The 115343-nt window shown below is 64.7% G+C and carries 98 protein-coding genes and 2 tRNA genes (2 of these 100 cut by a window edge); 38 read left to right on the plus strand and 62 right to left on the minus strand.

What is annotated here, in order from left to right; translation table 11 throughout:
- Window positions 1–516 carry the 3' portion of a hypothetical protein gene (locus YQ44_RS15475; RefSeq protein WP_071324157.1) on the plus strand. The gene continues 702 nt to the left of window position 1, outside the view, so 516 of the gene's 1218 nt are visible here — the last part of the coding sequence; its start codon lies off the left edge, out of view; the stop codon is at window positions 514–516.
- Between the two features lie 3 nt (window positions 517–519).
- On the opposite strand, the gene YQ44_RS15480 is transcribed toward YQ44_RS15475, so the two are convergent.
- Complete coding sequence (locus tag YQ44_RS15480) at window positions 520–1890, minus strand: MFS transporter (protein ID WP_071326528.1); 1371 nt, start codon at window positions 1888–1890, stop codon at window positions 520–522.
- 154 nt (window positions 1891–2044) lie between these two features.
- Between YQ44_RS15480 and YQ44_RS15485 the strand changes: the two genes are divergently transcribed.
- Window positions 2045–2674, plus strand: coding sequence for a TetR/AcrR family transcriptional regulator (locus YQ44_RS15485; RefSeq protein WP_071324158.1), 630 nt, complete (start codon window positions 2045–2047; stop codon window positions 2672–2674).
- Window positions 2675–2695: 21 nt separating this feature from the next.
- Here the strand turns inward: YQ44_RS15485 and YQ44_RS15490 are convergent, their stop codons facing one another.
- The 3 genes from YQ44_RS15490 to YQ44_RS15500 are packed head-to-tail and all read right to left on the minus strand — an operon-like array spanning window position 2696 to window position 6168.
- A complete protein-coding gene (locus YQ44_RS15490; RefSeq protein WP_071324159.1) occupies window positions 2696–4159 on the minus strand; it encodes an ATP-binding protein in 1464 nt (487 codons plus the stop codon).
- The gene (locus YQ44_RS15495) at window positions 4152–4865 is read right to left on the minus strand and encodes a response regulator (RefSeq protein WP_034757625.1); all 714 of its coding nucleotides are present in this window, start codon (window positions 4863–4865) and stop codon (window positions 4152–4154) included. The genes YQ44_RS15490 and YQ44_RS15495 overlap by 8 nt, the downstream gene beginning before the upstream one ends.
- Entirely contained in the window at window positions 4840–6168 is a 1329-nt protein-coding gene (locus YQ44_RS15500; protein WP_232250911.1) for an ABC transporter substrate-binding protein, read from the minus strand. Before YQ44_RS15500 ends, YQ44_RS15495 begins: the two co-directional genes overlap by 26 nt.
- A 355-nt stretch (window positions 6169–6523) precedes the next feature.
- Between YQ44_RS15500 and YQ44_RS15505 the strand changes: the two genes are divergently transcribed.
- From YQ44_RS15505 to YQ44_RS15530, 6 genes are all read left to right on the plus strand, one after another.
- Complete coding sequence (locus YQ44_RS15505) at window positions 6524–7786, plus strand: ABC transporter substrate-binding protein (protein WP_071324160.1); 1263 nt, start codon at window positions 6524–6526, stop codon at window positions 7784–7786.
- A gap of 114 nt (window positions 7787–7900) precedes the next feature.
- Window positions 7901–8815 carry a carbohydrate ABC transporter permease gene (locus tag YQ44_RS15510; protein WP_071326530.1) on the plus strand — a complete coding sequence of 305 codons (915 nt, stop codon included), beginning with the start codon at window positions 7901–7903 and terminating at the stop codon, window positions 8813–8815.
- Between the two features lie 8 nt (window positions 8816–8823).
- Complete coding sequence (locus tag YQ44_RS15515; RefSeq protein WP_071324161.1) at window positions 8824–9663, plus strand: carbohydrate ABC transporter permease; 840 nt, start codon at window positions 8824–8826, stop codon at window positions 9661–9663.
- 10 nt (window positions 9664–9673) lie between these two features.
- On the plus strand, window positions 9674–10807 hold the full coding sequence (locus tag YQ44_RS15520; protein WP_071324162.1) for an ABC transporter ATP-binding protein: 1134 nt from the start codon (window positions 9674–9676) through the stop codon (window positions 10805–10807).
- A 91-nt stretch (window positions 10808–10898) separates the two neighbouring features.
- Window positions 10899–12134 carry a maltoporin gene (locus tag YQ44_RS15525; protein WP_071324163.1) on the plus strand — a complete coding sequence of 412 codons (1236 nt, stop codon included), beginning with the start codon at window positions 10899–10901 and terminating at the stop codon, window positions 12132–12134.
- A 112-nt stretch (window positions 12135–12246) separates the two neighbouring features.
- Window positions 12247–13413 carry a ParB/Srx family N-terminal domain-containing protein gene (locus YQ44_RS15530; RefSeq protein WP_071324164.1) on the plus strand — a complete coding sequence of 389 codons (1167 nt, stop codon included), beginning with the start codon at window positions 12247–12249 and terminating at the stop codon, window positions 13411–13413.
- Here YQ44_RS15530 and YQ44_RS28330 read toward each other — a convergent pair.
- The 6 genes from YQ44_RS28330 to YQ44_RS15560 all read right to left on the minus strand — a co-directional run bounded on the left by YQ44_RS28330 (window position 13300) and on the right by YQ44_RS15560 (window position 20364).
- On the minus strand, window positions 13300–14331 hold the full coding sequence (locus tag YQ44_RS28330) for a TraB/GumN family protein (RefSeq protein ID WP_083411880.1): 1032 nt from the start codon (window positions 14329–14331) through the stop codon (window positions 13300–13302). The two genes, YQ44_RS15530 and YQ44_RS28330, sit on opposite strands and share 114 nt — an antisense overlap.
- 121 nt (window positions 14332–14452) lie before the next feature.
- Entirely contained in the window at window positions 14453–15562 is a 1110-nt protein-coding gene (locus tag YQ44_RS15540) for an ABC transporter ATP-binding protein (RefSeq protein WP_071324166.1), read from the minus strand.
- A 9-nt stretch (window positions 15563–15571) separates the two neighbouring features.
- Window positions 15572–16441, minus strand: a complete 870-nt coding sequence (locus tag YQ44_RS15545) for a carbohydrate ABC transporter permease (protein ID WP_071324167.1) — start codon at window positions 16439–16441, stop codon at window positions 15572–15574.
- Window positions 16438–17322: a carbohydrate ABC transporter permease gene (locus YQ44_RS15550; RefSeq protein ID WP_034777935.1), complete on the minus strand. Its 885-nt coding sequence runs from the start codon at window positions 17320–17322 to the stop codon at window positions 16438–16440. The genes YQ44_RS15545 and YQ44_RS15550 overlap by 4 nt, the downstream gene beginning before the upstream one ends.
- A gap of 115 nt (window positions 17323–17437) precedes the next feature.
- A complete protein-coding gene (locus YQ44_RS15555; protein WP_071324168.1) occupies window positions 17438–18691 on the minus strand; it encodes an ABC transporter substrate-binding protein in 1254 nt (417 codons plus the stop codon).
- Between the two features lie 374 nt (window positions 18692–19065).
- Window positions 19066–20364 (minus strand): maltoporin, encoded by a 1299-nt coding sequence (locus YQ44_RS15560; protein WP_083411881.1) that lies wholly within the window; start codon window positions 20362–20364, stop codon window positions 19066–19068.
- A 345-nt stretch (window positions 20365–20709) separates the two neighbouring features.
- Here YQ44_RS15560 and YQ44_RS15565 point away from each other — a divergent pair, with 345 nt between their 5' ends.
- Together YQ44_RS15565 and YQ44_RS15570 are read left to right on the plus strand one after the other, a co-directional pair.
- Window positions 20710–22623 carry a glucokinase gene (locus YQ44_RS15565; protein WP_083411882.1) on the plus strand — a complete coding sequence of 638 codons (1914 nt, stop codon included), beginning with the start codon at window positions 20710–20712 and terminating at the stop codon, window positions 22621–22623.
- Window positions 22607–23704, plus strand: a complete 1098-nt coding sequence (locus tag YQ44_RS15570; protein ID WP_083411883.1) for a LacI family DNA-binding transcriptional regulator — start codon at window positions 22607–22609, stop codon at window positions 23702–23704. Before YQ44_RS15565 ends, YQ44_RS15570 begins: the two co-directional genes overlap by 17 nt.
- Window positions 23705–23719: 15 nt before the next feature.
- On the opposite strand, the gene YQ44_RS15575 is transcribed toward YQ44_RS15570, so the two are convergent.
- The 4 genes from YQ44_RS15575 to YQ44_RS15590 form a co-directional block, all read right to left on the minus strand.
- The gene (locus YQ44_RS15575; protein ID WP_071324169.1) at window positions 23720–24652 is read right to left on the minus strand and encodes a carbohydrate kinase family protein; all 933 of its coding nucleotides are present in this window, start codon (window positions 24650–24652) and stop codon (window positions 23720–23722) included.
- Window positions 24649–25863 (minus strand): AGE family epimerase/isomerase, encoded by a 1215-nt coding sequence (locus YQ44_RS15580; protein ID WP_071324170.1) that lies wholly within the window; start codon window positions 25861–25863, stop codon window positions 24649–24651. Before YQ44_RS15580 ends, YQ44_RS15575 begins: the two co-directional genes overlap by 4 nt.
- A 69-nt stretch (window positions 25864–25932) precedes the next feature.
- Entirely contained in the window at window positions 25933–26919 is a 987-nt protein-coding gene (locus tag YQ44_RS15585; RefSeq protein WP_071324171.1) for a tetratricopeptide repeat protein, read from the minus strand.
- Window positions 26916–27779 (minus strand): tetratricopeptide repeat protein, encoded by an 864-nt coding sequence (locus YQ44_RS15590; protein ID WP_071324172.1) that lies wholly within the window; start codon window positions 27777–27779, stop codon window positions 26916–26918. Before YQ44_RS15590 ends, YQ44_RS15585 begins: the two co-directional genes overlap by 4 nt.
- A 134-nt stretch (window positions 27780–27913) precedes the next feature.
- On the opposite strand from YQ44_RS15590, the gene YQ44_RS15595 reads away from it, so the two are divergent.
- On the plus strand, window positions 27914–28306 hold the full coding sequence (locus YQ44_RS15595) for a DUF1090 family protein (RefSeq protein ID WP_071324173.1): 393 nt from the start codon (window positions 27914–27916) through the stop codon (window positions 28304–28306).
- Here YQ44_RS15595 and mmsB read toward each other — a convergent pair.
- Genes mmsB through YQ44_RS15610 form a run of 3 tightly spaced genes read right to left on the minus strand, consistent with a single transcriptional unit; the run spans window position 28303 to window position 31965 of the window.
- The gene (mmsB, locus tag YQ44_RS15600; protein WP_071324174.1) at window positions 28303–29196 is read right to left on the minus strand and encodes a 3-hydroxyisobutyrate dehydrogenase; all 894 of its coding nucleotides are present in this window, start codon (window positions 29194–29196) and stop codon (window positions 28303–28305) included. The two genes, YQ44_RS15595 and mmsB, sit on opposite strands and share 4 nt — an antisense overlap.
- Window positions 29197–29206: 10 nt before the next feature.
- Window positions 29207–30721, minus strand: coding sequence for a CoA-acylating methylmalonate-semialdehyde dehydrogenase (locus YQ44_RS15605; RefSeq protein WP_071324175.1), 1515 nt, complete (start codon window positions 30719–30721; stop codon window positions 29207–29209).
- 26 nt (window positions 30722–30747) lie between these two features.
- The gene (locus YQ44_RS15610) at window positions 30748–31965 is read right to left on the minus strand and encodes an ABC transporter substrate-binding protein (RefSeq protein ID WP_071324176.1); all 1218 of its coding nucleotides are present in this window, start codon (window positions 31963–31965) and stop codon (window positions 30748–30750) included.
- Window positions 31966–32084: 119 nt separating this feature from the next.
- On the opposite strand from YQ44_RS15610, the gene YQ44_RS15615 reads away from it, so the two are divergent.
- The 3 genes from YQ44_RS15615 to YQ44_RS15625 all read left to right on the plus strand — a co-directional run bounded on the left by YQ44_RS15615 (window position 32085) and on the right by YQ44_RS15625 (window position 35571).
- Window positions 32085–33002, plus strand: coding sequence for a LysR family transcriptional regulator (locus YQ44_RS15615; RefSeq protein ID WP_071326533.1), 918 nt, complete (start codon window positions 32085–32087; stop codon window positions 33000–33002).
- A 52-nt stretch (window positions 33003–33054) separates the two neighbouring features.
- Window positions 33055–33585, plus strand: coding sequence for an isochorismatase family protein (locus YQ44_RS15620; RefSeq protein WP_071324177.1), 531 nt, complete (start codon window positions 33055–33057; stop codon window positions 33583–33585).
- 108 nt (window positions 33586–33693) lie between these two features.
- Complete coding sequence (locus YQ44_RS15625) at window positions 33694–35571, plus strand: hypothetical protein (protein ID WP_071324178.1); 1878 nt, start codon at window positions 33694–33696, stop codon at window positions 35569–35571.
- Between the two features lie 215 nt (window positions 35572–35786).
- Here the strand turns inward: YQ44_RS15625 and YQ44_RS15630 are convergent, their stop codons facing one another.
- Both YQ44_RS15630 and YQ44_RS15635 read right to left on the minus strand, forming a co-directional pair.
- The gene (locus YQ44_RS15630; protein ID WP_071324179.1) at window positions 35787–36950 is read right to left on the minus strand and encodes a DUF1624 domain-containing protein; all 1164 of its coding nucleotides are present in this window, start codon (window positions 36948–36950) and stop codon (window positions 35787–35789) included.
- A gap of 18 nt (window positions 36951–36968) precedes the next feature.
- Entirely contained in the window at window positions 36969–39077 is a 2109-nt protein-coding gene (locus YQ44_RS15635) for a TonB-dependent siderophore receptor (RefSeq protein ID WP_232250912.1), read from the minus strand.
- Between the two features lie 207 nt (window positions 39078–39284).
- Between YQ44_RS15635 and YQ44_RS15640 the strand changes: the two genes are divergently transcribed.
- Window positions 39285–39977 carry a hypothetical protein gene (locus YQ44_RS15640; protein ID WP_156894873.1) on the plus strand — a complete coding sequence of 231 codons (693 nt, stop codon included), beginning with the start codon at window positions 39285–39287 and terminating at the stop codon, window positions 39975–39977.
- A 113-nt stretch (window positions 39978–40090) separates the two neighbouring features.
- Here the strand turns inward: YQ44_RS15640 and YQ44_RS15645 are convergent, their stop codons facing one another.
- Window positions 40091–40993, minus strand: a complete 903-nt coding sequence (locus YQ44_RS15645; protein WP_071324182.1) for a LysR family transcriptional regulator — start codon at window positions 40991–40993, stop codon at window positions 40091–40093.
- Window positions 40994–41121: 128 nt separating this feature from the next.
- Here YQ44_RS15645 and YQ44_RS15650 point away from each other — a divergent pair, with 128 nt between their 5' ends.
- Together YQ44_RS15650 and YQ44_RS15655 are read left to right on the plus strand one after the other, a co-directional pair.
- Complete coding sequence (locus YQ44_RS15650) at window positions 41122–42114, plus strand: zinc-binding dehydrogenase (protein ID WP_198043700.1); 993 nt, start codon at window positions 41122–41124, stop codon at window positions 42112–42114.
- 80 nt (window positions 42115–42194) lie between these two features.
- Window positions 42195–42539, plus strand: a complete 345-nt coding sequence (locus YQ44_RS15655; protein WP_071324184.1) for a hypothetical protein — start codon at window positions 42195–42197, stop codon at window positions 42537–42539.
- Between the two features lie 22 nt (window positions 42540–42561).
- Here the strand turns inward: YQ44_RS15655 and bla are convergent, their stop codons facing one another.
- The 12 genes from bla to YQ44_RS15715 form a co-directional block, all read right to left on the minus strand.
- Window positions 42562–43497, minus strand: coding sequence for a subclass B3 metallo-beta-lactamase (bla, locus tag YQ44_RS15660; RefSeq protein WP_232250913.1), 936 nt, complete (start codon window positions 43495–43497; stop codon window positions 42562–42564).
- Window positions 43498–43576: 79 nt separating this feature from the next.
- Window positions 43577–45340 (minus strand): M56 family metallopeptidase, encoded by a 1764-nt coding sequence (locus tag YQ44_RS15665; protein ID WP_071324185.1) that lies wholly within the window; start codon window positions 45338–45340, stop codon window positions 43577–43579.
- Complete coding sequence (locus tag YQ44_RS15670; RefSeq protein ID WP_071324186.1) at window positions 45337–45741, minus strand: BlaI/MecI/CopY family transcriptional regulator; 405 nt, start codon at window positions 45739–45741, stop codon at window positions 45337–45339. Before YQ44_RS15670 ends, YQ44_RS15665 begins: the two co-directional genes overlap by 4 nt.
- A 188-nt stretch (window positions 45742–45929) precedes the next feature.
- Window positions 45930–47429: a hypothetical protein gene (locus YQ44_RS15675; protein WP_198043711.1), complete on the minus strand. Its 1500-nt coding sequence runs from the start codon at window positions 47427–47429 to the stop codon at window positions 45930–45932.
- A gap of 104 nt (window positions 47430–47533) precedes the next feature.
- Window positions 47534–48877 (minus strand): DUF3422 family protein, encoded by a 1344-nt coding sequence (locus YQ44_RS15680; protein ID WP_071324188.1) that lies wholly within the window; start codon window positions 48875–48877, stop codon window positions 47534–47536.
- A 122-nt stretch (window positions 48878–48999) separates the two neighbouring features.
- The gene (locus tag YQ44_RS15685) at window positions 49000–50208 is read right to left on the minus strand and encodes a multidrug effflux MFS transporter (protein WP_071324189.1); all 1209 of its coding nucleotides are present in this window, start codon (window positions 50206–50208) and stop codon (window positions 49000–49002) included.
- Window positions 50205–50885 (minus strand): CerR family C-terminal domain-containing protein, encoded by a 681-nt coding sequence (locus YQ44_RS15690; protein WP_071324190.1) that lies wholly within the window; start codon window positions 50883–50885, stop codon window positions 50205–50207. Before YQ44_RS15690 ends, YQ44_RS15685 begins: the two co-directional genes overlap by 4 nt.
- 121 nt (window positions 50886–51006) lie before the next feature.
- Entirely contained in the window at window positions 51007–51477 is a 471-nt protein-coding gene (locus YQ44_RS15695; RefSeq protein WP_198043712.1) for a copper chaperone PCu(A)C, read from the minus strand.
- Window positions 51478–51496: 19 nt separating this feature from the next.
- Window positions 51497–52093: an SCO family protein gene (locus YQ44_RS15700; RefSeq protein ID WP_071324191.1), complete on the minus strand. Its 597-nt coding sequence runs from the start codon at window positions 52091–52093 to the stop codon at window positions 51497–51499.
- 82 nt (window positions 52094–52175) lie between these two features.
- Entirely contained in the window at window positions 52176–52562 is a 387-nt protein-coding gene (locus YQ44_RS15705) for a DUF2946 domain-containing protein (protein WP_232250914.1), read from the minus strand.
- A gap of 36 nt (window positions 52563–52598) precedes the next feature.
- The gene (locus tag YQ44_RS29560; RefSeq protein WP_071324193.1) at window positions 52599–53189 is read right to left on the minus strand and encodes a hypothetical protein; all 591 of its coding nucleotides are present in this window, start codon (window positions 53187–53189) and stop codon (window positions 52599–52601) included.
- A 62-nt stretch (window positions 53190–53251) separates the two neighbouring features.
- Window positions 53252–53953, minus strand: a complete 702-nt coding sequence (locus tag YQ44_RS15715; RefSeq protein WP_232250915.1) for a Crp/Fnr family transcriptional regulator — start codon at window positions 53951–53953, stop codon at window positions 53252–53254.
- A 126-nt stretch (window positions 53954–54079) separates the two neighbouring features.
- Here YQ44_RS15715 and YQ44_RS15720 point away from each other — a divergent pair, with 126 nt between their 5' ends.
- Entirely contained in the window at window positions 54080–55714 is a 1635-nt protein-coding gene (locus YQ44_RS15720) for an acyl-CoA synthetase (protein ID WP_071324194.1), read from the plus strand.
- 10 nt (window positions 55715–55724) lie between these two features.
- On the opposite strand, the gene YQ44_RS15725 is transcribed toward YQ44_RS15720, so the two are convergent.
- The 8 genes from YQ44_RS15725 to YQ44_RS15760 all read right to left on the minus strand — a co-directional run bounded on the left by YQ44_RS15725 (window position 55725) and on the right by YQ44_RS15760 (window position 66352).
- Entirely contained in the window at window positions 55725–57137 is a 1413-nt protein-coding gene (locus YQ44_RS15725) for an MFS transporter (RefSeq protein WP_071324195.1), read from the minus strand.
- 169 nt (window positions 57138–57306) lie between these two features.
- Window positions 57307–58023 (minus strand): ribonuclease T2 family protein, encoded by a 717-nt coding sequence (locus tag YQ44_RS15730; RefSeq protein WP_071324196.1) that lies wholly within the window; start codon window positions 58021–58023, stop codon window positions 57307–57309.
- Between the two features lie 70 nt (window positions 58024–58093).
- Entirely contained in the window at window positions 58094–59194 is a 1101-nt protein-coding gene (locus tag YQ44_RS15735) for a branched-chain amino acid aminotransferase (RefSeq protein ID WP_071324197.1), read from the minus strand.
- Window positions 59195–59303: 109 nt separating this feature from the next.
- The gene (locus YQ44_RS15740) at window positions 59304–59801 is read right to left on the minus strand and encodes a Fur family transcriptional regulator (RefSeq protein WP_071324198.1); all 498 of its coding nucleotides are present in this window, start codon (window positions 59799–59801) and stop codon (window positions 59304–59306) included.
- Between the two features lie 133 nt (window positions 59802–59934).
- Window positions 59935–62268, minus strand: coding sequence for a TonB-dependent receptor (locus tag YQ44_RS15745; RefSeq protein WP_071324199.1), 2334 nt, complete (start codon window positions 62266–62268; stop codon window positions 59935–59937).
- A gap of 91 nt (window positions 62269–62359) precedes the next feature.
- The gene (locus tag YQ44_RS15750) at window positions 62360–64756 is read right to left on the minus strand and encodes a TonB-dependent siderophore receptor (protein ID WP_156894875.1); all 2397 of its coding nucleotides are present in this window, start codon (window positions 64754–64756) and stop codon (window positions 62360–62362) included.
- Between the two features lie 83 nt (window positions 64757–64839).
- Window positions 64840–65850: a FecR domain-containing protein gene (locus YQ44_RS15755; protein WP_071324200.1), complete on the minus strand. Its 1011-nt coding sequence runs from the start codon at window positions 65848–65850 to the stop codon at window positions 64840–64842.
- Window positions 65840–66352 (minus strand): sigma-70 family RNA polymerase sigma factor, encoded by a 513-nt coding sequence (locus tag YQ44_RS15760; RefSeq protein WP_071326538.1) that lies wholly within the window; start codon window positions 66350–66352, stop codon window positions 65840–65842. The genes YQ44_RS15755 and YQ44_RS15760 overlap by 11 nt, the downstream gene beginning before the upstream one ends.
- Before the next feature lie 279 nt (window positions 66353–66631).
- Here YQ44_RS15760 and YQ44_RS15765 point away from each other — a divergent pair, with 279 nt between their 5' ends.
- The 4 genes from YQ44_RS15765 (at window position 66632) to YQ44_RS15770 (ending at window position 70555) form a co-directional block, all read left to right on the plus strand.
- Window positions 66632–69169 (plus strand): PepSY domain-containing protein, encoded by a 2538-nt coding sequence (locus tag YQ44_RS15765; RefSeq protein ID WP_083411888.1) that lies wholly within the window; start codon window positions 66632–66634, stop codon window positions 69167–69169.
- A gap of 128 nt (window positions 69170–69297) precedes the next feature.
- Window positions 69298–69483, plus strand: coding sequence for a hypothetical protein (locus YQ44_RS29030; protein ID WP_156894876.1), 186 nt, complete (start codon window positions 69298–69300; stop codon window positions 69481–69483).
- A 198-nt stretch (window positions 69484–69681) separates the two neighbouring features.
- Complete coding sequence (locus tag YQ44_RS29035; protein WP_156894877.1) at window positions 69682–69837, plus strand: hypothetical protein; 156 nt, start codon at window positions 69682–69684, stop codon at window positions 69835–69837.
- A 319-nt stretch (window positions 69838–70156) separates the two neighbouring features.
- Entirely contained in the window at window positions 70157–70555 is a 399-nt protein-coding gene (locus YQ44_RS15770; protein WP_071324201.1) for a bacteriohemerythrin, read from the plus strand.
- Here the strand turns inward: YQ44_RS15770 and YQ44_RS15775 are convergent, their stop codons facing one another.
- On the minus strand, window positions 70556–71425 hold the full coding sequence (locus YQ44_RS15775) for a hypothetical protein (protein ID WP_156894878.1): 870 nt from the start codon (window positions 71423–71425) through the stop codon (window positions 70556–70558).
- Between the two features lie 312 nt (window positions 71426–71737).
- Between YQ44_RS15775 and YQ44_RS15780 the strand changes: the two genes are divergently transcribed.
- Window positions 71738–73981 (plus strand): TonB-dependent siderophore receptor, encoded by a 2244-nt coding sequence (locus YQ44_RS15780; protein WP_198043713.1) that lies wholly within the window; start codon window positions 71738–71740, stop codon window positions 73979–73981.
- A gap of 187 nt (window positions 73982–74168) precedes the next feature.
- A complete protein-coding gene (locus tag YQ44_RS15785) occupies window positions 74169–75980 on the plus strand; it encodes a carbohydrate binding domain-containing protein (protein ID WP_071324203.1) in 1812 nt (603 codons plus the stop codon).
- 30 nt (window positions 75981–76010) lie between these two features.
- Here the strand turns inward: YQ44_RS15785 and YQ44_RS15790 are convergent, their stop codons facing one another.
- On the minus strand, window positions 76011–76769 hold the full coding sequence (locus tag YQ44_RS15790; RefSeq protein ID WP_198043714.1) for a nucleotidyltransferase domain-containing protein: 759 nt from the start codon (window positions 76767–76769) through the stop codon (window positions 76011–76013).
- 124 nt (window positions 76770–76893) lie between these two features.
- Here YQ44_RS15790 and YQ44_RS15795 point away from each other — a divergent pair, with 124 nt between their 5' ends.
- Both YQ44_RS15795 and YQ44_RS15800 read left to right on the plus strand, forming a co-directional pair.
- Window positions 76894–77460, plus strand: a complete 567-nt coding sequence (locus YQ44_RS15795) for a methylated-DNA--[protein]-cysteine S-methyltransferase (RefSeq protein ID WP_083411890.1) — start codon at window positions 76894–76896, stop codon at window positions 77458–77460.
- A 63-nt stretch (window positions 77461–77523) separates the two neighbouring features.
- Entirely contained in the window at window positions 77524–77898 is a 375-nt protein-coding gene (locus tag YQ44_RS15800) for a DUF1294 domain-containing protein (protein WP_071326541.1), read from the plus strand.
- 16 nt (window positions 77899–77914) lie between these two features.
- Here YQ44_RS15800 and YQ44_RS15805 read toward each other — a convergent pair whose 3' ends face one another.
- Window positions 77915–78634, minus strand: a complete 720-nt coding sequence (locus tag YQ44_RS15805) for a hypothetical protein (protein WP_071326542.1) — start codon at window positions 78632–78634, stop codon at window positions 77915–77917.
- Window positions 78635–78808: 174 nt separating this feature from the next.
- Between YQ44_RS15805 and YQ44_RS15810 the strand changes: the two genes are divergently transcribed.
- Complete coding sequence (locus YQ44_RS15810) at window positions 78809–78988, plus strand: hypothetical protein (RefSeq protein ID WP_071324205.1); 180 nt, start codon at window positions 78809–78811, stop codon at window positions 78986–78988.
- Between the two features lie 144 nt (window positions 78989–79132).
- On the opposite strand, the gene cydX is transcribed toward YQ44_RS15810, so the two are convergent.
- The 5 genes from cydX to cydD all read right to left on the minus strand — a co-directional run bounded on the left by cydX (window position 79133) and on the right by cydD (window position 85529).
- A complete protein-coding gene (cydX, locus tag YQ44_RS15815) occupies window positions 79133–79258 on the minus strand; it encodes a cytochrome bd-I oxidase subunit CydX (RefSeq protein ID WP_071324206.1) in 126 nt (41 codons plus the stop codon).
- A 22-nt stretch (window positions 79259–79280) separates the two neighbouring features.
- On the minus strand, window positions 79281–80435 hold the full coding sequence (gene cydB, locus YQ44_RS15820) for a cytochrome d ubiquinol oxidase subunit II (protein WP_071326543.1): 1155 nt from the start codon (window positions 80433–80435) through the stop codon (window positions 79281–79283).
- Between the two features lie 13 nt (window positions 80436–80448).
- Window positions 80449–82026, minus strand: a complete 1578-nt coding sequence (locus YQ44_RS15825; RefSeq protein WP_071324207.1) for a cytochrome ubiquinol oxidase subunit I — start codon at window positions 82024–82026, stop codon at window positions 80449–80451.
- Between the two features lie 111 nt (window positions 82027–82137).
- Complete coding sequence (locus tag YQ44_RS15830; RefSeq protein WP_071324208.1) at window positions 82138–83820, minus strand: amino acid ABC transporter ATP-binding/permease protein; 1683 nt, start codon at window positions 83818–83820, stop codon at window positions 82138–82140.
- A complete protein-coding gene (cydD, locus tag YQ44_RS15835; protein WP_071324209.1) occupies window positions 83817–85529 on the minus strand; it encodes a thiol reductant ABC exporter subunit CydD in 1713 nt (570 codons plus the stop codon). Before cydD ends, YQ44_RS15830 begins: the two co-directional genes overlap by 4 nt.
- A gap of 117 nt (window positions 85530–85646) precedes the next feature.
- On the opposite strand from cydD, the gene YQ44_RS15840 reads away from it, so the two are divergent.
- The 3 genes from YQ44_RS15840 (at window position 85647) to YQ44_RS15850 (ending at window position 87420) form a co-directional block, all read left to right on the plus strand.
- Window positions 85647–86219 (plus strand): GbsR/MarR family transcriptional regulator, encoded by a 573-nt coding sequence (locus YQ44_RS15840; protein WP_232250916.1) that lies wholly within the window; start codon window positions 85647–85649, stop codon window positions 86217–86219.
- 291 nt (window positions 86220–86510) lie between these two features.
- Window positions 86511–87077 carry a PEP-CTERM sorting domain-containing protein gene (locus tag YQ44_RS29565; RefSeq protein ID WP_232250917.1) on the plus strand — a complete coding sequence of 189 codons (567 nt, stop codon included), beginning with the start codon at window positions 86511–86513 and terminating at the stop codon, window positions 87075–87077.
- 163 nt (window positions 87078–87240) lie between these two features.
- Window positions 87241–87420, plus strand: a complete 180-nt coding sequence (locus tag YQ44_RS15850) for a hypothetical protein (RefSeq protein WP_071324211.1) — start codon at window positions 87241–87243, stop codon at window positions 87418–87420.
- Between the two features lie 32 nt (window positions 87421–87452).
- Here the strand turns inward: YQ44_RS15850 and YQ44_RS15855 are convergent.
- The 6 genes from YQ44_RS15855 to YQ44_RS15880 form a co-directional block, all read right to left on the minus strand.
- Window positions 87453–87527, minus strand: a tRNA-Arg gene (locus tag YQ44_RS15855).
- 95 nt (window positions 87528–87622) lie between these two features.
- A tRNA-Pro gene (locus YQ44_RS15860) sits at window positions 87623–87699 on the minus strand.
- Window positions 87700–87870: 171 nt separating this feature from the next.
- On the minus strand, window positions 87871–89208 hold the full coding sequence (glmM, locus tag YQ44_RS15865) for a phosphoglucosamine mutase (protein WP_071324212.1): 1338 nt from the start codon (window positions 89206–89208) through the stop codon (window positions 87871–87873).
- A 41-nt stretch (window positions 89209–89249) separates the two neighbouring features.
- Window positions 89250–90083, minus strand: coding sequence for a dihydropteroate synthase (gene folP / locus YQ44_RS15870; RefSeq protein WP_071324213.1), 834 nt, complete (start codon window positions 90081–90083; stop codon window positions 89250–89252).
- A 106-nt stretch (window positions 90084–90189) separates the two neighbouring features.
- On the minus strand, window positions 90190–92070 hold the full coding sequence (ftsH, locus tag YQ44_RS15875; RefSeq protein ID WP_071324214.1) for an ATP-dependent zinc metalloprotease FtsH: 1881 nt from the start codon (window positions 92068–92070) through the stop codon (window positions 90190–90192).
- Between the two features lie 204 nt (window positions 92071–92274).
- Window positions 92275–92958, minus strand: coding sequence for an RlmE family RNA methyltransferase (locus tag YQ44_RS15880; RefSeq protein ID WP_034757436.1), 684 nt, complete (start codon window positions 92956–92958; stop codon window positions 92275–92277).
- A gap of 42 nt (window positions 92959–93000) precedes the next feature.
- On the opposite strand from YQ44_RS15880, the gene YQ44_RS15885 reads away from it, so the two are divergent.
- Window positions 93001–93471, plus strand: a complete 471-nt coding sequence (locus tag YQ44_RS15885; protein ID WP_010397237.1) for a YhbY family RNA-binding protein — start codon at window positions 93001–93003, stop codon at window positions 93469–93471.
- A gap of 188 nt (window positions 93472–93659) precedes the next feature.
- On the opposite strand, the gene YQ44_RS15890 is transcribed toward YQ44_RS15885, so the two are convergent.
- From YQ44_RS15890 to YQ44_RS15915, 6 genes are all read right to left on the minus strand, one after another.
- On the minus strand, window positions 93660–94103 hold the full coding sequence (locus tag YQ44_RS15890; RefSeq protein ID WP_198043715.1) for a DUF4149 domain-containing protein: 444 nt from the start codon (window positions 94101–94103) through the stop codon (window positions 93660–93662).
- Window positions 94103–94579 carry a transcription elongation factor GreA gene (greA, locus tag YQ44_RS15895; RefSeq protein WP_034757428.1) on the minus strand — a complete coding sequence of 159 codons (477 nt, stop codon included), beginning with the start codon at window positions 94577–94579 and terminating at the stop codon, window positions 94103–94105. The genes YQ44_RS15890 and greA overlap by 1 nt, the downstream gene beginning before the upstream one ends.
- A 172-nt stretch (window positions 94580–94751) precedes the next feature.
- On the minus strand, window positions 94752–97988 hold the full coding sequence (gene carB, locus YQ44_RS15900) for a carbamoyl-phosphate synthase large subunit (protein WP_071324216.1): 3237 nt from the start codon (window positions 97986–97988) through the stop codon (window positions 94752–94754).
- Window positions 97981–99159 carry a glutamine-hydrolyzing carbamoyl-phosphate synthase small subunit gene (gene carA, locus YQ44_RS15905; protein ID WP_071324217.1) on the minus strand — a complete coding sequence of 393 codons (1179 nt, stop codon included), beginning with the start codon at window positions 99157–99159 and terminating at the stop codon, window positions 97981–97983. Before carA ends, carB begins: the two co-directional genes overlap by 8 nt.
- Window positions 99160–99620: 461 nt before the next feature.
- The gene (locus YQ44_RS15910) at window positions 99621–100025 is read right to left on the minus strand and encodes a GlcG/HbpS family heme-binding protein (RefSeq protein ID WP_071324218.1); all 405 of its coding nucleotides are present in this window, start codon (window positions 100023–100025) and stop codon (window positions 99621–99623) included.
- Between the two features lie 58 nt (window positions 100026–100083).
- A complete protein-coding gene (locus tag YQ44_RS15915; protein WP_071324219.1) occupies window positions 100084–100995 on the minus strand; it encodes a patatin-like phospholipase family protein in 912 nt (303 codons plus the stop codon).
- Window positions 100996–101173: 178 nt separating this feature from the next.
- On the opposite strand from YQ44_RS15915, the gene YQ44_RS28335 reads away from it, so the two are divergent.
- The 4 genes from YQ44_RS28335 (at window position 101174) to YQ44_RS15935 (ending at window position 105962) form a co-directional block, all read left to right on the plus strand.
- On the plus strand, window positions 101174–101833 hold the full coding sequence (locus tag YQ44_RS28335) for a hypothetical protein (protein ID WP_156894879.1): 660 nt from the start codon (window positions 101174–101176) through the stop codon (window positions 101831–101833).
- Window positions 101830–102117, plus strand: coding sequence for a barstar family protein (locus YQ44_RS15925; RefSeq protein ID WP_071324220.1), 288 nt, complete (start codon window positions 101830–101832; stop codon window positions 102115–102117). Before YQ44_RS28335 ends, YQ44_RS15925 begins: the two co-directional genes overlap by 4 nt.
- A 367-nt stretch (window positions 102118–102484) precedes the next feature.
- Window positions 102485–104191: a 2-isopropylmalate synthase gene (gene leuA, locus YQ44_RS15930; protein WP_071324221.1), complete on the plus strand. Its 1707-nt coding sequence runs from the start codon at window positions 102485–102487 to the stop codon at window positions 104189–104191.
- Window positions 104192–104360: 169 nt separating this feature from the next.
- The gene (locus YQ44_RS15935) at window positions 104361–105962 is read left to right on the plus strand and encodes a methyl-accepting chemotaxis protein (protein WP_071324222.1); all 1602 of its coding nucleotides are present in this window, start codon (window positions 104361–104363) and stop codon (window positions 105960–105962) included.
- A gap of 5 nt (window positions 105963–105967) precedes the next feature.
- On the opposite strand, the gene egtB is transcribed toward YQ44_RS15935, so the two are convergent.
- Together egtB and egtD are read right to left on the minus strand one after the other, a co-directional pair.
- Window positions 105968–107203 (minus strand): ergothioneine biosynthesis protein EgtB, encoded by a 1236-nt coding sequence (gene egtB / locus YQ44_RS15940; RefSeq protein WP_071324223.1) that lies wholly within the window; start codon window positions 107201–107203, stop codon window positions 105968–105970.
- Between the two features lie 7 nt (window positions 107204–107210).
- Complete coding sequence (egtD, locus tag YQ44_RS15945; protein WP_083411893.1) at window positions 107211–108200, minus strand: L-histidine N(alpha)-methyltransferase; 990 nt, start codon at window positions 108198–108200, stop codon at window positions 107211–107213.
- A gap of 333 nt (window positions 108201–108533) precedes the next feature.
- Here egtD and YQ44_RS15950 point away from each other — a divergent pair, with 333 nt between their 5' ends.
- The 3 genes from YQ44_RS15950 to YQ44_RS15960 all read left to right on the plus strand — a co-directional run.
- Complete coding sequence (locus tag YQ44_RS15950) at window positions 108534–109226, plus strand: ABC transporter ATP-binding protein (protein ID WP_071324224.1); 693 nt, start codon at window positions 108534–108536, stop codon at window positions 109224–109226.
- 181 nt (window positions 109227–109407) lie between these two features.
- A complete protein-coding gene (locus YQ44_RS15955) occupies window positions 109408–109695 on the plus strand; it encodes a hypothetical protein (RefSeq protein WP_034786045.1) in 288 nt (95 codons plus the stop codon).
- 288 nt (window positions 109696–109983) lie between these two features.
- Window positions 109984–115343 carry the 5' portion of a DUF7379 domain-containing protein gene (locus YQ44_RS15960; RefSeq protein WP_071324225.1) on the plus strand. 79 nt of this gene lie beyond the right edge of the window, so only the first 5360 of its 5439 coding nucleotides appear in the window; it begins with the start codon at window positions 109984–109986; the stop codon falls past the right edge of the window.

The following is a 115343-nucleotide window of genomic DNA, read 5'->3' on the forward strand; positions in this document are numbered from 1 at the left end:
GTGCTGCTCGAGCGCGACCTGGTGCGCGGCAGGGGCTGGATCGAGTACTGCATCTACCCGCTGTACTCGCCGCAATCGCTGATCGCCGAAGGCACGGCCAACTACGGCATCGAACTCAGTTTCACGGAGGCGGAACGGCTCGAATTCGAACAGCAGGTGCTGTACCCGCTGGCCGGCATCGATCCGGCGCTGGCGCCCCGCTACGCGCAGCTGAACAGTCTGCTTGCGAGGCTCAGCTACGCCGACAACGACATCGCGCGCCAGTACCTCGAAGGCGGCCTGACGCGCGAGGAGGCGCTGGAATGGCTGGTCAACGTACGCCTGTATCCGGCCGAAAAATCGGCGCAGCGCCTGCAGTTCTACGACGCCATGGGCGCGTACGTCATCAATTACAACCTGGGCCAGGACATGGCGAAAGCCTATGTCGAGCGCCAGGGCGCCACGCGCGCAGCGCGCTGGGCCGCGTTCCGCGATTTGATGTCGTCGCCGCGCGTGCCCAGCGCTTTGCGGGCCTGAACCTTACTTCGGCGGCAGGCGGTACAGCGGCACGGCCACGGCCAGGCACGCCAGTCCCGCCAGCAGCATGGCCAGCTGAAAACCGCCTGCCAGGGCCGCAACCTGGCCCGCCCGCTCCAGCAGCGCGGCGGCGCGCAAGCTCATCACGCTGCCCAGCACGGCCACGCCCAGGGTCATGCCCGCCTGGCGCAAGGCATTCATGATGGCCGAGGCCATGGCGGCTCGCTCGCCGCCCACGGACGCCATCGCCAGCAAACCGGTGGCCGGCACGGCCAGTCCCATGGCCAGGCCCAGCAGGCCGAACAGGCTGCCGACGATGGCGTAGGGCGTCCGCGGCGCCAGCATCGCCGTCGCCAACAGCACCAGCCCCGCCAGCACATAGCCACCCAGCATCAAGCGCCGCAGGGACACGTGGCGGCTGAGGCGGCCAAAGCACATGGAAACGACGCCCATGGCCGCGAACTGCGGCAACATGCGCCAGCCGCTGGCCCCAGCCGGCCAGCCCTGGATTTGCTGCAGGTACAGCGAGAAGAAGAACAGGCTGCTGTAGCAGGCAAAGCCCAGCACCAGCGACGCCAGGTTGATCGACGCAAAGGCCCTGTCGCGAAACAGCCGCAGCGGCAACAGGGGGCGCGGCGCGCGCGCTTCGACGGCAAGAAAGGCAAGGAAGGCCAGCAGCGCCACGCCCAGCGATGCCCAGGCGGCCGCACCGCCCGCCTCGCCCAGCGCGATCAAGCCATAGGTGAGCGCGCCGAGCCAGACGATGCTGAGCACCTGCCCGGCACGATCCAGCGCCGCCTGCTCACGGTAGTGGCGTTCCGTGATGCCCCAGGCGCCCAGCAGCATGGCCAGCACTCCCAGCGGCAGATTGATCAGGAAGATGCTTTGCCAGCCCGTGGCCTCGAGCAGCATGCCGCCCAGCAGCGGCCCCAGGATCAGCGCCAGCGCGCTGAAGGCCGACCAGCCGCCGATCACGTGCGCCCGTTCGCGCGGGTCGGGAAACGCGTGGCTCAGTATCGGCATGGCGCCCGGTATCAGCAAGGCCCCCGCCACGCCCTGCACGGCCCTGCCCGCCAGCAGCAGCGGCAGGCTGGCCGCCAGCGCGCACAGCAGCGAACCGGCCGTAAACAGCGCCACGCCCAGCAGCCAGATGCGCTTGTGCCCATGCCGGTCGCCCAGCGGTCCGGCCGACAGCATGCAGGCCGACAGGCAGAGCGCATAGGCGTTGACCACCCACTGCAAGCCTGCCATGTCCGTCGCCAGCGCCGTTTGCAAGGTGGGCAAGGCGACGTTGACGATGCTGATGTCGAGCGAGGCGAGAAAGGTCCCCAGATAGGCGGCGGCCACCAGGGCCGCGCGGCGATAACGTTGCATGGAGTCGCTCCAATTCATGAGTTTGCCTTCATCATATCAATCGACTGACCGTCGGTCAATTGGAAATAACAAAGCAGTCCGGCCATGTCTGGGAATCGAGCGCCGCGTCATTTATACTGCAGGCATGTCTCCATCCCGCCCAGCAAGCCCCGCCATGCCTGATGCCGCCCCTGCCACGGACGCGCCGGCGCGTCCCCGCACCAAGCCAGCCGAAGTGCGCCTCGATGAATTGATGGCCGCCGCCGAACGGCTATTCCTCGACAAGGGTGTCGAGGCGACCACCGTCGGCGACATCACCAGCCTGGCCGGCGTGGCGAAAGGCACCTTCTATCATTATTTCCCATCCAAGCACGAGATGCTGGCGGCGCTGGCCGGGCGCTATACGCAGCACTTCCTGGCCAGCCTGGAAGCGGCCATCGGCCTGTGCATGCCCAACGACTGGGAAGGCCGGCTGCGCGCCTGGGTGCAGGCGAATGTGGCCACCTACCTGCGCACCTGGCAATTGCACGACATCGTCTACACGAGCCACCGCCGCAGCATCGGCATCGATCCCGCGGACAATCGCGACAAGGACGCCATCCTGGCCCAGCTGGGCGCCATCCTGGCGGGCGGCGCGGCGGCGGGCGCGTGGCCTTTGCCGCAGCCGCGCCTGGCGGCCCTGATGATTTACTCGGCCGTGCATGGCGTGACGGACGACGCCATCGCCGCGCAACTGCAGGACAGCAGCGCCTTCGCCACCGACGTGGCCGACGCCTGCCTGCGCATGCTGGGCACGCAGCGCTGACGCGGGCGGCCTGGCGACAGCTCAGTGCGCCGGCAGGCGGATGGTCGCTTCCAGGCCGCCGTCGCGGTGGTTGGCCAGGGTCAGCTCGCCGCCGTGGGCCTGGACGATGCTGCGCGCGATGCCGAGTCCCAGCCCCATGCCATGCGCGTTTTGCTCGCGGCCATGTTCCAGGCGCACATACGGCTGGAACAGGCTGGCGAACGCCTCTTCTGCCACGCCGGGGCCGTCGTCGCGGATGCGGATGACCACGTGCCCTCCTTCGCGGCATGCCGACAGATGGGCCGTCTTGCCGTAAAACAAGGCATTGTCGAGCAGATTGCCGATGGCGCGCTTCAGCGCCAGCGGCTTGGCCTTCACGCTCAGGCCCGTCTCCTCGTAATGCACGTCGTGGCCCGCCAGCTGGGTACCGCGCACCATGCGCTGCAGCAAGGCGTCGAGCCGCACCTCGGTGGCGTTTTCATGGATGTCGCTATCCTTCACGCATTGCAGCGCGCCCTTCACCATCATGTCCAGCTCATCGAGGTCATCGTGGAATTCGTTGCGCTGCACATCATCGTCGAGCAGTTCCGTGCGCAGTTTCAGGCGCGTGATGGGCGTGCGCAAATCGTGCGAAATCGAGACGAACAGCCGTTCGCGGTCTTCCAGGTAGCGCTGGATGCGTTCGCGCATGGCGCTGAAGGCGCGCGCCGTCTGCACGAATTCGCGGCTGCCCGTCTGCGGCAGCGGCGGCGGCGTCTCGCCACGGCCAAACGCTTCGGCCGCGTCCGACAGGGCCGCCAGCGGCCGCGTGGTCCAGCGCACGACGAGGATGGACAGCAGCAGCACGGCCGCCAGCGACAACGCTTGCAGCAGCACCCGGTCCAGGGTCCACGGGTTACTGCTTTGCAAGAAATACGGGTTGGGCATCAGTGCCGCCAGGTACAGCCAGTTGCCCGGCTCCAGCTCGGCCTGGATCACGAGCACGGGCGCGGGATTCGGTTTCAGCAGCAAGATATGCTGGACCCAGTTTTCCGGCAAGTCGCCGATGTGCGCGCCGCTGTCGGCCACCACCAGGTCGCCCGGCCAGGCGAAGCCCACGCGGTAGCCGGCCAGCTGCGGCAAGTCGCTCTTCAGCGCCGCGCCCACCGTGGCCACCACCGTATCGGCCAGCGCGTGCGGCGCGATTTCGCGGATGGCCAGCGGCCCCTGGTTGACGTTGACAAAGAAGCGCGTGCCGCCCATCTCGCGAAATTGCTGGATCAGGATGGGCCGGTAATTGGCCGGCAGGCTGAGGAAAAAGCGGATGGTGCTGGCGGCGCTGCGGGCCAGGTGCTGCGAAGCCATGCGCGCCTCCACCGCCGAGTCGCGGCGCAGCTGCGTGGCCCAGATCAGGTTGCCCACCAGTTGCGTAGCCAGCACGCCGGCCACCATCACCACGGACAGGCGCCCCAGCAGCGATGGCGGCAGCAGGCGCCCCAGCAGCCGGCGCATGCCGCGCTCAGGCATGCCCACTGCTCACGTCGGCCGAAAACACATAGCCGGCGCCGCGCACCGTCTTGATCAGCATGGGCTGCTTGCCGTCATCCTTCAGGCGCAGGCGCAGCCGGCTCACCTGCACATCGAGCGAGCGGTCGAGCGGCCCCGCGTCGCGCCCCCGTGTCTGTTCGCACAGCACGCTGCGGTCGAGGATATCGCCCGGATGCTCGACGAAATAGCGCAGCAGCTGGAAATCGAGGCCCGTCAGCTGCAGCGCTTCGCCGTCGGCATCCGTCACCGTGCGCTCCAGCGTGTCGAGGGTAAAGCCGACGAAGCGGTAGTAGCGGGGCGGCGCGGCCGCGTCGATGCCCGTGCGGCGGTGGATGGCCTTGATGCGCGCCAGCAATTCGCGCGGGCTGTAGGGCTTGGCGATGTAGTCGTCGGCGCCCAGCTCCAGTCCCACCACGCGGTCCGTCTCGTCGGAACTGGCCGTCAGCATGATGATGGGCACGTTCGAGCGGGCGCGCACCACCTTGCACAGGGCGAAACCGTCCGTGTCGGGCAGCATCACGTCGAGGATCACCAGCGACAGGCTGTCGACGTGGCGGTGGAATTCGGCCAGGAAGGTGGCGCCGTCGTGCGCCAGGCCCACCTCGTACTGGTTCTTTTCCAGGTAGGCCTTCAGCAGCATGCGGGTCTTTTGATCGTCGTCAACGACCAGGATTTTGCGCGACATGGTCTCGTCCTTTTTTATTCAGTGCCTGCAACATGCTGCCGATGCGGCGCTGTGCGTCGGCCGCGCTGATCGTCTCGTCCAGGAAATAGCGGTGCACTTCGGCGATGATGGCGTCCTTGCTGGTTTCATCGGTGGCCATGCGGTGCACGAGGCTGGGCGCCTGGAAGGCGGCGCCACGCGCGAATGCCTGCGCCGAGGCGCGCCCGCAGCTGTCCAGGCGCGACAGGTCGGCCTGGCGCAAGGCGGGAATCGAACCCTTCACCTGGCTGTATTCGAGCTGCACGGGCGGCGAAGCGACCACCTGCGCCAGCTTTTCCTGCGCGCCCTGGTGCGTGTAATCGGATGCGAACATGGCCAGGGTATCGATGCTGTACAGGTGGTAGTCGCCCGTGTCGGGTGCGGCGGCGCAGCCGAACACCTCGTCCGTGGCGCGGCCCCAGGCGTTCAGCTCGCCTTTCGCCCAGTCGCCCATGATGTACATGGCCGCCTCGCCATCGCCCACCTGGCGCGCCATTTCGGGCCAGCCCTGTTCGCGCAGCGGCGCGCCCATCCATTGCTTCAGCGACCTCAGCCGCTGCAAGGCGTGGCGCAGGCGCGGGTCCGCATACGCCTCGGCCTTCTTCTCGACAAACAGGGCGCGGTAATACGCGGGCCCCGATTCGGCCAGCACCAGCGTTTCAAACAGCGTGGCCACCTGCCACGCTTCGCTGCTTTGCGCCAGCGGCGTGATGCCGGCCTGGCGCAGCTTGCCGGCCACGCGCTCGAAGTCGCTCCAGCTGCGCGGCACGGCCAGGCCCAGGCGCTGGAAGATCTTGCGGTTGTAAAACAGGGTGTTGATGCGGTGGATGCCGGCCGGCACGCCCATCGTATGGCCGCGGTTCTGCAGCAAGCCCCACACGGTGGGATACATGGTGGCGCGCCAGTTGTTGCTGGCGGCGACGCTGTCGAGCTGCAGCAGCAGGCCCAGGTCGCTCCACTCGCCCAGCGTGTAGCCGATCAGCTGCATGACTTCCGGCGAATTGCCAGCCAGCACGCGGCTCTTCAAGACCTTGCCCGCGCCGACGCCGGCGCCGCCCGCGATGCCCGCGTCGCGCCATTCGATGCCCTCCTGCGCCAGGCGCGCCACCAGTACGTCGGCGGCGCGGCGCTCGCCGGCCGACGTCCACCAGTGCAGCACTTGCAGCGCTTCGGCCCGCACGGGCACGCTGCCAAACAGGGTCGCCAGCAGCGCCAGCGCCGCCACGCCGCGACGGCGGGCGGCCCCGGCATGGCGGTCGGCGGTGCTGCGCGGTGGCGTCTTCAATCCTGTCCCCTTTTTCTTGTCGCGACAAACTATAGCCCAACTACAAAACAGCATGTTGGTAATTTAGTACCTTGATTTGTAAAGAAATGTGAGCTTTTGTTGCCCTATCTTGTGCGACTCATCAACCAGCGCGGCCGCCTGACGCCCCGCGCGGCGCGCCACGGCAGTGAACGACGGTAAGGAAAGGTAAGCAGGCGCGCCTGCGCATTTCGACATTTCCCTTTTGAATCAATGACATGCGCGATGCAGGCCGGCGCCATGCCGGGTGCTGGCGTCACATTTTCCCCGATGCTACTGTCCGCCAACTGCAGCGTAACAGGCAGCCAAACAAGACCAACACCAACAAGGAGACGACATGCAACAGCATGCAAAAGGCGGCGTGGCCGCGCGCAACACATTGCTGGCCCTGCTGCTGGCCAGCGGCACGGCACAGGCGGGCACGCTTACCATCGAAAGCTGGCGCGTGGATGACAAGACGCTGTGGGAAACGGTGCTCATCCCCGCCTTCCAGAAAAAGCATCCTGGCATCGACGTCAAGTTCTCGCCCACCGCCCCCACCGAATACGATTCCACCCTGAATGCGCGCTTGAGCGGCGGCACGGCCGGCGACTTGCTGGCTTGCCGCCCGTTCGACGTCTCGCTGGCCCTGTACAAGCGGGGCCAGCTGGAAAAGCTCGACGGCAAGGCCGGCATGGACAACTTCCCCGCCTCGGCCAAGGTGGCGTGGCAGACGGACGATGGCAAGGATACCTTCTGCATGCCGATCGCTTCCGTCATGCATGGTTTCCTGTACAACAAAAAAATCTTCCGCGAACTGAAGCTGCAGCCGCCCGCCACGGAAGAGGAGTTCTTCAAGGTGCTGGAAACGGTCAAGAAGAGCGGCAAATATGCGCCGCTGGCGCTGGGCACGGCCGACCAATGGGAAGCGAACCAGGTAATCTTCACCAGCATCGGCGCCAATTACTGGAAGGGCGAGGATGGCCGCAAGGCGCTGATCGCCGGCAAGGCCAAGTTTACCGATCCGCAATTCATCGCCGCCTGGGAATATGAAGCACGGCTGGGCAGCTATCTGTCCAAGGGCGCCAGCGCGCAAACCTATGGCGACAGCCAGAACCAGTTCGCGCTGGGCAAGGCCGCCATCTACCCGTCCGGCTCCTGGGACATCGCCTATTTCAAGCAGGATCCGGAGCTGGAACTGGGCGCCTTCAACCCGCCCGTGCGCAAGGCCGGCGACAAGTGCTACATCTCGGACCACACGGACATCGGCATGAGCGTCAACAAGAAGTCGAAGAACAAGGAAGACGCCTACAAATTCCTCGCCTGGCTCGGATCGCAGGAATTCGCCGACATCTATACCAACAAGGTGACGGGTTTCTTTTCGCTGTCGAACCATTTGATCTCGATCAAGGACCCGCTGGCCAAGCAGATGAATGGCTGGCGCGCCAGCTGCGCCTCGACCATCCGCCTGAACGCGCAAATCCTCAACCGTGGCGAACCGAGCATGGAAAACGAGCTGTGGAACGTCAACGCCCAGGTCTTGAACGGCAAGCTGGCGCCGAAGGACGCGGCGCGCCAGATCCAGGCCGGCTTTGCCAAGTGGTACAAGCCGCAGCAGTAATCCTCCCCGCCATCCTCCCCGCGCGACCGGCCCGAGCAGTGCGATGCAGCGACCGGCGGCGCGGTTTTGCCGGCGGCCCCGCCGCCGGTGCTTTTCTTCGTCTGGAGTTTCGCCGTGAAAAAAGCTTTCCCGTGGCACGTGCTCGTGTTCCTGGCCCCGGCGCTGGTCATTTACTCGCTGTTCAGCGCCCTGCCCCTGGCCGATACCCTGCGCCTCGGCCTGTACACGACCGATGAGGGCGGCCAGCACCATTTCGCCGGCCTGGCCAACTACGCCACCATCCTGTTCGACCCGCAATGGTCGCAAAGTTTCTGGAATGCGATGTGGAACAACTGCAAGTTTTTCCTCATCCACATGCTGCTGCAAAATCCCATCGGCCTGCTGCTGGCCACCCTCTTCAGCCTCAAGGGGCTGAAAGGCGAACGCAGCTACCGCACCCTGATCTTCCTGCCCACCCTGCTGTCCGTCGTCATCATCGGCTTCATCTGGCAACTGATTCTGTCTCCGCTGTGGGGCGTGGGCCAGTCGCTGATGGATGGCGTGGGCATCGGCAGCCATTTCGCGCCGTGGCTGGGCCAGGAATCGACGGCCCTGCTGACCATCGCCCTCATTTCCGTTTGGCAATATATCGGCATCCCCATGATGCTGATCTATGCGGCCCTGCTGGCCGTGCCCGAGGAAATCATCGAGGCGGCCCACGCGGAAGGGGCCAGCGCCATGCGCATCTTCTGGCAAATCAAGCTGCCGCTGATCTGGCCCACGCTGGGGCTGGTGACCATCCTCACCTTTGTCGCCAACTTCAATGCCTTCGACCTCGTGTATTCCGTGAAAGGCGCGCTGGCGGGGCCGAACTATGCCACCGACATCCTCGGCACCTTCTTTTACCGCACCTTCTTCGGTTACCAGGCCCAGCTGGGCAGTCCCACCATGGGCGCCGCCGTGGCCACCATGATGTTCCTCGTCATCCTCGCGGGCGTGGGCGTGTATTTCTTTTTCGTGCAGCGCAAGCTGACACGCTACGAACTGTAAGGGCCGCCATGCGCAACGTTTCCACCCGCCCCCTGGGCCGCGCCGCCGTGCATGCGATCCTGGCCGGCTATACCATCATCGCCCTGTTCCCCATCGTCTTGATCCTGATCAACTCGGTCAAGACGCGGGCCGCCATCTTCGACAATCCGCTGGCCCTGCCCACGCCCGCCACCTTTTCCCTCGTGGGCTTTCACAAGGTGCTGGCCAACTCGGACTTCCTGCTGTATTTCGGCAACAGCCTGTTCGTCACCTTGCTGTCGCTGCTGCTGATCGTGCTGTTCGGCGCCATGGCTGCCTGGGCCTTGTCCGAATACACGTTTACGGGCAACCGCCTGCTGACCCTGTACCTGGCGCTGGGCATCATGATCCCCATCCGCCTGGGCACGGTCTCCATCCTGGAACTGGTGGTGCGGCTCGACCTGATCAACACCCTGACGGCGCTGGTGCTGGTCTACACGGCGCAGGGCCTGCCGCTGGCCGTGATGATTCTGTCCGAATTCGTGCGCCAGGTGCCGCGCGAACTGAAGGATGCGGCGCGCTGCGACGGCGTGGGCGAGTTTGCCATCTTCTTCCAGGTGATCCTGCCGCTGATCCGCCCCGCCATCGCCACGGTGGCCGTGTTCACCATGATACCCGCCTGGAACGACCTGTGGTTCCCGCTGATCCTGGCGCCGTCAGACCGCACCAAGACCGTCACGCTGGGCGTGCAGCAATTCATCGGCCAATACGTGACGGACTGGAACTCCGTGCTGGCGGCGCTGTCGCTGGCCGTCATTCCCGTGCTCGTCATGTACGTCATTTTCTCTCGTCAACTGATCCGCGGCCTGACGTCCGGCGCGGTCAAATAATAGGTGCGCCATGGCCCATGTAAGCCTGCAACAACTGACCAAATCCTATGACGGCCACAACAATGTGCTGGCCGGCATCGACCTCGACATCCGCGACGGCGAGTTCGTCGTGCTGGTGGGCCCTTCCGGCTGCGGCAAGTCAACCCTGCTGCGCATGCTGTGCGGCCTGGAAAGCATTTCGCAAGGCACCTTGTCCATCGGCGGCAAGGTCGTCAACGACTTGCCGCCGGCCGAACGGGGCATCGCCATGGTCTTCCAGAGCTATGCGCTGTATCCGCACATGAGCGTATTTCGCAACATGGCCTTCGGCCTGAAGATCGCCGGCGCCAGCAAGGACGCCATCGCCCGGCGCGTGCGCCACGCGGCCGCCATCCTGAAGATCGACCACTTGCTGGAACGCCTGCCGCGCGAACTGTCGGGCGGCCAGCGCCAGCGCGTGGCCATCGGCCGCGCCATCGTGCGCGAACCGCAGCTGTTCCTGTTCGACGAGCCGCTGTCCAACCTCGACGCGGCCCTGCGCATGCAGACGCGGCTGGAAATTGCCAAGCTGCACCGCCAGCTGAACGCCACCATCGTCTACGTCACGCACGACCAGGTCGAGGCGATGACCCTGGGCGACAAGATCGTCGTCATGCATGGCGGCCATATCCAGCAGGCGGGCACGCCGCTCGAGCTGTACCAGCAGCCGGCCAACCGCTTCGTGGCCGGCTTCATCGGCGCGCCGATGATGAATTTCTTCGAGGGCAAGGTCATTGCCGCGCAGGACGATGGCGTGCGCGTGGCGCTGGCCAGCGGCCAGGAAATCACGGCCCTCGTCGATCCGGCCGGCCTGCTGGCGGGCGACGCCGTCACGGTGGGCCTGCGCGCCGAGCACATCCTGGAAAACGGCGCCGGCAGCGCCCGCTTCCAGGGCGTCGTCAGCCTGGTGGAACACCTGGGCGAAGCCAATTTCATCTACCTGACGCTGGACAACGGCCAGGAACTGGTGATACGCGGCGACGGCAACAACCGCGTGCCGCTGGGCCAGCCATTCACGGTCTCGGCCGCCAGCAGCGCCTTCCATCTGTTCGACGCGCAAGGCGTGGCGCGCACGCGGCGCCAGCCCGGCAACCTGGTTTCATCGAAACAGATACTGGCCGCCTGAGCATCGCGCCCAGGCAGTCCCCCCGATTGGATCGGCAGCGATCCGGTACGACGTGCCCAAGCACGCATTTTTATAACGACAAGGAGACTCCATGCAACACCCGATCAAGACCTCGCTGGCCCTCGCCTGCACTGTACTGCTGGCCTGCGGCGCGGCCCGCGCCAGCGATGCCGAAGGCGAATACCACGGCTACTTCCGCGCCGGACTCGGCTCGAGCACGGACAGCCGCGGCCCGCAAAGCTGCTACGGCCTGGGCGGCAATACCATGCGCTACCGGCTCGGCAACGAATGCGACACCTATGGCGAGTTCGAATACCAGAAGGAAATGGCCAGGTCGGCCAACGGCGTCAGCTTCGTCGGCCATATCATGGTGGCCGCCTACACGCCCAGCTCCGCCGTCAGCGATGCGGACCTGAGCATGTCGAAGATGTATGTGGAAGCGAAAAACATACCCGCGCTCAATGGCGGCACGGCCTGGATCGGCAAGCGCTACTACATGCGTCCCGACATCCACATGCTGGATCTGCAATACATCAATATGAACGGCACGGGCGGTGGCATCGACCAGTACAAGCTGGGGCCGGGCCGCATCAGCTATGGTTTCTTCAAGGATAACGACAAGCCCGGCAACTCGGCCATCCGGCAAAACCTCGTCTACCAGGGCATCCCGATCAACCAGGATGGCACGCTGGAAGTGCTGACCACGCTCATCACGCCCGACAAGAAGGACAGCAGCTCGCACAGCGGCTGGCAAGCGACCGTGCTGCACAAGCAGGATAAGGTATGGGGCGGCGCCAATACCTTCGGCATCCAGTACGGCGTCGGGCCGGGCACGGGCGCCGGCGGCCAGTGCTGCGACCGCATGGGCACCACGGGTTCGATCCGCAACGGCAGCGACGTCACGCGTTTGCGCATCTTCAATTCGCTGTGGATACAGCCGACGCCGGAATGGAGCGCGGAAATGATCGCCATCGTGCAGCGCGACAAGTCCGACGCCTCGGGCGGCAGCTCGACCTGGACCACCCTGGGCGTGCGCCCCGTGTATGCCGTCAACGACAACTTCAAGCTGCAGTTCGAACTGGGCACGGACCGCGTGACGTCGCCCACGGGCGGCGGCGCGCAGCGCCTGACCAAGCTGACCTTCGCGCCCACCCTGACGGCGGGCAAGGGCTACTGGTCGCGTCCCGAGCTGCGCGCCTTTGTCACTTACGGCAAATGGAACGACGCCGCCACGCCTGCCGTCAACAAGGCCAATGAATCGGGCCCCGTGTACGGCAACGCCACCAGCGGCACCTCGTTCGGCCTGCAAGTGGAGACGTGGTTTTAAGCGCCGGTTTCAAGCCTACATCTTGATATGGCGCAGTGCATGCGCCTGTCGGACTGCGCGAAATCGCGTGCCGCGCTATGCTGCACGCCATACCGCACACTTCGGAGGTCGCATGCACGCCGCATTTCCACGGGTCGCCGCCGCGCTGGCCCTCGCTTTCGCCAGCATGGCCTGGGCCCGCGATGCCGCCGTGGCGCCCGTCCTGAGCACGCGCCAGCAGGCGCTGATGGCCACCGTCGTCGGCAGCGCCGCCCAGCCGCGCATCCTGCAGGTGAGCCTCGATGAACTGCATCCGACCCAGCCGGCCATCGGCTACGACCAGGTGTATTACAAGCTGGGACGCTATGCGGCCGAAGAAAAGCACATCGCCGACATCGCCAAGCCAAAGAAATTCGCCGACCTGTGCGAAGCCAATGGCCAGGGCGACGTCCTGTCCGGCACGGCCAATGTGGCCGGCGCCACCCTGGGCGCCCCACCGCCCGGCTACCGCTGCAAGGCGGCCGTGGGCAGCCGTCCGGACGACATGAAGTCCGTCGTCATCGGCCCGCAAGGCAAACTCTACCTGACAGATGGCCACCACACGTTTTCCACCTTCTGGGAGGCCGATGGCGGACGCAACCACCGGTTGAAAGTCTGGGTCAAGGTCAGCGACAATTTCAGCGCCCTGGACGAATCCGCGTTCTGGACGCGCATGCGCGCGGAAAACAAGGTGTGGCTGAAGGATGGCCGCAACCAGCCCATCGCGCCGCAGCAGCTGCCGGCCGCCATCGGCCTGCAGTCGCTCGGCGACGACCGCTACCGCGCGCTCGTCTACTTCACGCGCGAAGTCGGCTACGAGCCGCCCGACCATGCCACGGAATTCCTCGAATTCTATTGGGCCGACTGGCTGCGCGGCAAGCCGGCGCTGGACCTGGCGCGCATCGACCTGCTGAACCCCGCCGCGTATGCCAACGCGATTTTGCAGGCGGCGCAGGCCATGGTGGCGCTGCAACCGGCCGATATCGTCAGCGGCGGCAAACGCGCGGCGGACCTGGGCGCGCTGGACGAGGTCGACCATGAAACGCTGGCTGAATTGACGCAGGACAAGGGCAAGCTGCGCTACGCCATCGACTACCGCAAGTCGCTGGGCAGGCAGGGCCGCATGCGAGGGAGCGTGCCGCGGACCTCAGTCCGGCCGCTCCACCAGGTAGCCCTTCCCTTGCAGCTCCGTCAGGTAGCCGTCCGGCCGCAGCAAATCGGCCAGGCGCAAGGTGGCGAAGGTGCTGGCATTGGCCGATAGCGCTTTCTCGGCGGCGGCGATCCACGCCGTCTGAATGCGCGCCTTCACATTCTGCAGCCCCGCGTGCTTGCGGGTGAACTCAGCATTGCGCATGGCGTCGCCGCAGGCGCTTTCCTGGTCCTCGAAGCCGAGTTTTTCGATGCCTTCCAGATCGCCCTTGGACCAGGCGCTGGCCCGTACCCGCATGGCGTCGATATCGCTTTCGAGCCGGGACAAGGTACGGGAAAAGCACTCGACATCGGCCAGCGCCGATTTTTTGAAATCACTCATGACCTGCGCGGGATTGTCCATCTCCAGATCGATGCGGGTCCTGACTCTTTCCAGCTTGTGCTGTTTGACCATGGCCGATATCTTGCGCTCCACCTCGTATCCCTTGCCCAGTCCCGCATGCTTCAAGCCGGCCTGGAACAGGGCATCGGCCGCGAAGATGGGGCGCTCGCGCTCGATACCGTCGTCATCGCCCAGATATTTGGCCTTCAAGGGCTGCCAGCGCGCATAGACATCGGCGGGCAACACGTCATGCAAGGTGGCGCCATCGGGATTTTTCTTCAAGCCGATGACGCCGGGCAGCAGCGTCAAGCCGCGAAAGAAGCCGACACTGGTGCTGGCGCCCGGCGGCTCCAGGTATTGCTGCGACTGTCCAAGCACGCTTTCCACCTGCTGCGAGCGCCACTGCATCTTTTCAGGCAGCGGCGAATACGTGGCGAATACCCACAGCACATGGCCATCCTTGCTGACCTTCCACAAGCCCGGACCGGGACGCTGCGCACTCACCACGATACGCTCCGTTTCCCGCTCCGTTTCCCGCTCCTGCACTTGCGCCTGCTCGGCCTCGGGCGCCTCCTGCGCCCAGGGGGACGACGCGCACAAAAACACCGGGAGCGTCATTGCGGAGACGGCTAGCAGGCGCAGCAACATGATGGTCTTCCTTGTAAAGTTTTCTAAACAATAACACGCCGTTTGCCGTACCGGGGCAGCGCAGGCGCAAAAAAGCCCGCCGGCTCCGTGGAGCGGGCGGGCCCGGATGACGCAGCGGCGCTTACGCGATGCGCTCGCCGTTGGCCGGATCAAACATGGCCGCTTTCGACAGGTTGAACGACAGCTGCATGGTCTGCCCCGGCAGCACCGCTTCGCGCGGGTGCGTGCGGCAAGTGACTGCCGCGCCGTTCAGGCGCGTCGTCAGCAGGGTGTCGGGACCGGTCGGCTCGACCAGGTCGATCAGGCAGCCCAGTTCCTGGCCGACGTCGCCGTGCGCGCTGCTCATGTCCGTGATCTGTTCCGGACGCACGCCCAGGATCACCTCGCGGCCAGCATGGCTGCGCAGCTTGTCGGCGGCGAATGGCAGGGCCAGGCGCATGCTCTTGCCCGCGTTCTCGATGGCGGCAAACACGTCATTGCCTTCGATGACAGGCTTGACGGTGATGAAGTTCATCGACGGCGAGCCGATGAATCCTGCCACGAACAGATTGGCCGGATTGTCGTAGATTTCCTGCGGCGTGCCCAGCTGCTGCACCACCCCATCCTTCATGACGGCGATCAAATCGCCCATCGTCATCGCCTCGATCTGGTCATGCGTGACGTAGACGATGGTGGCTTTCAGGCGCTGGTGCAGCAGCTTGATCTCGGCGCGCATTTCCACGCGCAGCTTGGCGTCCAGGTTCGACAGCGGTTCGTCGAACAGGAACAGCGACGGCTTGCGCGAAATGGCGCGGCCCATGGCCACGCGCTGGCGCTGGCCGCCCGACAGCTGCGCCGGACGGCGGTCCAGCAAGTGCGTGATCTGCAGCGTTTCGGCGACGCGGGCGACGATTTCCTCCTGCTCGGCCTTCGGCACTTTTTTCACATTCAGGCCAAAGGCGATGTTCTCGCGCACCGTCATCGACGGGTACAGGGCGTAGGACTGGAACACCATGGCGATGTCGCGGTCCTTCGGCGGCAAGTCGTTGACGACCTTGCCGTCGATGAGGATTTCGCCCGAAGTGACGCTTTCCAGGCCGGCCACCATATTGAGCAAGGTCGATTTGCCGGAGCCGGAGCCGCCGACGAGGATCAGGAACTGGCCATCCTTGATCTCGATGTCGATGCCTTTCAGGACTTCGACGCCATTCGTGTATACCTTGCGGATGCTGCGTATCGATAAACTGGACATATTCTTTCCTTAACCTTTGACTGCGCCTGCGGTCAGGCCGCGCACAAAATAACGGCCTGCGACCAGATAGACCAGCAGGGTCGGCAGCGCGGCAATCACCGCGGCCGCCATGTTGACGTTGTATTCCTTCACGCCCGTGGACGTGTTGACCAGGTTGTTCAGGCCCACCGTGATCGGCTGCGAATCGCCGCTGGCGAAGACGATGCCGAACAGGAAGTCGTTCCAGATCTGCGTGAATTGCCAGATGATGCAGACGACGAAAATCGGACCCGAAATCGGCAGCACGATCTTGCGGAAGATCAGGAAGAAGCCGGCGCCGTCGATGCGGGCCGCCTTGATCAGTTCTTCCGGCACGCCGATGTAGTAGTTGCGGAAGAACAGGGTCGTGAAGGCCGTGCCATACACCACGTGCACGAAGACGAGGCCCGTGGTGGTATTGGCCAGGCCGAATTCGCCCAGCAGGCGCGCCATCGGCAGGATCACCACCTGGAACGGGATGAAGCAGCCCACCAGCAAGGCAGCGAACAGCGCTTCGGAACCGCGGAAACGCCAGTGCGCGAACACATAGCCGTTGAAGGCGCCCAGGAAGGTCGAGATCAGCACGGCGGGAATCACCATCTTGATCGAGTTCCAGAAGAACGGCTGCATGCCGTCGCAGGTCACGCCCGTGCAGGCCGATGACCAGGCCTTGGACCAGGAATCGAACTGCCACACGTGCGGCAGCGCCAGCAGGTTGCCGCTGCGGATCTCGTCGAGCGACTTGAACGACGTCGACAGGGTCACGTACAGGGGCACGATGTAGTACACCGCGAACAGAATCAGCAGCAGGTATACAACCACCCGTCCGAGGGTGAGCCGGTTATTGCGTGTGTGTGTCATCTCATCGCCTTTGCGCTGCGCGTTTCCAGGTACATCAGCGGCACGAGCACGGCCACGATGGTGGCCAGCATCATCATTGCCGATGCCGAGCCCAGGCCCAGCTGGCCGCGGGTGAAGGAAAACTGGTACATGAAGATGGCCGGTACGGACGACGAGTTGCCAGGTCCGCCAGCCGTCAGTGCGATGACCAGGTCGAAGCTCTTGATGGCGATATGCGCGAGGATCAGCAGCACGCTGAAGAACACGGGACGCATGGCGGGAATCACGATGCGCCAGTAGATCGTCGGCAGGGACGCGCCGTCGACTTGCGCCGCCTTGATGATTTCGTCGTCGATGCCGCGCAGGCCGGCCAGGAACAGGGCCATGACGAAGCCCGACGACTGCCAGACGCCGGCGATCACCACCGTGTAGATGGCCATGTCGGAGTTCACCAGCCAGTCGAAGGTAAACGAGGTCCAGCCCCAGTCGTGCATGACCTTTTCCAGGCCCAGGCTGGGATTGAGCATCCATTTCCAGGCCGTGCCGGTAACGATGAAGGACAGCGCCATCGGATACAGGTAGATGGCGCGCAGCGCGCCTTCGGCGCGGATTTTCTGGTCCAGCAGGATCGCCAGGAACAGGCCGATGGCAATGCTGCAACCGATGAACAGGACACCAAAGATGCCGAGGTTCTTGAGCGAGGTCCACCAGCGCTCATTGTCGAACAGCTCGTAGTATTGCACCAGGCCGGCGAACTCGTAGTTCGGCATCAGCCGCGATTCGGTCAGCGAGAGCCAACCGGTCAGAAAGATAAAACCATAGACGAATACCAGGCTGGCGATGAGCGTCGGGCCCAGCACCATCTGCGGTATCCATCGGTCGAATTGCTTGCGTATGGACATAGGACAGCCGTAGAAGTAAAACTGCGTGTGGCACGCGCCTGGGCGACTGCCAGGGTGCGTGCCTGCGATGCATGCGATGCAGAACGCGCCGGCGGGGACGCCGGCGCTATCGTGATTACTTCACTTTTGCCGCTTTGGCCAGTTCGGCAACGGCGTCTTTCGAGCTCATGTTGGTGTTCATGAACTTGGCGACGACGTCGAACACGGCGCCTTGCGTGGCCGATGGCAGGGCCATGCCGTGGGCGAACGACGGCAGCAGCGCGCCGGTCTTGTTGGTGGCGTCCATGTCTTCCATCGATTTCAGGGCGCAAGCGTCGAACTTGTCCTTGGAAACGCCGGTGCGCACAGGGATGGAACCCTTGTTCAAGTTGAAGATCGACTGGAACTTCGGATTCATGATGGCGTTGGCCAGGGCGATCTGCCCTTTCTTCGCATTCGCATCCTTTTGCGTGAACATGGCAAACGAATCGATGTTGAAGGTGTAGGCTTTTTCGGTGCCTGGCGCGGCCACGCACAGGTAGTCCTTGCCTGGCACCTTGCCGGCGGCCGTGAACTCGCCCTTGGCCCAGTCACCCATGAACTGGAAGCCGGCCTTGTTGTTGATGACCATGGCGGTCGCCAGGTTCCAGTCGCGGCCGGCCGCGTCCTTGTCGATATAGGTCTTCACCTTGCCCAGGGTGTCGAACACCTTGAGCATGGTCGGGCCGGTCAATTCCTTCTGGTCCAGCTTGAGGATAGCCTTCTTGTAGAATTCCGTGCCGCCCACGCCCAGCGCGACCGATTCAAACACGGTGGCGTCCTGCCATGGCTGGCCGCCGTGGGCGATCGCGATGCCGCCCGATTTCTTGATCTTCTCGGCCGCTTCGAAGAAGGCTGGCCAGGTGGTCGGGGTGGTGGCGACGCCGGCTTTTTTCAGCACTTCCGGATTGACCCACATCCAGTTGACGCGGTGGACGTTGACGGGAGCGGCGACGTAGTGGCCCTTGTATTTCATGATGTCGGCGACGACTTTCGGCAGCACGGCATCCCATTTGCCTGGAATGGCGGCATCATCGATATTGGCCAGCACGCCTTCCGCGCCCCACTCCTGGATCGACGGGCCCTTGATCTGGGCGGCCGTTGGCGGATTGCCGGAAATGACGCGGGTCTTCAGCGCGGTCGCGGCGTTTTCGCCAGCGCCGCCAGCCACGGCGAAGTCTTTCCAGCCGAAGCCGCTTTCTTTCACGATTTGCTGCAACTGGCCCACGGACTTCGCTTCGCCGCCGGACGTCCAGTAGTGCAGCACTTCCACGTCGGTCGCGAATGCGCTGCCAGCGAATGCCAGGGTGGTCAGTGCGGCCAGTTGGGTAATCTTGAATTTCAGTTTCATCTCCACATTCCTTTTTTGATCAAGCTTTTAGGGGGCTTCGGCATACGGGGGCCGAAAAAGGTGAAAAATGCGCCTGTACCGGCGCTCTTGTGCTCAGACCCGCTTGCAAACGGGCATCATCTTCAGTGAAAAGACGGCGCCGTGATCCATGACATAGTCATAACACGATTTATATCACGGGACGGCGCCAAAAACGCATCCGCGAAGGATGCGCCAGGTTGATCTGCATTTAAAACCAAATAAACCCCGGACAAAACCGTCGCGGAGGGCTGTGATGCGTGGCCGCGAAGCGCAGCCGTGCTGGACAAGGGGGTACCCAGCCGGTGCGCATCGCAGGCCGCATTCACGGCGCGCGACAGCCTGGATCCGTGTGTTTAGAACCAGGTTTCCACTTGGAAACCGTACGAGGTGCCGCTGGTATTGTTGTTGTAGATCGGGCCGCCGTTGTTCGACGCGTTGACCGAAGCGGTGGCCGCATCGTTCCATTTGCCGTAGGTCACGAAGGCGCGCAGCTCGGGACGCGACCACAGGCCAGGGCCGGCCGAGATCGTCGGCGCGATGGTCAGCTTGGTCAGGCGCTTGGCCGGCAGGCCGCCCGCTTGCGTCACGCGGTCCGTGCCCAGTTCCGTCACCAGCTTGAAGTTGTTGGTGAAGGCGTACACAGGACGCACGCCGATCGAGGTCCAGGTCGAGGAACCGGTGACGTTCGACTCGTCTTTCTGCCACAGGGCGACGAATTCCATGCCGAAGTTTTCCATCGGCTGGATCGCCATGTCATTGAAGATGCGCGTGCGCTTGCGGTCCGAACCGTAGGAAGTGCTGCCCGAGGCGCCCATCTGGCCGTTGCCGTCGCCGCCGATGCCGGGGCCGACGCCATATTGCACGCCGAAGGTGTTGCCGCCGCCGAAGACTTTGCCTTGACGGTGGAATGCCGACAGTTGCCAGCCGTTATGTTTCGGGCCGTAGATGTCGTTGTCCTTGCCTTCGGCCGTGATGATGGTGGCCGCCAGGTCCAGCGTGCCGTTGACGTTGACGGGAATGTCGCCGTAGATGAAGTTCTGGCGCACGGCCGAACGGGTGCCGAGGATGGCGCCCGTGTTCTTGTCGCGGGCGTTGACGTCGTTGTCCTTGAAGAAGGCGTACGAGAATTTGCCGGGGCCCACTGGAATGCGGTCGAGGCCGGCGCCCGTGCCGTTCATATTGATGTACTGCAAGTCCAGCATGTGGATGTCAGGACGGTAGTAGAAACGCTTGCCGACCCAGGCCGTGCCGCCGTTGAGGAAGTCGAGTCCCTGCGCTTCCACGTAGGCCTTGACGATGCCCAGCTTGTTGTCGCCGAAGTCCGAGTTCGGCGCATACGCGTTGACCCAGATGGTGGCCAGGTAGTTCACGCCGCCGGACTTGGCGACGGACTTGGTGTAGCCGAATTCCGTGTAGGCGTCGCACTCATTGCCCAGACGATATTTCATGGTATTGCCGCCCAGACCGAAGCAACCTTGCGAACCGCCGTCGCCGGAGGTATTGCTGCCGGCGCCGGCGCGCAGGTAGCCGTGGAAGCCTTCGGAATCGGATGGATACATGGGGTCGGCAGCAGCGGAACCGCTGGCGATGGCTAAGACGATGGCAGCTGGCAGCGTTTTCAACACGGCCTTCAACATGGTGCGATGCAGCATGGTAAGTCTCCTCAGTAATTTGTTTTTATCTAGTCATTCGTGGCCGAATGTACTGGCCAGAATTCTTTCCAGCAGGGACATAGTAACTATACTACGAACAAATATCAACATATTATGTTGTAATCCTACGACTACTCTGCGACACTTTATTTGCGTCCTGATTTGCCGTTTTATCGGCCTGCTTTTTTCTCCTGCGCTGCCGATTCCTGGCGCCGCAGACCACAATTGCGCGGGCATCCCGCATTTTTCGGCACGCGGGACGTATACGAATTAAAATCCTTGGTTTTTGCCCATAACGACAGTGCGCCGCCATGACAGCGCACGCATACGAGATAAAGCACCGCCATGAAAATTGATGAAAAAATGGAAGTAGCAGGCAGCGATCCGGCGGAGCGCTTCACTGACGGGCCGCGCCTGCTGGCCGACATCGGCGGCACCAATGCCCGCTTCGTGCTCGAAACGCGCCAGGGCCACCTGGAAGCCGTGGCCGTGCTGCCCTGCGACGACTACGCCTCGCTGCTCGACGCCATCACCGCCTACATGGACAGTGCCGACGCGCGCGCCGCCGGTTCGGCGCGCGTGCGCCATGCGGCCATCGCCATCGCCAATCCCATCGACGACGACAATATCCGCATGATGAACCACCACTGGTTCTTCTCGATCGAGGCGATGCGCGAAGCGCTGGGCCTCGACACGCTGCTGGTGGTGAACGATTTCACGGCGCTGGCCATGGCCCTGCCCTATCTGCGCCCCGACCAGCGCCTGCAGATCGGCGGCGGCATGGCGCGCGCCGACAGCGTCATCGGCCTGCTTGGCTCGGGCACGGGCCTGGGCGTGTCGGGCATGATCCCCGCCGAAGACCGCTGGATCGCGCTGGGCAGCGAAGGGGGCCACGTCAGCTTCGCGCCGTGCGACCAGCGCGAGATGGATGTGCTGTCCTATGCCTGGCGCGAACTGTCGCACGTCTCGGCCGAGCGCCTCGCCTCCGGGCGCGGGCTGGAACTGATCTACCGCGCCCTGTCCGACCGCGCCGGCCACCCCGATGCGGCACCGCTGCTGGCGGCCGAAATCACCAGCCGCGCCCTGAACAATGAATGCGAAGTGTGCCTGGAAGCGGTGGACTGCTTCTGCGCCATCCTCGGCTCCATCGCCGGCAACGTGGCCATGACCCTGGGCGCGCTGGGCGGCATCTATATAGGCGGGGGCATCGTGCCGCGCCTGGGTCCCCTGTTCGAGCAGTCGCAGTTCCGCGCCCGCTTCGAGCAGAAGGGCCGCCTGAACGAATACCTGGCGCAGATCCCCACCTTCCTGATCACGGCCGAACTGCCGACCTTCCTCGGCATCGCCGCCATCCTCGCGCAAAAGCTCAAGCGCGCCCATTCCGGCGCGCCCGTGCTGGAATCCGTGCGCCAGGCGCGCGGTCGCATGAGTCCATCGGAATGCAAGGTGGCCGACTGGGTCTTGAAAGAGCCGAATGCCATGCTGACCCTGCCGATTGCCGAAATCGCCCAGCGCGTCGGCGTGAGCCAGCCCACGGTGATGCGTTTCTGCCGCTCGATCGGCGTGCAGGGCCTGGCCGATTTCAAATTGAAGCTGGCGTCCGGCCTGACGGGCGGCGCCATCACGGTGGCGCACTGCCACGTGGAGATATCGGACTCCGACGCCGAACTGGCGCGCAAGGTGCTGGGCAACAACGCCTCGGCAGCCCTCGCCATGCGCGACATGCTCGACGTGAAGGCGCTGACGGCCGCCATCGAACTGCTGCGCGGCGCGCAGCGCGTGGAATTGCTGGCCGTGGGCAGCGCCCGCGTGGTGGCCGACGACATGCAGCAGAAATTGCTCAACCTGGGCATCGTCAGCAGCTTCTTTGCCGACCCGCAGGCACAGGAAATGAGCGCCGCCATGCTGAAGCCGGGCGACGTGGCGCTGGTCATTTCGCGTTCGGGCGCCCTGCCCGAGCTGCTGCGCACCGTCAAGGTGGCGCAAGGCTGCGGCGCGCGGGTGCTGGCGATTACGGCCAGCGGTTCGCCGCTGGCCAAGCTGGCCGACGTGCTGCTGACCCTGAACCACCCGGAAGGCAACCTCAATTTCGTGCCCATGATCGTGCGCCTGCTGCAGCTGATGATGCTCGATATCCTGTCGGTGGGACTGGCGCGGCGCGACACGGCGCAGCGCACCAGCGCCGCCGAACTGGAAGAGGGCCAGTTGCACGGCATGCGCATCAGCGGCAAGCTGAAATTCGGTGGACACCTCGAATAAGGCGGCACAAGCCGCCCTCGACACCGCCAGCGGCGCTACCGTGCACGACGTGGCGCGCCTGGCCGGCGTGTCCGCCATGACGGTGTCGCGCGTGATCAACGGGCGCGCCAGCGTCAGTACGGCCACGCGCGACAAGGTCGAGGCGGCGATAGCCGCCCTGCGCTACCAGCCCAACCTGGCGGCGCGGGCGGCGCGCACGGGCACCCTGCGCATCGGCCTGCTATACAGCAACCCCAGCGCGGCCTTCCTCAGCGAATTCCTCGTCGGTGCCATGGACCAGTGCCGCCAGGGCGGCGGCCAGCTGCTGCTCGAACGCTGCGGCGACCTGGCCAGCCAGCGCGCCGCCATCGACTGCCTGGTGGCGGCCGGCGTGGACGGCATCCTCGTGCCGCCGCCCCTGTGCGATTCGCCGCAAGTGCTGGCGCAGCTGAACAGGATGGGCATCCCCGCCATCGCCGTGGCCACGGCGCGGCCCTCGCCCGATGTATCGGCCGTGCGCATCGACGACTACGAGGGCGCGCTGGCCATGACGCGCCATTTGATCGGGCTCGGCCACCGCGACATCGGCTTCATCGAGGGCGACCCGGAACACACGCCCGCCCTGCTGCGCCGCCAGGCCTTCGAAGACGCCATGCGCGCGGCGGGCCTGGGCGTGCCGCCGCAGCGCGTGGCGCAAGGCTATTTCACGTATCGTTCGGGACTCGACGCGGCGCGCCAGCTGCTGGCCGCCAGCCCGCGTCCGAGCGCCATCTTCGCCAGCAACGACGACATGGCCGCCGCCACCCTGGCCGTGGCGCACGGCATGGGCTTGCAGGTGCCGCTGGAATTGAGCGTATGCGGCTTCGACGACACGCCCGTGGCCACCACCGTCTGGCCCGAGCTGACCACCATCCACCAGCCCATCGCCGACATGGCGCGCGCCGCCGTCAATCTCGTCATCGACGAGATACGCCAGCGCCGCGCGGGCGAAGCGGCGCCCGCCACGCACCACCTGATGGCGTTCACACTGATGGAACGGGCGTCGTCGGGACAATGTTCTCCGGGGGCGCACATGCCGGCCACGAAACGACTCCCCCGCTAAGCCGCTGAGCGTGCCTTAGCGCACCACGGTGCGCTGCGCCAGCGACTCCACCAGCGCCACGGACGGCGGCGATCCGCCCGCCGCCAGGCAGGCGCCCGCGCCCGCCGCGACGGCAAAGCGCAAGTGCTGGCCGCCGTCCGCATCGGGCCGGTACATCAGGCTGTACAGCAAGCCGCCGATGCTGGCGTCGCCCGCGCCCACGGAATCGACCACCTCGATCTGCGGCGGCGCCGCCTGCCAGACCTGTTCGCCCCGGTACAGGGCCGCGCCCTGCGCGCCGCAGGTGTACAGATACGTGGCCTGCGGGTTCCAGCTGCGCAAGGCGGCAAACGCGCCATTGACGTCATCGTGGCGGAACAGGCCCGCCAAATCCTCGTCGGACACCTTCACCACGTCGGCCAGCTCCGTCATGCGGCGCAGGGTGGCGTCGTAGCGCTCATCCATCATGACGCGGAAATTCGGGTCGTAGCTGATCTTCACGCCGGCCGCCTTCAGTTCCTGCGCCAGCGCCACCAGCTTGCCCGCCAGCGGTTCGCGGGCCAGGCTGATGCCGCCGAAATGCACCCACTGCGCCGCCTGCATCCAGCCGGCCGGCAGCAGGGCCGCGTCGAAATGCAGGTCGGCGCTGTCGTCGCCGATGAAATAATAGGTGGGCGGATGCAGTTCATGCACAATGGCCAGCAGCGGCGACTTCGCATAGCGCTGCAGGAAGCGCATGTCCAGGCCCGCCACGTCGGTCGCTTGCGCCAGCGCGTCGCCGAACACGTCGCGGCTGACGCCACCGGCAAAGGCGCTGGGCACGCCCAGGCGCGCCATCACGCGCGCCACGTTCCAGGTCGAACCGCCCACCTGGCTGCTCCACTGGTCGGCGCCGGTGCGCAGCATGTCCGTCAGCGCCTCGCCGGCCGAGACGAAAGCAGGGAAATTGGGAAAAGCGGCGGCGCTCATGCGGCACCGCCAATCACGTTCAGCACTTCATAGCAGGCGCCCATGGTGTGGTAATCGACCTTGCCGGCCGGGCTTTTCTCGTTGCTGATTTTCTGGTTTTCCGGCGTGAGGATGCGGTACCAGGCGCCGTGCTCGTGATCGACGAAGTGGCTCCAGCTGTAGTCCCAGATCCTGTCATAGCTGTGCCAGTACGCTGCGTCGCCCGTGCGCGCGGCCAGCACGGCGGCGGCGGCGAAGCTTTCGGCCTGCACCCAGAAGTATTTGTCGCCATCGCAGATCTCGTCCTGCGGGCCGAAACCATAGAAAATGCCGCCATGCGCCTCATCCCAGGCCTTGGCCAGCGCCGTGTCGTACAGTTCGCGCGCGCGCGGCAGCAGCCAGCTTGAGGAGCCGGCCATGAATCTGGCGTGGCGCTCCATGATCAGCAGCAGCTTGGCCCACTCCGTGAAATGGCCGGGCTGGTAGCCCCAGGGGCGGAAGATATTGCTCTTGTCGTGCAGGTTGTATTCCCAGTCGATCGACCAGTCGGGCTTGTAGTGTTCCCAGATCATGCCGCCGGCCAGTGCCGCCTGGCGCACGGTGATGTTGTGCGCGAGGGTCTCCGCGCGGTGCAGGTAGCGCGCCTCGCCCGTCGCCTCAAACGCGGCCAGCATGGCTTCGCAGGCGTGCATATTGGCGTTCTGGCCCCGGTAGCCGTCCAGCGTGGACCAGTCGGCGCTGGCCACGTCCGCATACAGGCCGTGCTCGGGCAGCCAGAAGCGCTGCTCCATCAATTCGAAGGTTTCGTCCAGGTAGGCGCGTGCTTCCGCCATCCCCGCCTGCAGGGCGTGCGCATACGCGAGCAGCACGAAGGCCAGGCCGTAGCAGTGATTGGCGCCGTCTTCGACCGTTTTGACGCCGTCTTGCCACCGCAGTTGCCAGGCATAGCCGCCCGTGACGGGGTCGCGGTGCACGTCGCGCAAAAAGGCCACGCCGTGGCGCAACGCCGCCTGGTAATCGTCATCGCCAAAATGGCGGTAAGCCATGGCGTAATTGAAGATGAAGCGCGTGCTGCTGACCAGGTGGCGCGTGCCGGCGTCGTAGACGGTGCCGTCGTCGAGGAAGAAGTGATAGAAGCCGCCACTGGAATCGATGGCGCGCGGGTGATAGAAACGCATGGTGTGCAAAATATGCGCTTCGAGCATGCCCTTGGAGCGAAAATCGGGATTCATGAATGTCTCATCGTCATTGTTATCGATAACAACGATGATAGCATGCCGTTTTTGCGCCGTCTCGGTCTATCAGGGGGCGGGCGCCACGCGCAGCTTTTCGCGCCACAGCGCCGCCCGCATGGGACTGGCCGGCTGCCCCAGTTCGCCGTTCTCGAACACTTGCACCAGCCTTTGCATCGCCTCTTCGTCGCCCTGCTTGGCTGCCAGCAGATACAGTTCGAACGGCTGCGGCGCCGGGCCTTGTCGCGTGGGGCCGCCCCGGCCCTGCTCCAGCAGGCGCGCAAAACCCGTCTGGCCGGGCGGGCTTTTCGCGATGGCCGCCAGCTCATACCAGCCCAGGGCCGCCTCGTCGCTCTGCTGCACGCCCTGCCCCACTTCATACGAATAGGCGACATTGTTCAAGCCGGGCGGATCGAGCGCCTTGGCCGCCAACATGTACCAGCTGAACGCCTCCTGGCGCTGCGCCTCGTCCTTCGCCGTCATCATCAGGCGGTAGCCGATTTCATTGTAGGCGGGGATAAAGCCGTTCTCGGCGTAGAACTTCAGCCAGTGCAGCGCGTGCGCCTGTTCCTCGGGGCTGCTGTGGATATTTTCAAAGTGCATGGCCACCGTGAAGTTGGCCAGTTCCACGCCTTGTGCGGCGCCCTTGCGCGACCAGTACTCGCCCAGTTTGCGGTCCACCGCCATGCCCTGGCCCAGCGTCAAGGCCACGCCGAGGAAGGCTTGCGCCGGACCATGGCCGCCTTCGGCCGATTTCTTCATCCACGCCAGGCCGGCGTCGTAGTCGCGCGGCGTGCCCTCGCCTTCGTGCAGCATCTGCGCCAGCTCCAGCTGGGCGGCGCTGTCGCCCCCTTCCGCGGCCAGCCGCGCCTTGCCGAAGGCGGCGACTTTTTCCGGCGACAGGTCGGCCGGGCGGCTGACCACGGCCTGCACGCGCGCGCGCATCTCATCGAGTCCCCGGGTATCGAATTCGGCCAGCGCCGGATGCTGGCGCGGCGCTTGAGCGGACGCCGGCTGCGCCAGCGCCAGGCTCAATACAAACAGGATCATCTTCATTTCTTTTCTGCCTCTGCCAGCCTGTCACGCCATTCGGCGGCGTCCTCGGCACTCGCCTGTTGCCCCAGTTCGCCTTTGACATACACTTCGATCATGCGCCGCATGGCGGGCTTGTCTCCGCTCCATCCCGCCCGCTCGTACCAGACCAGGGCCCACTTGTCCGACTGCGCCACGCCCAGGCCCAGTTCGTGTGCGCGGGCCAGGTTGCGCATGCCGGCCGGCTCCTTTTCGCGCGCCGACCTGTAATACCAGTGGAAAGCCTCGCCGCGATCCTGTTCATCGACGGCGGCGCGCATCAGGTGCTCGCCCAGCGCATTGTAGGCGGGCACAAAGTGCTGCTCGTTCGCCGCCGCCTTCAGCCAGGTGATGGCCAGCGCCTGTTCTTCGGCAGGGCTGGCGCCATCGATGAATTCCAGCGCCAGGATGGTTTGCGCCTCTGCGTCGCCCTGCGCCACGCCCTTGCGCAGCCAGTATTCACCCTGCACGCGGTCGACGGGCACCTTGCCACCCACCGTGTAGGCCACCCCCATGGCCGCTTGCGCCGGCGCATAGCCGCCTTCGGCCGACTTGCGTATCCAGGCCATCGACCGCGCCGTGTCTTGCGGCGTGCCGACGCCCAGCTGCAGCATGCGCGCCAGTTCCAGCTGCGCCTCGACGTCGCCCGCTTCGGCCGCGCGCCGGGCCTGCTCAAACTCGGCGATGCTTTCCGGGCTGCTGGTCCGCGCCTCGGCCCTCGCCTCGGCCCTGGCCTCGATGGCGAGCAGCTGCAGGTCGAGCAAGGTGGGCGAGGCTTGCGCCATGACAGGGAGCGGCAGCAGCAGCGGAAGCAATGGCAGCAGCGACAGTGATTTCTTGGACATGCGGCGGAATCGGGAAGCAGAAAACACGCATGGTAGCCGATGCCACGCTGGGGAGGCGCGCACTGCACGGGAAGTTTGACAGGGCACGCTGGCAGGCTTACATTGCACGAGCCCACCACTTACACAGGAATGCCATGAACCGTCTATCCAAAACCGCCCTGACCTTGCTCATCGCCCTCGCCGCCAGCGGTGCCGCCAGCGCCGCCGACACCCAGTTGACGGGCTGCGCCGCCAAGCGCGAAAGCATCCGCAGCGAATTGCGCCAGGCGCAGGAACAGGGCTTGTCCGACAAGGTCGCCGGCCTGACGCGCGCGCTCGACGAAGTCAACGCCCACTGCCGCGACAGTACCCTGGTCGAGCGCCACAACAAGAAAATCGTCAAGGCACAGGCCAAGGTAAACCAGACGGAGCGCTCGCTGCGCCTGGCCCAGGAAGCGAACAAGGAGCCGAAGAAAATCGCCAAGCTGGAAGGCAAGCTGGAAAAAGCCAGGGCCGAACTGGCCGCCCTGCAAGCCCAGCAGCCTTAGGCTTTCTCGCCCAGCATCTGGTAGATGCTGGAAAAATCCAGCGCGCCCGACCCCGCCTTGCTGTGCATGCTGTACAGATTGCGCGACAAGGCGCCCAGCGGCACCGCGGCGCCGCTGGCCAGCGCGCTTTCCACGGCCAGGCCCAGGTCTTTCAGCATCAGATCCACGCCAAAGCCGCCCGTGTAGCCACGCGACGCGGGCACGTTCTCGGCCACGCCCGGACACGGGTTGTACACCTCCAGGGTCCAGTTGCGGCCCGAGCTTTTCGCCATCACGTCCGACACCACCTTCGGATCCAGGCCATTCGCCACGCCCAGGCGTATGGCTTCGCTGGTGCCGATCATGAGTATGCCCAGCAGCATGTTGTTGCAGATCTTGACCGTCTGGCCGCTGCCCGATGCGCCCGCGTGGAAGATGGCCTTGCCCATGGTTTCCAGGTAAGGGCGCGCCACCGCCAGCGCGGACTCCTCGCCGCCCACCATGAAGGTCAGCGTGCCGTTGGCGGCGCCCGCCGTGCCGCCCGAGACGCGGGCGTCCAGCATCGGCAAGCCCTTCTCCTGCGCCGCGCGGCCCACCTGGCGCGCCGCCTCGGTGGAAATCGTCGAGCAGTCGATCAGCAGGGTGCCGGGCCGCGCCTGCGCCAGGATGCCCGCCTCGCCAAGGTAGGCGACCAGCACGTGGCGGCTGGCCGGCAGCATGGTGATGACGATGTCGGCGGCCTGGATCGCGGCCCCCTGGTCATCGGAGACGAGGCCGCCGCCGTCGGCAAACTGCTTCACGCTGGCCGGCAGCAAGTCAAAGCCCGTGACGGCATGGCCGGCCCGCACGAGGTTTTGCGCCATGGGCAAGCCCATGTTGCCCAGGCCGATAAAAACGATGTTGCTGCCCATGGCCGCCCCCTTATTTCATCGCAATGGTGGTGTTGACGCCGCTGCCGCCATCGTCCGGGGCAAACCAGCGCGCCGTGACGGTCTTGGTCTGCGTCCAGAAATACAGCGCCTGCTTGCCGTTCGGGCCCAGGTCGCCCAGTTTCGACGCGCGCGAGCCCGTGAAGCTGAAATAGGCGACGGGCACGGGAATGGCCACGTTGATGCCCACCTGGCCGACGTCGATCTCGTTCTGGAACTTGCGCCCCGCCCAGCCGGACGAAGTGAAGATCGAGGTGCCGTTGCCGTTCGGGTTGGCGTTGATGAAGGCGATGGCCTGGTCCAGCGTATCGGTCTCGACGACGCACATGGCGGGACCGAAAATCTCCTGCGTGTAGACGGAATTGGACGCTGCCACCTTCGAGAAAATCGTCGGCCCCATGAAATTGCCGCCCTCGTAGCCCGCCACCTTGTGGCCGCGGCCATCGAGCAGCAGCTGCGCGCCTTCGTCCACGCCGGCCTGGATCAGCTTTTCCGCGCGCTGCATGGCGGCCTTCGACACCATCGGGCCCAGGTCGGCATCGCGGTCGCTGCCCGGCCCCACTTTCAGGGCCTTCGAGCGGGCGACGATTTCCGGCAGCCAGGAACGCGCCTCGCCCACCAGCACGACGACGGAATTGGCCATGCAGCGCTGGCCGGCCGCGCCGAAGGCGGCGCCGATCAGGTTATTGATGGCCTGTTCCTTGTTGGCGTCAGCCAGCACCACGCAATGGTTTTTCGCGCCCATCATCGACTGCGCGCGCTTGCCCGATTCGCTCGCGCGGCGGTACACATGCGTGCCCACGTGGGTGGAGCCGATGAAGGAGACGGCCTTGATGTCGGGATGGTCGCACAGCATGTTGACGACGTCGGCGCCGCCGTGCACGACGTTCAGGACGCCGGCCGGCAAGCCCGCCTGGTACATCAGCTCGACCAGGTACATCGACGAGGACGGGTCCTGCTCCGACGGTTTCAGCACGAAGGTATTGCCGCAGGCGATGGCAATCGGGAACATGAAGCACGGCAGCATGACGGGGAAGTTGAACGCCGTGATGCCGGCGCCCACGCCCAGCGGCTGGTAGATATTGTAGACATCGACGCCGGTGGCCGCGTTTTCCGCGATCTCGCCCAGCTGCAGGGTGGCGATCGAGCACGCGTGCTCCACCACCTCCAGGCCGCGCATCACCTCCCCTTCCGCGTCGGGCAGGGTCTTGCCGTGTTCGCGCGTGATCAGCTCGGCCAAGGTAGCGATATTTTCGCGGATCAGGTGCTGGTACTTGAGCATGATGCGCATGCGCGCGGCCAGCGGCGTGTTGCGCCAAGTCTTGAACGCTTCCTTGGCCGTGGCGACGGCCAGGTTGACTTCGTCCGGCGTGGAAAACGGCACCTTGGCGACGATTTCCTGCGTGGCCGGGTTGACGACATCGCGCCATTCGGTGCTGTTCGATGCGTGATGCTTGCCGCCGATATGCAGGGGGACGGCGGGGACTTGGGTCAGGGCTTGGTTCATGTGAGGCTCCGTAAGGTGTTCGGTGATTATTTCTTGACCAGGTTGCATGCGGCCGCATCCATCGGCTTGAAGGCCTGGTCGGCGGGAATGGTGGACAGCACTTTCAGGTAATCCCACGCGCCCTTCGATTCGGCCGGGGTTTTCACCTGCACCAGGTACATATCGTGGATGACGCGGCCGTCGGGGCGGATCGAGGCATTGTTCATGACGGCGTCCTTGATCGGCAGCTGGCGCATCTTGTCGGCGACGATCTTCGAATCGTCGCTCTTCGCCGCTGCCACCGATTTCAGGTAGTGGTAGACGCTCGAATACACGCCCGCCTGCACCATGGTCGGCTTGGCGCCCTTGTTGAGCGCCTCGAAGCGCTTGGCGAACGCGCGGCTGCGGTCATCGTAGTCCCAGTAAAAACCGTCCGCATAGACGAGGCCCTGCGCCGTGTCCAGGCCCAGCGCATGCACGTCGGACAGGAACACGAGCAAGGCGGCCAGGCGCTGGTCCTTGCCGCTGCCGATGCGGAATTCGCGCGCCTGCTTGATGGCCGACACCGTGTCGGCGCCGCCGTTGGCCAGGCCGATCACCTGCGCCTTCGAGCCTTGCGCCTGCACCAGGAAGGACGAGAAATCGGACGCGTTCAGCGGATGGCGCACGGCGCCCAGCACCGTGCCGCCATTGCGCTTGACGACATCGCTGGCGTCTTTTTCCAGCGAGTGGCCGAACGCATAGTCGACGGTGACGAAGTACCACGACTTCTGGCCCAGCTTCGTCAGCGCCGCCGCCGTGCCGGCCGCCTGCGAATACGTGTCGAACATCCAGTGGAAGCCGTTCGGCGAGCAGTCTTCATTGGTCAGGCGCCCCGTGGCGGGGCCGCTGAACATGGCGATGCCGCCCTTCTCCTTCATCAGCTTTTGCACGGACAGGGCCACCGAGGAATTGGTCAGGTCGGCGATGGCGTCGACCTTGTCGCGGTCGATCCACTCGCGCGCCTTCGAGGCGGCGATGTCGGCCTTGTTCAGGTGGTCGGCCGACAGGATTTCGATCTTCATGCCCTTGCATTCGGCTTTCAGGCAATCCTCGACGGCCATCTGGCTGGCGACGACGGAGCCGCGCCCGCCCATGGCCGAATACGGGCCGGACATGTCGGTCAGGATGCCGACCTTGACGACGCCGTCGGAAATCTGCGCCTGCGCGCCGGTGCAGGACAGGGTGAGCGCCAGCGCGCCCAGGGCCAGAACGGTTTGTTTCATGCTTGTCTCCAGGTGGATAAGTTTTCTTATATGTTTAGATGCATTCTGCATGTGTAAAAATATGCGCTCAAGTGAAATTAATGCATAATTCCTTTGCAAAAATGCACAAGGAGAAAAAAGTGCTCGATTGGGACAATGTACGGGTGTTTCTGGAGCTGACGCGCAGCGCCGGCCTCGTGGATGCGGCGAAAAAACTGGGCATCGACCATTCCACCGTGTCGCGGCGCATGCGCAAGTTCGAAGAGCAGGTGGGCACGCAGCTGTTCGACCGCAACTACGTGGGCTACCAGCTGACGCCGGAGGGCCACCGCCTGATGGAATACGCGGAAACGATGGAAAGCACGGTGTTTGCCGCCACCGAGGAGCTGGGCGAACATAACCGGCTGCTGTCGGGCCAGGTGCGCCTGGGCGCCACCGAGGGCTTCGGCGCCGTCGTGCTGGCGCCGCACCTGGCGCACTTTTGCGGGCGCTACCCGCACATCAGCGTCGACCTGATCGCCGTGCCCCGTTTCGTCAGCCTGTCCAAGCGCGAGGCGGACGTGGCCATCTCCATCGAGCGGCCCCAGTCCGGCCCCTACGTGGTGACGAAGCTGTCCGACTACCGGCTCAAACTGTACGCCACCCCAAGCTACCTGGCGCGCCATGCGCCGATCACCAGCGTGGCGCAACTGGCGCAGCACCCGATCATCGGCTATGTGGACGACCTGGTCTTCAGCGCGGAGCTGCGCTACATGGACAATGTGGCGCCCGACTCCCTGCGCGCGTTTCGCAGCACCAGCGTGATCGCGCAATACCATGCGGCGCGCGCGGGCCAGGCGCTGGCCATCCTGCCCTGCTTCGTGGCGCAGCAATCGAACGAGCTGGTGCCCGTGCTCGACGGCGAGATCGACCTGCTGCGCGCCTTCTGGATGATCTCGCCGAGCGAGCGGCGCAACATCGCCCGGGTCAGCGCCCTGTGGAATTACCTGCGGACCGCCATCGAACTGAATCATGCCTACCTGATGGGAGAAACGGCCACGCCCAGCTGGCCCGCCTGAACCAGCCGCGGCGCGCTACACTGTCGCCACAGACTAATTAAAGGAGGATGCGATGCTGATGGATGCCAGCCAGGCCGTACTGGTGATAGTCGACCTGCAGGGCCGCTTGATGCCGGCCATCCACGACGCCGGCCTCGTGCTGGCACAAAACCTGCGCCTGGCAAAGATCGCCCGCCTGCTCGATGTGCCCGTGCTGGGCACGGAGCAGAACCGCCAGGGACTGGGGCCGAATGTGGAGGAAATCGCCGCGCTGTGCCAGCAGACCTTGCACAAGACGCATTTCGGCGCCTGTGCCGACGGCTTGCAGGCCATCCTGCCGCCCGGGCGCAGACAGATCGTCGTCACGGGCTGCGAAGCGCATGTCTGCCTGCTGCAGACGGCCATCGGCTTGCTGGAGCTCGGCTATGAGGTGATCGTCGCCATCGACGCCGTCGGCTCGCGCCAGGCGGCCAGCCGCGACGCCGCCCTGGCCCGCCTGGACAGGCTGGGCGCCCACCTGGTGACGGTCGAGATGCTGGCCTTCGAATGGGTGCGCGATTGCAAGCACCCGCGTTTCCGCGAAGTGCTGACGTTAATTAAATAATACGCGAGGTTTAAGCCAGATCAAGCCCATCGACGCCCCATTTGCTAGCTTGGTAACAGCGCCGCCTTTCCGCGCGGTGCGCCTGTTCCAACCAGCAAGGGAGCCATCATGGCCTACATCCTACGCGGCAAGCTGTGCGGCCTGATTTGCGCCGAGTGTCCTGAGCCGTTGTCCCACGTCACCGTGCGCCTGTACCGGCCGCGCGAGACGCAGAACGTCACGGCCCTGGCCGTGGCCAGCGCCAAGGAAACCTTCGCCATCCTCAGCGACGAGGAAGTGCAGGCCAAGGCCCCGTTCCTGCTGGCCGAGGCGCGTACGGATGCCGACGGCAACTACAGCTTCACCCTGGGCGACAACGAGCAATACCATGGCGAGGCCGTCGAGGTCGACATCCTGTGCCCCAGCGTGCCGCACCTGAAGCCGGGGCCGAAGGATCCCGTGCCGCTGCAGTTTTCCATCACCACCCTCCAGCCGCGCTGGCGCCAGGTCGACAATGATTTCCTCGCCGTCTGGGACTACTGCCTGCCGCAACGCTTCTGGTGCCTGGTGCGCGCCCGCTTCGGCGCCTGGACCATCTGCGGCCGCCTGCGCACCTGCGACGCGCCGCACACGCCGATCGCCGGCGCCACCGTGCGCGCGTTCGACGCGGACTGGCTGCAGGACGACGCGCTCGGCGACGCCGTCACCGATGCCACGGGCCGCTTCCGCATCGACTACCTGACGTCCGACTTCACGCTCACGCCGTTCTCGCCCTTCATCAACGTGGAATTTGCCAGCGGACCCGACGTGTATTTCACGGCGCAGCTGGGCAGCGTCACCATCCTGTCGGAAACCCAGGCCAACGGACGCCAGCCGGGCCGCGAAAACGTGGGCCACTGTTTCTGCGTAGAACTGTGTTCGAAAGACGTCCTGCCGCCCGATGTGGAGGGCGTGCCCCACTGGCAGCAGGTGGAAGTGTTCGACATCCACCCGTTTCCCGCGCCGGCCGGCTTCTCGGCGCAAGGCTATGCGGGCGGCGCCGGCGCCTCGTATGTGTTCGGCGGCGGCGTCACCTTGAAAGGCAATTGCCCGCTGCGCAACAGCGCCATTCCCGCCAACCCGCTCGAATACCGCTTCCTCATCGGCGAATGGACGTGGCCGGGCGGCAGCGACGACCCCACGGCCCTGCCCTCGGTGGCGCCGGCCAGCCTGGCGCCGCTGACGCAAATCCTCGGCACCCATGTCGGCTATGTGTTTTACACGAATGGACTGGGCCTGGGCGACTCGGCACAGGTCATCGTCGATGCAGGCGACTTGAAGCCCGGCGGCTGGATACGCGTCGACGGCAAGCCCGTCACGGTGGACATGCGCGACGGCACGACGGCCACCGTCAACGTGGCGCCCAATATCTTCCTGCGCACCTTCGACTTGCTCACCGTAAATACGCCGGCCATCACCAGCCTGCATCCGGCCAAGCTGCCGGGCGGCTTGCCGCTGCCCGACGCGGGCCGCAGCCTGACGGCGGCCGAGAGCGAGCCGATACGCCGCTACCGCCTGGGCTTCGAGGTGCGCGACGGCACCAGCCTGGCGCCCGTGGCCAGCGACGGGCTCGATGCCATCGTCTTCGACAACTCGCCCGTCATCGTGGCGCTGGACCTGGAAGAGCTGCGCAGCAATGCCTGCAACCCCATCGCGGGCGGCCTCGTGCATATTCTGTACACGATCGACCATCCGCACCTGCGCTTTTTCAACATCACGATTTCCAACAACAATGGCATCCAGCATCCGCCGCCACCGATGCCGGCCGCCAGCTTCACGCCACCGCCGCCACCCGGCAATTATTTGTTCCGTGGCGGCGCGGGCGGGCCGCATCTGTCGGGCAACAATGGCGGCTTCCCCGTCAACGTGGCGCTCGATCCGCCATGCGCCTACCGCGTGGCCATCACATGGCAAACGCGGCACTACCTGGCATCGGCGCATAGCATAGACCGCCTCTACTGCAAATAAGGCGTAAAAGCCTGCTGCGCGTCGCCACTGGCGGCCGGCGGTGCGCACGGTGTCGGCGCTCCTGTCTCGACGGCTCCGCCTTGGCGGCGCCATCTCGGCAGTCCCCCCTCGGCGGCCCCGTGCCTGGTACGGTTCCGCGCTTTGGGCCGGCGGGGGCGCCGGGCCTCGCTGCCGCTCGCTACGGCATGCCATGCGTTATTGCTGGTCAGGGCTGGTCAGAAATAGCGCACCCAGGCTTGCTTCGAGTTGCGCTTGTAGCGGGCAAAGGCGCGGCAGGGAAAGTACAGCACGGGCATCAAGGCCAGCGCCAGCAGCCACACTTGCCAGATGTGCTCGACACCATGGCGGTTGCCGTGCTTGGCGCCCAGCACGGCCGTCAGGGTCAGGCCGATGGCCAGCAGCAGGTACAGATGCAGCAGGTAATAAAACATGGGGGCGCCGCCAAACGTGGCGCAGGCGCGCGTGAACCAGTTATCGATGCGTTCCAGCCAGGCCAGACCCAGCAGGCCCAGGCCCAGGGTGAACAGCAGGAAGTCGAGCGACGGCGGATACTTGGTGAAATTAAGCATGCTCATGGCCGTGCGCAAGGCCGTGTCGCCCGCCACCCACGGCAAGGTTTCGCCATAGAGATTCAAACCGCGCAGCACGGCCAGCAGCAGCAAGCCGCCGCCGCCCAGGGCCAGCAGCCAGCGCCGCCTGGCCGCAGGAGCAAAGGCGCGGGCGTACAAGGGACCGGCCGCATAGCCGAGCACGATCACGCCTATCCACGGCAGCAGCGGATAGCTGACCTTGATCTTCATGGCGCCATCGGCCACCAGGTAGCCGCGCTGCAACAGCACCGTCAGCAGGTAATAGGCAACGCTGCCCTCTTCCGCGCGCAGTCCCGTGAGCACATGCTGGCCGGCGATCGTCGCCACGCCCAGCGCCACCAATAGCGGCACAGGCAATCGATGCAGCACGGCCAGCGCCATCATGGCCAGGCCGATGACCCAGATCACCTGCAAGTACAGCACGGCCGGTGGAAAGGCGCCGCTCCACGCGAAGTTGACGAACACGAGTTCCAGCACGACCAGCAGCAAGCCCCGCTTGAACAGGAAACCGGCCGCGCTGCGGGGGCCGGAAGCCGGGTGCGCATACAGCCAGGCCGACAGGCCCGTCAGGAAAACGAACATGGGCGCGCACACGTGGGCGGCCAGGCGCGTGAAGAACAGGGCCGGATCGACGCTGGCAGCTTCCATCGGATCGCTTACCTGGTGGTGCAGGAAGACGGTTTCACGCACATGGTCGAACAGCATGATCAGCATGACGAGGCCGCGCATCACGTCGATGACGGCAATGCGCGTGCGCAGGGTGGCGGGGAAAGTCAGTGGCATGGTCATTATTTTCAGAAACAGCAATTAAAAACGGTAGTGCGCCTGCAGGGTCAGCGTGCGCTCGGCCCCCGGCGCCACCCACAGGGGGCTGTAGGAACTGGCGTAATAGCGGCGGTTGAACAGGTTGTCCACGTTCAAGGCCAGACGCAGCTTCGTCGTTGGCGAATAGGACGCCAGCAGCCTGGCCGTCGTGTAGGCGGGCAAGGTGAACTTGCTGCTGACGGCCACGTCGCCCAGGCGCTCGCCCACGTATTGAACCCCGCCGCCCACGCTGGCCGTGCCCGCGCCCAGCGCGAATTGCTGCGTAGCCAGGATATTGGCGCCATGGCGCGGCACGTTGGCAAAGCGGCTGCCCGTGACGATGGTGTTGTCGCCGCGCGTGACGGTGGCGTCCGTGTACGCGTAGGCGCCCGACACGCGCAGGCCGCGCGCCAGTTCGCCCGACACATCGAGTTCCAGGCCCCGGCTGCCCACTTCGCCCGCCGCGATGGCGAAGTCCGTATTGGCGGGATTCGTCGTCAGCACATTGCTCTTGCGAATGTCGTAGACGGCCACCGTGCCCGTCAGCTTGCCCGTCTCCAGCTTGGCGCCCAGCTCATACGAACGGCTGCGCTCGGCCGGGAACGCCTGATTGGCGATACTGATGCCGCTGTTCGGCCGGAAGCCCTTCGCCGCGCTCGCATACAGCGACCACGTTTTCGACGGCCGGTACACGAGTCCCGCGCGCGGGCTGGTGGCCGACAGCGACTGGCGGTTGCTGACGTTTAAGCGATTGTTCGTCACGTCCTGCGTGTACGTATCGTGGCGCACGCCGACCAGCGCCTTCCAGTGCGCGCCCAGGCCGAGCTGGTCCTGCAGGTACAGGCCGCGCGCCCGCTGCCCTTCCTGCGTGTCGATGGACAGGGCCAGCGGCGCGGCTTGGCCGCCGTACACGGGCGCATAAATGTCGATCGCATACGGGTTGGCGCTGGACGGATTGCGGCGCAGCTGCACGCGATGGTCTTCGAAATGATACGCATCGACGCCGGCCAGCACTTCGTGCGCCAGCGCGCCCGTCGTGAACTTGCCCAGCAGTTCGATCCTGGCCGACACATCGGTGGCCGAGAAATCGCGGTGGCGACGCTGGCGGTTCAAGGTACGCCCATCGGCCAAGAGCTTGTTCGCCTCGGTCGAATAGCCGCTCAATGCGCTGTCGCGGTAGGAAGCGCCCGCCTGCAGCGTCCAGGCGTCGGACAGCGCGTGGTGGATGAACAGCTGCTGCCCCAGCGACTTGACCGTCATGGGGCCGTCACCTGGTTCGCCGAGAAAGCGCGACACGGGCACGGCACCGAGCCGGCCGTTCACGGCCAGCACGCCGCGGTCGAACGGCGCGCGCTGCCGCACCGCCTCGATTTCGTACGACACGCTCGTGTGCTCGCCAGCCAGCCACAGGAACGAGGGCGAAAACAGGCTGCGCTCGACGGTGAGCGTGTCGCGGAAGCTGTGTCCCGCCTCATGCGCCGCATTCAGGCGGTAGGCGACGGTGTCGCTCAACGGCCCCGTCAAATCCAGGGCCGCGCGGCGCGTGCGGAAACTGCCGAGGGAAACATCGGCGCTGTATTCGGGCGCGAACTTCGGCTTCTTCGTCGCGATATTGACGGTGCCGCCCGGCTCGCCCCGGCCGTACAGGGCCGACGCCGGGCCTTTCAGCACTTCCACGTTCTGCGTATTGGCGGCGTCGCGCATGCCGTTGTAGCCGCGGCTGGAACTGAAGCCGTTGACCATGTAGTCGGAGCCGAAGCTCGGGTCGCCCGTGAAGCCGCGCATGGCATAGCTGTCCCACAGGCCGCCCAGCGGACTTTGCCTGGCGATGCCGCTGGCCAGTTCCAGCGCGCCGGCCAGGGTCGTCACGCCCGCGTCGCGCAGCAAGTCGCCGGTGAGCACGCGCACGCTTTGCGGCAAGTCCATCAACAAGGCGTCCGTCTTGGTGGCGCCCGTGGCCAACAGGCTGCGGTAATGCTGGCGCTCGCCGCTGACGGTGACGACGTCCGGCAGCGGCACTGCCGCCGCTTCGGCATCGGGCCCGGCCGCCAGCGCCAGGGGGCTGGCGGCGGCCAGCAGCAGCGCCATCGGACGCCGGAAAGGGAGGGACATGGGAATTCCTGAGAAAAAATGAGATGCAAACGGATTGCATTATAAATGATAATTCATTCTCATTAATGACTTCCTCGGCATCGCCACCTTCCTGCAATTGATACAGCACAGACTTGGTCGCGTACGCGATAGCCATTCCCGCGTTTGCGCATCACACTGAATGTCGACCTCAAACCCTGAATATCGACCTCAAACCGGAGAATTGGCATGCTACGTACAATCAATTGCCTGCATCGCCTGCCGCATATGCTCTTGCTGCTCGCATTATCACTGAATGCCCAGGCACAGTCGTTCAAGCTGTGGCAACCAGGCACGTTTTCGGATTTCGAATACAAGCCGGCAAGCCTGTGCGCGGATTGCTATGTACAGCTGGTGGAAGTGACTGCGCCCGCCACGGGCATCGTTGTGAGCGGCAGCGATCCCGCCTGCGGCACCAATGAAGTCACGACATTCTTTGATGTCGTCGGTGCGGCCGTGGCAACGCACATCGATCCGGATGCGTCCGCCAACCTGGCAGAACTGGGCAAGCGCCTGGTTTACCGCTCCGTGCGTAATCAGGTGGGCGGTTCATTCCAGACATTTCTCGACGCCAATGGTCCTCGTAGTCCATATGCCAACTGCGCGCCCATTGCCGCACTCATTCCCGCCGATGCGATGGTGACGACCATACATCTGGGTATTAACGACCTTGCCGCCGGACCCGGCAGCTGCCTGCCCGGAACAGACTGTTCCACAGGCTATGCGCGCTTTCTCAATGCTCCAGAGGTAAGGTCGGTTGCCAATGGCGGGCAAATCGTTGCCACCACGTTTGCCAACTGGTCGCACGACAGAGACAGGGTGGGCAGGATGTTCGTCGTCTTTCGCATGCCGGATGGCAAGATACCGATCACCTATGAGTGACTTCGAAAAAATTCCACACCAGACATAGGATGTAAGGCTGATCCGACCGCACATGGTTTTTTGAGCACGCCGAAAAACAAGGTGGGTTCATCCTGCCCGCAAGCTATCGTCGTTCATGCTTGTTCGCGAAAAACTTGCGCGAGAAATTCGACGAACACTTGCACCTTGGCCGCGCGCAGCTGGCGCGGGTGGAACAGCGCCCACACGTCGGGGCCGCGCGTGCGGAACGGCTGCAGCACGGGCACCAGGCTGCCCTCGCGCAGGGGTTGCAACACGGAAACGGAGAGCGCCTGCACGATGCCGCAGCCGGCCTGGGCGGCGGCAAGCATCGATTCGATATGGTCGAAGGCCACGGTGGCGGGCGGGGTATGCGCCTGGATGCCGCCGTCGTCCTCGTCCTGGAACAGCCACGGCCGCACCTGGCGCGATTTCGGATATAAAAAATGCAGGCAGGCAAACTGGTCCAGTTCCTGCGGTGACCGCGGCATGCCGTGCCGGGCGATGAAGTCGGGCGACGCGCAGCACAGGTAATCCATGGCAAACAGGCTGCGCGCCACCAGCGCGGAATCCTGCGGCGCGCCGATGCGCAGCATGACGTCGACGCCCTCCTCCACCATGTCGATCAGGCGGTCGCTGACCGTCAGGCGCAGGGAGATGTCGGGATAGGCGGCGATAAAGCGGGGCAAGGCGGGCGCCACCATGTTGCGGCTGATGCTGCTGGGCATATCCACGCGCAGGCTGCCCGAGGGACGCTCGGCCGCCTGCTGCAAACCCGATTCCAGCGCCGCCATGCCAGCCAGCACCTGGCGCGCCTGCGCATGGCATTGCAAGCCTTCGGCCGTCAGCGACATGCTGCGCGTCGTGCGCTGCAACAGGCGCACGCCAAAGTGCTTTTCCAGCGCTGCCACCTGGTTCGTCACGGACGAGGTGGAAATGCCGAGGCGCTGCGCCGCCTTGCTGAAACCGCCCACCTCGACCACGGCGCAAAACACTTGCATCGCTTCCAGCCTGTCCATGCCCGCTCCCCTCGCTCATCGTAGCTGGCGATTATCCACGATACTGAAATAGTGCATCGCGCCATGCCCCGTTTTTCTTTGCCGGCATGCCGCCTAGACTGGCCGCATCACCCCAACCGGAGAAACTGATGCAAGCCCTCGTCCTCAACGCCTTTGCCGCCCCCATGACCATCGCCTCCCTGCCCGTACCGCGGCCGGGGCCGGGGCCGGGACAGGTCCTCGTGCGCATCGCCGCCAGCGGCGTCAATCCGCTCGACACGAAAATCGCCGCCGGCGCCGCACCGCATGCCCGGCCGCGCCTGCCCGCCATCCTCGGCGTCGACCTGGCCGGCACGGTGGCGGCCGTCGGCGACGGCGTGACGCAATTTGCCATCGGCGAGCGGGTCTACGGCATGGCGGGCGGCATCGCCGGCATTCCCGGCTCGCTGGCCGAGTACGGCGTCTTCGAGGCGGCCCTGCTGGCGCCCGTACCGGCAGCGCTGAGCTTGCGCAAAGCGGCTGCCCTGCCCCTCGTCTTCATCACGGCCTGGGAAGGCCTCGTCGAGCGCGCCCACGTGAAGGCGGGCGACATGGTGCTCGTGCACGGCGGCGCGGGCGGCGTGGGCCACATGGCCGTGCAGCTGGCCGTGAGTATGGGCGCCAAGGTATTTGCCACGGGCAGCGCCGCCAGCCGCGGCGCCATCGAGGCGCTGGGCGCCCGCTTCATCGATTACGGCGCAAGCGAGGTGGACGACTACGTGGCCGAGCACACGGGCGGCGCCGGTTTTGACATAGTCTACGACACGGTGGGCGGCGCCACGCTGGAGGCCAGCTTCAAGGCGGCAAGAATCCACGGCGGCCACGTCGTCAGCTGCCTGGGCTGGGGCACGTTTTCCCTGAGCCCGCTGACGGCGCGCGCGGCCAGCTATTCGGGCGTGTTCACCCTGCTGCCGCTGCTGAGCGGCAAGGGCCACGCGCGCCATGGCGCCATCCTGCGCGAAGCGAACAGGCTGATCGAGGCCGGCCAGCTGCAGGTGCGGCTCGATCCTCGCCGCTACACGCTGGGCACGGCTGAGGAAGCGCATGCGGCGCAGATGGATGGCAGCGCGCGCGGCAAGCTGGTGGTGGAGTTGGGTGACTGAGCGATGAACCATGGCTTGTCTATCCCAGGTTCCGGGATTAATATGCAAGAATATGTTTGCATATTAATCCGGGGTCAAGAATGCGGGAAAAATTGGAAAAAATGCTGGCGGATGGGCGCGACAATGCGCTGCTGCGCTTCGGCCTGGGCGACGCCTGCCTGAAGGATCATGATGCGGAGCAAGCCGCCATCCACCTGGCGCAGGCAACCGTGCAGCAAGCCGGCTATTCGGCCGCCTGGAAGCTGCTGGGCAAGGCCTTGCACCAGCTGGGCCGGCTCGAGGAGGCCGAGGCCGCCTGGACGAGCGGCCTGGCCGTGGCCCGGCAGCAAGGCGACATGCAAGCCGTCAAGGAAATGACGGTGTTTGTCAAGCGCCTGCACAAGGCCAGGGACAGCCAGGCGGATGCTCCTCCCGCCGCACCGTAGGCGCCGGCGGGAAGGCCGTCATTTAGTGCGCGTGCGCCGCGTCCACGGCAGCCGTTGGCACCGCATCGCCCCGCTCTTTCGCCAGTTTCTTGGCCAGCAGGCCGCCCGCTTCGGCCGCATAGGCGCGGCAGGCGCTGGCGTCGATCAGGGGATTGCTGTCGCCGCTGCGCTTGGCGGCCTTGCCCAGCACGTCCGTCGTGCCCGGATGCACGGGGATGATGATGTCGCAGGGCAAGGCAGCGACCTTGGCGATGCTGGCTTCGAACGAGGCCGAGATATCGGGCGTGCCGCCCTTGCCCGTGCCGGTATAGCGGAAGTCGCCGCTGGAATACGGGTTCAGGCTGTCCGCATACACGACGTTCAGGCAACGCTGGCCTTCGCACGAGGTCCACGTCCACGTCGTGCCGCCGGGCGTGTGGCCGGGCGTCATGTGGGCCGTCAGCGCCAGCGCTCCCACCTTGACGGCCTCGCCCTCGCCCACCACGCTGACCGTCTTCACCTTGGCGACATGGACCACCGGCTTGGCCTGGTATTGCGGATCATCCTTGCCGTTGGTGCCGCTTTGCAGCACCGGGGCGCTGGCCGCGCTGGCCACCACGGTGGCGCCGCTGGCGCGCTGCAGCGCGGCGATGCCGCCCGCATGGTCCCAGTGCGCATGGGAATTGAGGATGTATTTCACGTCCTCGATGCGGAAACCGAGCGCCTTGATGTTTGCCACGATCAGCGGCGCCGATTGCGGCAGCGCGCCGTCGAGCAGGATATGGCCCTGCGGGCTGGTCACCAGCACGGCCGACAGGCCGGCCGTGCCCACATACCAGGTATTGCCATAGATATTGAATGGCTTGACGGCGGCATTCCACTCCTTGCAACTATCGCAATCGACAGGTTTGTCCTGCACGGGTGCCGGCGCTTTCGCCTGCACCGCGCCCGTTGCCATGGTCGTAACCGTAGCCAGCATCAACTTCGCCAATAGTGTCATCTTCATCTCCAGTGTGTAAAAAAGAAAGGCGGCCGCGACGCGGCGCGCCCGGGGTCCATCAATGCATGCGGCCTGTGCTCCCGGCCAGGGTGTCGCGGATGTTTCCGGCGTCGAGCGAGCGCCGCTGCGCGCCATCGGCGTCGAGCAGCACCACGGTGACGTTCTTGCCGCCGCTGCGCATGCGCATCGTCAGGCAGCTGCCGGCCTCGTTGCTGCTGCCCGTCTTCGACAGCAGGATGTCCCAGCCCTTGCCGCCCACCAGCGGGTTGGTGTTGTGCAAGGTGCGCACCTTGCCGTCGACGGCCACGCTGGCCTGCGGGTGGCTGGTGATGCGCGCGATATCCGGATAGCGCGCGGCGGCCGCCACGATCTTTGCCACCTCGGTGGCCGTCGACGTATTCGCCGGCGAACTGCCCACCGCATCCGTCAGGGCCGTGCGGGTCAGCCCCAGGCTGCGGATCTTCGCTTGCAATGCCTGATGAAAGGCCGCGCTGCCACCCGGATAGGTGCGCGCCAGCGCGGCGGCGGCGCGGTTTTCGGATGGCAGCAGCGCCAGTTGCAAGAGCACGCCACGCGGCACTGCCACGCCGTCGGCCAGCAGGCTGTGGCGCTGCAGCGATGAATCGCCATCGGCGCGCACGATGCGCAGCCGTTCATCGGGATCGAGCCCGGCGTCGAGCACCACCATGGCCGTCATCAGCTTGGTGATGGAGGCGATCGGCACCACGGCGTCGGCATCCTTCGCCATCAGCACCTTGCCGCTGGCGTCATCAAACACCAGCATGTGTTTCGCGTTGACGGGAAGCTCCAGCATGCCGGCGGCGGCATCGGCCAGGGTCGCCGCACTGACGGCAGGCTGTCCATGTGCCTGCAGCAACACGGTGGCGCAAGCGAGCAGCAAGGCGGGCAAGGCCAGCTTCCAGCCGCCCGTCTCCGGCACGGGCGCCATCAGGCGCCGTATGCGCGTCAGCAGCACGCCGCCCCGGGCCGACATCGCCAGGCCAGGCTGGCTCAGCGTGGCCGCCTGCCGCGACAACTCGTGCAGCGCCGTGGCCAGCTGCTGCGGATCTTGCAGCGCCTGCGCCGCCAGTTCGTCGGCCACCAGTTCACGCTCCACGCGCATGCGCGCCGACAGCCACCAGACGACCGGATGGAAGAACAGCAGCGCCTCGACCAGGCTTTGCAGCAGATTCACGAGGTAATCCCAGCGCTGCACGTGCGCCAGTTCATGCGCCAGCAAGGCTTCCAGCAGCGGCACCGGCATGCCGCTCAACAAAGAGGCCGGCAGCAGGACGATGGGACGCCAGCAACCGAGGACGACGGGGCTGCCCAGTCCCGCATGCAGCTTGAGCGGAATGGCACGGTGCAGTCCCATGCGCAGCGCCAGCGCATCGAGGCGGGCTTGCCAGACGAGAGGTGCGGCCACAGCCTGGCGGCGCAGCCGGGCGACCCAGGCCAGGCCCAGGCCCAGGCGCAAGCTCATCAGGCCAACGCCGGCGCTCCAGGCCACCACCAGGGCGGGCATCCACGCCTGCAGTTCGGCGCGCCAGGCGGCCGGCGCGGCCATGAACGGCGAACCCTGCGCGGGTCCCTGCCCCAGCAGGTACAGCAGGTGCAGGACAGGAATACACAGGCACAGCAGCAGCGCCAGCGCACACACGGCGTAGCGCCAGCGCGCGCTGGCATGGCGCAGCAGCCACAGCAGGACGGCCGATACGGCGCCGACGACCAGTGCCTGCCAGACAAAATACAGCAAGGCCCAGCCCAGCGCGGGAACCACCGCGTGCCAGTCCATGCCCATGCTCATGGCAGACAGGCTCATCGCGCGCCGCCGTCCTTGCCATCCACCTTGCCGCGCAGGATTTTTTCAATTTCCACGCGTTCGGCGTCGCTGACATGCTCGCGCAGGGCCGTCAGCACCAGCGCCTTGCCGGAACCGGAAAACACCTTGCCGATCAAGTCCTTGAGCAAGCTGGTCTGCAGCTTTTCCTGCGCCTCGACGGCCGTATACAGCTGCGGCCGCTGGCTTTCATCGCGGCTCAGCAAGCCCTTGCCATGCATCAGTTGCAGCTGGCGCAGCACGGTGGCGTAGCTGGCGTCGGCGCGTTCGGCCGCCAGGGCGTCATACACGGCGCGGGCGTCGGACGGACCGCGCTGCCACAGTATGCGCAGCAGGTCCAGTTCGGCGGCGGTGGGATGGGGAGTGGGAGTATTCTTTAACATGCCGCTAGAATATCCGGTCTAGAACTCAATGTCTAGAACTTTTTTTCTAGCTTGGCGAGTCAGACTGACAACGCCGGACAATACCGTAGCGGGCGGAAGGAAATGGTGGCTGAGAAGCGGAACTGCGCATGAGCACGGTGAGCATCGCAAGTCGCAAGTCCCGACGCGCGGCAGGTTTTGCCGCGCGTTTAAAATTCGCGCAAGCGGTCGAACCGTTCCAGCAAGGCCGCCTCGTCGACCAGCGCCGCCCCCTGCCCGCCCGCTTGCTGCAACTGCTGGCGCAGCTGCGCCAGCAGGTCCGCCAGCACCGTGTAGATTTCCTCGCGCTCGACCGTCTCGATGATGCTCGCACGCCGCGCGATCCTGTTGAAGGCATCGACATAGGCGGTGACCATCGCTTCCAGCGCGGCGGTGGCGGCCGGCGCCGCCATGGCGACGTCGATGTCGCGCGTCACGGCCAGCATGTTCTTGTAGGCCAGCGCTGCCTTTTTCGCATACGCGGGGGAAATATGCTCGCGGCCATCCCAGTCGCGGAAGGGGTTGAGCAGGTTTTCAGCCAGCCATTCCGGCTTGCGCGCCTTGCTGATCGACAAGTCGAGTCCTTGCGCCGCCGCCTTCTTGTAAGCGGCCTTGATGCCCTTGGCCGCATCGGCGGGCAAGCTGGTCATCCACAAGGCCGACAGCTGCGGCAATTGCGCGGCCGATGGAAACTCGTCCGCCGTGAAACCGAACAGGTCATAGGTGGTGAACATCCGCAGCTGGGTCAGCTGCGCAAGGCTGCCCATCTGCGACGCCAGCCCCGGCTTGCCCCAGATGCGCAATGCCGTCAGGTAGGGAAAGCGCTGCGCCACGTGCGCCAGGTCGGATTCCTTCATGCCGAGCAGCGACAGGCCGCCCAGCCGCTCGAGACCGTGGAACGGCGGCAAGGCGTGCGTGCACTGCAGTGTCAGATGGCGGCCATCGGCGTCATCCGCTATGCGCAGCGCCGGCGATGGCGCGCTGCGCAGCGCGAGAAGGCCCAGGCCTTCGTTCAAGACCAGGCTGGTGACGCCATCGGGCTGCAGGATCAACCGGTTCAAGCCGCTGCCGCTGAAATCGAGCGCGTGCACCGTCGATGATTGCCAGTGCAGCTCATTGATGAAGGGATTGCCCTTGATAAACTCCATCAATGCCTGCGTGCCGTCACTGGTCTCGATGGACATCAGGCAAGGCAGCTGCGCCAGCTCGGACAGATCGTCCAGCGCCCGCAAGGCGCTGTCGTTGATTTTCGTCGCGTCCTGCCGGAAGACCTGGCCGCCGAGCGTCACTTCACGCTCGTCCGACGCGGCCTTGAATTGCTGGCGCCGCACCGGATCGATGCGCTCCCAGTTCCGCTGGCGCAGCACGCTGTCGCCGACGTTCCAGCCGCTGCGGTAGCTGTTGACTTCCACATCCACCAGCGGCGCGATATTGCCAACGAGGGTATGGCCAGGCGGCACGTTCGCCGTGGCATAGCAGTGATCGTGGCGATTGTTCCAGAAGAAATAGTCGCACAGCAGCGGCCGCATGGCTTGCACGGCCGCCGCATCGGGCAAGGCGTCGCCGGTCCAGTCCAGCTCCAGCACGGCAGCTACCGGCCTGGACGATGAAGCATCCTTGATGCGGGTGACCTGGCAAGCCACATACTGCTGCAGCTCGGACGAAAACACACTGTAAACGTCTCCAACATTGGCTAGCACGCAACTTCCTTTTCAGAAGACCTGATGGTCGAATGTTGAAAGATAGCAAAAATGATGGCCCGGTGTCGTCCGGCTCAGTCCGTGTGCAGCTTGTGGTGCATGCGCCGCAAGCCCAGCCACACGGCGGCCGCCACGAACGGCACCAGCGCGCCGACGAGGATTTCCGGGTTCACGGGCAAGCCCATCACCTTGGCCGCCTTGCCCGTGTAGCTGAACAGGCCGATCACGTAATAGGAAATGGCGGCCACGGACAGGCCCTCCACCGCTTGCTGCAGGCGCAGCTGCTGGGCCGCGCGCGCGTTCATCGATTGCAGGATTTGCCGGTTCTGCAATTCCTGCACGATGCCCACGCGCGTGCGCAGCAAATCGTTGGTGTTGGCGATGCGCTGCGCCATCGCTTCCTGGCGGCTGGCCATCGCCTCGCACGTGTTCATGGCCGGCGTCAGGCGGCGGTCCATGAATTCCTCGACCGTGGGAATGCCCTCGATGCGCACTTCACGCAACTCGTCGATGCGCGCCTTGACAAGGCCCATGTAGGCTTTCGAGGCGGAAAAACGGTAGCTATTGTCGAGCGACAGCTTTTCGATGCGGGCCGCCAGGCGCGTGATGCGGTCGAGCAAGGCTTGCTCGGACACGCCTTCGTCGGCCTTGCTGACGGCGGCGCTGTCGTCCGTGTCCACCATGGCGGCGGCCAGGGTCGCCAGCTCGTTCTCGATGGCATTCAGCGACGGCGCCGCCTGCATGGCGTAGGGCAAGCCCAGCAAGGCCATCATGCGGTAGGTTTCGATTTCCAGCACGCGCTGCACCAGCCGGCCCGACTGCTGCGAACGCATGCCCGCGTCGCGGATGACGAAACGGCTGAAGCCATCGGACTGGATGGTGAAATCCGTCCACAGCTCGCCGCCCTGCAGCACCTTGCTGCCGGCCAGGGTATTGCCCTCGAACACGCGCGACAGGCCTTGCATGAAGATTTCGGCTGGTTCAGTCGCTTGCTCGAGCACCACGTGGGCGGCCACCATCAGCTTGCCCTTCAAGCCCACCAGCCACTGCTGCGGCAATTGCTCCAGGGGCATGCGCTCGAACGCCTGCTCCAGGGGCAGCGCCGCGTCCGGGTGCTCGGCAAACGTGTAGGTGGCAAATTCCGTGTGGCATTCCCATTTCAGGCGGAAGCGGCCAAAGTCGTAATAAAAATACTTGGCTTCGGCGGCGGGCGGCGTGACGCCGAAATGCGTGCACAGCGCTGCCAGCGTGGCGTGCTGGGCCGACATATTCGACACGCCGGGGGCGGAGTCGTCCTTGTAGACGGCCAGGTGGGTGATCAGCTCGGGAGCGTCGAGCTGCAAAAAGGGCCGCGAATGGATTTCCGCGGCCAGCGGCACGCGCAAGGCGTGGTTCAGACTGGAGTTAATCAAGTGCATGATAGCCAAAGGTAAAGTTGCAAAACTGCTTAGACCCGCGCGCGTGCCGTGGCGCCCGCGGCACGGGTCTGATTGTCACAGTGTAACAAAGCAGAAAGCATGCCCACCTTTTAGCAAGCCCGTCATGCTGTTTTGACAATCCCCGCAGCGCCCTCCACCGCGCGCTGGCGCGTGCCCAGCCACCAGAAGAATGCGGCCAGCACGACGGCCGAGGCCTGGCCCAGCGCCAGCTTCAGGCTGCTGTCGAACAATAAGGGGGCGACAAAGCCGGACACCAGGGCAAACACCAGCATTTGCACGAAATTCTGCAGCGAAGCGGCCAGGCCACGCATCTGCGGGAAGATGTCGAGCGTGGACATGGTCATGCCCGGCAAGGCCAGCGACATGCCGAACGCATACAGCATCACGGGCACGACGGCAAACGGCACGCTGGCGGCGAACCAGTGGTTATACGCAATGTTGAGCGCCCCCGTGGCGGCCATGACAAGCAAGCCCCAGCGCACCAGCACGGTGCTTTTCACCGCATGCGCGAGCTTGCCGGACAGGGCCGAGCCGCCCACGAGGCCGGCCACCATGGGGATGAACATCCAGCCGAACGCCGTCTCGGGCAGGCGCAGCAGCTCCAGGATGAAATGCGGCGCGGAAGCGATGTACAGGGCGAAGCCGCCAAAGGCGAAGGCCACGGCCAGCGAACGCAGGAGGAATTCCCCGTGGCGCAGCGCCTGCCAGTAATTGCGCGCAATGTTGCCCGGATGAAAAGGCTGGCGTCGCTCGATGGGCAAACTTTCCGGCAAGCCCTTCAGGCAAGCGAGCGCCAGCAGCACGGTGACGGAAAACGTGAAGACAAACGTGGATTGCCAGCCGTACGCCACGTGCAGCCAGCCGCCGATGATGGGGGCGATGGCGGGCGCGATGCCGAACACCATCATGATATTGGCCAGCATCTTTTGCGCGGCCGCGCCCGACAAGCTGTCGCGCACGATGGCTTGCCCGATCACCCTGCCCGCCCCGGCCGACGCGCCCTGCATGCCGCGGAAGAACAGCAGCCAGCCAAAGCTGGGCGCGAATGCGGCGCCGATGGAGCCGGCGGCAAAGAGCACGAGCGACGCGAGGATCACGGGACGGCGGCCGAACGAGTCGGACAGGGTGCCATAGAACAGGGTCATGAAGGCGTAGGCGGCCAGGTAGACGCTCAGGGTCTGCTGCACCAGCACGCTGCTGACGTCGAAATGCGTGCTAATCGCAGGAAACGACGGCAGGAAGGTATCGGTGGCGAACGGGCCCAGCATGGACAGCCCGGCCAGCACCAGGGTCAGGTTTCTCGCCTTCATGCGCCCGCCTGCGCGGTGTCGCCGCTGTCGTGCTGGCGGCGCAAGCCGTCCAGGGCCGCCAGGGAAAACTCGGCGATATGCCGCGCGATGCCGGCAATGCCGGCCTCGTCATAGGTGATTTCCGGCGCCACGATCTCGTGCACGATGCGCGAACGGGCATAGAACACGGCCTGGCCGATCACGCTGAACACGCATTTCTGCACCACCTGCGCCGGCATGGCCGGCCCCACCACTGCACGGATCAGACTGGTAAACAAGGCGTGCTGCGGGCGCACATTGCGTTCGGCCAGCTTGTGGATGGCGGCCGTCGGTTCGATCAGCTCGCGCGCCACCAGGCGGCTGAACAGCGACGCCGGGCCCGAGCGCAGCATGTCGAACACGAGCGCCTCTATGGCCAGGCGCAACTGTTGCACTGGCGGCAATTGCGCCTGCGCGCTGGCGGCGGCCACGTCGGCCGCCGAGGCGCGCGCCAGTTCGCGCGCATAGTCAAACGCGGCCAGGTGCAGCTCTTCCTTGCTATGAAAATAATAATTGACCATCGCCACATTCACGTGGGCCGCCTCGCAAATCCTGCGCACGGACGCCACCTTGTAGCCTTCGTCGGCAAACAGCTGGGCCGCCGCCTGCAGGATGCGCGCGCGCGCCGGTTCGCCTTCGTTTTCCTTCTCTTGCCGCATGCCATTCCCATCATTCAAACAGTTGTTTAATATTCTGCGAAATTATATCAAACAGCTGTTTAATTTTCAAATGGACGCAAAAAAGCCCGGCGTACCGGGCTTGTGCAAGGCATGGCAGCGATCAGTGCTTCATCGCTGGCATCGGGGTCGAGGTGGCGCCCAGTGGGCGGGCCACGGCGTTCACTTCGATGGTTTCTCGGTGCTTGTCCTCGCCTTCGAGCACTAGGGTCAGCGGGATCTTGTCGCCCGCCTTCACCTGGCCTTTGAGTTCCAGCAGCATGACGTGGTAGCCGCCCGGCTTCAGCTCCACGGCCTTGCCGGCTGGCAAAGCGATTTCCTTGACCTGGCGCATGCGCATCATATTGTCCGTCATGCTCATTTCATGGATTTCCGCCACGCCGGCCACGGACGAGCGCACTTCCAGCAGGCGCATGGCTTTCGGCGCCGTGATCTGCATGAAGGCACCCGTGGCCTTTTGCTGGGGCACGGTGGCGCGCACCCACGGGTCGGTGATTTGCACGCTGCTTTGTGCGATGGCGGAGAACGACAGCACGGTCAGGGCCGTGGCCAGCAGGGTTTTCAGGTGGGTCATGATTGTTTCCTCGGTGTAGTTATAAGGTGTATTTCGATGTCATCAAGGTCTTGATGTCCTGCACGCACTCGTCGCCAGTCAACTGGTGTTTCAGGCCCAGGCGCATGCGCCCCTCTGTATCGAGCACATAGCTGATGGCCGTATGGTCCATCGTATACGAGCTGCCGCTGGGCACGCGGCGATAAAACACTTTGTAGTTGAAGGCCGTCTGCGCCGTTGCCTGCGGGTCCGTGCGCAAGCCGAGGAAGCTGGGGTCGAAGGCGCGCATGTATTCGTCCAACAACGCCGGCGTGTCGCGCTCGGGGTCGATGCTGATGAAGATCACTTGCAGCTTGTCCGCATCGGCGCCCAGCTTCTGGCGGATTTCCAGCGCGCGCGACAGGGCCGTCGGGCACACGTCCGGGCATTGCGTGAAGCCAAAGAAGACCATCACATACTTGCCCTTGAAGTCGGCCAAGGTATACACCTTGCCGTCGGGGCCGCTCAATTTGAAATCGGGCTTGTAATCGCCGCCCGTCAAGTCGAGGCCGTTGTAATGGGGTTTCGGCGCTTGCTCGCAAGCGGCAAGCGTGAGCAATCCCGCCGTGCCGGCGAGAAGGAAAAGACGACGTTTCATAGCATTTCAGGCCCGATGGGCGTAGTTGATACAGGTTAGGACGTAGTGCCTTGGCGCATGGCCGCAGGCAGAGAAGTAGCGTTCAGGCCAGCGCGGGCGGGCCGCGCGGACTGGCACTGAGCCAGGCGAACTGCGGTTGCGGCGCCTCGTAAGACAGGGCCGGATAGCGGTCGTGGCCCGTGATGACGGCCAGCGGAGATGAGGATGGCGGCGGCAAGCCCACGCTGCCCGCGTGATTCATGCAGAACGGGCAATGCTCGATGTGGTGCAGCACGGAATCAGTGGGGGATGTGGCGGCCGGCGCCAGGTCCGCCTGCGTGTACACGGCGCCGCTGGCCGAGCAGATCTCGACGGCGGCATTGTTCGCATTCGCGTGCAGCGAGGCAAACGCATACGACAGGGAGGGCGACAGCGCATTGAGCAGTATCGCCAGGCAGGCGAACCACATATGCCACTGTTTGCGCTTCAATAAATGTCCCATGGACACGATTATAGCGGAGTATCGCTATCCGGGCGCAGGCGCCGGTCCGCGCAGAAACAGGCTGGGCCGTACACCGGCCACGTCCACGCAGGCATCGCAAAATGCGGGGATCGAGGCAAAGCCGGAGCCGGCCGCCACTTGCGCCAGGTCGAGCGCGGCCTCGCCATGCCCTTGCGCGGCCGTATGCAAGGCATGCGCGAGGCGCTGCTCGCGTACCAGGCTCAATAACGCTTCGCCTTCGGCAAACAGGCGCGCCCTGGCCTTGTGCGGCGTCACCTGCCACAGGGCGGCCAGGCGCGCCGCCGTCCACTTGCCTTGCGGCGAATGGAAGATATGCTGCGCCAGCGCCTGGCTCCAGCGCTTGCCGCCGCCGTGGCTGCCCTCCGCTTCATCGTGCTCCAGCGCCAGGGTGAACACGGCCGGCTTGCCGCGTCCCGGCATCACGTCGCAGGCAAAGCGCAGGAAGGCGGGCACGACGAAGCTGTCGCCGCTGCCCAGTTTCTTGGTGGCGATTTCATTATGCAAAGTCACAAACCCCTGGCGCACGGTGACGCGCAGCCGGAGCGGAAAGCGCAAGCCCAGCAGGTGCAAGGGATGATCGGAAACGAGGGCCATGCGTCAAGTCGGTTCAGTGAGCGAGGCGCCAGCATGCCATAGTTCGCGCCGCCAGTCTGTCATCACAGCGACGCCACGCCATAACGGCGCAAGCCATCGAGGTCGACCACGCGGATGGCCTGGTAGGCGATGCTGATCAGGTTCAGTTCGGCCAGATGGCCCAGCGCCTGGTTCACGCGCTGGCGCGAAATGCCGGTCAGCAAGCCGATTTCTTCCTGCGACAGCTCAAGCACGCTGGACGTGCGCGGGTATAACATGGGATGGAACAGTTGCGCGATGGCTTGCGCCACCTGGGCATCCACGGCCAGCAGGCGCTGGTTCTGGATGGTGGCGATGAATTGCCCCATGCGTTCGTTCAACTGGCGGATGACAAAGGCATTGAAGGACAGGCTTTCGGCCAGCAGCAGATGGAACAGGTCGGCGGGCACGAGGATGATGGTCGAAGCACGCACGGCCACCACGTCATAGCGGCGCAGTTCGCGCTTGAGCACGCTGCCCTCGCCGCACCAGCCGCCGGCCGGCACGCCGGAAAACGTGGCGCCGCGCCCGTCCGCGTTGTAGACGGCCAGCTTGATCAAGCCCGTGTGCACGCCGATCCAGTGTTGCGACGGCTCGCCGCGCCGGGTGATGACGGCGCCCGCTTCATGCTGCCGGATGACGCTTTGCGCGCGCAGCAGCGATTGATGCCGCGCCTCGAGGGCCAGGAACCAGTCGTGGCTGTCGAGTTCCGCTACCGCACTGCCTGTCATTTCCTTGCTGTCCATGCCATCCTTCAGTTGCTGGCCCTCACTTGTCACTAAGATGACAGTGATTTTTAAGCGCCGGTGCTATGCTGGCCCGTATCAATCCCGAAACAGGGAGCTGCAGAATTTTTTTACCAGGAGACCAGCATGACACCCGATTTCAACACCGGCCTCGGCAAAAACAGTGCCAACTACGCCGCCCTCACCCCGCTCGACTATATCGCCAGGGCAGCCGCAGTATATGGCAATCGCCTGGCAATTGCACATGGCAGCGTGCGCCAGACGTGGCGCGAAACGTATGCGCGCACGCGCCGCCTCGCCTCCGGCTTGATCAAGCTGGGCGTGGGCACGGGCGACACGGTGGCCGTGATGCTGCCGAACACGCCCGCCATGGTGGAAGCGAGCTTTGGCGTCCCGATGGCCGGCGCCGTCCTCAACGCCCTGAACATCCGCCTCGACCTGGCGTCGCTGACCTTCATGCTGCGCCATGGCCAGGCGAAAGTCTTGCTGGCCGACACGGAATTTGCCGAGCTGGCGCGCCAGATGGCGGCGCAGATTCCCGGCCTGCGCGTGATCCAGGTCAATGACGTGCTGGGCCCGGAAGTGGAGGCCTTCGCCGAACTCGACTACGAAAGCTTGCTGGCCAGCGGCGACCCCGCTTACGACTGGCAGCCGCCGGCGGACGAGTGGAACGCCATCGCCCTCAACTACACGTCCGGCACCACGGGCGACCCGAAAGGCGTCGTGTATCACCACCGGGGCGCGGCCCTGAACGCGCTGTCGAACATATTAGAGTGGGACATGCCCAAGCATGCCGTCTATCTGTGGACCTTGCCCATGTTCCACTGCAATGGCTGGTGCTTCCCGTGGACCGTGGCCGCGCGTGCCGGCGTCAACGTGTGCCTGCGCAAGTTCGAACCCAAGCTCGTCTTTGACCTGATGCGCGACTTGCGCATCACCCACTATTGCGCCGCCCCCATCATCCACGCGGCCCTGGCCAACGCGCCCGCCAGCTGGCGCGACGGCATAGACTGGACCGTGCGCGGCATGGTGGCCGGCGCGCCGCCGCCAGCGGCCATGGTGGCGAAGATCGAAGCCATGGGTTTCGACCTGATCCACTCGTATGGCTTGACGGAAGTGTACGGCCCCGCCGCCATCTGCGCCGAGCAGGATGAGTGGACCGCCCTGTCGCAGGAAGAGCGGGCCGTGCTGAAATCGCGCCAGGGCGTGCGCTACCACCTGCAAAGCGCCGTGGCCGTGATCGACCCGGACACCATGGAGCACGTGGCGGCCGACGGCGAACAGATCGGCGAGATCATGTTCCGTGGCAACATCTGCATGAAGGGGTATTTGAAAAATGAAAAGGCGACGCAGGAAGCGTTCGCCGGCGGCTGGTTCCACACGGGCGACCTCGGTGTGATGTATCCGGACGGCTATATCAAGCTGAAGGACCGCAGCAAGGACATCATCATTTCCGGCGGCGAGAATATTTCCAGCGTGGAAGTAGAGGATGCGCTATACCACCACCCGCAAGTGCTGGCCGCCGCCGTCATCGCCCAGCCGGACGAGAAATGGGGCGAAACGCCATGCGCATTCGTCGAACTGCGCGAAGGGGCCACGGTAACGGAAGCGGAACTGATCGCCTTCTGCAAGAACAAGCTGGCCGGCTTCAAGGTGCCGAAAGCCATTTATTTCGGCCCCCTGCCCCGCACTTCGACGGGCAAGATCCAGAAGTTCGAATTGCGCAAGCGCATGCAGTCGGACAAGGCCATCGACGTCTGAGCGATACCCGTCAGTCGCGCTTGCCGGCCAGCCACGCCGGCTGCGCCACCGCCAGGCGCGCAAAGCTGGCGATGCTGGCCACGGCGGCAAAACCTGCCGCCAGGCACAGCGCATACGTCGTGCCGCGGCTGGCGGAAACCGTGAAGCAATACGCGACGAGCGCGGCGCCCGTGGCTTGCCCGATCAGGCGCGACGTGGCGACCACGCCGCTGGCGCCGCCGGCCCGCTCGGGCGGCGCGCTGCCCATGATGGCTTTCAGGTTGGGCGCCTGGAAGAAACCGAAACCGACGCCGCACAGGGCCATGCGCCAGCCGATGTCGAAGGCGCTCGGGTGCGCCGGTATCCATACGAGTGTCAGCAAGCCGCCGGCCAGCGCCGCCAGGCCGATGCCGCCCAGCACGCCGGGCGCATAGCGGTCGCTGAGGCGGCCGGCCACGGGCGCCATCACGGCCACCAGCACGGCCCACGGCGTCATCAAGAAACCCGTCTCGATGGGCGAGCGGCCCAGGGTCACTTCAAAATAAAACGGCAGCGACACGAAGGCCAGCCCCTGCGCGGCAAACGTGCAGATGGCCGTCAGCGACGACAGCAGGAACAGGGGACGGCGGAACAGGTCGATCGGCAGCATGGGCGCCGCGTGCCCCGCCTGGCGGCGCAGCAACAGGACAAAGAAAATCACCACGGCCACCAGTTCCGGCAACAAGGTGGCAACCGGCGCGTGGTGGGCGGCGTCGCCAAACAAGAGAATCAGCAGGCCGAAGGCGCCCACGTTGTACAGCGCCGTGCGCAGGTCCAGCGTGTGCCCGGAAAGCCGGGTCGCCGGCAGCATGCGGCTGGCCAGCAGGAAACCGAGCAAGCCCAGCGGCACATTGATGGCAAACAACCATGGCCACGACGCCGTCGCCAGGATCAGCGAGGCGGCCGTGGGTCCGACGGCGAAGGCGACAGCCACCACCAGCGCATTGTTGCCGAACGCCCTGCCCAGCAAATGCTTGGGATACAGGGCGCGCAGCAGCGCCGTATTGACGCTCATCATGGCGCTGGCGCCGACGCCTTGAAATAGCCTTGCCACCACCAGCGACGGCAAGGACCACGCCAGCGCGCAGGCCAGCGATGCCAGGGTGAACAGAACCATGCCGGAGATAAACACACGGCGGTAGCCAACGATCTCGCCGAGCGCGGAAAACGGCAGCAGGGTCGCCACCATCGCCAGCTGATACACATTCACGATCCAGACCGAGGCGGCCGGCGTCGTGTGCAGTTCGCTGGCGATGGCCGGCAAGGCCGTGTTGGCAATCGCCGTGTCGAGCGACGCCATGCCCACCCCGATGGCCAGCGACAGCATGGCCCACAACCGCGCATTGGGCGGCAAGCCGTCCTCACCCACCGGGACGGCTGGTCCCCTGTTTTGCTTGAACATCATTGATCCGATACGAATGCCATGCCGCGCCGCCAGCCACGCTTACGCCGGGCATCTTCTTGTTAGCAGCCAATCATGTGGCCGCAGGCAAGACACTAGCATGGATGAACGGAGTCTGCCGGACAGCCCCGCCGTGGGCCGGGCTGCCTGTTATCGGATGGCTACGCGAATTTCATTTCTTGCAATCGATGACTTTGAAATCTTTCGAATAGCAGATGCGCAACTCGCCCGAGTGCTTTTCATAGCCGAGCCAGCGGCCTTTCAGCTGCGGGTTATGCTGCTTCATCCACTGGAACAGCGCGTTTTTCGGCATGGTACTGTCTGGCAACTTCAAGGCCTGGAACAGTTCGCGCTCTTTCTCGAAATACTGCTTGGCCGTGTCGAAGTCGCAGGCGCCATGCTTTTCCCATTCGCCCTGCAGCAAGGCTTCGCCCGGCTGCATGCACATGTAGGGCAGGATGTCCGACGGCGCCAGCTTCGGCAAATTGCCCTTGCAATAGCGCGGATGCAGTTCCGTCTTGCGCGGCGGCGTCACGGAAATATCGTCGCAGCTGGCCGGATTGTCCGACTGCGCCCACAAGCCATGCACGATCCAGCCGAAGTGATTGCTCTCGGCGCACTGGAAGGCGGCCTTCTTTGACACTTCGCCACGGCGGCGCTGGCTGTCGCAAAAGCCGGGCGACCACGACAGCGCCAGCATGAAGTAGTCGGTGGGCACATTCGTGCTTTGCTTGTAGCACGTGTTTTTCTCATCCGACGGCTTGACGTCGTAATCGTAGTAGCTGACGTTGCGGGGAATGGCGCACGTGGCATCGGCCGCGTGGGCGGCACCGGCGGACAGGCTGAGGAACACGGCGGCCAGCGCGGGCAAGACAGAGCGGATTTTCATCGAGTTTCCTTCAGGATATAAAAACGCCGGCAACTGAGTGCCGGCGCGGTATTAAAATGACGCCATCAATTTAGCAGACGGTGTGCATCCAGTTATGCGTATCCGGTGCCGTGCCATGCTGCAGACCCAGCAACGCTTCGCGCAGGGCCAGGGTGACGGCGCCATTTTCATTATTGTTGATGGTCATTTCAAAGCCGTTGGCCTTGGCCACGCCCACGGGCGTGATGACGGCGGCCGTGCCGCAGGCGAACACTTCGGTCATGCGGCCCGAGGCGATATCGTCGCGCCATTGCTGGACGGACAATTTACGCTCTTCCGTGGCATAGCCGAGGTCTTTCGCCATTTCCAGCAGGCTGCGGCGGGTGATGCCTGGCAGCAAGGTACCCGTCAATTCCGGCGTCACGACGGTGACTTTTTCGCCATCCTTGTAGACGAAGAACAAGTTCATGCCGCCCATTTCCTCGATGTACTCGCGGTGCACGGCGTCGAGCCACACGACCTGGTCGCAACCCTTCTCTTGCGCTTGCGACTGGGCCATCAGGCTGGCCGCGTAGTTGCCCGCGCACTTAGCTTCACCGGTGCCGCCCGGCGCGGCGCGCACGAAGTCTTCGCTGATCCACACGGTGACGGGTTTCACGCCTTTCGGGAAATAGGCGCCCGCCGGCGAGGCGAACAGCACGAACAGGTATTCTTCCGACGGACGCACGCCCAGGTAAGGGTCGGTGGCGATCATCAGCGGACGCATGTACAGGCTTTCGCCCGTGTTCTTCGGCACCCAGTTGCGGTCTTGCGCAATCAGCGCATCGCCCGCTTCCAGGAACAGCTCGACAGGGATGGCCGGCATGGCCAGGCGCGCGGCGCTGCGGTTGAAGCGCTCGGCATTCTGTTCCGGACGGAAAGTCTTGATGCTGCCGTCAGGCTGGGCAAACGCTTTATACCCTTCGAAGATGGCCTGGCCGTAGTGCAGGGACGAGGCGGACGGGTCCAGCATCAGCGGGCCGTAGGCCTTCAGTTCGCCTTGCTGCCACTTGCCGTCGCGGTAAGGAATCACCACCATGTGATCGGTGAAGATGCGGCCGAACGCAGGGTTGACCATGCGCGCGGCGCGTTCGGCGTCGGACAAGGGGTGGGCGGACGGGGTGACGACGAGATTCGGTGTGGAAGTGGTCATGGCAGCAGGGAAACGAGTAAAGAGTATCCCTATTGTAGCGCCTAATGCGCGCGCCGAGGAGGCGGCGCGGCCGCCTGCCATTGTTGCGCCGTGCCAAACAGCGGCGCCGTCAGCAGGCCCGCAACGGCCTGCCCCGCCCCGCCTGCGCTTCCTCGGCGCAATGGCTGCAGCGCATCTGCACGGACACCACGTTCGCGCCGATTTCCATGCCATGCGACACGGCCGCCTGGCGCAGCTGCTCCACCAGCGGCGCATCCTGCACCAGCACGCTGCGCTCGCACACGCGGCACACCAGGTAACAGCTGTCCGCCTCGACATGCTCGGGCTTGATCAGATAGCGTGCCTTGTTGCCGCTGGCACTCGCCTCGCGCTCGCGCAACAGCAAGCCCGCCTGTTCCATTTCCTTGAGCACGCGGTAGATCGTGCCCAGGCTGACGGCGATGCCCATGTGCAGCAGTTGCTGGTAAATGCCTTCCGCATTCATCGCCTGCCGCTGCGTGCCGGCCAGCACTTGCAGGATGCAGACGCGGGCACTCGTCGGACGCAGGCGCGCGCCGCGCAGGCGCTCGAACACGCGGCCACCGTCCTGGTATTGAATGTCTTGCATGGAATTCTCCGCTTGTGCGTTCAGCTCTACTGTCATTGCCAAGCGAGAACGTCAAAAGGGAACCGGGGAATGAAAAAAAAGCGCCATTCCATCCACTGGAACGGCGCCTTGCGCTACATCAGACGGACAAACATCAGAACTTCATGTTGGCCGTCAAGGTTGCCGAGCGGCCTGGCGCCACACCGGCATAGTGCGGCGACGAAACCTTGTCGAAGTACAGCTTGTTCGTCAGGTTCTGGATGTTCAGCTGCAGGGTCACATTGCGGCTGACGACATAGCTGGCCATGGCGTCGAAGCGCGTGTAGGCCGGTGCATACTTGTTGTTGGCCACCGAGGCGTAGACCTTGTCGACGTAGTTCACGCCGCCGCCCACGGTGATGGCTGGCGTCACTGCATACGAGGTCCACAGCGAGGCGCTGTTTTTCGGCGTGGTGGGGAACTGGTTGCCGTTGTATGGCGATGGCGTATACACGGGCACAGCCGTCGTGCCCGTATTGACGTAACCATTGTTTTCCACGATGGCGTTCAAATGCGTGTAGCCGCCGAACACCGACCATTCCTTCGTGATATTGCCGCTCACGCCCAGCTCGATACCCTTGACTTGCTTGTCGCCCACGTTTTGCGTGGTGCCGTCCGGCGCCGTCACGCGCGCATTGCTCATGTCGCTCTGGAAATAGGCGCCGCTGAGGGACAGCCGGCCGCCCGGCAGCACTTCCCATTTCGTGCCCAGCTCGAAGCTCTTGCTCTCCTGCGGCTTCAGGTTCTGGATGGCGACCGTCAAGCCGTCGATGCCGTCGCCGCCGTCATTGCCCGGTGGCGTGGACGAGGTGCCGTAGGAAACATACACGCTGCTGTTGGTCGATGGCTTGTACACCAGGCCCGCCTGGTAGCTGGCGAACGTGGCGTGCACCTTGGCGCTGCTGGCGGCGGTGACCTTGTTGTCGAGCGTGTATTGCGGCGTGTTCAGCGAACTCTTGTAGTCATCCCAGCGGATGCCCACGTTGAGCAGCCATTGCGGCGTGAACTCCAGCGTGTCGAAAGCGTACACGGAGCGCGTGTTGGTGACGATGTTCGTGCGGGCTGGCGACACCGTGCGCGTGTAGACCCATGGGTCGTTGGCGTTCGGGTTGAGCAAGGGCGCGCAGTTGTACAGGGTGGCCGCGCCATAGGTCGGGCAGCTGGAGCCGACTTTTTCCAGCGGATTGTTCGTCCCCGGGCTGAACAGATAAGAGCTGCGGTCCGTTTCTTCGCGGCCGATTTCCAGGCCCAGGGTATAGGTGTGCTTCACGCCGCCGGCCAGGAATTCGCCGCCCAGGCTGGTCGCATTGGCCAGCGCATCCGTATCGGTCGTGCGCGTGTTGGCACGGCGCCAGACGGTGCCGTACAGCATGGTGTTGCCCTTGGAATCGTCGGGCTGGGTCCACACGTAGTCATTGCTGGTCTTGCCGTAACGGGTGACGTTGCGCAGAACCAATTTATTACCGAAGTCGTGGCGCACGTCGATGGTGCCGATATCGCTCTGCGTGTCACGGAAATCGCGGTTCACCAGGCCATAGAAGGTCTCGCGCGGCACGTTGACGGGCGTGCCGTTGCCGTTTTTCGATACGTTCGCGCCCGAGGAGAACGGGTTGTTGAACGGCAAGCCAGTGTCTGGCAATTCGCTCGACTGCATGTGGTAGTAGCTGAGCGTCGCCTGGGTGGCCGATTTCAGGCCGAAGGTGATCGACGGCGCGATGCCCCAGCGGTCGCCATTGATGTAGTCGCGGCCGGCAACGTGGGCGTCGTGCGCCATCACGTTCAGGCGCACGGCCACGTCGTCGCTGATGACGCGGTTCACGTCGGCCGTGGCGCGGCGGTACTTGGCGCTGCCCAGGCCCACGGTGGCATTGGTGAAGTTGTCGACTTTCGGCGTCTTGCTGATCAGGTTGACGCCGCCGCCCGCGGACGAACGTCCACCGTAGGCCGAGTTCGGGCCCTTGACGACTTCGATTTGTTCCAGCGCAAAGATTTCACGCGATTGCGACCCCGTGTCGCGGATGCCGTCGATATACGTGTCCGTTTGCGCGTTGTAGCCGCGGATAAACAGATTATCGCCCACGGGATTGCCGCCTTCGCCGGCGCCGATGGTGATGCCCGGCACGGTGCGCAATGCGTCCGTCAGCGAGACGGCGCCCGTTTGCGCAATGATTTCGGCGGGAATGACCGTCACGGATTTCGGCGTGTCGAGCAGCGGCGCCGTCAGCTTGTCGCTGGCCGATTTGACGGGCGCCTGGATCAGGCGGTCAGCCGTGCCGACGACCTTGACTTCCTGCAACTGCTGCGGCTTGTCCGTCGTTTGCGCGTGCAGCGCCAGCGGCATGGCCAGGGTGGCAAACGCGGCCAGGGCCGTGCCATGCAGGCGCGGCGTGGAAGTGGTCTGGTGCTTGCGGCTGCGGATGGTAACGCCCGCTTTGTCTTTCGATGTCATCGCTATCTTTCAATCTATCGGATGGAATAAGTTGGCTGGCTACTGCCCCCCGGCAGTTGGCTGGCTCGTTGATTGCTTGGGTACTACAAAACTAGAACCGCCACCGCGCCGTCATGCGCAGCGCCCGGGGCGAACCGGGCGCGATGTTGTCGTTGCTGTGGGCGGAGGCGACATATTTTTTATTGAACAGGTTTTCCACATTCAGCTGCAGCTGGAAAGGACCTGGCGGCTTGAAGTACACGGCGCCGTCGAAGCGCGTAAAGCCGGGCAACGCCACCGTGTTGGAGACGGAGGCGAACACGGCGCTGCGGGCGATCACGCCCAGCGCGGCGCCCCAGGCCGGCGAAAAATCGTAGCGGTTCCACAGTGACAGGCTGTGCCTGGGCACGTGCGCCACCGTGGCCCCTTCCAGGGCAGTGGCCGATTGCGTGGCCGTCAGCACGGCGCGCTGCCACGCATAGCCGCCGGCGATGCTCCAGCCAGCTTGGACCTTGCCGTTGACTTCCAGTTCCAGGCCTTCGCTGCGCTGGCCGTCAACCAGCATGGCCCGCGTCGCGTCCGAGGGGTCGGTGACGGCGACATTGCTGCGCTCGAGCCGGTACAGTGCCGCGCTGGCCGTCAAGGCCGGCGTGACATCCCACTTGGCGCCCAGTTCCACGTTGCGGAAGCGCTCCGGCTCGAACACGGCGTTACTGGGCGTTAACGACGCCAGCTGTTCGCCCGCGCGCGGCAGGAAGGACTGGCTCGCGCTCGCATACAGCGACAGCGCGGGAAACGGTTGATAAATGAGGGCGGCGCGCGGCGACCACGGCGTATCCGCGCGGGCGATGCGCGCGCCATTGCGGCGGTTGACGAAGTCGACGGCAAAACGCTCGTAGCGCAATCCCGCCACGGCCTGCCATTGCGGGTTGAAGCGCAGCTGGTCTTGCAGGTAGATGGCGGCCGTGTCCGCCACGCCGTGGTTGTCGGCATCCGTGGCGCTGGGACGGAAGGTCACGGGCAAGTCCGTCACCGGGTGCGCCGTGGGCAGGCTGATGTGCGTGACGTTGTCGCCCAGTGTCGTGAAATAGCCGGTGTTGCGCAGATTGTCCGTCGTCTGGCGGCCCAGTTCCAGGCCCGCCGTCAGCCGGTGCCGCAGTGCGCCCGCCCTCACGGTCCATTCCACGTCCGTCTGGTTGAACAGGTTGCGCCGCACGGTGGCGCTGTTGTAGGCCAGCACGGTTACGCTGGCACCATCCGCGCTGACGGGACCGGGAAAGGCATTCTGGTACAGCTTGTCGTAATCGGCCAGGCGTGTGCGGTTGCGCACGCTTGCACCGCCGCCCAGGTCATGCTCGATGGATACGCCCAGCGCGTCGATGTAGGCCCACGACGGGCTGCTGCCGGCGATGCCGAAAAAAGTGGACGGGGCCGTCTCGAACGGCCGCCCCTGGTAAGAAGGCACGCCCCGGTCCGTCACGCGGTCGTCGCGAAAGCGTTCATAGCTGGCCACTACGCTGGTGCGCGGCGACAGACGCCAGGCCACGACGGGGTTGATGGCGCTGCGGCGCACGTTGACGCCCTGGCGAAACGAATCGCTGTCTTCCGCCATGGCATTGACGCGCACGGCCACCTCGCTGCCGAACGCGTGCTGCAAGTCCAGCGCCGCGCGCCGGTTGCGCCAGGCGCCCAGGCTCACGCTCGCTTCGCCATCATTGATCCATTGCGGCTGCTTGGTGGCGCGGTTGATGACGCCACCGCCGCCGCCGCGACCAAAGACCATGGCGTTCGGTCCCTTGATGGCTTCGACCCGTTCGATATTGTAGAAATCGCGATAGTACTGCACGTCATCGCGCATGCCATCGAGATAGAAGTCCGACGTCGAACTGTTGCCGCGCATCACGGCCGTATCGCGGTTGCCCTCGCCTGCCGCCGTGCCCACGCCCGGCATGTAGCGCATGGCGTCGGCCAGCGTGCGCATGTCCTGGTCGCGTATCAGTTCGCCGCTGACGACGCTGATGGCTTGCGGCGTGTCGCGCAAGGCCGTGTCGTTGCGATGCGCGGCGGCCGAGCCGGCGCGGCGGTAGCCGTCATCATTGCCTCCCTGCACGGTGACGGGCGCCAGCACTTGCAGGCCGGCCCCGACTCCATCGAGGTCGGTGCGCAGGGGCGCGGGCGCCAGGCGGACGATGTAGCTGCCATCGGGCAATTGCACGGCCACCAGGCCTGTGCCCGCCAGCAATTGCTGCAAGCCCTGGCCCGTGGCCACGGTGGCGTTCAAGCCGGCGCTGCGTTTGCCCTGCGTCAAGCCGCCTTCGGCCGACAGCAGGATTCCCGCCTGGCCCGCGAACTGGCGCAAGGCCTGGCCCAGCGGCGCGGCGGCGATGCGGAAGCTGCGCAGCGTCTCTTCCGCCGCCGGCGCCATGGCAGGCGCGGCCAGCAGCGCGACGGCCACGGACAGCGGCAGCAGGCGGCGGGCAAACGGCAGATAGATGGGCGACAGCGGCACGGCATTCCTTATTGAAGTTGAGCAAGCTACTTCTACTTTGCCAAACAACTTTTCAAAAGGGGAACCGCATCTGGAAAAATATTTTATTTATTCTGCGGCAAGGGTTCGACGGTGACCCACCAGTCATGCAGGCGATGAATTCTGACCGGCAAGGTCGCCTCCAGCGCGGCCAGGATGCGGTCCGTGTCGGCCAGCGGATAGCTGCCCACGAGGCGCAGGTGCGCCACTTCCGGTGCGCAACCCAGGTGGCCGCGCCGGTAGCGCGACAGTTGCGCGAGGAAATCGTCGAGCCGCATCTGCTCGGGCTGCAAGCGGTACTCGATCCAGGCGGCCGCATTCGGGTCGACGGCGAACGGTTCGCCGATAACGCCGTCGCCAAAGCGGCATTGCTGGCCCGCCGGCACGATGCGCGGCGCACCGCCGTCGCGCGGCGCCACCTCGACGCGTCCCTCGTAGACGGCCAGCAAGGTGGTATCGCCCTGCGGCTGCACGCTGAAGCGCGTGCCCAGCGCGCGCAGGCGGCCGTGCACGGTGTCGACCACCAGCGCACGCGCCTGCTGCCGGCTGTCGCGCGCGGAAACGATATAGATTTCCCCCTCATGCAGGGCGATGCGGCGCAGATTGTCGCCATAATCGACATCGAGGGCCGTCGCCGTGTTCAGCCACAATTGCGAACCGTCGGCCAGCGCCAGCTGGCGCACGCTGCCAATGGCCGTTTTTTCAGTCGCGTTCAGGCTGGCCACCCAGCTGCGCGTGTCGCGCCGCAGCAGCATGGCGCCGCCCAGTCCCGCCGTCAGGCACAGCGCCAGCAAGCCCTTCACGAGGCTGCGGCGCTGGGCGTCGTTCTGGCGCGGGCCCGCATCGTCGAGCGCCTGGCGCGCCGCTTCGCCAGGCAGCTGGCGAAATTCGGCGCTGACGGCTTCCACCCTGCGCCAGGCGGCGCGGTGGACGGCAGACATGGCATGCCAGCGCTCCCACTCTTGCTGGTCAGCATGGCTGGCGTCTTCGCCGCGCAGCACGGCGAACCACTCGGCCGCTTCCTGCAGGATGGCGTAGTCGGCGGATGGCTGCGCCTGAGCGGGTTCAGGTGCCATCGTCCATGCACAGCATGCATTGCAGCATGGCTTGCGCCATATACTTTTTCACCATGCGCTCGGACACTTCCAGCTGGCCGGCGATCTGCGCATAAGTAAGGCCATCCATCTGCGCCAGCAGAAACGCCTGGCGCGCACGCGGCGACAGCGTGTCGAGCATGGCGTCGATGCGGCACAGGGTTTCGACGACGAGCGCCCGCTCCTCGGGCGACGGCGCCGTCAGCTCGGGCCGGCTGGCGAGGGCGGCCAGGAACGTGCGCTCCAGGGTCAGGCGGCGCCAGTGATTGACGAGCAAGCCATTGGCGACCGTGCTCAGGTAGGCACGCGGTTCGCGCAGGCTGTCGGCCGACTGCGTGGCCAGCATGCGCACGAAGGTGTCTTGCGCCAGGTCCGCCGCACCGTCGCGGCAACCGAGCTTGCGCCATAGCCAGTTATACAGCCAGCCATGATGGCTACTGTACAGGTCACTGAAAACGTCGAGGGAGGGAGAAATGGTGGACACGGGCAAACAAACAAAGGGGCTGCCAAACTTGCCGGTCAAGTGGGTCAGCACTGCATCATGATCACGAATGAGAATGATTTTCATTTTCACACAATTTCACGACGATGTAAATTATCAAGACGTCATCTGCAGCATGCCGGGGCGCGAACCGCGCCTTCCGCGCAACAGCTGGCCACCCTGCCATCATTTGCGAATGATTCTCGTTTGCGTTAAAATGCCAGCCTTCCACCATCGTCCCTGCCATGCCTGACGCCCATGGCTGCACTATCGAAAGCCGCCATGACCTCCTCTTCCTCCCTGCCCCAGCCGCAACTGCGCGCCGCTGCCGACGATGCGCAGGACGCCAGCCAGGCCAGCCAGGCGCCCGCCGCCAGCGCGAAACGGCGCGCATGGCACTGGAGCTGGAAGCAGGTGTGGTTTCAATTGCACTGGTTTATCGGCATCACGGCCGGTACGGTGCTGGTGATCATCGGCTTGAGCGGCGCCACGCTGGCCTTCAAGGATGAATTGCTGGACCTCATGAACCCTGGCGTGCGCCATGTCGCCGTGGAAACGCGCGCGCCGCTGACGCCGGCCCAGCTGGGCCGCCTCGCCGAGACGGAACACGGCCAGCGCGTCGCCTCGATCACCATGTATGCGGAAGCGGGCGCGGCTCCCCGTTTGTTCTTCGCGCCGAAGAACGGCCAGCGGCGCGGCGAGTCCATTTACGTCCATCCGTACACGGGCGCGACGCAGCCGGCGCTGGTGGGCGCGGGCTTTTTCGAGTGGACGGAATCGCTGCACCGCTGGCTGCTGCTGCCGCGCGATCCGGGCCGCCAGGTGGCGGGCGCGCTGGCCCTGTGCCTGCTGGGCCTGGCCTTGTCCGGCCTGTACTTGCGCTGGCCGCGCCGACCGCTGGACTGGCGCACCTGGCTGACCTTCGATCCGGCCCTGAAAGGCCGCTCCTTCCTGTGGAATCTGCATGCCGTGGCCGGCACCTGGTGCCTGGTCGTGTATGTGGCGCTGACCCTGACGGGCATCTACTGGAGCTACGACGTGGTGCGCGACCATGTCGACGCCTGGGCCGGCAAGCCGCCCCGCGTGGCGCAGGCGCCGGCGAAAAAGGGACCGGCCAGGGAGAAAAAAGACATGCCCGCCGTCGACATCGGCCTGGCCTGGAGCACCTTCCAGCAACACGCCGCCGGCTGGACCCTGGCCAGCGTGCGCCTGCCCACGCGCGCCGGCGACGCCGTGCAATTCACGTGGCTGGCCAGCGACGCGCCGCACGAGCGGGCGCGCAGCCGCCTGTCCATTTCCCCGGCCGACGGCACGATCACGAAAAACGAGCCGTACAGCCAGCAGGCGCTGGGTGCGCGCCTCGTCAACATCATTTATCCGCTGCACATGGGCACGTATTTTGGCTTGCCGGGCCGCATCATCGTCACCTTGGCCAGCCTCGGCCTGCCCCTGTTCGCCATCACGGGCTGGATGCTGTACCTGGGCCGCCGCAAGGCCAAGCGGGCCGTGCAGGCGCAGCGCGCCATGCTGGGCGCCGGCGCGCCAGGCAAGGCGAACACGGGCCTGCCCACGCTGGTGGCCTACGCCAGCCAGTCGGGCCAGGCCGAGCGCCTGGCGCTGGAAAGCGCGCGCGCCCTGCAGCAGGCGGGCGTGGCCGTCGACGTGCAATCGCTCGACCAGCTCGATCCCGCGCAATTGCGCCAGTATGAACGGGCCCTGATCGTCGCCAGCACCTTTGGCGAAGGCGAAGCGCCGGACGGCACGCGCCGCTTCGCGCGTCTGCTGCGGCAAACGGCGGGCTCGCCGCTGGCGGGCCTGGAATTCGGCATGCTGGCCCTGGGCGACCGCCATTACAGCGCCTTCTGCGGCTTTGGCCACGCGCTGGACCAGCAGCTGCGCGCGCTGGGCGCCACTGCCCTATTCCCCCTGATCGAAGTGGACAAGCACGACGCGCAAGCGCTGGCCGACTGGTCCAACGCGCTGGCCCGCTGCAGCGGCAGTGCCATCGACGCCATCGGCGTGCAGGAAGCCGCCTCGTATGACGAGTGGCGCCTGGTGCGCCGCGTGCTGCTCAACCCGGGCAGCCTGGGCGGCGAACTGCATGAAATCACGTTGACGGGCCCGGCCGGCGCCAGCTGGGAAGCGGGCGCGCTGGCGGAAATCATTCCTTGCAATGCAGATGGCAGCGATGGCGACGCGCAGGCTGCGCCGCATGCGCCGCGCAGCTACTCGCTGGCCTCGCTGCCGCAGGATGGCGAACTGCAATTGCTGGTGCGCCAGGAACGCCATGCGGGCGCGGCCAACGAGGGCCATGGCCTGGCCTCCGGCTGGCTGACGCGCTTCGCGCCGCTGGATGGCCCCATCCGCCTGCGCCTGCAAGCCAACCCCGCCTTCGCCCCGGCCCTGGCGGATGTGCCCTGCATCTATATCGGCAACGGTTCCGGACTGGCCGGCCTGCGTTCGCACTTGCGCGCGCGCAAGCAGGCGGGGCTGGCCCGCAACTGGCTGCTGTTCGGCGAGCGCCAGCAAGCCGTCGACAGCATCTGCGCCGCCGAGCTGGAAGGCTGGCTGCGGGACGGCCACCTGGCGCGCCTGGACCGCGTCTTTTCGCGCGATGACCAGCGCGAGTACGTGCAAGACCGCCTGCGCGCCAGCACGGATGACTTGCGCGCGTGGCTGGAACAGGGCGCCATCGTCTACGTGTGCGGCAGCCTGCACGGCATGGCGGCAGGAATCGATGCTGTGCTGCAAGAAATTCTGGGCCAGGATGGCGTCGACGCCCTGATGATGGCCGGGCGCTACCGCCGCGACGTGTATTGAGCCAGCACAAGGCGGTGGCCGGACCGCCCGCCAGTGTGGTCCGGCGCACAGTCAGGGCCAGCCATCGGCATACAGTGGGGGCATGGCGGCAGGTGCGCCGCCCCCACTCCCTGTCTGCGAGGTCTCCCATGAAAAACCCCTGGATGAGCATGTACCTGAGCGCCGCCAACCGCATCGCCAACACGGCGCGCGGTCACGCCACGGCGGCCGTCAAGCGCGAAGCGGCGAAAAATACCCGGCAATTGACGCAAGTGTGGTTCGATTCCTTCCTGCCGGCTGCAGGCAAGCCGCGCCGCGGCCGCAAGGCCAAATAGCGCTCAAGCAAGCCACGCCGGCGGGCAGCTTGATGCAGTGCGTCACAGCAATTAGTTGAACTTTCAATCAAGTGAACTAAACTGCAAGCATGGTGATACGTAAGGCGTACGCAGTCAAAATACGTCGCCGGCTACGTAAATGGAGTGACCGGCAGGCGCCGCATCCCCGCGCCGCCGCCGGGACACCGGGAGACGATCATGTTGACGCTCAAAGTGCTGGCCTGCCTTGCCCTGTCGGCCCTGTTGCTGGTCCCCCTCGTGCTCAGGGATGCCATGCAGACGTCGGCAGTGCAACAGCTGCAGGTGCCCAATGTGGATGCACAAGGCATGTTTGCCCACTGGCCCAGGCACTAAAAGGACGTGCGGCTGAGATACGCGCGGCTGAGAAAACACCGCTGGCCGCGTTGCCTTGACTTGCCGTACTAGCGTACTGCCTGCGTCAAGGACGCCTTGCCAGCCGCGTTTTTCAGCGGCGCTCGCTCGTGGCTTGCCTCTTTTTAAAAGCCGTTTTTTTGCGGGTGGGGATGTGCTCCCCCTCTCATTTATTTTCTCCGTCTTTCCCGCATCCCCTCTTCATCACATTTTTGATCCAGATCATGGATTTCCACCTTCGCTGCGTCCACACTGGAACAGTCCGCCTTGCATCGCAACGGACTTAACCGGGAGTATCGGCATGGGAAAATCGCACTGGAAGGATGAGATGGCGCTGGGCGTGCCCGCCATCGACGAGGCGCACGAAGCGCTGTTTGCGGAACTGGCGCGGCTGGCGCACCTGAGCGACCAGCACTTCAGCGTGGCGTTCCGCGAGCTGATCGCGGCCGTCGAGCGCGATTTCCGCGAGGAAGAGGATTTGATGGAGCAGATCGGTTTTCCCTCGCTGGCGAACCACCGCGAACAGCATGCGCGCGTGCTCAGCGGCTTGCACCATGCGTGGGCCGCCGTCGACGAGGGCGACCTGGCACAGGGACGCCATGCGCTGTCGCTATTGCCGCAATGGCTGATCTTTCACCAGGCCACCATGGACCTGGCCCTGGCGGCGGCGCTGGAACTCGTGCAGCGCCAGCCGCAATGACTACAGCAGCAGGACCGTGGCCTGCTCGGGCAAGACGACGCGGTAATGGCCTGGATATTTATCCTCGCCATCGAAGATCTTGCAAAACACGGGCGCGTTGATATCGTTGACGGCCGGCTCGTTCATGGGCAAGGTGGCGATCAGCTGCTCCCCATCCATCAGGTGCAGTGCACCGCCCCGCTCGGCCGCGCAAAAAGCCAGCGACTGCACTTCGCTGGCGAACGGCCGCTTGTACCACGGCGTGATGGCGCGCACGGCGCGCCGCGCGTCCCGCAACACCTGGCCGACGCGCGTCACGTTCCATGCGTCGCGCGCGACGGCAGGCTGGATCACGATGTTCGCCGTCAACTCGCCCCTGCCCTTATTCACCAGGAAACTGCCATCCTGCGCGGCGATATCGTCGTTGAGGGGCACGACGAACACCCCGCCTTCGGCGACCTTGATCGGCAGCGGCGCGCCATTGCCCACCAGGGCCACGCGCACGTCGTCGATGGTCGCGCTCAGCTTGGCGGGAATCAGGCGCAGGGCCATGACCACGCTGCCGCTCGACACTTGCCACACTTTCCTGGCCGTCTGATAACTGTCCCGGTACGCCATGAAGCGCACGCGCGGCGCCTTCGCATCGCTATTGGCCGTGATCGTCACCGTTTGCGAGGGCAAGGCTTCCACGGCCGGGACTGGCGCCGGCACCGCGGCGGGATCGGTCGCCGGCATAGGCGCCGCGACTGCGGCGGGCACAGGCTCGGCCACGGCGGGCGGCACGCTGGCACTGTGCTGCGGCGCGGAAACCGCCGGCGGCGGCGCGAGCTCCTGGGCCTGGCCCAGCGAGACGACACACAACCATCCTGCACAGGCTATCCATGTACGCATGCATTTCTTTCATTAAGGAAAATATTTTGTCAGCGCCTGCATTATCGCAGAAGCCCCGCCAACGCGCCGCTACCGGCCCGCATGCACTCTCTTGGTGCACACGCTTGATTATTTGGCAAATACCACTTATATTGATAATGATTCTTATTCACGAATCGTGACAGGAATCATGCACGTCCTTTCCACCGCCATGCGCGGTGGAACTGCTATCCAAGCCAGATTCCGGGCCAGCGTCATGCCATCCCCCCAGCTACTGCGCACCTCGCCAGACGAGATAGGAACACCCACGACTAAAAATATTCCAGGAAAATGATGCAATCGACTACCACCGTCTTCTCTTCTTCGCGCCAGCCCGCCTTGCGCCCCCTCCCCCACCTGCTACAGATCGCCCTGCTCAGCCTTGCCGCCGGCGTGGCCGTGCCGGCGCTGGCGGCCGACACGGCGCCGGCCGACACCGCCGCGACCATGCCGGCCGTTACCGTGATAGGCCAGTCGACGGCGACGACGGAAGGCACGCAGTCGTACACGGCGGGCGAAACGCGCAGCGCCACGCGCATGGAGCTGTCGCTGCGCGAGACGCCGCAATCGGTCAGCGTCATCACGCGCCAGCTGCTCGATGACCTGGGCGCCGTGCGCCTGGACCAGGCGCTGGCGCAAACGACGGGCATCCAGGTAGGCCAGAACGATACGGAGCGCACGACGTTTTACGCGCGCGGCTTCGGCATCAACAATATCCAGATCGACGGCATGGCGCGCGGCGGCAATGCGCCGCTGCAAGACACGATCCTATACGACCGCATCGAAGTGATACGCGGCGCCACGGGCTTGATGGGCGGCAAGGGCGACCCGTCGGCCACCATCAACATGGTACGCAAGCGGCCGACCAGGGAATTCCAGGCCAGCGCCGGCCTCATCATGGGTCGCTGGGACGACCAGCGCTTCGAGGCCGACCTCTCCACGCCCCTGAATGCGGACGGCAGCGTGCGCGCCCGCACCGCCCTGGCCTGGCAAAAACGCGATTCCTACCTGGACATGTACCACGAACGCAAGACGGTCGGCATGGTCATCGTCGAGGCGGACTTGCGTCCTGGCAGCCTGCTGACGGCGGGCGTCGACTTCCAGGATAACAAGCCCACGGGCGCCACCTGGGGCGCCGTGCCCTACTGGAACGCGGATGGCAGCCTGGCCAACTTGCCGCGCAATACCAGCTTCACGACGCCATGGAGCACCTGGGCCAACAAGCAGCACACGGTCTTCACTTCGTTGGACCAGCGCCTGCCCGGCAACTGGAATATGCACCTCGGTTATGCGCGCACGGAAAGCACGAACCGCACCACCGTCGCCTACGCGGGCGCCGGCCATCCCGACCCGGCCACGGGTGCAGGCATGCGCCTGTGGACGGGCGCCTGGGGCGCCGGCAAGAACACGGGCGACAATTTCGACGTCTACGCCAGCGGCCCCTTCACCTTGCTGGGGCGCAAGCACACGGCCATCGTCGGCTGGAACGGCGGCAACCAGCGCGCACGCTCGCTGGGCGGCGAGGCGGAAATCAATTACCCGGACTTCATCCCCGATTACCGCAGCTGGACGGGCAACATTCCCCGTCCCGTGTTCCACCCGGACGGCTCGCACACGGAAACGGTGACGCGCCTGGCGGGCGGCTACGTGGCCACGCGCCTGAGCCTGGCCGACCCGCTGCACGTGATCATCGGCGCGCGCAGCAGCACCTACCGCACGGACACGCGCAGCTACAACACGCAAGGCGTATACACGGGCAGCGGCGACTTCGCGGAAACGCGCAATGAAGTCACGCCGTATGTGGGCGCCGTGTTCGACATCAGCAAGCAATATTCGGCGTATGCCAGCTTCACGCAACTGTTCAATCCGCAGACGAGCAAGGACCGCAACGACAAGTTCTTGCCGCCGGAAACGGGCGACAACGCCGAACTGGGCATCAAGGGCGAATTCTATGACGGCAAGCTGAACGCCTCGGCCGCCCTGTTCCACACGAAGAAAAAGAACCTCGCCGAACTCGACCGCTCGGTGCCGCCCGGCTTCCTGCTGCCCGACGGCAGCCAAGCCATGGTGGCCAATGGCGCGGGCGTGACGGCCAAGGGCGTGGAATTCGACGTCGCGGGCCAGATCACGCCGGCCTGGGAAGCGAACGGCGGCTACACCTACCTGCACGCGGCCGAAGCCGATGGCCGCCGCGCCGCCACCACGCAGCCGCGCCACCTGCTGCGCCTGGCCACCAGTTACCGTTTCGACGGCCGGCTGGCAGGCTTGAAAGTGGGCGGCAGCATGACGGCGCAAAGCGCCACCTACAGCGAATCGTGGTACGGCCGTCCGCCATCGGGCGACATCACGAATATCCCGCAGGCCGGCTACGCGCTGTACAACGCCATGGCCAGCTATGCGCTCGGCAAGCACGCCAGCGTGCAGCTGAACGTCAACAACCTGCTGGATAAAAAATACTACCGCAACGTGGGCTTCTTCGACGGCGTGTTCTGGGGCGAGCCGCGCAATATCAGCCTGTCCGTGCGCAGCACGTTCTAAACAGGCGGATCGCCGGCGCCGGCACGGCGGACGGAACAATGTCCGCCGTGCCGGCATGGCAGTGGTCCACTGCCATACAAAGGCGCATTGATGGACATGGCATTGAAATAGCCAACAATCATCGATGAATGCGTCCTTGTTTTAATGTTTTTTTGATATTATCAAAAATTTAAAACAGGGATCTCCGATGAACATGAACAGAACGACCATCTGGACGGCGCTGGCAATGGCATGCGCGACCGTGCTGCCCGTGCTTTCCGCAAGCGCGGCCACGCCCGCCTGCACGAACTGCTTTGAAAAACGCTGGATTTATTATGGCGGCAATATTACGGCGGCCGCTTCCACGGCCGACGCCAGTTTCAACAAGGTCATCGAACTGATTCATGTCGCCAAGGCGGAGGGGTATAACGGCATCGCCCTCAATGCGGGCGGCAGCGGTTCCTATGTGGCCATGCTCAATCCCGCCACCGCGGCCAGATATCCCCATTACTTCCCCAATTTTGCCCTCGTGGTGCAGGCGGCCAGGGATAACGGCATCGAATTGATACCGGTCGGCGGCGGCCCGGAAGTGCCCGTCAGCGCCGCGCCGGACTTGATCGAGGCCTTGCCGACCATCGACACGCCGTTCATCGTGCAAGACAGGCGCGCGGTGCCGGTCGGCCTGTCCGCCATCGACGACACCAGTTTTGAAAACAACAGCCCGGCATGGGAATTGTTTGAAAAAGCGGTCGGCAACACGGTCTATGACCATATAGGCGCGCATACGGGCCAGCGCTCGCTGAAGTTCAGCAAGGCGGGAAACAGCAATATGGCCCGCCTGCACCGCAAACTAAGCAATCTGCGGCCGAATACCGCCTACCGCGCATCGTTCTGGGTCAGGACGGAAAACTACAATCCGGACGCCGCCTTCAGGATACAGATCACCGATCCCACGGCAAAGGCGCCCATGTACGCGAATGCCAGCGCCGGCCTGGGCTGGGGTACGCAGCAGAACGGCGCCTGGAATGGCAGCGGCAACACATTGGCCAGCAACCAGGATTGGCAACAATATAATCTGGACTTCAATACGGGGAATAATCCCCTCACGTATTTGTACATCGGCAGCTGGAAGGCGGATCTGCTGCAAGCCGGCGCCGTCTGGCTCGATGATCTGGAAATCAGGCAGATCGGCCTGGCGCATACGATACGCCGCAATCCCGCCACCCTGCCCGTCACGGTCAAGTCGGAAGACGGCAGCATCACCTATGTGGAATCGCTCGATTACGTCGTTGGCGTGGAATCGCTGAGCCTGCCCGCGCAAAGCAGCATCGGCGAAGGGGCCACCCTGCGCGTATCGGCCTATCAGTCGGCGCAGAACATGACGTCCATGTGGGGCACGCCGGCCAGCGCCTGCTATCAGAAATTCTTCGACATCCAGAAACAGTACTACGACAATATCCACGGCCTGCTCGGCGGCCCGACGAAATTCTTCCTCTACTACGATGAAAACCGGGTATTCAACTGGGATCCGGCCTGCGGCAACGTCACGGCCGGCAAATACCTGGCAAATATGATCGAGAAGCACCAGGAAACCCTGCTGCAAGCGTATCCGAACCTGGAACTGTATGTGTGGAACGACATGTTCGACCCGAAGATGAACGCCATTGCCAAATACTGGGCCGTCAACGGCGACGCGAGCAATTCATGGGAAGGCTTGAAAACGAATACGGTTATCGTCAACTGGAGCGACGAAGGGACGGCCAAGCGCAAGGCGTCGCTGGAATTCTTCCATGGCCGCGGACACCGGCAAATGATCGCCGGCTACTATGACGACAGCGCCCTCGCCACCGGCAACGTGCACTCCTGGATGGAGGCGCTGGCGCAGGCGGAAAGCAATGGCGTGACGGGCGTCAACGGCTTCATGTACACGGCCTGGCGCGGCAATGCCGGCTATGCCGACGTCAAGGCCGTCGCCGACTACATCAAGCTGCATTATCCGCAGCGCTGGCCGCAGCAGTAAGTCCCCCTGGCGCGCCGGCGGCCGCCGCCTTTACTGCGGCGCGCTGCGCCAGTGCGCGGGCGCCGGCAGGCAGAAGCCATGCAGCAGGGGACCGCCGACGGGCGCCAGCATGGCGGCGCTCACGTGTTCGAAGGCACGCTGGCCGGCCGGCAAGTCGGCCGCCGCCAGGCGCAGCGCGCCGTCCAGCTGGCCGGCGATGGCGGCGTCAACCGCCTGCAGCCGGCGGAACAGATGCTTGCCGCCGCCGCTCCAGGCACCGGCCGCGCGCAGGTGCAGGTCGGCCAGCAGTTCGTACAGCTGGCAGGCCACGGCCAGCGCCTCGCCCGGGTGGGTGCTGTCAACCAGGTCTTCCAGCGCGGTGGTGATGGCGTAGCGCCGCCGCCGCAAGTTGTCCATATCGAGCACGGGCGGCCCGGACGCGTCGATGGTTTGCGCCAGCGCCAGCAACTGGGTGTAGTGCGGGCCGGACGCGACGATGTTTTCCCCTTCGGTCACCATGTTGACCAGCGGCACCGTGCCGCGCGGCGCATCGATTTCTTTACAGAAATATGTGAACGTGGCCACGTCATGCGCGAACAATTCCACCGTGCGCCCTTCGGACACGATGGTCGAGCGCCAGGCGCAATCGACATGTTCGAACAGCAGCAGCAAGTCGATATCGGACGTGGGCGTCTGCCGGCCCGTGGCAAACGAGCCGCCGATGATGGCCGCCACGGCCGTGGGATAGCGTTGCTGCACCAGCCGCACGGCTATCGCGCGGATGTCGTCGTAGGTAGGGATAGTCGTCAAGGCCAGCTTTCCGTGCAAAAAACGCTATCCTACACGCGATATGCAGCATGCCGCCATCCTGCTACACTGGCGCTCATCTCATTGACCACGGCCTGCGCCGCGGCGGCATGGACAAGGAACGACAATGGAAACCATATGTAAGGTGATACCCTCGCCCGTGGGCGAGCTGACCCTGGTGGCGCGCGGCGCGGACCTGGCCGCCATTTTGTGGGAAAACGACAAGCCGAACCGCGTGCGCCTGGGCGACATGCGCGTCGACGACAACTGTGCCGTGCTGCAGGAAACGGCGCGCCAGCTGGGCGAATATTTCGCCGGCACGCGCCAGCAGTTCGACGTGCCGCTCGATTTTGCCGGCACCACCTTCCAGCAGGAAGTGTGGCAGGCGCTGCTGACGATTCCCTATGGCCAGACGCGCAGCTATGGCGAGATCGCGCGCCAGATCGGCCGCCCCGCCGCCGTGCGCGCCGTGGGCGCCGCCAACGGCAAGAACCCCATTTCCATCATCGCTCCCTGCCACCGGGTCATCGGCGCCACGGGAGAATTGACGGGCTTTGCGGGCGGCTTGCATGCCAAGGAAACCTTGTTGGCGCTGGAAGGCATATCGCTGTCGAGCGACCGCGAAGCATTGAAGACGGGCCACGCCCGCCGCCGCGCCGTGCAGATTGATGCGGCGCAAGGCTGCCTGTTTTAGGTCGCCTGTTTTTTATCACGGATGGATGACCACGCCATCCGCTCCAGCAACCCTACCCCCACCATGCCTTATCTAGCCATCCTGCTGTTTGCCATCCTGTATTTACTGGCCACTTTCTTTTTCCACATCCCCGTCCTCGTCGCCCTCGTGTATGGCGTGCTGAGCCTGTGCTGCTTCATCGCCTATGCGCTCGACAAGGCCGCCGCCAGGGAAGGACGCTGGCGCACGTCGGAGCGCACCTTGCTGCTGCTGGGATTATGCTGCGGCTGGCCGGGCGCCGTGCTGGCGCAGCAATGGCTGCGCCACAAGTCCGGCAAGCGCGCGTTCCGCGTGCTGTTCTGGCTCAGCGTCGCCATCAATATCGCGGCCTTCGTGTACTGCAGCATGCATTATGCGGCGCCCGATATCGGCACGGAAGTCGCCCCCATCGAGCTGTAAGGCCGCGTCCGGCCCCTTATTCGCCCAGCAGGCGCAACGATTCCAGCCAGTCGGCCTTCCACTCGCGCAGCAGGGGCTGCGTGGCGAACGCCTTCTTCAGGTGCGCCATCGGCACGCGGTGCACGTCGTGCAGGCCGAACGCCAGGGTGACGGGATGCCATACATGGCTGTTCTTGCCGCCGCGCGAATTCTTGCGCACGCGCGCGCCATCGTCGCCAAAGATGCCGACGCCACTGGCGAGCCCCTGCTCCAGGTTCACTTTTCCCACGCCGGCAAAGGCAATCAGGATCTGTTCGCGGTCCAGGCCCTTCAAGGCGCTGGGCAAGACAAACGGCGCCTTGTCCGTTTCGGACTCGGCCGGCGGCGGCTGCAGCAGTTCCTTGACCAGACGCAACAGATCGCGCTCCTGGAAGTGCAAGCCGGCGTTGGACACGCGCATGCCCGGCGCCGGCAATTCGATGGGGATATTGCCGGAGTCGCGCGTCAGGCGCAACCGCACGTCGTCGGCGCCCGACGCCAGGTGCCGCTTGTCCTCGATGAAGACGACGGGCGCCGCATAGCGCGTGACGCCGTCATGGAACAGCTGCGCCCACGCATCGCTGTAATCGAGCCAGACATAGGGCAAGCCGCCCTGCTCGAGCAGGCGTGCCAGGGTCCACGGCGTGCCCGTCTGTTGCGCCAGCCAGGCGCAGGCTTCGGCAGCGGTGGCGCGGTATGGCAGGGATATGGTGGTCATGGCGGTTCCATCGATCAAAGTGGAGCGCAGTGTAGCAGACGCCGCCATGGCAGCCAAAGCCAGCGCATTGGGCGCGCCTTTTTCATGCGATGTGCTAGGCTGGATGCAGCTGCACATTTCTGCACGCGCCTGTGCCAGCCCGGCCGCATGGCGCACCATAGCGAGGGGAAGATCATGCAATCCAGCACCAACGCCGCCACCACGCCCGCCCCGCCACCGGAGCGCGATTCGCCCACGCCGGCCCGCGAAAGCCATGCCGAGGAAGCGCTCGATGAAGCACTGAAAGAAAGCTTTCCTGCCAGCGACCCGATCGCCATTGCCGTGCCGAAACCATCGAACAAGGCGCCGGCCTGACGGCCAGTCCTTCCAGCACCACACCAGCCACCGTTGCGGTGGCTTTTTTGTTGCTGGCGGAATCCGGCATCGAAGCAAAAAGCCCCGCCGGGCGGCGATGGTCTAGGCATCGCGCCGGGCGGGGCTCGTCAATCGCGAAGGCGATTAGTCGGACGTGTCGCGGTACTGCTCCGGCGTCGTGTCGCCGTCGGCTATTTCATACCACATCGCATTGAGCACGGCGAAGGTCGCCGCCAGAGGCAGGCCCAGTATCCAGGCGAAATACCACATAATTATTTCCTTTCGTTAATTCTTAGTAGGCGTGACCGCTGTCGTCTTCGATGGCCTTGCCGTCGACCTTGCCCCACAGCACTTTATATACCCAGGTCGTGTATGCCACGATCAGGGGAATGAAGATGGCCGTGACGACCAGCATGATGAACAGGGTCAGGTGGCTGGACGAGGAATCCCACACCGTCAGGCTGGCGCGCGGGTCGATCGACGAGGGCAGGATGAACGGGAACATGGCCGCACCCACGCCGAGGATGATGCCGGCGATGCCGGCCGCGCTGGCCAGCAGGGCGGGCACTTCGCGGCGCGCGCGCAGGAAGGCGAAGGCCAGCAAGGGCCCCAGCAAGCCCAGCGCAGGCGCGATCCAGATCCACGGATGGGCCGCGAAATTGTGGAACCAGGCGCCGACGTGCACTTCCGCCGTTTTCAGCAGCGGATTCGACGGTCCATCGACAACGATGGCGCTGGTGATGCGGTAGCCATCGACCCACAGCCACAGGGCCAAGCCGGCCAGCGCATACAGCGCCACGGTGGCAATGGCCGCCACGCTGCCGTAGCGGCGCGCGCGCTCGGCCACGGCGCCATCGGTTTTCACCTGCAACCAGGTCGCGCCATGCAGCACCAGCATGGCGACCGACACCAGGCCGCACAGCAAGGCGAATGGGTTGAGCAAGGCAAAGAAGCTACCGTCATAGAAGATGTGCATGTCCGGCGAGAAGCGGAACGGCACGCCTTGCAGCACGTTGCCGATGGCCACGCCGCAGATCAGGGCCGGCACGAAGCCGCCGACGAACAGGGCCGCGTCCCAGCGCGCGCGCCAGCGCGGATCTTCGCGCTTGCTGCGGAACTTGAAGGCCACGGGGCGCACGATCAGCGCCACGAGGATGACGAACATGGCCAGGTAAAAGCCCGAGAACGAGACGGCGTACAGCTGCGGCCAGGCGGCGAAGATGGCGCCGCCGCCGAGGATCAGCCATACCTGGTTGCCTTCCCAGACGGGCCCGATGCTGTTGATGACGACGCGGCGTTCGAGGTCCGTCTTGCCGACGAACGGCAGCAGGATACCCGTGCCGAGGTCGAAGCCGTCCGTGATGGCAAAGCCCACCAGCAGCACGCCGATCAGCAGCCACCAGATCAGGCGCAGTGTTTCATACGAAATCATTTCATGCAAAATCATGGTCTGGCCCTCCTTAGGCGCGTTGAGTACGAGTGGCTGCGGCAGCTGGCGCGGGGGCCGGCGCATGCTCTTCCGGCCCCTTGCGTATGGCCTTGAGCAACAGCTTCATTTCGATAATCAACAGCACGGTGTAGATGGCGGCAAAGCCGGCGATCGTGAGCAGCAAGGTCGTCGCGCCCAGGTTGGAGACCGCCACGGCCGTCGGCAGCACGCCTTCGATGACCCACGGCTGGCGGCCCACTTCGGCCACGATCCAGCCGGCCTCAATGGCCACCCACGGCAGCGGGATGGCGAACACGGCCACTTTCAGCAGCCAGCGGTGCTTGTCCAGCGTGCGGCGCGTCGACAGCACGAAGAAAGTGCCAGTCAACAAGATAAAGAACATGCCCAGGCCCACCATCACGCGGAAGGACCAGAACAGGGGCGCCACAGGCGGCACGGTGTCGAGCGCGGCCTTGCGGATCTGCGCGTCCGTCGCCTGGCGCGGATCGTCCACGTAACGCTTCAGCAGCAAGGCATAGCCCATGGACTGGCCTTTCGACTCGAACACGTCCTTCGCCTCTTGCGGCACCGGGCCGCCCGGGGCCACGCCACGGATGGTTTGCAGCGCGTCATACGCCTTGATGCCGTCGCGTATCAGCAGTTCGCCGCGGTCGACCAGCTGCTCGATGCCGGGGATTTCCGTCGTCAGCGAACGCGTGCCGATCAAGCCCATGACCATCGGGATGTGCACGGCGTAATGCGTCTCGCGCGCTTCCTGGTCGGGGAAGCCGATGGCCGTGAAGGCGGCCGGGGCCGGCTCCGTGGTCCACATCGCTTCGATGGCGGCCAGCTTCATCTTCTGGTGTTCGGACGACAGGTAGCCGCTTTCGTCACCGAGCACCACCACCGACAGCGAGGCGGCCAGGCCGAACGAGGCGGCCACCGTCATCGAGCGCTTGGCCAGCTGCACGTGGCGGCCCTTCAGCAGATACCAGGCGGAAATGCCCAGCACGAAGATCGACGCTGCCGTATAGCCGGCCGACACCGTGTGCACGAATTTCGCCTGCGCCACGGGATTGGTCAGCACGGCGCCGAAGTCGCTCACTTCCATGCGCATGGTTTGCGGATTGAAGGCGGCGCCGACGGGATTTTGCATCCAGCCGTTGGCGATCAGAATCCACAGGGCCGAGAAATTCGAGCCGATGGCCACCAGCCAGGTGGTGATCAGGTGGCCCCGCTTCGACAGCTTGTCCCAGCCGAAGAAGAACAGGCCGACGAAGGTCGCCTCCAGGAAGAAGGCCATCAACCCTTCGATGGCCAGCGGCGCGCCGAAGATATCGCCCACATAATGGCTGTAATAGCTCCAGTTCATGCCGAACTGAAATTCCATGACGATGCCGGTGGCCACGCCCATGGCGAAGTTGATGCCGAACAAGACACCCCAGAACTTGGTCATGTCGCGCCAGATGGGGCGGTTCGTCATCACGTACACGGTCTCCATGATGGCGAGGATGACTGACAGGCCGAGCGTCAGCGGAACGAATATAAAGTGGTACAGGGCTGTCAGTGCAAACTGCAGTCTGGATAAAGCGACAATATCGAAGTCCATATGATTTCCTTGGTGTTTCCCTACTGTAATTGTAAACTTGGTATCAACATGATGCTGTTTCGATTGGCATGCTTGTTGTAATGAAGTCAGCCGCTACGTCCGGCATCTGCATCAATCTCCGCGCAAGCCGGCCAACGCCGCCGCGAAACCGTCCGTGCCCCGCTGCAGCTGCTCGACGATGCGCCCGTCGCGGATGCGGATCAAACGGTCGGCCAGCGCCGCTTCGCGCCGCAAGTGGGTTGCGATCAGCAAGCTGCGCCCTTCGCAGCGCGCGCGCAGGCGCTGCAGGACGTCGCCCGCCGTCTGCGCATTCAGGGCCTCGGTGGCCTCGTCCAGCAGCCACAAGGTCGACTCGTGCAGGAACAGCCGCGCCAGGGCCAGCCGGCGCGCCTGGCCGCCGGACAAGCCCAGTCCCCCTTCCCCCAGCATGGTGTCGAGGCCGCCCGCAAACGCGCGCACCTCGTCCTCCAGGCCGGCCGCCTGCAGCGCTTCCCACAGGCGCGCGTCGCTGGCGGACGGATCGGCCAGGCGCAGGTTGTCGCGCAGGCTGTCCTGGAACAGTTCCGTCTTCTGCGTGAACAGGCAGGCGCGCGGCGCATGCACCTTGCCCGACAGCGGCGCCAGTTCGCGCGCGGCGATGGCCAGCAAAGTGGACTTGCCGGCGCCGCTGGGGCCGATCAAGGCCACGCGTTCGCCGTCCGCGATATGCAGCGATACGTCATGCAAGATGGCAACATTGCTGCCCGCATGCGCGGCGCTGACGTGTTCCAGGCGCAAGCCAGGCGCCGTGTCAACAGGCGCCGCCGCCACCGCGTGATGACCGAGGCGCGGCGCCAGGCGGCGCATGGCCAGCAGCATGCGCCCTGCTTCCAGCGCGCCGCGGCGCAGGCCGGCAAATGGCTCGACGGCCGTCAGCGCGACCAGCAGGGCCAGCGCCGCGGCCGGCATGCTCAGCGCCTGCTGCTCCACCAGCGCGGCCACGGCCAACAGCATGCCGGCCAGGGTCAGGCTGCCTGCCACGCCGTAGGCGGCGCCGGCCGCCGTGTCCAGCTTCAGCAAGGCCACGTCGGCTTGCGCCAGCGACCGGTCGATCTGCGCCAGCGCCTGGCACTGGGCGTCGATACGGCCCGCCATCACCAGGTCCGTCTGCCCCGCCACCAGGTCGATGGCGCCCGAACGCAGCCTTTCGATGGCGCGCGAACGCACGATGGCGGGACGGCGCGCGCCGCGCACGACGCGCCAGCCGATGCCGCCGCCGGCGGCCAGCAGCCAGGCGGCCAGGCCGAGGCCCAGTTGCCACTGCATCACGCCCAGCGCCACGCCGGCCAGCAAGGCCGCGCACAGGGCGGAGAAAGCGGGTACCAGCAGGCGCAGGTACAGCGACTCGAGCGCGTCGATATCGGCCGTCAGGCGGAACAGCAGCTTGGCGGGCTGGCGCAACAGGCGGCTGGCCGCCTCGGGGCGCGACCAGCCGCGAAACAGCTGCACGCGGATGCTGGCCAGCGCGGCGAACGTGGCGTCATGCGTGACGAGACGCTCCGCATAGCGCGAACCCGTGCGGCCGATGGCCAGCAGGCGGATGCCGGCCGACGGGCCGAACACATCGAACACGATGGCCGTCGAGGCATGCAGGCCGGCGACCGAGGTGGCCGTGATGAACCAGCCGGACAAGCCCAGCAACGCCATGCCGGCCACCACCGTCAGGGCCGCCAGCAAGGCGCCCCCGATCAGCTTGCCGGGCTGGGCCAGCAGCAATTGCCGCAGGACGGGATGCCATATGCGGGAAGTTGTCATGCGCGCGCCTCTGCCTTCTGCGCCAGGGAGCGGGCCGGCGCATCGACGCGCACCGTGCGCTGCAGCCGGCTGGCCAGCACGGGGTCATGCGTGGCGACGATCAGGGTCTTGCCCCTGGCCAGGAGCAGCAGGGCATCCGTGACGCGCGCCGCCGTTTCGCTGTCCAGGTGCGCCGTCGGTTCATCGACGAGCAGCAAGTCCGCATGCGGATGCAAGGCCACGCGGGCCAGCGCCAGGCGCACGGCTTCGCCGCCCGACAGGCCCTGGCCGCCATCGCTGAGCATGACGGCCGGCTGCGCCTGCGCCACGGCGGCCAGGTCGGCCAGGTGCAGCGCCTGCGTCACTTTTGCCTGCGTCGCAACGGCGCTGGCATCGGTGCGGCCCAGCGTGACATTCTGGCTGACGGACGCGGCAAACACGTGCGGACGCTGGCCCATCCAGGCCATGCGCTGGCGCAAGGTATTGACGGTGCTGTCGTTCAGGCGCACGCCGCCGATGCGGATCTCGCCGCCGCTGGCGGGCAGCAGGCCGGCCAGCAGCGACAGCAAGGTGGTCTTGCCGGCGCCGCTGGCACCCAGCAGGGCCACGTGCTCGCCGGCGCGCACGCTCAAGTCGAACTGCGCGAACACGGGCGCTTCGCCCGGGTGGGCAAAGCGCAGTTGATGGATGTCCACGGCGGGCGGCGCGGCCACCGCCATGGCGGCGGCGGAAACGGCGGCAACCGCCACGTCGGCGCCGGGCAAGGGCATGCCGCCCTCGGCCAGGTCATGCAAGCCGGCTAGGCCAGCCTCGCCGGCCGCCTTGTCGTGCCAGACGGCGGCCAGTTCGCGCAGCGGCTCGAAAAAGGCGGGCGCCAGCAAGAGGATGAACATGCCCTGCGCCAGGCTCAGCTCCCTGCCCCAGGTGCCGAAATGGATGCTGCCCAACAGGGAAAAACCGATGAAGGCGGCCACCATGGCCACGCCCAGCGCGGAAAACAGTTCCAGCACGGCGGACGACAGGAAGGCGATGCGCAGCACCACCATCGTGCGGCGGCGCACGGATTGCGACGATGCTTCCAGCCGTTCGGCCGTGGCGTCGACGGCATCGAGCGCGCGCAGGGTGGCCAGGCCGCGCAGGCGGTCCAGCAGGAAAGCGTTCATGCCGCCCATTTCCACCATCTGCGCGCGGCTGGCCGCCTGCGCGCCCATGCCCACCAGGGCCATGAAGACGGGAATCAGCGGCGCGGCGATCATGAGGATCAGCGCGGCGATCCACGACAGGGGCGCCACCACGGCCAGGATCACGAGCGGCACGAGCATCACTTTCCAGCGCGCGGGTTTGTAGCGCACCAGGTAGGGCACGATCGCTTCGGCCTGCTCGGCGATGACGCTGGCCGCCTGGCCCGACTGGGCCCGCTGGCGGTCCAGCGGCGAGCGCCGCGCCAGCGCCAGCGCCACCTGCGCGCGCAGGGCCGACAGGTGTGCGCGCGCCGCCGCATACATGCGCCGCGCGCCCCACGCTTCGCCCCAGGCCCGCAACACGCCCAGCAGCAGCACGCCGGCCGCCGGCGCCAGCGCGGCGCGCCAGCCGGCGCCGTCGAGCATGGCTTGCAGGGCCCAGGCCAGCAAGGCCGATTGCGGCAACCACAGCAAGGCGGCGCCGCCTTGCACCAGGCTGGCGACACGGGGAAGGATAAAGCGGGGCAAGGACAGTGGCGTGATAGGCATCTCTATACTTTTTGAGTTTTCAGAATTTTCTGTAAATTCGATTTTTTGTATAATACTGCGAAACATGACATATATCAATTGACCCTGCGGGTGTGGCGTGAAAAAATTCAGATAATTATGAAAACTCAAAATATCCACATGACGCCGCTGATCCTGACCTTCGTCAGCCATTTTGGCGAGATGGGCAGCCGCTGGGGCTTTAACCGCACGGTGGGTCAAGTGTACGCCTTGTTGTTTGTCGCAGAGCATCCTTTGCACGCGGACGAAATCGCGGAACACCTGAGTTTTTCGCGCTCGAACGTCAGCATCGGCCTGAAGGAATTGCAGGGCTGGGGCCTGATCCGCCAGTCACGCATTCCCGGCGACCGGCGCGAATATTTTTCCTCGCTGGGCGACGTGTGGCAAATCTTCCGCGTGGTGGCCGCCGAGCGCCGCCGCCGCGAAGTGGCGCCCACCCTGACGGTGCTGCGCGAATCGCTGCTGGCGCCGGCCACGGAACCCGTGGACCAGTATGCGCAGGAGCGCATGCGCGAAATGTATGAACTGGTCGACCTGGCCAACACCTGGTTCGACGACTTGCAGCGCCTGTCGCCCGAATCGATGGCGCAACTGATGAAAATGGGCGCCAAGGTACAGAAGCTGCTCAATGCCAAGGATCGCCTGTTTGGCGTCAGCAACAGCAGCGATTAACCCCCGCCATCCCTCCTCTCCCCTTCGCCCGGCACGCCATCGCGCCCGCCGCGGCGCCCCGTCACGCCAGCCTCGTCCGGCCCAGCGCCCTCCGTATCCTGGCGTACATAGCCGCACGCGATATTATCAACTTAACCAATAGTATTATTTAAATTGTATTAATTTAAATCAAACCTAAGCTGGCTTATGCGTACTCACGCACAGGGCAACCGGGCGACAGGATGAACTCCTCGACAGGAAGGAGCGCGCCTGGCTACGGTGAAATAACTGCAACAAAAAAAGGGGATTTTCATGAAAAGCATAAAGAGCATTGCCATCCGGGCATCCATGCTGGCCGCCGTGACGGCGCTGGCTGGCGCGGCACAGGCTGCCACCTGGGTGGACGTGGGACCGGCCAGCGGTTTCGTCATCGGCGGCAGCACCGTCACCTACACGCCGTCGCCGGCGCTGATGGTGAAATACTATGACGACAATCTCACGCCGCAAAGCCCGTCCGATATCCAGGGCTATATCAACGGCGTCTTTGGCACCAGCCTGGGCGCCGCCGTTTCGTATTGCGACAATGCCACATCGGGCTGCACGGCCGGCACCACGGCGGGCCTGAGCGGCGGCGTCAATTCCTATACGAGCGCGGCCGCCTATGACTACCTGGCCATCCATTTCGGCCAGGGCGAACTGGTGTTCCACTGGGCCGCCCCTGTCGCCGCCGGCACCACCTTCACGGTAGCGGGCCTGCCGAAAGACCTGAGCAATTACCGCGCCTACGTTTCCGCCATTCCGGAACCGGAAACCTATGCCATGCTGCTGGCAGGTCTGGGCCTGCTGGGCTTCCTGGCGCGCCGTCGCCAGGGGCAATAAGTATGCGCAACGCGGCAACGGCGCGCTCGCGCCGGCTGCCGCCTTCGCGCCGCCCGCGCCCATTGTTTACGCCCCGTTTGCGGCGCGCACGCGACTCTTTACACCGTGTTTAGACCAGGCTCGCTATGCTCGATGGCATCAACCATCTCGCAGGGGAGCAAGCATGCACGAACCACCATTCCAGCCACGCGCGCGCGGCGTGCTCCGCCAGCACTTGCCCATACGCGAACGGCTGCGCCTGGCGCGCCTGGCCAGCAGGAAAATGCTGTCGCTGGGCTCCGCGCTGCTGTGCGCGCTGCCACTGCTGTATTTACTGAGTGAGGTATTGTGTGCGCAGCCATGAACCGGTGCGCAGAGAAAGGGCCAGTATGGAACTGGTCCGCCCAGAGGGAATCGAACCCCCATTCACGGTTTAGAAGACCGTTGTCCTATCCGTTGAACGATGGGCGGAAAGGTGCAGTATTTTAATGCATGCGCGCCAGCAATGGAAATAGCGGCGCGGAATAGAAAACGGGCTGTCATTTCTGACAGCCCGCTTATGACTTTGGTCGGAGTACAAGGATTCGAACCTTGGACCCCCTGGTCCCAAACCAGGTGCGCTACCGGGCTGCGCCACACTCCGAAGACAAGATAATAACGCCCCTACCCAATTTCGTCAATTGCCATAGACAAATTAGATGGAAATAACTATCGCTCCCGCTTGGGGCGCTTGCCGAGAACGTTCAGGGCGAGGCGCGCGGCCGAAGACAGTACGCCAGTACGGCAAGGCAGTGCAACGCCGCCCCGGGCGTTTTCAGCTGGCGACCTTGTCGGCGATGCGGCGCGCCATGCTCTCCGCCTTGGCCGCATCCTTGGCCTCCACCATCACGCGGATCAGCGGCTCCGTGCCCGAAGCGCGGATCAGCACGCGGCCCGTGTCGCCCAGCTCCGCTTCCACCAGCTCCTTCTCGGCCACCATGGCGGCGTTCTTTTGCCAGTCGAAGCCTGGGGCCACGCGCAGGTTGATCAGGGTTTGCGGGAACAGCACCAGTTCGGCCAGGCATTGCTGCAGGCTCTGGCCGCTGCGCTTGAGCGCGGACAACACTTGCAGCGAAGACACGATACCGTCGCCCGTCGTGTGCTTGTCCAGGCACAGCAGATGCCCCGAACCTTCGCCGCCGAGCAGCCAACCCTTTTCCTTCATGATTTCCAGCACATAGCGGTCGCCCACCTTGGCGCGCGCAAAACCGATGCCCTGTTCCTTGAACAGCACTTCCAGCGCCATATTGGTCATCAACGTACCCACGGCGCCAGCCACGGGGCCCGTCGCCAGGCGGTCCTTGACCATGACATACAACAACTCGTCGCCGTTATACAAACGGCCCGTGGCGTCGCACATGATCAGGCGGTCCGCGTCGCCGTCGAGCGCGATGCCCAGGTCGGCGCCATGCTCGATGACGGCTTCGGTCATGGCTTTCGTTGCCGTGGCGCCAAAGCCCGCATTGATGTTGAAGCCATCGGGCTTGTTGCCGATGGAAATGACTTCCGCACCCAGTTCATGGAAGACGTGCGGCGCGATATGGTAGGCGGCACCGTGCGCGCAATCGACGACGATCTTCAAGCCGCGCAAGTCCAGTTCGTTCGGGAAGGTGCTCTTGCAAAACTCGATGTAGCGCCCCTGGGCATCGTCGAGGCGCTTGGCGCGGCCCAGCTTGTCCGAGGGCACGCAAGCCATGGGGGCGTCGAGCGCCGCTTCGATTTCCAGCTCCACGCTGTCGGGCAGCTTGGTGCCCTGGCCGGAAAAGAACTTGATGCCATTGTCCTGATACGGGTTGTGCGAAGCGGAAATGACCACGCCAGCCGCCAGGCGCAGCGCGCGCGTCAGGTAGGCAATCGCCGGGGTCGGCATGGGACCGGCCAGCATCACATCCACGCCGGCCGCCGACAGGCCCGCCTCCAGCGCCGCTTCCAGCATGTAGCCGGAAATACGCGTATCCTTGCCGATCAGCACGGTTGGACGCACCTTGCTGCCCTGCGACTTGGCCAGCACCGTCCCGGCAGCGTAACCGAGGCGCATGACAAAGTCGGGCGTGATCGGAGCAACACCTACCAGGCCACGGATGCCATCGGTACCAAAATATTTACGCGTCATAGTATTTCTCTTCTTGTTGTTTATAATGAAATTTTACAGGTTCAGTGCGCCATGCGCCACACCTTCAGTGCATCGGTGGTTTCAGCCACATCATGCACACGGATGATTTCTGCGCCTTGCGCTACCGCAGCAAGCGCCCCGGCAAGGCTGCCGGCCAGGCGCTGCTCGACGGCACGGCCCGTGACGGCGCCTATCATCGACTTGCGCGACAGGCCAGCCAGCACGGGCAAGCCCAGCTCGCTGCGCAACTGGCGCGTGGCGCGCAGCAAGGCATAGTTCTGCTCCACCGTCTTGCCGAAACCGAAGCCGGGGTCGATGCACAGGCGCTCGCGCTCGATGCCGGCCGCCGTCATCGTCTCGACGCGCTCGTGCAGGAAGGCGATGACTTCGCGCACCACGTCCTCATACTGCGGCTGGATTTGCATGGTTTCCGGCACGCTTTGCATGTGCATGATGCACAGCGCGCAATCGCTATCCTTCACGGCATCGATGGCGCCTGGCGCGCGAAAACCGTTGATATCGTTGATCATGTCGGCGCCGGCCAGGATGGCTTCGCGCATCACTTCCGGCTTGTAGGTATCGACGGAGAGCGGCTTGCCGCAGTCGCGCAAGGCATACAGCACCGGCATGACGCGCTGCAACTCGTCCTGCAGCGGCAGCGGCGGCGCGCCGGGACGACTCGATTCGCCGCCGATATCGATGATGTCTGCACCGTCAAGTATCATCTGCTCGGCGCGCGACAGGGCGAATTCCAGGTGTTGATACTGGCCCGCGTCGGAAAACGAATCGGGCGTGACGTTCAGGATGCCCATCACCAGCGCCTGCGTGCCCTGCAGGTTGAAGCCGAAACGGCCGAATTGCAAATAGTGTCGCATGTAACTCTTTTTTATCATCAGGAAAAAACTGCTGCGGCAACGAAAAAGGGCAAGGATTGCTCCTTACCCTTCTTATTGCATGCCACCGGTGAGGGGGCTGCAGCTATCAGGCTGGCGCCGTCGCGTTCGGCGAGATGCCGCCCGCGCCATTGTCGCCCGCATTGCGGCGTGGCGGAATGACTTTTGGCGGACGCGGCTCGAGGCCGGCCATGATGTCGTTGATTTGCTCTGCGTCAATGGTTTCCCATTCCAGCAAGGCCTTGGTCATCACTTCCACCTTGTCACGGTTCTCTTCCAACAACTTGCGCGACAGCGCATATTGCTTGTCGAGAATGTTGCGGATTTCAGCATCGACCTTTTGCTGGGTCGCTTCCGAGATCGTCTTGGTGGCGCCGCCGAAGAAACCTTCGTTTTCGCTGTCTTCGTAGACCATCACGCCCATGCTGTCGGACATGCCGAAGCGGGTCACCATGGAACGGGCCAGCTTGGTGGCGCGCGAGAAGTCGTTCGATGCACCGGTGGACATCTGTCCCACGAAAATCTCTTCGGCGATACGGCCGCCGAACAGGATGGAAATTTCTTCCAGCATCTTGTCCTTGTAAGCGGACAGGTTATCGTGTTCCGGCAGCTGCCACGTCAGGCCCAGGGCCCAGCCGCGCGGCATGATCGTCACTTTATGCACGGGATCGGCTTTCGGCAGCAATTTGGCGACGACTGCGTGACCGGACTCATGGTAAGCCGTATTGCGACGCTCTTCCTCGCGGATGATCATCGATTTACGCTCTGGACCCATGTAGATCTTGTCTTTCGCATCTTCGAAATCAGCCATTTCCACCAGGCGCTTGCTGCGGCGGGCGGCAAACAGGGCTGCCTCGTTGACCAGGTTGGCCAGGTCGGCGCCCGAGAAACCAGGGGTGCCGCGGGCCAGGATATCGGCTTTCACGTCGGTGCCGATAGGCACTTTACGCATGTGCACGTTCAAGATCTGTTCGCGGCCGCGGATATCGGGCAAGCCGACGGAGACCTGGCGGTCGAAACGGCCTGGACGCAGCAGCGCTTTATCGAGCACATCGGCGCGGTTGGTGGCGGCCACGACGATCACGCCGGAGTTCGCTTCAAAACCGTCCATCTCGACCAGCAACTGGTTCAAGGTCTGTTCGCGCTCGTCATTGCCGCCGCCCATGCCGGCGCCACGGTGACGGCCGACAGCGTCGATCTCGTCGATGAAGATGATGCACGGCGAGTGTTTCTTGGCGTTTTCAAACATGTCGCGCACGCGGGACGCGCCCACGCCGACGAACATTTCCACGAAGTCGGAACCGGAAATCGAGAAGAACGGCACCTTGGCTTCGCCGGCGATGGCGCGCGCCAGCAGGGTTTTACCCGTGCCCGGAGGACCGACCATCAGCACGCCGCGTGGGATGCGGCCGCCCAGTTTCTGGAATTTGCTTGGATCCTTGAGGAAGTCGACCACTTCGTTGACTTCTTCTTTCGCTTCGTCGCAACCGGCGACGTCGGCGAAGGTGACGGTGTTGCTGGCTTCATCCATCATGCGCGCCTTCGACTTGCCGAACGAGAATGCCCCGCCCTTGCCGCCGCCTTGCATCTGACGCATGAAGAATACCCAGACGCCGATCAACAGCAGCATGGGGAACCAGGAAACGAAAATTTGTTGCAGGAACGACGCTTCCTCAGGCGGACGCACGTCGAAATGCACGCCATTGTCGCGCAAGTCGCCGATCAGGCCCTTGTCGAGGCTGGTGGCGGTGGTACGCACCTTGGTGTCGTCCATCAGCTTGGCGGTGATCGACGAACCTTCGATCACGACATCCTTGACGCGCTTGGCTTTGACTTCATCCAGCAAATCGGAATAAGCGATGGCCTTGCTGCCGCCTGTGGCGCCATGACTGTCGAATTGCTTGAACAGCATGAACAACAGCAGCAATACGACTACCCAGATGGCAGATTTGGAAAACATGTTATTCACGAAGACTCCTTGGATGCAGTGCGCATCTCTTTACCTATAGCTAGAAACACGATTTTACTCGCAATAAGCGGGCCGTGCCAAAGCCCGCCGATCCGTGCGCGCGAAAAAAAATCGCGTTCACGCAAAAAAATGCAGTATAAACAATTTAGGCTTTTATACCACTGCCCACTACCGCACTTCTCGTTCCCATGTGCGGATCACGCCTTAAATATCAAGAGCGGAATCATCTTCTTCAACGGCATTTTTCAGCGGATTCTTGATCCCACGCCCCATCAGGAAGATTTCCGACGATTTATCGCGGCTGGCCTTGGGCTTTTTCTGTACCACGACCTTGAATTCGGCACGGAATTTCTCCACGATCTGGCTGAAACCCATGTCTTTAAAGCATTTCACCAGCAGCACGCCGGACGGCTTCAAATGCAATTGCGAAAATTCGATGGCCAGGTCGATCAGATGTTCCATGCGCGCGGCGTCCGCCGTGGCGATGCCCGACAGGTTGGGCGCCATATCGGACAGCACCAGGTCCACCTTGCGTCCCTGCAATACCACTTCCAGCTGGCGCAGCACGCGCGCTTCGCGGAAGTCGCCCTGGATGAAGTGGAAATCGGCAATCGGCTCCATTTCCAGCATGTCCAGGCCAATCAGGGTACCATTGACCCCGCCGCCGTCCTTGCCGGCCAGCTTGCGCCGCGTGTACTGGGCCCAGCTGCCAGGAGTGCAGCCCAGGTCGACAATTACCTGGCCAGGTTTGATCAGTTTCTCGTCTTCATCGATTTCTTTGAGCTTGTATGCTGCCCGGGCACGGTAGCCCTCTTTTTGCGCCAACTTCACATAAGGATCATTTATGTGGTCGTGCAACCAGTTTTTGTTTAATTTCTTCTTTGCCATTCGCGTAGAATACTGCTTTTAAGGGAATTACTAAATATTATTATGCTAAAACTTACACCCGTAGAGCGCAGCGCACTGCGCGCCGAAGCACACGCGCTGAAGCCTATCGTCATCATTGGCGAAGCGGGCTTGACACCTGCTGTCCTCAAAGAGATCGACCTTGGCCTGGATTCGCACGGCCTGATTAAAGTCCGCGTGTTCGGCGACGACCGCGAAGCCCGCGTCGGAATGTACGATACGATTTGCGGCAATCTCGGCGCCGCCCCGGTACAACATATTGGCAAACTGCTGGTAATTTACCGTCCGAAAAAAGAAGTGGTTAAGGAGAAGGTCAGCGCCGGCAAAGGCATGCGCGAAGTGACCATCGTCAAGGCCAGCGCCAGCGGCACCAAGCGCCCGAGCGTGACGAAAGTCATGATCAAAGGCAATGAGCGCGTCACCGAAGGCGGTTCCATCAAGCGTGCCAAGCCACGTCAGAAGAGCGCCAAGAAAAGCGCACTGGGCAGCAAGTAAGCCTCTCTCGGCAGCCGCAAGGCTGTTGAAACAAGAAGCGGAGCACGGGATCTTCCCTGCTCCGCTTTTTTATTGCCATTACGGTATTGTCGGATTACGCGCTGTGCGCTCATCCGACCTGCCAGCAGCACCGCAGGTCGGATGGGTGGGGCCGCAGGCCACGCGTAATCCGACAACACGGCCAACGCTTACTGCTGTTTCCAGATCAAGACGCCCGCCAGCAAGCTCTGCACGGCAAAGATCACGGTCGACACGCCATGCAGCATGCCGAAACGGCTGCGCATGGCCTCGTCCATCACGCCGGCCGGCGCTTGCGCCTTCAGCTCGGCCATCAGGGGCGAAATGCCGAAATGGCTGACCAGCGCGCACACGAGCATGGACAGCACCAGCGCGCCCAGGAGGCGCCGGCGCTTCAGCGCCACGGCGCCAGCCCCCCATTGCAGCAAGGCCAGCAGCACCAGGGCACAGGCGATGGACAGCCACGCCTCGGCGCGAAACATGCTGCCGGCGATATTGCCTGCCAGCACGCGGTCGCTCAAGGTCGCGAACAAGGTCGGCGCCACGATGAAGCCGATGGTCCACAGGCTGCCGGCCCACAGGGTGGCGACGAGGAAGCGCAGGCGGCTCAGCATCAGATGTACAGTACTTCCAGGATTTCGTATTCGCGCGGGCCGGACGGCGCCTGCACTTCCACCACGTCGCCGGCATACTTGCCGATCAGCGCGCGGGCGATCGGCGACGTGACGGAGACTTTGTTCATCTTCAGGTCGGCTTCATCGAGGCCGACGATCTGGTACGTGACTTTCTGGCCCGATTCCAGGTCTTCCAGGTTCACGGTCGAGGCAAACACCACGCGGCCTTCCGCGTCGAGCGCGGTCGGGTCGATGATTTGCGCTGCGCCCAGCTTGCCTTCGAGTTCGGCGATGCGGCCTTCCACGAACGCCTGGCGCTCCTTGGCGGCGTCGTACTCGGCGTTTTCCGACAGGTCGCCGTGCGAACGCGCTTCGGCGATCGCATCGATGACGATGCGGCGTTCCTTGGTCTTCAAATGATGCAGCTCTTCTTTCAAGAGTTCTGCGCCGTATTTGGTCAATGGGACTGAGGTCATGTTATCTCTACTATCTGCTAGTTATCGGCGCCGTTGCCAGTGTTTTATCAAGGTTAACGGACTTACCAAGTGAAAACCACAGAGGCCGCGCGCTGCTCTGCACGGAACTCTGTGGTTGATAAGCATGCAGTGTACCGCCTAACGGCGGCCACTGCAAATAACACGCGGACTACTAAGCTTGTTGCAGGGTCTTGTGCAGACCTTGCAGATCGTACACGCGCAACTCATCGAGGTGACGGATGCCTTCGACGGCCGCTTCCGCGCCGGCGATGGTCGTGTAGGTCGTCACGCGCGAGGCCAGGGCCGACGTGCGGATGGCCCGCGAATCGACGATGGCGCTGCGTTTTTCTTCCACGGTGTTGATCACCAGCACGATTTCATGGTTCTTGATCATGTCGACCACGTGCGGACGGCCTTCGATCACCTTGTTCACTGGCGTGACGGCGATGCCGGCAGCAGCGATCACGGCGGCCGTGCCCTTGGTGGCGACGACGGTGAAACCGGAGTCGACCAGGTCGCGCGCCACTTGCACGGCGCGCGGCTTGTCCGACGCTTTCACGCTGATGAAGACCTTGCCCGATTTTGGCAGGTTCACGCCGGCGCCCAGTTGCGATTTCACAAACGCTTCGCCGAACGTCAGGCCAACACCCATGACTTCGCCCGTCGATTTCATTTCAGGGCCCAGGATGGTGTCCACGCCAGGGAACTTGACGAACGGGAACACGGCTTCCTTGACGCTGAAGTATGGCGGCACGACTTCCTGCGTGATGCCTTGCGAGGCCAGCGACTGGCCGACCATGCAGCGCGCGGCGATCTTCGCCAGTTGCAGGCCCGTGGCTTTCGAGACGAAAGGCACGGTGCGCGAAGCGCGCGGATTGACTTCCAGCACGAAGACGACGTCTTTCATCTGGCCGTCGATCTCTTGCTTCTGGATCGCGAACTGCACGTTCATCAGGCCGACCACGTTCAGGCCCTTGGCCATCAGCGCCGTCTGGCGTTTCAGTTCTTCAATGGTTTCCGGTGCCAGCGAATACGGCGGCAAGGAGCAAGCCGAGTCGCCCGAGTGGACGCCAGCCTGTTCGATGTGTTCCATCACGCCGCCGATGAAGGTGGTTTCGCCGTCGGAGATGCAATCGACGTCGCACTCGATGGCGTCGTTCAGGAAGCGGTCCAGCAACACGGGCGAATCGTGCGAGACCTTGACGGCTTCGCGCATGTAGCGCTCGAGGTCGCGTTGCTCGTGGACGATTTCCATGGCGCGGCCACCGAGCACGTACGAAGGACGCACGACCAGCGGGTAGCCGATTTCCTGCGCCAGCGCCAGGGCGTCGGCTTCCGTGCGCGCCGTGCGGTTAGGCGGCTGGCGCAGCTCCAGGGTGTGCAGCATTTGCTGGAAGCGCTCGCGGTCTTCGGCGGCGTCGATCATGTCGGGCGAGGTGCCGATGATGGGTACGCCATTCGCTTCCAGGTCCAGCGCCAGTTTCAATGGCGTCTGGCCACCGTACTGCACGATCACGCCCACCGGTTTTTCGATGGCGACGATTTCCAGCACGTCTTCCAGGGTCAGCGACTCGAAGTACAGGCGGTCCGAGGTGTCGTAGTCGGTCGAAACCGTTTCTGGGTTGCAATTGACCATGATGGTTTCGTAGCCGTCTTCGCGCATGGCGAGGGCCGCGTGGACGCAGCAATAGTCAAACTCGATACCCTGGCCGATACGGTTCGGGCCACCGCCCAGCACCATGATCTTTTTCTTGTCGGTCGGATTCGATTCGCACTCTTCGTCGTAGGTGGAATACATGTACGCCGTGTCGGTCGAGAATTCGGCCGCACAGGTATCGACGCGCTTGTAGACGGGACGGATGTTCAGCGCATGGCGCTGCTGGCGCACGGCCGTGTCCGTCGTCTGCAGCAAAAAGCCCAGGCGACGGTCCGAGAAACCCTTTTGCTTCAGCTTGTACAGGGTGTTCTTGTCGAGGTTTTCCAGCTTCTGCGTGTCGAGCCACAGTTCCAGGTCGACGATTTCCTTGATCTGGATCAGGAACCATGGGTCGATCTTGGTCAGCTGGTGCACTTCTTCCAGGGTGAAGCCCTGGGCAAATGCATCGCCCACGTACCAGATGCGCTCGGGACCAGGCTCGCCCAGTTCCTCTTCGATCTTTTCGCGGTCCTTGGTCTTTTCGTTCATGCCGTCCACGCCCACTTCCAGGCCGCGCAAGGCTTTCTGGAACGATTCCTGGAAGGTGCGGCCGATCGCCATCACTTCGCCGACGGATTTCATCTGCGTCGTCAGGTGGTGGTCGGCGGTCGGGAATTTCTCGAACGTGAAACGGGGGATCTTCGTGACGACGTAATCGATCGACGGTTCGAACGATGCCGGCGTGGCGCCGCCCGTGATTTCATTGCGCAGCTCGTCCAGGGTGAAACCGACGGCCAGCTTGGCGGCGATCTTGGCGATCGGGAAACCCGTCGCTTTCGATGCCAGGGCCGACGAACGCGACACGCGCGGGTTCATCTCGATGACGATCATGCGGCCATCGACGGGGTTGATCGAAAATTGCACGTTCGAGCCACCGGTGTCGACGCCGATCTCGCGCAGCACTGCCAGACTGGCATTGCGCATGATCTGGTATTCCTTGTCCGTCAGGGTTTGCGCTGGCGCAACCGTGATGGAGTCGCCCGTGTGCACGCCCATCGGGTCGAGGTTTTCGATCGAGCAGATGATGATGCAGTTGTCCGCCTTGTCGCGCACCACTTCCATCTCGTACTCTTTCCAGCCCAGCAACGACTCTTCGATCAGCAGCTCTTTCGTCGGCGATGCTTCCAGGCCGCGCTTGCAGATGGTTTCGAATTCTTCTTCGTTGTAGGCGATGCCGCCGCCGGAGCCGCCCATGGTGAACGATGGACGGATGATGGTCGGGAAGCCCAGCGTGCGCTGCACGGCCCACGATTCTTCCATCGAGTGCGCCACGCCGGAACGGGCCGAACCGAGGCCGATCTTGGTCATCGCGTCCTTGAACTTGGAACGGTCTTCGGCCTTGTCGATGGCTTCCGGCGACGCGCCGATCAGCTCAACGTTGTATTTTGCCAGCACGCCATTGTTGAACAGGTCCAGCGCGCAGTTCAGCGCCGTCTGGCCGCCCATCGTCGGCAGGATGGCGTCAGGACGCTCCTTGGCGATGATGCGTTCGACGACCGACCAGGTGATCGGTTCGATGTACGTCACATCGGCCATTTCCGGATCCGTCATGATGGTCGCAGGATTGCTGTTGACCAGGATGACCTTATAGCCCTCTTCGCGCAGGGCCTTGCACGCTTGCGCGCCGGAATAGTCGAATTCGCAGGCCTGGCCGATCACGATCGGGCCAGCGCCAATAATCAGAATACTTTTAATATCTAAACGTTTAGGCATTTTTCTTTTTCTCCTCCGCAGCCATCAGGTTGATGAAGCGGTCAAACAGGTAAGCAACATCCATCGGGCCCGGCGACGCTTCAGGGTGGCCCTGGAAGCAGAAGGCCGGCTTGTCCGTGCGGGCAAAGCCCTGCAGGGAGCCGTCGAACAGCGATTCATGGGTCACGCGGCAGTTCGCGGGCAAGGTTGCCGCGTCGACGGCGAAACCGTGGTTTTGCGAGGTAATCAAGACCTGTTTCGTTTCCAGGTCCTGCACCGGGTGGTTGGCGCCGTGGTGGCCGAACTTCATCTTCAGCGTTTTCGCGCCGGAAGCCAGGGCCATGATCTGGTGGCCGAGGCAGATGCCGAAGGTCGGGATGCCCTTCTCGATCAGCTCTTTCGTCGCCGCGATGGCGTAGTCGCATGGTTCCGGATCGCCGGGACCGTTCGACAGGAAGATGCCGTCCGGGTTCAGCGCCAGGGCGTCGGCGGCGGAGGCTTGCGCCGGCAGCACGGTGACCTTGCAGCCACGCGCCGTCAGCATGCGCAGGATGTTGCGCTTGACGCCGTAGTCGAAGGCGACGACGTGGTATTTCGCGTCGGCGTCGGCCAGCTGGCCATAGCCTTCGCCCAGGGTCCATTCCGTTTCGCGGTATTCGTAGGCTGCCTTGCTCGATACGACCTTGGCCAGGTCCATGCCGGCCAGGCCGGGGAAGGAACGGGCCAGTTCCAGCGCTTGCGCGGCCGATGGCTCATTGCCTTGCGTGCCGACGAGGATGGCGCCGCCCTGCGCACCTTTTTCACGCAGGATGCGCGTGAGCTTGCGTGTATCGATGCCGGCGATGGCGACGATATTTTCAGCTTTCAGGTAGTCGGACAGGGAAAGGGTGGAACGGAAATTGGATGCCAGCAAAGGCAGATCGCGGATGATGAGGCCAGCGGCGTGAACCTTGGAAGATTCGACATCTTCCGGATTGACGCCCGTATTGCCGATATGGGGATAGGTCAGGGTGACCATCTGGCGGCAATAGCTTGGGTCGGTAAGGATTTCCTGATACCCGGTCATCGAGGTATTGAAAACAACCTCGCCCGTGGTATGACCGGCGGCACCGATCGAAAAACCTTTGAAAATCGTTCCATCAGCAAGCGCTAATATGGCTGGAACGGCAGGGCCAGAAAAAAATGGCGGCAAGGGCAACTCCTGATAAAGTTACCGTAGCTGCGCCACGTCAGACCGACCGCCTAGATACCCGAGCTGCATGCACTCAGGGTGTTTCAACGGTCATTTTGAATGAGGGGATGGGTAGTCGCTACGGTATATGTGTGATTGGCTAAACCTTTGAATTATAACCAAAAGGAAGCTTTTCCACAAGGAAGAAAATTCAGAAAGCACGGCATTTTTTTGCGCAGCAACAAAAACCCCCGCCCCATGAAAAAAGCCGCCCGGCGTGTGCGGAGCGGCTCGTTCATTCTTCCCAATCCGCCATAGCGGCTACTACTTATCTTCCGCTTAGCCTGTTGCCAGCTTCACGGCACCTGGCAAAACCGTAGCGCGCGGAGATGATTTGTGGCCGAGAAGCGCAAGCGTACTAAAGTACGGCGAGCATCGCCGGCCGCAAAGCGCGCCGCGCAGCAGGTTTGGCCACGTGTCCATCACACCAGTGCGGCGATACCTGCTTTGGCGATTTGCGCGTCTTCCGCCGATTTGACGCCAGAGACGCCGACGGCGCCCACATAGTGACCGTCAAACACGATGGGCACGCCGCCTTCGAGCAAGCCGTCGATTTCCGGCGCGCTCAGGAACGAGACGCGGCCGCCATTGATCATCTCTTCATAGATGCGCGATTCGCGGCGGCCCAGGGCGGCCGTCTTGGCTTTCGACGGGGCGATGTGCGACGAGATCGGCGCCACGCCGTCCATGCGCTGCAGCCACAGCAGGTGACCGCCGTCGTCGACGATGGCGATCACGACCGCCCAGTTATTCTTGACCGCTTCCGCTTCGGCGGCGGCGGCGATTTTCTTCACGTCATCCAGGGTCAAAATCGGTTTCGATTGCATGATGCTTCCTTGTTATGTTGAATCAAAATTGTATACGAAATGCACGGCGTCACCGCCCTTACTGCTCGCGCTTGGCTTTCAGTTTTTGCTTGAGCTGCGCCATGACGGCAAAGGTCGCCTGCTCGCCGGCCAGGATGGCCTGGTTGCGGCTGTTGAAATCGTTGCCCTTCATGGTGCCCAGGCTGGGCTGGATCACCACGTCCGCATCCTTCAGCTCGAACTGATTGATGCGCTGGCCCATGATGGCGAAGGTTTGCATCAGCACTTCCATCGAGCTGATGGCCTTTTGCGTATCCGTTTGCGACGAAATATTCACGGCGATGATGAAATCGGCGCCCATGTCGCGCGCGAAGCGCACGGGCACGGGCGCCACCAGGCCGCCGTCGACATAGGTATGGCCGGAAATCGTCACGGGCTGGAATACGCCCGGCACGGCCGACGAGGCGCGCACGGCCATGCCGGTATTGCCGCGCTGGAACAGGATCGGCTGGCCATTCTTCAAGTCCGTGGCCACCACGCCAAACGGTATCTTCAGCTTTTCCAGCGGCACGTTGTTGACTGCCTTGTTGACATAGCTTTGCAGCGCTTCGCCCTTGAGCACGCCGGACGACTTGCCGAACAGGGGCAAGGCCCAGTCGGAAATGGCCGCCTCGTCCATGTCGAACGCCATCTTTTGCAAGGCAAAACCGGAGTTGCCCGCCGCATACAAGGCGCCCACCACGCTGCCGGCGCTGGTACCCGTGACGAGGTCGGCGACGATGCCCTGCGATTCGAGCGCCTTGATCACGCCGATATGCGCGAAACCGCGCGCCGCGCCGCCGCCCAGCGCCAGGCCGATCTTGATCTTGCGCGGCGGCACGACGATGGGCTCGCGCGGCGTCAAGACTTGTACGGGTTTCGGGGTGGTGGTATCGCAGCCGGCCAGCGCAAAGGCGGCCAGGGCAAGCAGGGTCAGGCGTTTAGGAAACATGGTGGCGAGGGGGAACCGCACGCGGCAGTGGCAATAAAGGAGAGCCGATTGTAGCGCAAGCGGGGCCGCCGGCACTGAAGCCTGTCTTAAATGTTTATAAATGACAATGTTTGTGCGCACCGCGGTTGCCACCAAACTGCTGCTAGACTGGCGCCTGATTTTTTTACCTGCTCCCGATATGACAGAACATCAATTTGCCGACAGCCGCGCCCTGCACGCACCGTTTGCGCAACAGTTATCCGCCTGTCCGGCCGACGGCGCCCTCGCCTGGCTGACCGCCATCCTCGCCACGCAGGCGCCCGCACTGCGCTCCGCGAACGCCATCTTGCTGGCCTACACGGGCAACCATGCCGCCATCGGCTGGATCGACGCCAATGTCGGCTCGCCGGTGGCAGGGCAATGGGGCGTGGCGGCGGCCCTGCTGGACACGCCCTGGCCCCGCATCGCCGGCTGGCTCGGACAAGGCGGCGCGCACCGGCTGATGGCGCTCGACGCCCTGCTCGCGTATCGCAAGCCAGCGGTCAACATGTCGCCGCTGGAACAGATCGCCGCTCCCGTGCTGGCGCAGGCGCCCGCGCGCGCGGAACTCGACGCGGCACTGGCAGCCTGCCTGGCCGCGTCCGCCACGCCGCGCATGCAGGCGGCGGTGAACTCCATCGGCAAGCATGCCGGCGAGATCCTGCGCGGCGGCCCACGCGGCGTGGCGGTGGCGGACTTGCCGCGCCTGTACCTCGACCCGGCAGCGTTCCAGGATGCGCCTGCCATCCTGGAGCGCCACGAGACGGTGGTGGGCGGCATGCGGCAAAACCTGCAGAACTTGCTCAAGGGGATATTATGAGCAGGCCGGCCCATGTCCGCATCGACTTGAGCGAGATCCACTCGCCGCGCCAGTTGCATGCGGCCCTGGCCGCCGCGCTGGGATTTCCCGCCATCTACGGCATGAACTGGGACGCCTTCTGGGATGCCGTCACGGGCCTGGTGGACATGCCGCAACAGCTGGACTTCGCCGGCTGGCAGGCACTGGAAGCGCGCCTGCCGCGCGAGGCCGCCGTGCTGCGGCGCAGCCTGGCGCGCCTGGCCGCCGAGTTCCCCGCGCTGGCCGCCCACGTACGTTACGCCTGAAGCAAGGTGTCACCAGTAAACGCTTGACAGGCCGCCCCAACCTCCCTTACATTAAGTGCATGTCCTCCCTCAAACTTCATTCCCCTTCCCTGCTGTCGCTATCGCGACTACTACTAGCACGCGCATAAGTTTGCCGCATTGCTTCGCCTGGCCACACGCCGGCGTGTTTCAAAAACCCTGGAAGGTTTGATGATGTTTGCACCATCCCCCGCTACACCCGTAACTTCTGACGCGACCGCCGCTGGCGCCGTTGCCGTGCTTTGCCTGCTAAAACTACCGATCGCTTGCCTGGCCTAGTGTCTCGTGGCCGCCCGGCAAGCTTGCGCCACAACCATTGATTTCCCCCTATCTTCAGGAGTACCCGATCATGATGTTGCAGAACCCAGCTTCCAAGTACCGCGCCTTCCCTCCCGTCAAATTGACCGACCGTCAATGGCCGAACCAGATCATCAGCAAGCCGCCTATCTGGATGAGCACCGACTTGCGCGATGGCAACCAATCGCTGATCGAGCCGATGAGCGCGGAAAAGAAGCTGCGGTTCTTCGACATGCTGATCGCCATCGGCCTGAAGGAAATCGAAGTGGGCTTCCCTTCCGCCTCGCAGACGGATTTCGACTTCGTGCGCAAGCTCGTCGATGAAAACCGCATCCCGGACGACGTCACCATCATCGTGCTGACGCAGTCGCGCGAAGAGCTGATCCGCCGCACGGTGGAATCCGTGGCCGGCGCCAAGCGCGCCATCGTCCACCTGTACAACTCCGTGGCGCCCGTGTTCCGCAAGGTCGTGTTCGGCATGTCGCGCGAGGAAATCACGAACATCGCCACCACCGGCACCACGCTGGTGAAACAACTGGTGGCGCAGCATCCGGAGACGGAATGGGGTTTCGAATACACGCCGGAATCGTTCTCCACCACGGAACTCGATTTCTCCAAGCATATCTGCGACGCCGTCAGCGCCATCTGGAAGCCGACACCGGCCAACAAGATGATCATCAACCTGCCGTCGACCGTGGAATGCAGCACGCCCAACGTGTATGCGGACCAGATCGAATGGATGTCGCGCAAACTCGCACGCCGCGATTCCATCATCATCAGCGTGCACCCGCATAACGACCGCGGCACGGCCGTCGCGTCGGCCGAGCTGGCCGTGATGGCGGGCGCCGACCGCGTGGAAGGCTGTTTGTTCGGCAATGGCGAGCGCACCGGCAATGTCGACCTGGTGACCCTGGCCATGAATCTGTACACGCAAGGCGTGCATCCGGGCCTCGATTTCTCCGACATCGACAGCGTGCGCAAGTGCGTCGAGGAATGCAACCAGCTGCCCGTCCACCCGCGCCACCCGTATGCGGGCGACCTCGTGTTTACGGCGTTCTCCGGTTCGCACCAGGATGCGATCAAGAAAGGTTTCGCCAAGCAGGAAGCTGGCGCCATCTGGGAAGTGCCTTACCTGCCGATCGACCCGGCCGACCTGGGCCGCAGCTATGACGCCGTGATCCGCGTCAACAGCCAGTCCGGCAAGGGCGGCATGGCGTACTTGCTGGAGCAGGAATACGGCCTGGTCTTGCCGCGCCGCCTGCAGATCGAATTCTCGCGCGCCGTGCAAGCCGTGGCCGACGCCACGGGCCGCGAAATCGCCGCGCACGATATCCACGACATCTTCCAGAAGGAATACCTGGAGCAGACGGCGCCGTACGCCTACGCTTCGCACCGCATGGTGGAAGACACGAGCAGCGATGAATCCGTGCAGATCGACATCAGCCTGTCGCACCGCCAGACGCCACTGGCCCTGCAGGGCGGCGGCAACGGCCCCATCGACGCCTTCGTCAATGCGCTCGGCCTCGACATCAAGCTGATGGATTACCATGAACATTCGATCGGCTCGGGCGCCAATGCGCAGGCCGCCTGCTATGTGGAATTGCGTCTCGATAACGGCCCGACCCTGTTCGGCGCTGCCATCGACAGCAATATCGTCACCGCCTCGTTCAAGGCCGTGCTGTCGGCCGTGAACCGCCGCATCAAGCAGACGGACGCGGAAAAAACAACGGCAGCCGAGGTGGCGGCGAACGCCGCCTGAGTCCTCGTCACGCGCCCTTCATAGGGAGAAAAAGCGGTACGGCTTGATCGCCGTGCCGCTTTTTCATTTCTATGGGGCAATTAGTAGTGCCAATCAGGTATTGCCCACCGTATAATCAATTCATAACAAGACCACCGGAGACAGATCATTAGCTACCGAGGGAATCACAATGAAATTGACGGATATGAAGATAGGCGCGCGCCTGGGCGCCGCGTTTGGCGTGGTACTGCTGCTGATGGCGGCACTGGTATTGACGGGCTTGTTGCGCCTGGACAAGATCGGCGCGCTCAGCGACTCCATCATCGAACGCGACTGGGCCAAGGCGGACGCCATCGCCACCATCCGCAGCACCACGCGCTCGAACGCGGCGCTCGTGCTGGAACTGTTCATCCATGAAGATCCGGCCAGGGCGGCGGCCATCCACGCGGAAATCGACGTCAACAAAGTCACCATCACGCAGGCGCTGGACATTCTCGACCGCCTGATCGTCTTGCCAGAAGCCAAGCAACTGCTGGCCACCCTGAAACAGCAGCGCAAGGCCTATGTCGTTTCGTTCAGCCAGGCCGACAAGCTGCTGGTGGCGGGAGAGCGCGCACAGGCGGCCACGCATGTGCGCGACGATACCCTGCCGGCGCTGAGCCGCCTGCAACAAACCGTCAATACCCTGAACGACGTGCAGCGCGGCGTGGTCGTGCATGGCGGCGACTTGATACACCAGAATATTTCAGCGGCGAATGTGCTGATGGCCAGCTTCGGCGCCACCGCCCTGTTGCTGGGCATCCTCTTTGCCTGGCGGGTCACGCGCTCGATCACGACGCCCGTCGCCTACGCCTTGCGCGTGGCGCAAGCCGTGGCCGCGGGCGACTTGAGCAGCAAGATCGTGGCCGAGGGCAAGGATGAAACGGCCCAGCTGCTGCATGCGCTGCGCGAGATGAACGACAACCTGGCCACCCTGGTGGGGCAGGTGCGCGGCGGCACGTGCACGATTGCCGTGGCGTCGAGCCAGATTGCCAGCGGCAATGCCGACCTGTCGGCCCGCACCGAGGCGCAGGCCAGCGCGCTGGAAGAGACTGCGTCGTCGATGATCGAACTGACCGGCACCGTGCGCAGCAACAGCGACAATGCGCGCCAGGCGGACAGCCTGGCCCGTTCCGCCTCCGCCATCGCCCAGCGCGGCGGCACGGCCATGGCCCAGGTGGTCGACACCATGGACGCCATCAATGCGTCTTCGCGCAAGATCGTCGACATCATCGCCGTCATCGACGGCATTGCCTTCCAGACCAACATCCTGGCCCTGAACGCGGCCGTGGAAGCGGCGCGCGCCGGCGAGCAGGGGCGCGGCTTTGCCGTCGTGGCGTCCGAAGTGCGCAACCTGGCGCAGAGGTCTGGCCAGGCGGCCAGGGAAATCAAGGAACTCATTGCCGACTCCGTCAACCGTGTCGGCCAGGGCGCGCAGCTGGTCAGCCAGGCCGGCGCCACGATGGATGAAGTGGTGGCCAGCGTGGGCAGAGTGAGCGCCATCGTCGGCGACATCAGCGTCGCCAACCACGAGCAGAGCGAAGGCATCGAACAGATCAATGCAGCCATCATGCAGATGGACCAGACGACGCAGCAGAACGCGGCCCTGGTCGAACAGGCGGCCGCGGCGGCGGCGGCCATGCATGAACAGGCGGGCGACCTGGAAACCCTCGTCAGCCAGTTCAAGCTGGAACAAGGCGGCAAGGACCTGGCGCCGCCCCGCCCTGCACCGGCCGTGCCGCGCTTGCAGTAAGCGAGTTACTCCACCTGGCGCGCCAGGCGGATGCCGGAAAATTGCCAGCGCGCGCCAGCCGGAAAGAAATTGCGGTAGCTGGCGCGCGCATGGCCGGCCGGCGTGGCGCAGGACGAGCCGCGCAGCACATACTGGTTCAGCATGAACTTGCCGTTGTATTCGCCGAGCGCGCCCGGCGCCGTGCGGTAGCCCGGATATGGCGCGTAGCTGCTGCTCGTCCATTGCCAGCAATGGCCGAACAGTTGCCGCAGCCCCGTGCCGGGCGTGGCGGCGGCCGGATGCAGCTGGCCGACCTCGACGGCCATGCCTTGCGCGGCCACTTCCCACTCCGCTTCCGTCGGCAGACGCGCGCCCGCCCAGTGCGCATAGGCGTCCGCCTCGAACAGCGACAGGTGCGCGGCCGGCGCCAGCGGATCGAGCGGGCGCAAGCCGAACAAGGTGAATTCCTGCCAGCGGCCCGCCTCATCGCGCTGCCAGTACAGCGGACACTGCAGTCCCTGGCTGCGCACCCAGTCCCAGCCTTCGGCCAGCCACAGGTGCGCCGCGCGGTAGCCGCCCGCCTCGATGAAGGCCAGGTACTCGCCATTCGTCACCAGCGCGCAGGCCAGCTGGAACGGCGCCACGTATTGCGGATGGCGCGGCAATTCATTGTCGAAGCAAAAGCCGTCGCCCGCGTGGCCGATCTGCGCCAGGCCGCCGTCGAAGGCGACCCAGTCGACGGCAACGGCGGCCTGCTGACCGGACGCGGCAATGGCGCTGTCCAGGTAGGCGGGAAACAGGGGGCTGTGCGCCAGCAGGTGCTTGACGTCCGTCAACAGCAATTCCTGATGCTGCTGCTCGTGTTCGAGGCCCAGCGCCAGCAGCATGGTCAGCCGTTCGCGCTCGGGGCGCGCCAGTTCGCCGGCCAGCAGGCGGGCGATGCGCGCATCGACATCCATCCGGTAGGCGCGCACGACCTCCATGCCGGGCCGCGTCAGCAAGCCCCGCTGCGCGCGCGGATGCTTGTCGCCGACGCCGTTGTAATAGGAATTGAACAGCACGCGGAAGGCCGGATGGAATGGCGCGAACGCCGCTTCCATGCTTTCCAGGATAAACGTTTCGAAAAACCAGGTGGTATGCGCGAGGTGCCATTTCACGGGACTGGCGTCCGGCATCGATTGCGCGCCGCAATCCTCGTCCGACAGCGGTTCGGCCAGCCGCAGCGAGTGCCGGCGCACCTTGTTGTAATGATCGATCAGCATCTTTTTCTTAGTCCCTGATGACGCGCGCGTAAATCACGGCAAACCACTGCTGCGCGTCCATCCAGACTTGCGCCGTGGAAAACCCCGCCTGCTCCAGCAAGCCGACGAAACCGGCCCGCGTGTATTTATAGCTGTCTTCTGTATGGATGCGCTCGCCTTTCGCGAAGCGGCGCTGGCCACCCTGCCAGCGCACCAGCTGCTCGCTGCGCGCTTCCAGGTGCATCTCGACGCGGCTTTCGTCGGCATTGAAAAAGCCGTGGTGGCGCCACGCGCGCACGTCGAAATCGGCGCCGATCAAGCCGTTCACGTGGCGCAGCATATTCAGGTTGAAGGCGGCCGTGACGCCGAGCGCGTCGTCGTAGGCCGCGTCGAGGATGGCGTCGTCCTTGATCAGGTCGACGCCGATCAGCAAGCCGCCATCGCCGTCGGCATTCGCGCGCAGGCGGCGCAAAAAGGCGACTGCTTGCTCAGGAGCAAAATTGCCGATCGACGAGCCGGGATAAAAGAACAGGCGCCGCGCGTCGCGCACGCTGGCCGGCAAATCGAGGCGGCTGGAGAAATCGAGGCCCAGGCCGCTCATCTCGATATGTGGGAAGCGCTGCTGCAAGCGGCTCAATGATTCACTGAGGAAATCATAGGAGATGTCCACGGCCACGTACTGGGCCGGGTGCAGCAGCGGGAACAGGCTGGCCGCCTTGGCGCAATTGCCCGCGCCCAGGTCGATCAGGGTGCTGCCCGGCCCCACCGCATGCGCGATCTCGGCGCCGTGCTGTGCAAAGATGGCCGCCTCCGTGCGCGTCGGGTAGTACTCGGGCAAGGCGCAGATGGCCTCGAACAGTTTCGAGCCCAGCGCGTCGTACAGGTACTTGGGCGAGGTCCAGGCGACCTGCGCCAGCAAGCCGCTGGCGATCTCGGCGACGGTGGCGGGCGTGGCGCTGGCCGTTGCCCGGCTGGCGGATGGAAAATCGGACTGCTGCTGCGCGAATGGCATGGTCATGGGCTGGCGTCGTCTCTCAAGGTTCTCGATGGGCTTGCTTGACTTGCACCTGGCAACACCCCTGCCGCAGCCTGCGCTGCAAGCCCTGGCGGGCGCCTTTGCCGATGCCTTTTTCCCATCATAGCGGAATCCTCCAAAGCCAGCCGTGCGGCAGGTAACTTAAGGTCAACACGGGGCCGCGCGAGGCGGCGCGCACGCAAAAGTGGTATTGCCAAGCAAAAAGGGCAAGCCTGTCGTATACTACACATTGCCGGCCAAACAATCCGCGCGCCATTGTAGTCCCCAGGCCCCCCTCTCCCCCGCGTGCCTCCCTTTACGATAGTCGTTAACACCATGCTCGAATTGCGCCATCTGTCGAAGTCCTATGCCAATGCCCGGCCCGTCCTGGCGAATATTTCCTGCCGCTTCAAGGCGGGGGAATTCATCGCCATCATGGGCGACTCGGGCGTCGGCAAGTCGACCCTGCTGAACCTGATCGCCGGCCTCGATACGCCCGACGCGGGTGCCGAAGCGCACCCTATCCTGGTGGACGGCATCGCCATGTCCAGCCTCGATGACGCCGCCGCGACCCGGCTGCGTCGCGCCCGCATGGGCTTTATCTTCCAGGCTTTCCACGTCTTGCCGCACCTGACCCTGCTGCAAAACGTGGCCCTGCCGCTGCTGCTCAACGGCTTGCCCCAGGAGCGTGCCGCCAGCATGCTCGAGGCGGTCGGACTGGGCGGACGCGGCGGCGATTTTCCGCAGCAATTGTCGGGCGGCGAAATGCAGCGCGTGGCGATCGCCCGCGCGCTCGTGCACAAGCCCGCGCTGGTGCTGGCCGATGAGCCGACCGGCAACCTCGACCCGGACACGGCGCACGGCATCCTGCAATTGCTGCGCGCCGAGATCAAGGCCAACGGCAGTTGCGCCATCATGGTCACGCATTCGCTGGCCGCCGCCGAAATGGCGGACAGGACCATGATATTGACCAAAAGCGGATTACAAAATACAACAATCGTCAACCGAATTGATCAAACAATCAGTTAATTTAACTGACCATGTGTCACAAGTTTTGTTATCGTAGTATTATTGAAAACACTTGCCTGGTTATCAATGTTTTAACGCGAATGTTGTACTACGTCAGCCAGAGAGCCGTACTGCGATGACGAACTATAGCCGGGGCCCGTTTTCCGGGCTCCGTCCCTTGCATAACCTGAAGGAGGAGTAAATGAACGTTCGGCAAAAGAAGCTGGAAATGATTGAAGCGATGAACCGGGCGCGTGCGCTCGAACCATCGAGTTTTGTGCCCAACAAGCTGCTCGATACCCTGATCGAGAAGATGAATCTGAAAAATGATGCGGAACTGTGCAGAGTACTGGAAGTTCAGCCTCCCATCATCAGCAAGATTCGGCACGGCAAATTGTCGGTCGGTGCAACGATTTTATTGCGCATGCATGAAAAATCGGACATCACCATCCGCGAACTGAAGGAACTATCGGCTACCCCGGTACACTGAAACACCACGCTGTTGTCTTGCCATGCCAGGCACCCAGGTCCCCGGCGCCATGAACTTTTGCCATGAAATTCGCGTAGTTCGCTCACAGCAGAGCACCCTTTACCGAAGAAACCCAGCCCAAACCATGCTGCCTGTTTCTCCGACCATGCGCTCCAGCGCAACATCTGCCCTGCCACTCCCTCCCGCAATACCGTCCGCCCGCCACATTCCCGCTTCGACTTGATCTGACGCAACACGCATTGCCGCCTCCCGTATCAAGGTCAGCTTTTAGCCCATTCCTTCGATAGCATGTCCAGCGACCACACCGCGCCGGGCGCGCCGCCCGTGCTGCGCCTGACGCTCACGCGCGATGCCCTCGCCAGTGCCGGCGACGGTCCCGTCGCGCCCGGCTGGCATAGCGAAACGCATGTGCTGTCGGGCGCGCGCGGCATCGGCAGCTGCCGCGTGGCGCTCGATATCGGCCCGGGCGACGTGGTGGAGCTGCTGCTGTGCGACGGCAACTCCTTGCTGGCGAGCAGCCTCGACCTGCCCCGTTACCTGGGCCCGCCCGGCGCCGCGCGCGACGGCGTCCCGGCCAGCATCGAAGTGGGCCTGGCCCTGCGGCCGCAGGCGCCGCGCCAGCCGCCGGGCGCCAGCCGCGACGGCCTGGGCGCCTGGATGCTGCGCGCACTGCGCGTGTACCGCAGCGGCGCCGGCGCCATGACGGCGCTGGCGGCGGCCGGGGCCTTCCAGGACCGCCAGCTCGAGCAGCGCCTGGGGCTGTACCGCTGCGGCATGGAGCCGGGCAGCCTGATACAGGTCGCCAGCGTGCCGGCCGGGCCCGAACCCGTGCTGTTGCTGCTGCACGGCACGGCCTCGTCGACGCCGCGCAGCTTTGGCGGCCTGTGGCGCGCCGGCCTGGCGCCGCAGCTGATGGCCCTGTATGGCAACCGCATCTATGGCTATGAACACCGCAGCCTCAGCGAAAGTCCCATCCACAATGCGCTGATGCTGGTGCGCCAGCTGCCGCACGGCGCCGTGCTGCACCTGCTGGCCCATTCGCGCGGCGGGCTGGTGGGCGAATTGCTGGCGCGCGCGCAACGGATCGACAGCCGCGGCGCCGTCGACCTGGCCGACGACGGCCTGGGCCGCCTCGGTGAAAACACGGTGGGCGGCGAAGCGTTCAACGGCCACGATATCGAGCATTTCACGGCGCAGTCGCAGCTGTGCGGACGCGGCGGCCATGCCGGCGATGCGGCCTGCCTGCGCGAACTGAGCATGGAACTCAAGACGCGCGCCATCCGCGTCGCCCGCTTCGTGCGCGTGGCCTGCCCCGCGCGCGGCACCACCTTGCTGTCGGGCCGCCTCGACCGCTGGGCCAGCGTGATGTTCAACCTGGCCAGACCGGCGGCGCGCGTGGACGGCGGCGGCGCGGCGCTGGCCGAGGCGGCCGATGGCTGCGCCGCCTTCCTGCTGGCCGTGGTGCAGCAGCGCTGCGACGCGCGCATCCTGCCGGGGCTGGCGGCGATGATGCCCGACTCGCCGCTGGTGGCCCTGCTCAACGCGCCCGACGTGCGCGTGGCCAGCCCCCTGCATGTGCTGGCCGGCGCGTGCAGCGGCGACAGCCTGCTGGGCTGGCTGGGCGACTGCCTCGGCAGCATTTTCTATGGCGGCCAGAGCGACCTCGTGGTCAATTGCGCCTCGATGGCCGGCGGCGCCACGCGCAGCACGCCCGTGCGGCAATTGCTGCTGTGCGGTCCGCAGGTGCACCACCTGAACTACTTCGAACGCGCGCCATCGAGCATGGCCACCCTGCAGGCGCTGGCCGGCGACGACGCCGCCTACCAGTCCCTGCCCGGCATCGAGCACGGCATGCTGGCGCGCGGCGGCGAAGTGCCGAAGCGGCGCGCGCAGGCGCCCATCGTGCTGCTGCTGCCCGACATCATGGGCAGCCATCTGCAGGTGGGCAGCAACCGCATCTGGTTCGACCCCGTCAACCTGGTCGAAGGCCGCATCGAACGCCTGGCCGTAGGCCAGCCGCACATCGTCAGCGCCGGCTGGCTCGAGCCGTGCTACGAACCGTTTGCCCGCTTTCTCGCGCAAAGCCAGGAAGTGCGGCCATTTACCTATGACTGGCGCCTGTCGCTGCGCGATGGCGCCGCCGCCTTCCTGCCCGTGCTCGACGCCGCCCTGCGCGATGCCGGGGAACGCGGCCAGCCGCTGCGCATCGTCGCCCACGGCATGGGCGGCCTCGTGGCGCGCCTGGCGCTGAAGGAACGCTGGCAGCGCCTGGGCGAGCTGCCCGGCAGCCGCCTGCTGCAGGTGGGCACGCCCAACGGCGGCACGCAGACCATGGTGCAAGTGCTGCTGGGACGCGATCCGCTGGTGCAGATGCTGGCCAGCTGGATAGGCTGGAAGCACACGCGGCGCCAGTTTCTCGGCTTCGTGCGGGCCTTTCCCGGCGTGCTGGAAATGCTGCCGTGGCCGCGCGCGCAGGCAGGGCGCGATGCCATCGATTATTTCGACGCGGTCGCCTGGCGCCAGCTGGCGCAGGGCGACCACGCAGCGGACCTGCCCGGCGGCTGGCAGGCGCCCGAGGCACAGGCGCTGGCGGCGGCGCGCGCCACCGTGGCCCTGCTGGAAGCGGCCCCGCTCGAGCCGCGCCACTGCAGCTACCTGGCCGGCTGCGCCGACACGCCGGTGGCGCTGCGCCTGCGCGATGGCGGCATCGAAGTGGCCTGGTCGCCGGACGGCGACGGGCGCACGGCGTGGGAAGGCGCCATCCCGGCCGGCGTGCGCGCCTGCTATGTGCCGGCCGCGCATGGCGACCTGCTGCTGCAGAAGGAGCTGTACCCGGCCATCGCGCAGCTGCTCGACAGCGGCCATGCGCCGCAGCTGGCCGGGCACCCGCCGCACCAGCCGGGCAGCATGCCGCCCCGCTTCCGTCCGCACGCGCCGGACGCGGCGCCGCTGTATCCGCTGCCGCAGGAATTGCTCGACGCGGCCATCGGCGCCGCCCGCGCCGCCGCCGCGCCGGAGAACCAGCCGCCGCGCCTGAGCATTTCCGTCATCCACGGCAGCATGGCCTCGGCCGACGCGCCCGTCATGAGCGGCTGCTATGCGTATGAATCGCTGCGCGGCAGCATGAGCTTTCTCGACCGCCTGCTGGGCGGCAAGCTGCAGGAAATCCATGCGCTGGGCCGCTTCCCGCAGCGCCCCGACGCCGCGCTGGTGGTGCTGCAGCCCGACGCGGCGCGCCGGCCCGGCGGCGCCATCGTCATCGGCCTGGGCGCGCTGGGCGAACTGACGCCGGGCGAACTGGCGCGCGCCTTTGCCGGCGGCCTGCTCGAATACGCGTGCGTCTGCCTGCAGGTGCGCGCCGCCGGCCAGCTGGCCGCACCGCCCATGGCCGAACACGGCTTGCGCGTGGCCAGCCTGCTGTCCGGCTCGGGCTATGGCGGCTTGAGCATCGCCCTGTGCGCGCGCGCCCTGATCGACGGCGCGCGCAGCGCCAACCGGCGCCTGGAAGACGCGGGCATGGCGTGCCGCATCGGCCATATCGGCATCTACGAGCAATCCGAGGCGCGCGCCATCGCCGCCGCCGTGGCCATCGAGCAGATCATGGCCGAAGCGCGCTACCAGGACAGCTTCGCGTTCGAGCGGCGCATCCGCCACAGCCCCGGCGGCTACCGGCGCATCCTGCCCAGCCTGAGCGGCGACAACGGCTGGCGCCGCGTGCAGATCGTCGCCGCCGATCTCTCCGGCGCGCTGCGCTTCACCCTGCTGACGGACCGCGCCCACAACAGCGTCGACGAGGAACCGAACCAGCGGCAAGCCGTCGATGGCCTGATCATGGACGCCACCGACAACACCACCGACCAGCCGGGCCTGTCGCGCGCCCTGTACGAACTGATGCTGCCCAACGGCCTGAAGGCGGCCATTCCCGAGATGCGCGGCCTGATCCTGGCCGTCGACCAGAGCGCCGCCATCTACCCGTGGGAGCTGATGCGCGACGAGGCGGGCAGCGAGGAAAGCCCGCTGTCGACGCGCATCGGCATGGTGCGCCAGCTGGCCAGCCTGCGCGAACAGCCGCCCGCCATCAGCCCGCCCAGCAACAGCGTGCTGGTGATCGGCGACACGGATTCCGGCCTGCCCGAGCTGCCCGCCGCGCAAGCCGAGGCGCAGGACGTGGCGCGCATGTTCGGCGCGTATGGCTACCAGGTGCGCGAGCTGCTGCGACCGCAGGCGCAGCGCGTGCTGGTGCACCTGTTCGACGAGCGCTATTTCGCCATCCACCTGGCCGGCCATGGCGAAGTGGCCGGTCCCGGCATCGCCCATACGGGACTGGTGCTGGGGCCGAAGACGCGCCTGACGGCGGCGCAGGTGAGCAAGCTGAAACGCGTGCCGCAATTCGTCTTCGTCAATTGCTGCCACCTGGGCGACATGCGCCCGGACGCCATCGCGCCGTGGTCGAAGCTGGCCGCCAGCCTGGCCACGGCCTTCATCGAAATGGGCGCGCAGGCGGTGATCGCGGCCGGCTGGCGCATCGACGACCAGGCGGCCAGCATCTTCGCGCACAGTTTTTATCACGCCATGCTGAGTGGCGAATATTTCGGCGACGCCGTGCGCCTGGCGCGCGAGGCGACCTACCTGCAGTTTCCCGCCTCGAACACCTGGGGTGCCTACCAGGCCTATGGCGATGACCGCTACCGTTTTCCGAACACGCAAAGCCGGCCCTGGCAGGCGCCCGACTACCGCTACCACGGCCACTTGCTGGCCGACCTGGAAACCCTGCACGCGCGCCTGGCCGGCGCCGATGCGGCGCGGCGCGCCGCCATCGAGAAAAAACTGTCGAGCATCGAGGAAGCCGTGCGCGCGCGCTTCTTCGGCTGCGCCGACATCCGCGAAAACATGGCCGCCACGCGGGCCGGCCTCGGAGGCCTGGACAACACCCTGCGCGCCATCGAACATTACCGCGCGGCGCACAGCGCGGCCGACGGCAAGGTGGCCTTGCGCGCCATGGCGCACTGGGCCGAACTGGAAATACGCCAGGGCGCGGCCCTGTGCGGACTCGATGCGGGCGCCGGCATCGACGTGCCGGCCACGCCCGACCCCGAGCAGGGCCGGCAGCTGATGCAGGACGGCAAGCAGCATATCGACCTGCTGGTGGCACTGGCGCCCACGGCGCAGCGCCTGGCCCTGCTGGGCCGTTACTGGGCCTACGTCGCGCGCCTGGCCTGCAGCGGGGGGAGCTCGGGCGCGCCGGCCCTGCGCGCCATGACGGATGCCTGCCTGGCCGCGCTGGACGAGGCGTGGCTGCGCAGCGGCGTGGCCGACTGCGACCTGATTTTCCAGGTGCTGGCGGGCGCCCTGCTGCTGAAGGTCCATGGCGACGACAGCGCCTGGCGCGCGCTGCACCCGCAGCTGGGCGAGCTGCTGCACGACGCCATCGCCTATGCGCGCCAGCGCCATGCGGACGAACACCGCGCCATCGACGCCGGCGCCCCCGTGCGCGCCGCCCTGCTGGCGGCCCTGTGGCAGGTGCCGGACGGCCAGCCCTTCGATGCGCCGGCGCGCGCCGCCTTCCTGGCGCTGTACCACGACGCCGTGCGGCGCCACGGCAGCATCGGCGAACCGGAAGCGCTCACGCTGCCCGTACGCTTCCTGCT

This window comes from Janthinobacterium sp. 1_2014MBL_MicDiv, from assembly GCF_001865675.1.
In the GTDB taxonomy this organism is placed as follows: domain Bacteria; phylum Pseudomonadota; class Gammaproteobacteria; order Burkholderiales; family Burkholderiaceae_D; genus Janthinobacterium.

Coding starts and splice junctions, on each gene's coding strand:
- YQ44_RS15515 (WP_071324161.1), top strand. CDS start 8,824: ATGCGCAACGTTTCCACCCGCCCCCTGGGCCGCGCCGCCGTGCATGCG.
- YQ44_RS15890 (WP_198043715.1), bottom strand. CDS start 94,103: ATGCTGAGCCGCCTGCGCTTCCTCGTCGCCACCCTGTGGGCCGGCAGC.
- YQ44_RS15830 (WP_071324208.1), bottom strand. CDS start 83,820: ATGACAACTTCCCGCATATGGCATCCCGTCCTGCGGCAATTGCTGCTG.
- YQ44_RS15550 (WP_034777935.1), bottom strand. CDS start 17,322: ATGTCCATACGCAAGCAATTCGACCGATGGATACCGCAGATGGTGCTG.
- YQ44_RS15915 (WP_071324219.1), bottom strand. CDS start 100,995: ATGTTTCCTAAACGCCTGACCCTGCTTGCCCTGGCCGCCTTTGCGCTG.
- YQ44_RS15530 (WP_071324164.1), top strand. CDS start 12,247: ATGCACGCCGCATTTCCACGGGTCGCCGCCGCGCTGGCCCTCGCTTTC.
- YQ44_RS15665 (WP_071324185.1), bottom strand. CDS start 45,340: ATGAGCCTGTCTGCCATGAGCATGGGCATGGACTGGCACGCGGTGGTT.
- YQ44_RS15770 (WP_071324201.1), top strand. CDS start 70,157: ATGGGAAAATCGCACTGGAAGGATGAGATGGCGCTGGGCGTGCCCGCC.
- YQ44_RS15620 (WP_071324177.1), top strand. CDS start 33,055: ATGCTGATGGATGCCAGCCAGGCCGTACTGGTGATAGTCGACCTGCAG.
- YQ44_RS15850 (WP_071324211.1), top strand. CDS start 87,241: ATGCACGAACCACCATTCCAGCCACGCGCGCGCGGCGTGCTCCGCCAG.
- folP (WP_071324213.1), bottom strand. CDS start 90,083: ATGCGACACTATTTGCAATTCGGCCGTTTCGGCTTCAACCTGCAGGGC.
- YQ44_RS15880 (WP_034757436.1), bottom strand. CDS start 92,958: ATGGCAAAGAAGAAATTAAACAAAAACTGGTTGCACGACCACATAAAT.
- glmM (WP_071324212.1), bottom strand. CDS start 89,208: ATGACGCGTAAATATTTTGGTACCGATGGCATCCGTGGCCTGGTAGGT.
- YQ44_RS15630 (WP_071324179.1), bottom strand. CDS start 36,950: ATGACCATGCCACTGACTTTCCCCGCCACCCTGCGCACGCGCATTGCC.
- mmsB (WP_071324174.1), bottom strand. CDS start 29,196: ATGGGCAGCAACATCGTTTTTATCGGCCTGGGCAACATGGGCTTGCCC.
- YQ44_RS15610 (WP_071324176.1), bottom strand. CDS start 31,965: ATGAAACAAACCGTTCTGGCCCTGGGCGCGCTGGCGCTCACCCTGTCC.
- YQ44_RS15735 (WP_071324197.1), bottom strand. CDS start 59,194: ATGACCACTTCCACACCGAATCTCGTCGTCACCCCGTCCGCCCACCCC.
- egtD (WP_083411893.1), bottom strand. CDS start 108,200: ATGACCATGCCATTCGCGCAGCAGCAGTCCGATTTTCCATCCGCCAGC.
- YQ44_RS15505 (WP_071324160.1), top strand. CDS start 6,524: ATGCAACAGCATGCAAAAGGCGGCGTGGCCGCGCGCAACACATTGCTG.
- YQ44_RS15935 (WP_071324222.1), top strand. CDS start 104,361: ATGAAATTGACGGATATGAAGATAGGCGCGCGCCTGGGCGCCGCGTTT.
- YQ44_RS15780 (WP_198043713.1), top strand. CDS start 71,738: ATGCAATCGACTACCACCGTCTTCTCTTCTTCGCGCCAGCCCGCCTTG.
- YQ44_RS15495 (WP_034757625.1), bottom strand. CDS start 4,865: ATGTCGCGCAAAATCCTGGTCGTTGACGACGATCAAAAGACCCGCATG.
- cydB (WP_071326543.1), bottom strand. CDS start 80,435: ATGATTTTGCATGAAATGATTTCGTATGAAACACTGCGCCTGATCTGG.
- YQ44_RS15800 (WP_071326541.1), top strand. CDS start 77,524: ATGCCTTATCTAGCCATCCTGCTGTTTGCCATCCTGTATTTACTGGCC.
- YQ44_RS15575 (WP_071324169.1), bottom strand. CDS start 24,652: ATGAGCGCCGCCGCTTTTCCCAATTTCCCTGCTTTCGTCTCGGCCGGC.
- YQ44_RS15485 (WP_071324158.1), top strand. CDS start 2,045: ATGCCTGATGCCGCCCCTGCCACGGACGCGCCGGCGCGTCCCCGCACC.
- YQ44_RS15695 (WP_198043712.1), bottom strand. CDS start 51,477: ATGACCCACCTGAAAACCCTGCTGGCCACGGCCCTGACCGTGCTGTCG.
- YQ44_RS29565 (WP_232250917.1), top strand. CDS start 86,511: ATGAAAAGCATAAAGAGCATTGCCATCCGGGCATCCATGCTGGCCGCC.
- YQ44_RS15545 (WP_071324167.1), bottom strand. CDS start 16,441: ATGACACACACACGCAATAACCGGCTCACCCTCGGACGGGTGGTTGTA.
- YQ44_RS15560 (WP_083411881.1), bottom strand. CDS start 20,364: ATGCTGCATCGCACCATGTTGAAGGCCGTGTTGAAAACGCTGCCAGCT.
- YQ44_RS15775 (WP_156894878.1), bottom strand. CDS start 71,425: ATGCGTACATGGATAGCCTGTGCAGGATGGTTGTGTGTCGTCTCGCTG.
- YQ44_RS15720 (WP_071324194.1), top strand. CDS start 54,080: ATGACACCCGATTTCAACACCGGCCTCGGCAAAAACAGTGCCAACTAC.
- YQ44_RS15580 (WP_071324170.1), bottom strand. CDS start 25,863: ATGAATCCCGATTTTCGCTCCAAGGGCATGCTCGAAGCGCATATTTTG.
- YQ44_RS15650 (WP_198043700.1), top strand. CDS start 41,122: ATGCAAGCCCTCGTCCTCAACGCCTTTGCCGCCCCCATGACCATCGCC.
- YQ44_RS15590 (WP_071324172.1), bottom strand. CDS start 27,779: ATGTCCAAGAAATCACTGTCGCTGCTGCCATTGCTTCCGCTGCTGCTG.
- carB (WP_071324216.1), bottom strand. CDS start 97,988: ATGCCTAAACGTTTAGATATTAAAAGTATTCTGATTATTGGCGCTGGC.
- YQ44_RS15605 (WP_071324175.1), bottom strand. CDS start 30,721: ATGAACCAAGCCCTGACCCAAGTCCCCGCCGTCCCCCTGCATATCGGC.
- YQ44_RS15785 (WP_071324203.1), top strand. CDS start 74,169: ATGAACATGAACAGAACGACCATCTGGACGGCGCTGGCAATGGCATGC.
- YQ44_RS15740 (WP_071324198.1), bottom strand. CDS start 59,801: ATGCAAGACATTCAATACCAGGACGGTGGCCGCGTGTTCGAGCGCCTG.
- leuA (WP_071324221.1), top strand. CDS start 102,485: ATGATGTTGCAGAACCCAGCTTCCAAGTACCGCGCCTTCCCTCCCGTC.
- YQ44_RS15655 (WP_071324184.1), top strand. CDS start 42,195: ATGCGGGAAAAATTGGAAAAAATGCTGGCGGATGGGCGCGACAATGCG.
- YQ44_RS15635 (WP_232250912.1), bottom strand. CDS start 39,077: ATGTCCCTCCCTTTCCGGCGTCCGATGGCGCTGCTGCTGGCCGCCGCC.
- YQ44_RS15825 (WP_071324207.1), bottom strand. CDS start 82,026: ATGGACTTCGATATTGTCGCTTTATCCAGACTGCAGTTTGCACTGACA.
- YQ44_RS15540 (WP_071324166.1), bottom strand. CDS start 15,562: ATGTCCAGTTTATCGATACGCAGCATCCGCAAGGTATACACGAATGGC.
- YQ44_RS15840 (WP_232250916.1), top strand. CDS start 85,647: ATGAAAACTCAAAATATCCACATGACGCCGCTGATCCTGACCTTCGTC.
- YQ44_RS15755 (WP_071324200.1), bottom strand. CDS start 65,850: ATGGCACCTGAACCCGCTCAGGCGCAGCCATCCGCCGACTACGCCATC.
- YQ44_RS29035 (WP_156894877.1), top strand. CDS start 69,682: ATGTTGACGCTCAAAGTGCTGGCCTGCCTTGCCCTGTCGGCCCTGTTG.
- YQ44_RS15700 (WP_071324191.1), bottom strand. CDS start 52,093: ATGAAACGTCGTCTTTTCCTTCTCGCCGGCACGGCGGGATTGCTCACG.
- YQ44_RS15490 (WP_071324159.1), bottom strand. CDS start 4,159: ATGCCTGAGCGCGGCATGCGCCGGCTGCTGGGGCGCCTGCTGCCGCCA.
- YQ44_RS15525 (WP_071324163.1), top strand. CDS start 10,899: ATGCAACACCCGATCAAGACCTCGCTGGCCCTCGCCTGCACTGTACTG.
- YQ44_RS15670 (WP_071324186.1), bottom strand. CDS start 45,741: ATGTTAAAGAATACTCCCACTCCCCATCCCACCGCCGCCGAACTGGAC.
- YQ44_RS15480 (WP_071326528.1), bottom strand. CDS start 1,890: ATGCAACGTTATCGCCGCGCGGCCCTGGTGGCCGCCGCCTATCTGGGG.
- YQ44_RS15885 (WP_010397237.1), top strand. CDS start 93,001: ATGCTAAAACTTACACCCGTAGAGCGCAGCGCACTGCGCGCCGAAGCA.
- YQ44_RS15565 (WP_083411882.1), top strand. CDS start 20,710: ATGAAAATTGATGAAAAAATGGAAGTAGCAGGCAGCGATCCGGCGGAG.
- YQ44_RS15715 (WP_232250915.1), bottom strand. CDS start 53,953: ATGGACAGCAAGGAAATGACAGGCAGTGCGGTAGCGGAACTCGACAGC.
- YQ44_RS29030 (WP_156894876.1), top strand. CDS start 69,298: ATGAAAAACCCCTGGATGAGCATGTACCTGAGCGCCGCCAACCGCATC.
- cydX (WP_071324206.1), bottom strand. CDS start 79,258: ATGTGGTATTTCGCCTGGATACTGGGCCTGCCTCTGGCGGCGACCTTC.
- YQ44_RS15555 (WP_071324168.1), bottom strand. CDS start 18,691: ATGAAACTGAAATTCAAGATTACCCAACTGGCCGCACTGACCACCCTG.
- YQ44_RS15925 (WP_071324220.1), top strand. CDS start 101,830: ATGAGCAGGCCGGCCCATGTCCGCATCGACTTGAGCGAGATCCACTCG.
- YQ44_RS15595 (WP_071324173.1), top strand. CDS start 27,914: ATGAACCGTCTATCCAAAACCGCCCTGACCTTGCTCATCGCCCTCGCC.
- YQ44_RS15520 (WP_071324162.1), top strand. CDS start 9,674: ATGGCCCATGTAAGCCTGCAACAACTGACCAAATCCTATGACGGCCAC.
- YQ44_RS15625 (WP_071324178.1), top strand. CDS start 33,694: ATGGCCTACATCCTACGCGGCAAGCTGTGCGGCCTGATTTGCGCCGAG.
- YQ44_RS15795 (WP_083411890.1), top strand. CDS start 76,894: ATGGAAACCATATGTAAGGTGATACCCTCGCCCGTGGGCGAGCTGACC.
- YQ44_RS28335 (WP_156894879.1), top strand. CDS start 101,174: ATGACAGAACATCAATTTGCCGACAGCCGCGCCCTGCACGCACCGTTT.
- YQ44_RS15910 (WP_071324218.1), bottom strand. CDS start 100,025: ATGCAATCGAAACCGATTTTGACCCTGGATGACGTGAAGAAAATCGCC.
- YQ44_RS15810 (WP_071324205.1), top strand. CDS start 78,809: ATGCAATCCAGCACCAACGCCGCCACCACGCCCGCCCCGCCACCGGAG.
- YQ44_RS15955 (WP_034786045.1), top strand. CDS start 109,408: ATGAACGTTCGGCAAAAGAAGCTGGAAATGATTGAAGCGATGAACCGG.
- YQ44_RS29560 (WP_071324193.1), bottom strand. CDS start 53,189: ATGGCCCTCGTTTCCGATCATCCCTTGCACCTGCTGGGCTTGCGCTTT.
- YQ44_RS15640 (WP_156894873.1), top strand. CDS start 39,285: ATGCTACGTACAATCAATTGCCTGCATCGCCTGCCGCATATGCTCTTG.
- bla (WP_232250913.1), bottom strand. CDS start 43,497: ATGCTGGCTACGGTTACGACCATGGCAACGGGCGCGGTGCAGGCGAAA.
- YQ44_RS15765 (WP_083411888.1), top strand. CDS start 66,632: ATGACCTCCTCTTCCTCCCTGCCCCAGCCGCAACTGCGCGCCGCTGCC.
- YQ44_RS15805 (WP_071326542.1), bottom strand. CDS start 78,634: ATGACCACCATATCCCTGCCATACCGCGCCACCGCTGCCGAAGCCTGC.
- YQ44_RS15730 (WP_071324196.1), bottom strand. CDS start 58,023: ATGAAAATCCGCTCTGTCTTGCCCGCGCTGGCCGCCGTGTTCCTCAGC.
- YQ44_RS15725 (WP_071324195.1), bottom strand. CDS start 57,137: ATGATGTTCAAGCAAAACAGGGGACCAGCCGTCCCGGTGGGTGAGGAC.
- YQ44_RS15680 (WP_071324188.1), bottom strand. CDS start 48,877: ATGCACTTGATTAACTCCAGTCTGAACCACGCCTTGCGCGTGCCGCTG.
- egtB (WP_071324223.1), bottom strand. CDS start 107,203: ATGCTGATCGATCATTACAACAAGGTGCGCCGGCACTCGCTGCGGCTG.
- YQ44_RS15690 (WP_071324190.1), bottom strand. CDS start 50,885: ATGCGGCAAGAGAAGGAAAACGAAGGCGAACCGGCGCGCGCGCGCATC.
- YQ44_RS15950 (WP_071324224.1), top strand. CDS start 108,534: ATGCTCGAATTGCGCCATCTGTCGAAGTCCTATGCCAATGCCCGGCCC.
- cydD (WP_071324209.1), bottom strand. CDS start 85,529: ATGCCTATCACGCCACTGTCCTTGCCCCGCTTTATCCTTCCCCGTGTC.
- greA (WP_034757428.1), bottom strand. CDS start 94,579: ATGACCTCAGTCCCATTGACCAAATACGGCGCAGAACTCTTGAAAGAA.
- YQ44_RS28330 (WP_083411880.1), bottom strand. CDS start 14,331: ATGTTGCTGCGCCTGCTAGCCGTCTCCGCAATGACGCTCCCGGTGTTT.
- YQ44_RS15585 (WP_071324171.1), bottom strand. CDS start 26,919: ATGAAGATGATCCTGTTTGTATTGAGCCTGGCGCTGGCGCAGCCGGCG.
- YQ44_RS15645 (WP_071324182.1), bottom strand. CDS start 40,993: ATGGACAGGCTGGAAGCGATGCAAGTGTTTTGCGCCGTGGTCGAGGTG.
- YQ44_RS15685 (WP_071324189.1), bottom strand. CDS start 50,208: ATGAAGGCGAGAAACCTGACCCTGGTGCTGGCCGGGCTGTCCATGCTG.
- YQ44_RS15745 (WP_071324199.1), bottom strand. CDS start 62,268: ATGACATCGAAAGACAAAGCGGGCGTTACCATCCGCAGCCGCAAGCAC.